Genomic DNA, 115,343 nt, shown 5'->3' with positions numbered 1-115,343 from the left:
GCTGCTGCTATGTCATCGGCTCAATGCGCAATAGCAAGATTATCACCGCCCAGCGAATGCTGCTGGTGCGACTTTACCAATTAGCAGAAAGGCGCGACCGGGTAAAAGAAACGCCCCGCCCCATAGCCATCTTTCTCGACGAACTGAAATACCACCTATCAAAACCAGCGCTGGAGGGGTTAGGCGCAGCACGGGATAAAGGCGTACATATCATCATGGCCCATCAGTCCGTCGCCGATTTAAAAGACTGCCCGGCAGATTTAAAAGGCGATGCTGTTGTCGGTGCAGTCGTTGAAAACGCTAAATTCAAGCTGGTATACCGCGTTATGGACCCGGATACAGCGGAATGGGTAGCGAGAATGTCTGGCACCATCTTAGTGGATGATGAAATCCGCAAAGCCAAAACTGATGCCGTACTGACGGAAACCATCGACGGTGAACGAACTATCAGACAGGCAGAGCGTTTCTTTATCGACAGCAATATGATCCTGAACCTGCCCGACTTTGTCAGCTTTATCTTTACGACGAGAACGCTTCCCTCCGCCTCACTGATTTCCCCCATTAAGGTACAAAAACGCGAACTGGAGATCTATTCCGTGTCTCCGGATATTGCCGCATCGGCAGTACCGGCAAAAATCGCACTGGACTTCGACGAGGAAGGAGCGACATCCGCTTCAACGACCAATGTCACGGCAACCCAGCCTGATCTTTTCTTTAAAGGGGAAAGTAAATCAGCAAAATCGAGATCTGATGATGACGAGACACCATCCTTGCTCAATTTTTAGGAGGCATAATGCTTATCGCAACGCATAGCGAGCGCACCGCCCGCAACAGAGAAAAGATAAAAAGGCTGCTGAATTTCCTGAAAGAAGAAACCTACAGCGACTTTAAAACACTGATGCTGCTGTTTGACTTCAGGGATCATAAATCGCTGTATACGTTGCTGACAAAAACTGAGCGAATGGGGTTAATACAAAAGTATGTATTTGAATCACGGACGATGAAAATGTCATTGTGGGGCATAACCAGCGACGGACTGGCTATCGTTTTAACTCCGGACGATGACATTTTCCCGGCACGATTTGAGCCTTCAAAAATTACCGGTTGGACGCTGGAGCACCACCTTGATAATCAGGTGGCTAGGCTGATTCTGGAGAAAAAAGGCGCATCCGGGTGGATAAACGGCGATCGCTCAACGTTCCTCAGCCAGTATCAGGTCAAACACCGTCCGGATGGACTCATCACACTCCCTGACGGACAGGTCATCGCAGTAGAAACCGAGCGCCGCCTGAAGACCAAAGCCCGCTATCAGTCAATCATCGCCAGCCATTTGCTGGCCCGGACACAAAAACACTGGATTTACGTCTTTTACATCGTACCGGACCTACAGAAAAAACGGGCGCTTGAACTGCTGTTTAGCAGCATCAGGCACGTTATCGTTAACCATCAACCTATCCCTCTGGAAGCACGTCACCGCAATGTTTTTCGTATTTATACTCTCGACGAGCTGCGACAACTGGAGCCGAAGCAATATTCATAAGCAGGATCTGGCGTTGCCAAATCTCATGGTCGGCTAAGAGCGAGGAGCGGAAGTTGACTTAATTAGATTACAAGGGGGCTTCAAATGTTACTGGCGCGATTTTCTGGGATACTTATAGCTTGGGCCGCTTCACTTCGGATACTTCCATGCCGCCAAACTTCTTGCGCCAAGTGTAGAAAGTAGCGTCCGAAATAGTGTGTTTGTGGCAGAGTTCCTGGGCAGAAACCCCGGCTTCGGCCTCGCGAAGGATGCTGATGATCTGTTCGTCGGAAAAATGCTTCTTCATGGGAATGTCCTCACGTTATTGAAGAAGACATTATTAACATCGCGGTGTATTAATGAACGGGGAGCAGGTCAATTCCAGTTATTCAGCATGATACCACTTATACAAACCGCACCGACTCATACCACGTCTTAATTGCTTCGTCGTCCAGCCAGAAAGTCATGGAGCCGCAATTGATAAGAGAATTGTTGTAAGAGTGCCAGTTGGTTACTCTGAATCTCTGCTTAGCCAAGAAAGTGCCTGCGTTGTCAGGGAATGCGTGATCTGATCCTTCAATGCAGAAAAAGTTCGATTTATTAAATAACACTCCCTTGACGGGATTTACGTCGCATCTATAATGCGTGAGAGGGAGTACTGCGCAATTTTAGCAAAAAAATATAAAATAGCACTACTAACTTCCCTTTATTTTTAGTTCGTTAAAGATATCTTCGATTACCAATCCATTTTTAATTAAATGTTGCACAATGTTTTTATGTTCTTTGAAATCATCAATATGCAAGCCATGATCTTTTTCTTTGGCAATTCTCGTGATCACATGTACGCTATCTGTATAATCAATCTTATTTTTAAGATCATTGAGAAAATTGATACTTGGATTTAAAGTTGAGATTAGCTTACCAAACTCGATTTGTAACTCTTTGGATTGATGAGTATTAATATAATCTTCAATAAAAGAATCAAAATCGCCCTGCAACTCGACTTTAAGGCTTGCTATATCCTTCATAACACTTTCTAACTCAGAAGAATATGGCCGGCCATGTTTAAAATCGAATAAGAAAAGATTTGCTTTCTCAATACATTCGCAAATATAAAAAACTGTATAAAGGGAGAATTTTTGCTTAACTTTTAATTTTCCATAGGCGTAGTGAACCAAAAGATGTTTAGCATTAATAATTTTTTTATTTTTTGAAAGTTGATTATTAGTTGCAGGCGGGTAAATCACCACCTCAATATCATCTAAATTTTGAAAAGTTTTTAAAATAAGAGCCTCAACTTTATTCCAATCGAGGCCTCCATTACCACATCCTAAAGGTGGTATTGATATTGATGTGATTTTTTTTTCGACTATGAATTTTGCTAAAGATTCAAGACCTTGCGAGATAAAATCATATGTTGATTTTTTTCTCCAACTATCCTTAGTGGGAAAGTTTACGATTATCTTTCCCTTTTCCTCAACAAGTAAAACCTGTCCAATTTTCATTGTACCAGTGCCACAAGCTCTTTTATAAACTTCAAAATTATTGGGAAAACTTTCTTTGAAAGCCAAAGCAATACCCTTTCCCATGACTCCTTGGCAGTTTACAGCATTCACAAGAGCCTGCGATGTAGAAGTTAGAAGATTTCCGCTTGCATACTTAATCATAGAATTAGAACATATAAGAGTTGACTGTTACAAATATACTTAACCCTTGTTTTTTTATCAAGCCTTCAACATATTTTTTTTCGTCGTCATTTTTGACATAGATGCAGCAAAAATTTTTCGGCTCGACCGTTACACTTGATAAACACTCAGCCATACATACAGATTTGCATTCTGCATTTTTATAATCCCTTGTATTCATAAGCTCCCAGTTAATTTGGGCCATTCCTTGGTCATAATCTAAGAGGCTTACAACAGAACTGGAGGATAATGGATGTTTAGGAATAACTTTCCAACCATTTTCATTGGCAAATGTTCGTCTAACCGAAATAATGCAAAATGATTTTTCTTTATTATCTCTCAGGACTCTTCCATCAAATGGATTTTTAGTAAAGAAATGAAAAGGAACCATTGTTTGCAAATTTAAAGATTCGCGACCTGTTATTATTTCACCGTCGGCCACATCAACAAACTCGCCCTTTAATGACGCACGAGATCTTAATCCTGTGTCTAAAATATTAGGCAGATTATCCATACATGTTAAATGATAGAGAAGAACCTGATCTTCGATTTTTTTCCTTTCGCTCATTTCAACTTATCCTTTTAAATTCGTAAATCCATTTATAAAACCAAACCTCACTGGCAGTCAAGATATTTAAGATCATTCTCATTGCCTGCTGCCTGTCGGTGTAATTTCTATCGTTTTTTTGGTGTGTTATTTGGCATTATTGATATACAAGGTAAAACAACTGCTCAGTGGTTTACTGACGCTGAGTGATTACGATAGCTAGTTTGGGGAGGCAATGGCCATGGTGCATGCGCTGAACAAAATGAAAAAGGCAGGTATGCCTGAAAGAGTATGTATTGCCTGAAAACACAACCAGCTACAGAGATGTTCGCTCAAAATCTGATTTCATCAACAAAGCCTAAGTCCATTGGAAACGAGTATCTGGAGAGCAAGGTTTAGATATGCTCAGTTCATAAGGTCACACTTGCAGAGATTTTGGGGTGATACGCGCTCTTAGCTGCTTTCTTTGAAAAACGCAGGGACATTCTGGTCTTCCCCATGAGTACGGATTTTCATTGCATTGATGGGTATGAGCAACGTCCGCTGCTGGCACGGAGCGGACAGAGAGTAAAATCACCAAGCACCTTGAACAGCGTCGTCTGATGCTGCAATGGTGGGCTAATTTTCTGAATACTAACAGCAACGGTCTGGTTAGGCTGTTTGACAGTATCAGAACGGTGGCAAGGAACGGTATTCCGGTTCCGTTTGACGACAGATGTTTCTGTTCCGCACTATCGACGAACTGGAATAGGCTCCCGTCAGCCACGATTAAAGGCAATGCTTGTTTAACAGAATAGAAAGAAACGTCAGAACCCGTCGATGAGGAAGTCTATTGCAGCCTTTACCTGAGAACGGTACTGCGAAGCATCACAAAACACCGCACCCAGGGCCTAGACAGGGATACTTGCCAGCTCGTGGGTCATTACGGCGTATTCTTTGCCGTCCGTCAGCATGACGACGGGGACAAGGCGATCCGGGCGGCGACCTGCCGGATACTTTTCAATAGGGAGCAATGGGATCACTATCCGACGATTCAATTGTCCAATAATATCGCTCGTGACATCGAGCAGCAGCGGGTAAACGACGCTTTTCCCGGTATTACCGTATACGGTGAATTGCATGGTTAAAACGTCCTGTATTCATCGCTGAAACAGCCGTTTTCATCATGAAAACGATTTAATGCGTCGATAGCCTCCCTGTTTTCTTTCTGCCATTTTTTCGCTTCATGACGGCGAAGCTCCGCATCCAGTGCGGTTGACAGAGTAGCACTCAGGTTAATACCCGCTTCACGCGCTCTTACCAGTAAGGCACGCTCCACCGTCATGGTCACGCTCTGCGTGTTGCGTTGTTTCGCGGTCATGGTTTCTCTCCTGCATGAAACATGTGCGCATTACACGGCACAATACACTTATCATAACACCAAAAAGAGGCCCGGCTACCGTTGCAGTCCTGCAAACTTCACAGTCAGTCGTCATACCTAAGCCGTCGTTTACAGCAATCACCGATGTACAAACGCCGTTTGCGGGATGAGCGGGCTCTTTGCCGCCCGCAGCCTGCGAATTTTGTCATTCTGCCGCTCCGCAATAAGATTAAAGCCGCACTCCTTTGCGGCTTATCATCTCCGACTCAAATTTTATCCATTAGGTAACGATGTGCTTTTGAGGCGGCGCTGGCCGCTTTGAAAACATAGCGCTTATCGTTTTTCAGCGCCTGGAGCCATGAGGCAATATAGCTTTCATGCTGAACCTCTCCGATGATCCCCAGATCCGCCATCAGAAAAGCACTTCCCAGCTCCGCCACTAATTCCTCCTCCGCATAATCTGCACTGCCAAATTTCCCTTTCATTTCACGGTTAAGTCGTTTTTTACCACCACTCCAGTGAACCAACTCATGCAGTCCGGTAGCATAGAAATTAGCTGCATCTGAAAACAGATGGCGCTCTGGCAGCCAGACTTCATCAGTTGAGGGCCTGAAAAAGGCGTTTTGTCCTTTCTCAATGATGTTTGCGCCGCTCTTCTGGAACAGATTTTCAGCCTCCGGCAACGAGTCAAAGGTTGCTTCTGGGCTGACTGTTTCGGTTGTCAGTGGAAGGTCATCAATTTGTTCAACATTGAACACATTGAAGGTTTTCAGCACCGGGATCTGGTCGATTTCACCGTCTTCGTTTTCTTTCTCTAAGGTTGTATAGAAAATTGCCGTCGTGCCGTGCTCGCCTTTGCGAACCTGCCCACCTACTGCCTGCGCCTGTTTGTAGGTCATCCAGCGTGAATCACCGAAGCCCTGTTCTGATGCACTGCACCACAACAGCATGATATTCATTCCGCTATACGCGATACCGGTTGCGAAGTTGGAAGGCAAGCCAGACATGCCCGGCACTCGTTGCCACGGGCAAGACCACGGTTTTACACCAGCTTCCAGTGCGGTAATGATGCTATTGGTGACAGTCTGATAAATATCGGTTTTAGTTTTGGAAAATTTCGTTTTTGAGGAGCCTGACTGCTCCAGCGGGGATACGCTGGTCGCCGTTGCTGTGTTAGGGGCGCTAGTCTGGGTATGCAGGGAAATCGTCATGGTTTTTTCTCCGTCAGTGGTGTGATTTTCGTCTTCGTATCGCCTGACGGTTCGCTTTCCCGGCATCGTTCTGTACTGCAAGGGCGCAGAATGCGTGCCATTTACCCTTGCGGGACGGGTTGTGTTGGGAAACGATTAACCGGAAGCTGATACGGGAACGGAAGGCACACGGGAGAAAAAATTGACCCTGCATAGGCGGGCGTAGCGCCCTTTGGTCTGCGGCGGTGAGAAAGGGGTTGGTAGTTGAATAGCTCAGATCTGAGTTGGCAGTGTATCCGACCTCTTCCCAAAAGCTCATTTACTTAGTTGCGTGTCCTCTATCATTGGGTAAGTTCATAGTGATGAGATACACAAATAAATCAGGTCACTATTCCATTTAGTTGAAATTTCGAGCACTATAATAGATAGGTATGGTTCTTTGGGTGGACTAGTTACATGGCATCATTTCCGGTGTTTAATCCCGATCACTTTGAATCGATTGCCCGAGAGCTTGTTAGTGGTAGTCTGTTAGATCAGTTTTTCATATCTAGAGGGATTGAGGATACATCTGAGCATTCAACCAAATAGCGACGGATCTATATCATTTTGATGGCTCGGCAGCAAACTGATCGGTGTGGTAACAATGTTGCTGCTTTTATTATGCTTATAATGGCACCCGCTCGCCACACTAATAATCAAGCTCGTTTTGAGTCTGCCAGACAGATACTAAATAAAGTGCTCATATTTGATGGTCTACAAATCGGTGATGATGGGAAGTTCAGACTTGTTAATGCGGCAAAGACAATTAATGAGTCCAAATTAAGAGTTGATACTCTTTTCAAGCATCTTCGTGGGCGAGATATTCATCCAAAAGTATTTAAATATTGTCAAGATGATTAAAGGTGAAAACAAACCATACAAACTAGTGTAATTTTAATTGATTTACTAAAACATGGTTGCGTAAGGATGCACTGGTAATGAAAACTCTACAATCTGTCAAACCTACTGATGAACAATTGAAGTTGATGGTAAGGCCCAGACCTGGCACGTTAATCATTCGTGGTGCAGCAGGCAGCGGTAAAACAACCACTTCTATTTTAATGATGAAGCTATCTATAGGATATTTTTTAGAAGAATTCGCTAGACTTGGTATTAATGAAAAAATTAACATTAGAATTTTCACCTTTAATAAAACACTTTCGGCCTATATTAACGACCTAGTAATAAGCGAAACCTTGCTATCAGCGCCCGAAAACCATAGCCGGTTAAACATTGAAGTGTTGACATTATCTAAATATATGTACAACAGAATTGATGGTTATCCAAGAATTTTAAGTTTTCAAGACCAAGCAAATCGGATAAGTCGCATTGGTCATTTAATTCCCTTGAGCAATCAATTTTTGATAGATGAAGTAGAATATCTTTTAGGAAGATTAGATGAGGAAGGTTTAGAAGATTATCTTGAGATAGAGCGTACTGGTCGCGGTACTATGCCTAGAATGGAAAAACCACTACGAAGGAGGATTCTTGATGAAGTCGTTTACCCTTATATTAGATCAAAGGAAGTCGATAAAATTCTGGATTGGAACGACATTGCAACTTTATTTACAAAAAATAAAATAGACAATATTCACATAGCCATTATTGATGAAGCCCAAGATTTTTCAGCTAACCAACTTAAAGCAATAACCAACCAATTATCTGACATCAATTTCACTACAATTATCCTTGACAGTAATCAAAAAATATATAAGCGAGGATTCACTTGGAAAGAAGCTGGTATTAATATTACTAATACTCGATATGCGCGGTTAGAGTTCAATTATAGAAACACAGTCGAAATAGCTACTTTTGCAAGTAGGTTAATCGAAAATGCAGCCATTGCAATAGACGATGATGGAACACTGCCAATACTTGATGCAATTAAGAGACATGGTCCTGTCCCACTTGTCTTAGAGGGAAGGTTTAATCAACAGTTAGATTTTGTGATTAATTACATATTAGAGAATGTAGATTTAGCTCAGGAAACTGTTGGATTTTTACATGCCAAAGGTGGCGGATGGTTTGAACGAGCGGGTGGAATAAAAGATTCACTTAGAAAACAAAATCTGCCATTCGTTGAAATATCAGGAGAAAGTTCTTGGCCGCCGAACGAAACGAACATAGCCTTGTCGACGATTCACTCAGCCAAAGGACTAGAGTTTGATCACGTTTTTATTCTTGGGCTTGAGGAGAATCATTTTTCTTTTAGTTTTGCGGATAGTCAAGACTCTGATTACGCCTCTATAATCAAACTAATTTCAATGGGAATTACGAGAGCTAAGGTAAGTATTATCCTAGGATATCGCTTCAATACGAGGCCATTTTTTATCGATCATTTGGACACTAATACGTTCCAGAAGGTAGTACTATGAACGAATTTGAGACGTCAATAAAGTCGAAAGGAATTAATGAGATACTTCATTTCACGACAAATCAAGGGCTTTTAGGAATCCTGAGGACTGGAGCTGTACTGCCTAATTCCAAATTAAAAGAAGAAGATACTTTAGCTTTTATTTTTCAACAGAATTCCCTGAAAAGAAGAGAGCGAGATTCAAAGTGGTTAAATTATGTCAACCTATCCGTAACAAAATTAAATTTTGAGTTCTTTGAGCACTCGCGAAACGTTCACCAATATTCTGATATCTATTGGGTAATATTATCTTTTTCACCAGAAATTATCATGGATTCAGGTGTTTACTTTACAACCACAAACAACATTTATCCATCCTGCCTTAGAGGGGAAGGTATTGAATGTTTCGAAAGGATGTTTCGCGACCCTATTGTTGGTAAGTACCAGAAAATAATTTCCAGAGGCTCATCACATTTACCTTCGTGGACAACCTGTGAGCAAGCTGAAATTTTGTACCCTGGAAGACTAACTTTAGAGCATCTGGCAAAGGTTTATGTATCAAACTTTGAGGATAAAGCCAGTATCATGGCACAATTGGCTGTGTTAGGTTTAGTCTTGGATGTAGAAGTTTGTCCCAACAAGTTTAGAGATGATATCAATGACAATTAACAAAATCGAAAACACTGTTAACTCAAGTCTTTGGGCTGCTTATGGGGATGCTCTGGGGTTCATATCTGAACTGGCAGACCGCAGTATGCTGGTAAAAAGAACCGGTCAAGACCATTTGTCTGGCTTAGTTGAATGGAGAAGACAAGTTGGCGGAGTGTATGGACCTTTAATATCAATACCTTCTGGCGCTTACTCAGATGATACCCAACTGCGGTTATCGACGTCGCGAGCAATTAATCATAATAATTATTTTGACGTAAATGCATTTTCAAAAGTAGAGCTCCCTATTTGGTCTTCTTATGCTTTAGGGGCTGGTATATCTTCGAAGCTGGCAGCTGAATCTCTTGGAAAAAAAACTGTCACTTGGTATAACAACTTTTATCAATCAAAGAAAACAAATTATGTATACTCTGGAGGTAATGGTGCAGCAATGCGAATCCAGCCCCATGTTTGGGCAAGTCGGACACCAGAAAGAGTAGAATCATTCCTTCTTGATATAATCAAAAACTCGCTTACAACACATGGGCATCCCAGAGCCATTGCTGGAGCTGTTTTTCATGCTTTGTGCTTAAGTCATATTCTGACAAATAAAGATATACCATCAATTTCAGATGCTCGACTTTTACTTAAATGGATTAATGAAATTCCGAAAAAAATATATAGCGACATAAATCTTAATACTGCCTGGGTTCCATTTTTTGAATCCCAAACATCAACAAATCTTGAAGAAGCCTATGATGAAGTATACCAAGAATTAGTACACCTTCTTGATATTGTCGAACAGTGGGAAACGGCAGAAAACAAATCATATAGCTCTTTAGTAAAAGTTCTTAACTTGAAAGATAAAAAAACAAGAGGAAGTGGCACATTAACTGCAATTGCAGCACTGGCTGCATCATATTTGAAGTCGAATAATTTATCTTCATTAATGCTTGATATTGTTAATGAACTTGGTACAGATACCGACTCTATTGCCACTATGGTTGGTGCGTTAAGAGGATACATTGAAGGAACACGACCACCTCAAGAATTACAGGATCAATCATACATAGTTTATGATGCAGAGAGATTATATGCTCTCTCTCAAGGCAATGAGTGTAATAGCTTTGCATTCCCTGACACATCGGAATGGAATGCTCCTACTTCTTCATTAGATTTTGTTGGTATACAGGATGGAAAAATTGTGTTCCCACCTTTTGGCGAAATAAAGCCAATATCAGAAGAATTCAGAAGTAACAGCACGGATACTTACCAATACTTTTATCAATGGATGATATCTGAGTTTAATCAATCATTTTTGCTTAAACGTCGTAATACTTCAACTTTAAAGCAATTAAATTCTAAAGCTCACTCCCCTGAAAATAAAAAATTTGATTCTTCCTTGCCAAAACAACAGCAGATTGAAATACCAGTTGATTATCGAAATCAATCAAAGAACACTGTTGAGCCAACCTTAACCTTAAAAAATGAACCAGACCTTGATAAATTAACAACGGATGCAATTAAACACAACTTTGACGAGAATTTAATCGGAAGTCATTTGTTATATATTTCAGATGTTATGGGTGTTAATGGTGCCATTGCATATTCAGCCATAATTGCAAAAGCAATTATTTCTCGCAAGAGAAAAAACAATTGAGTTTTAAATATGAGACATTTAATAATATTAGATGTCTCATGTCTTACCATGTGTGATTTGGTACTGATTTTTTTAAACTAAATGTGTTAACTGGCTTCAAAAAGTGCGCCCCTTTACGCATGAATGTGTCTTGTAATTAACTCCAACGCAGATGAAGATAGAACACCCTCTAGAAATTCAGGAGTAGCATAAGAAACCTTATAAATAAAAATTTATTTTTCCTTGTAAAGAGAATTTCAAAATTTTTTTTAAACATCTTTTACATTCCTTTGAAAAGAATAAAACGCCCATACCAAAGAGCGTTTCATTTGATAGTAATTATTTTGTAACTGGACTAACTAAATTACCACTATCGGTACCATAGTATTTTTTTGTAGTCATCCCTTGTTTATAATAGTCATTGAGAAGTCTAAGAAAATTCCTCCCTTGCTTTTCATCTTCAATAACTATTCTTCCGTCATTATTGATAGTAAATTCTTCATTTTGAAACATTTTAAGAACACTATTCATTGATGCCACTTCATTCCTATCCAACGAAGTGTGATTACCTTTCTCAGCTATATGTGCAAGAATCTTCCTTAATGATGGCTTATGTAATATGGCTTGTTCAATAATATCCAATCCCTCAACCAGATCAAATTCCTTTATGGTATTTAAAGTTTTTTGTGCTGCCTCTGTAAATTCCGCCTCAAGCCCCACAATAGATTCGAAGCTTTTTTTATGGAACACATAGAATTGCTCTTTAATATAAATGCAGTCGATCTTGTCATCAAAATTAACTGCACTACCATCAAATGATCTCAATTCTTTATCCGACTTATCAAATAAAGCGAATATTCTTTGAACAACATCCTGAGGTTCATTCGTTGTGACTTTACCTTTACTTATTTTTCGGAAAGAATAAGTAAGCTCTGAGTTCTTCTGGACTTTAATGCAATAAGCCCATAAATCCTCTTGTATTTCGGCTAACGAAGTAAGAACTTTAGGTTTATCATTTTTGATATCTTCATTTATAACTTTCGAAAATGAAATGGCGTTATTCATTGCATATGCATAAATTTTATTATCAATATCATCATCTATTACTGTATAATTTTTCATCTCAATATCATCCTTTGATGCATGAGAAATTATTTGATTTGATAATGTGTTTTTAAAAAATTTAGCTATATCTGGAGCTATAGGAGCTTTAATAACTTTAAAATCGTATTTATCCGTAACTTTCGCCGTTTTGCTCATGCCATTCTTGAGGTGTCTCGTAACAAAATACAAAGAAATTTTTGCCTTATCATCTTCTTTAAGTTGCTCTGCGTATTCTAATAACTCATCAAGCTTTAACATTTTTATTCCTTATGAGATTCAGCGTAAAAAAGTTTTGGGCCTACATCTTCAATGTCAAGAAGATCATCTTCTTCTAAATATTTTGATTTAGTTAAGATCATTCCAGTACGTTTCTTATTACTCTCTATATCTAAATAACTTATTTGATATAATGTGTACTTTATGCTTATAGTAGGGTTTATAAGAATCATGCTTGAATTTATGTATATCAGAGCAGTTACCATCAATAAAACCGCAATAGGTATTACATTAGATAATTTTGATAAATCTTGAAAAACGAACGGTATTAGGTATGTAAATAGATAGCTTATTGATTCATTATTTTTATTTTCTATATCTAGAATCTTTACAGTCCTACCGCTTGTTTGGCATCGACGCTTTATATTTTTTAAAAAAATCATCAAGCCCACAAGACCAAATAAAGACAATAAAACCAATATAGTTACAGTCCCAAAATATTCAAGAAAAGTCATCACTGACTCAAGAGTAATGCCTGCCCAGTTTAAATAACTCTTATATGTATAAAGCTGAACAAAGCACATTATAAAAAAAAGTGGAAGATATGACACTATAAACAAGGAGATTCTAGCGCCTAAATGTAATTTATTCCCCCTCATAACCCCTCCCTATTTAATATATTATTTATATAATTTGATAATCAATCCTCTGTAGATTAGAGTAATGCTGACTTTCAGTCATAAACAGGCTTCCACCCTCGTTACATACCATTATGATATGTGACATGAACTATTTCTTCATAGCTCTACCTTTTCCGAAACATCATAGTAATGTTCACAACTTACAGCAAGTACAGTCAAACTCCTTTTGTGCAACCCAATCCAATCGGGGATCATTTTGGTGGTAAGTCTATCTTACACCTATGCAGAACGACGTGACGATATCACTCTACTATAAGTTGTGTCGGATCCGCACCACAACCTCTACACGTCCCTGTGGAGATGACAAGCACCAATGCTCTAGTATTTCTTTCATCTAAGATGGCGAACTAGCTTTTGTTACTTGCCTCCCGGGCTTTTAAGGGCATGGTTGACGACTTTTATCTTGCTTGAAATGTTGTATCAACGCATTTTCACTTACAACAGACCTTTCAAAACAGTTTTATGAAACCTTCAGCAATTGGTGGTCATTATGGTGGTCTTGACAGACTAGCAATTCAGGTTTAGCTTATTAATTAGCCAGTTACTGGCAAAGGCGATCCCAGTCAGAGGAGCCAAATTTAGAGAAAGCAGGCGTTCACTAACGTCTGCTTTTTTGCTTTTTATCAATTGGTTATCCCCTTCTTCAGGTTCGCCCTCGTTCACTAAAAAACACTCGAAGCCATACACTTTTGCTGGTAAAAATACTGGTAAAGCTGGTTCGATTTCGTTTTTACCAACAATCGGAGGGAACCGTCATGTCACTTAGAGCCTATCCCAATAGGATTTTATTCCAGACAATAATGCCGCAGGAAAAATGCAGCATCGCCTCATCGTTTTCGACTTTTTTCTCCCAACGAGTCTGAAGCCGACGGAAGCGATTCATCCAGCTGTGCGTTCTCTCCACAACCCACCGACGGGCTTTGTCATTCATATTCTCTTTGCTGGCATCGGATTCTTCCTTACGCGACTCGATATGCGGTTCATAACGCCGATTTTTCAGTTCGCTTTCCAGCCATTCCGCGTCATACCCCTTATCCAGACAGATATTGAGCCTTCTGCCGAGCCTGCCCGTCTGGAGGGCATCAAGGGTATCTGTGACTAACCTGATATCGTGGGTATTCGCCCCTGCGACAACCAGAGAGAGCGGTAGCCCGTTCCCATCGGTCATCAGACTACACTTTACCCCCTGTTTCCCCAGGTCCGTGGGATTGCGGCCTGTTTTTTTGAGCCTGCCAGCGGGGATTTTGTCATACAGCCGTCCATCGACAACCATGACCAGTCAATGACTTTCAGTTGTTCACTGACCATCAATCCGTTCTGCCAGAAACGCTCAAAAACCCCCGCTGCGCGCCATTCCTGAAAGCGGCGGTGTGCGGAACTCGACGAACAGATCCCCGTTTAATTCAGTGCGTTCCACTGGCATCCGGTGCGTAGCACAAAGAAAATGGCGTCCATAGCAGCCCGGTCATCAACACGCTTTCGGTGCATTCCCAGTGGATGGTTAGTTTTATGTTCAGGAATAAGCGGCGCTATTTTTTCCCAGAGTTCATCACTAATCCGCCACGTGCTGCCAGTCATGCTACGTCCTCAAAAATTCTCAGTTACTTATAATTGGGATAGGCTCTAAGTAACCTTTGCCCCATTTATCATGCCCTTTCCCTCTTTCTCCCTCAGTGAACCGGGAGGCGAAGACCCAAACTCTGCGGATAGGGGTCAAAGTAATTTTGAGTTAGCAGATAGCGGTCGGGGTATTCGGCCAGATAGTGCTTCAGCAGCGTAAGTGGGGCGAGGATGGGCAACAGTCCATCGCGATAGTGCAGGATCACCTCGCGCAGTTCACCACGCTGGCGGAGGGTCAACTGATTACGGAAATAACCCTGAATATGCATTAGTACGTTGGTGTGATTTTTCCGCGAAGCGGGTTTCTTCAGGATTGTCATCAGTTTTTCGCGATAGGCCACAAAGAAATCATCCAGGTTTTCCCATTCATGCAGCGACGCGACAAACGGCCCGATCTCACGGTAGCCCGCCTGGTGGTGTGCCAGCAGTTGAAGTTTATAGCGGCTGTGGAAGTCCAGCAGCGCGCGGCGCGTGAGGCCGTTGGCACGCAGAGCGTTCAGCTCATGTAGGGCGAAAACACGCTCGACAAAGTTCTCCCGCAGCACCGGATCGTGCAGGCGACCATCTTCTTCAACCGGTAACCACGGGTATTTCTCCAGTAATGAAGCGGTAAAAAGACCAACCCCCTCTTTACGCCCGCGATTGCCTTTTTCGTCATACAGCCGCACGCGCTCCATACCGCAGCTCGGCGATTTGGCACAAACGATAAAGCCCGACAGTTGATCCAAACGTGAGAGGTAAGTCTCGGCGAAGTCGGCCATTTTCTCCGTTACATCGTCGTGTGGGGCATGACTGAAGCGCATGCGAATGTCGCCTTCCGCCGTCTGTACCAGACGCAGAGCCGGACGGGGCACGGGCAGGCCGATGGACATCTCCGGGCAGACGGGTTTGAAGGTCACCCACTGCGCCAGTTCATCCATGACAAAGTTCATGCGTTTATGCCCGCCGTCAAACCGTACGGCCGAGCCGGTTAAACATCCGCTGATCCCAATGACGGGTTGAATGGTCATGGCACTCCCCTCTTTACTGCGTATTTCGGGTGAAGAAAAGCGTGACCGTCCCGACGGTGATCCCGAATTTCTTCATCTCTGTTTTATTAAAAAGATGCGTGCCGTCCTGTAGGTACATCCAGTCGTCAAAGTGTAACAGCCAGGTACGGCCGTCAGCTTTAACGTTCATACTGTAACGCCAGTTAAAAGCATTGCCCGCAGCCTGACCTGTCGCCACACCTTCAATATCGCCCGCGGTGCCCTCGTAGCGATCGGCAGCGATGCGCCGGATATGCCACACGCGCTGCTGTTGCTCACCATCGTCATAGACGAAATGCTCGTTAAGCGTCAGCGTGTCGCCGATGACGTTACCGGTGATGTCGACGTGGAAGCGACGCAGCTGTTTACCGCTGCGATCCTGCACCATGCCCCACGCTTCGGTTTTCCCCTGAAAATACTGGAAGATATCTAGCGACGGCTGTTGTTGTCGGTAGTCAGTAACCTCTGTGCTGCAGCCTGTCAGCATTACCAGCATCAGGCACAGTGTCAGAATACGTTTCATTTTTTACCTCCGATCAACTGCTGACGCAGTTCGGGATATTGCGTGCGAGGATCGAGCCAGATGGCCAGAAAACATGTACTAAAGGTTGCAGGCTGGCTCGGACCGAGCGGGGCAAAACTTTTTTGTGACGCCGAGGCGCGGTACCAGAATTGCCCTTGCTTACCGTTAAACACAAAGGCCAGCTGCGCCCCCGGTGTGACGTCGGGCCAGAGGGAATGCAGCATACGCAGCCAGGATTCGCTCTGCAGTTCGCGTGCCAGAACGCCCTGCGCCTGCCACTGATCGCGAGTGGCCTCGACCAGCTCGTCGCGGTCGATATTGCGTTTGTAGGTAATAATTAACGCCTGATCCTGCTCCGGACCGTTATACCGGCCGTCCGGCGTGAGTAGTTGGGAAGTATAGACGGTGAACGGCCCCCAGGTTAGGGTTGCATCACCCACTTTGCGCCAGCTTAACCAGTCGGCGGAATGGGCGACTGGCGTGATGGCCGTCAGCCACAGCAACATCAATAACGCGGTTCTCATTGTCGCTTCCCCATCAACATGTGGAAAAACAGCATCAGAATCAGCCAGCCCGACGCCATCCAACTGGCGACGATCATGTCAGGCTTCAGGAAGGTCATCGCACCCAGACGTTCGCCGATGATGTACGCCACTGGCCCGCCAAAAGTCGCCATCAGCGTCAGTAGCCACACCGGCAGCGTGGTCGTGCGGGTCAGTTCAGTCCAGACGGTAGCGAACATCAACCACAGCGCCACCATCCACAGCGGCAGCAGCACGTCGCCGTCAAAGTCGATCAACCCCGTCCACACCCAGAACGCATCAAGACTGCTCCCCGCCGCGGCGAGCAGGAGGGCGTAAAGACGGTGTGCAGGCGACAACATCAGGCAGGCCAGTATCGCGAGAGCAAGCCACAAAAACAGGCCTCGTTCACGAAACAACACCACCAGCGTCCAGTAAAGATCGAACGCTATTGCCATCAGAAAGACCTGCACATAGCGCTTCATACGCGCTCCGCAGTCAGTTGCACCGCACTGATAGTACGTGCATTAAATCCGGCTTCGCAGTAGCCAAAGTAGTAGAGCCACATACGACGAAACCGGTCATCAAAACCGAGCTTTTCAATATCCTGCCAGGCGTGTACAAACCGCTGCCGCCACTGTGCCAGCGTGCGGGCGTAGTCAGGCCCCATGTCGAACAGATTGCGGACGACAAAATCGGTGTGTCGCGTCATCAACTCACTCATCACCGTAATGCTTGGTAAAAAACCGCCGGGGAAGATGTAGCGCTGGATAAAATCGACGCTTTTGCTGTAGTCGTGGTAGCGCTGATCCTGAATGGTGATGGCCTGAATCACCATTTTTCCTCCCGGGCGCAAACGTGCCTGACAGGTGCGGAAGAAGTCTGGCAGGTAGCGTTGTCCTACCGCTTCTATCATCTCGACCGATACCAGCTTATCGAACTCGCCGGTCAGATCGCGGTAGTCACACAGCAGGACCTGCACCCGATCCTGTAACCCCGCGCGGGCAATCCGCGCTTTCGCCCAGTCATATTGCTCCTGCGACAGCGTGGTAGTGGTGACGCGGCAGCCGTAATGACGAGCGGCGAACTCCGCCATCGCCCCCCAACCGGTGCCGATTTCCAACAGGTGATCGCTGGCCGTCAGCGTCAGTTGTTCACACAGGCGGGTCATCTTTGCCCGCTGAGCCAGGGTAAGATCCTGCTCGTCGGCGGTGAACAGCGCACTGGAGTAGAGCATTTCCTCATCGAGAAAATGTGCGTAGAACTCATTGCCCAGATCGTAATGGGCAGCGATGTTTTCCCGCGCCTGCTGCCGATGGTTGCGCCGCGTCCAGTGGCGAAGTCGCTCAACGGGCCTGCCCAGCAGACGAAAACCGCTTTCCATCTGCTCTAGCACCTTGCTGTTGAGCGCAAGAATCTGCAACAGCGGGGTGAGCTGATTGGTCTCCCACTCGCCGTCTATCCAGGCTTCAGCAGCGCCGAGGCTGCCGCCAGTCAGCAAACGCCAGTACACGCTTGGAGCAAGGATCTGCACGTCGGCGCGCAGTGTGGCGGCAGCATCGCCAAAATGGAAAGCCTGCGCCCCTTCACGTACCGTGATCGCGCCCTCGCGGATACCACTTAGCAAACGAAAGAGCAGCCAGCGCGCGATACGAGCATTGCGCGGGATGTCGGGTTCAAGCGCAAAGACGGGATCGGTCATGAGCGTTCACTCCTGCTGACGGGATGGTTGTACAGCGGCACACGCTTAAGCCATAGCCGCAGCGCCTGCCAATAAATAGCGAACACAGTTTTCAGCGTCATCAACGGTATACGCAGCAGAAGTGACGTCAGGTTTGCGCGCGTCAGTGGTTCACGGCGCAGCACCAACGTGGCATCGAATACTTTGGATTCCTGGTGATTTTCGATATGCATATGCAGCGTTTTACCGGGGCTGTTGAAACGCCAGTGGTAAACCATGTCCATCGGGTTAAAGGGGGAGACGTGGAACGCCTTTTCCAGCGGGCGGGTCGTCTGGCCATCGACCGCGTAGTAGTGACGCTCGTCCCACGGGGTATTGCGCACCTCGGCCAGTATCCAGCGCAGGATGCCCATATGGTCATAGCAGTAGTAAAAATTGACCGGATTAAAGTGGAACCCGAAATAGCGCAACTGGGTCAGAAGCATAACCCGGCCATAAGGTCGCTCGCCGGTCAGGCTTTCAAGCCGGTCAAGGACGTTATCTTTGAGCGGCGTGCCGAGCGGGTAGTCCGCATCGTGGAAAGCGGCAGCAGCAAATCGGTTACGGCGGATGCCTGCCGATGGCAGCACGTCGAGTTCATCAAGATCGAGCCAAGCCATAAACATACTGTAGCGAAAATGGTGCACTTTCGGCTGGAGCCGCCGATGGCGTAAAACTCCCTGATACAGGCAACTGTTCATTTCAGTTCCCCTCTCCTGCGGCGGCGATCCCCTTCACCACATCGAGTGCACTACGTACGCCATCTTCATGAAAACCGTTGTACCAGTAAGCCCCGCAATACCAGCTCCGCTGACAGCCGTTAATCTCACCGCGCCGCGCCTGTGCACGCCAGCTTTTGGGGTTAAACAGCGGGTGTTCATAGACAAAGCGCTTCCAGACATAGCGCTCGTCAATCGGTGTTTCCGGGTTCAGAGTAACGCAGAACAGGGGGCTGCCCTCTGGCAACCCTTGTAAGATATTCATGTTATAGGTGACACAGGCGCTATCCTGTTCACGCTCACTCAGGCGATAGTTCCAACTGGCCCAGGCGCGCTGGCGCACCGGCAGCCAGCGCGGGTCGCTGTGTAACACCACCTCGTTACGCTGCCAGCCGATATCCCCCAGCACCTCACGCTCGGCAGACGTCGGCTCGTCAAGCATCGCCAATGCCTGCGCGGAGTGGCAGGCGAAAATCACCTGATCGAACGTATAGCTCGATTCCTCAAGCTGGATCTGAACGCTTCCGTCGTGGCGCATCACCTTCTGCACCGGCGCGTTGAGATGAAGGGTCAGGCGATCGCCCAGCTGTGCCAGCATAGCGCGAATGTACTCCCGCGAACCACCGGGCACCACGTACCACTGCGGACGATGAGCGATATCCAGCAGACCGTGGTGCTCAAAGAAACGCAAAAATAGCGGCAGCGGGAAGCGGCGCATCTCCTGAAGCGACGACGACCAGATAGCGGCCCCCATCGGCAAAATGTAATGACGGGCGAAAAAACCGCTGAAATGGTGCTGATCGAGGAAAGTCTGTAGCGTTGCGCTCTCGTCCACCTCCCCCGCCAACGCTTCTTTTGCCAATCGATTAAAACGTACGATCGATTTCAGCAGCCCCCAGAATGTCGGATTGACAAGATTACGGCGCTGGGCAAACAGCGAAGCGACAGTATGGCCGTTATACTCCAGACCGTTCTCTGGGTTATGCACGGAGAAGCTCATTTGCGTTTTTTGCCCACGGATGCCCAACTCGCTGAGCAGGCCCATAAAACGCGGATAGGTGCGGTCGTTATAGACGATAAACCCGGTATCGATGGCATACGTCCCCTGCGGAGTGGTGACATCAACCGTAGCGGTATGCCCACCTAACGTGGGTTCAGCCTCGAAAAGCGTAATCTGGTGGTGTCCGGCCAGTCGCCAGGCACAAGTCAACCCGGCGATACCGCTGCCGATAATAGCAATGTTCATGAACGCACCATCCTGCGCAGCAACGCGCGTTGAAGAAAATTCGGCAGCCCTGCCAGCAGGCGCAAAATCAGGCTGAAGCCTGTCGGGAACGCGATGTGATCTTTTCCTTTAGCCAGACCACGACGGATAGCCTCCACGGCGCTGTCCACGCTCACCTGACCGGGCATGGCAAAATCATTTTTGCGGGTCAGTGGCGTGTCAACAAAGCCCGGTGAGACGACCGTGACGGCAATCCCTTTTGGCTCCCAATCCAGACGCAGGCTATTGGCAAACCAAGTCAGCGCCGCTTTCGATGCACCATAAGCCTCTGCCCGTGGGAAGTGCAGCCAGTGCGCCATGGAGCTGACCAGCACCACGCGGTTTCCCGAAACCAGCTGCCCCTGTAGCGCGGCCAGACAGTTTACCGGCCCCAGAACATTGGTGGTCATCACCCGTTCCACCAGCGCGGCATCCACAACGCCATGATCCAGATATTCACAGGTTCCCGCACAGAGAATGACCAAATCGGCAGCGCAGTTGGACAGCGCCTGACGGCAGGCCGCAGGATCGGTCATATCGAACGACCTAACCGTGATGTTTGGGCTGTATTGTTGTAACGCCTCCAGCCGGTCTGGATCTCGCCCGCAAGCGATGACGCGGTAGCCGTCATCGGCCCAGGATTTTGTGAGCCCCTCGCCTATGCCAGAGCTTGCACCCGTGATGAGGACCGTTTTCATGAACGCACCCTCCTTTTCACACCGCGCACCGCCCAGCCCAGTAACGGCAGGTGTTCGTAGATCATCTCTCCGGCGTCGTAATAATCGCGCTGACGAATAATCAGATCGTCCTGAATATCCACGATTGAGCATCCTTCCAGGGTAAGTGCGTCTCCCCCGGCAACTCGCGGGTGGGCCCAGTGCATGATCCAGGTTACGGCAAAACGATGGCCGCTGCTGAGGGAAGGGTCAATGGAAAAGCGGCACTGCTCAACGTTAGCCAGCAGATGGGTGAAGTAACGCTGGATCGCAACCAGCCCCTCATGTTCACCAAACGGGTCGATAAGCGAAGCATCCGGATGATAAATCTCGGCCAGCGCCGATGGCTGCTGGGTATCCAGCTCGGTGTAGTAATCCACAAATCGGTTGATGACGGATGACAATGTGTTCATGAGTCTCACCTGGGCTTGGAACAACGTGGCGTAATCGCATAATTAAAATCTACACAATTATTTTTATTTGTCCAAGTTTTACCGGTGTTATTTTTTATTTAACAATAATTTCAATTGGTTATTTATATCTATTTTACAGGTGAAATTTTCTATTATTAGAAGACGTCACCCGTCCGCCACCTTTTCAGGTGGCAACGACGTGAAGGATTGGGAGATGGAAAAGCGGAATTACAGAGGAATGACGTCTAAGGAAGTGACGTGCTGTTGCCAAAGGTCAATCTGTTTTTTGCGAGCCGCGGTGAGTTTACCGGTGGTGACCAGCAGCCATTTTCGCTCCGGGAAAATCTCCGGCGCCAGAGTGGCTGGCGGTACGGGAAGGACGTCAATGCGAAGCCCCTGACCGGTGCGCATAAGCGCTTCGAGCCAAATTTCGCACGGATCGCTCAGATGCCAGCCGGTAATCAGATAGTTATCACCTGGCGCTCTTTTATCCCCTTCGAGGCAAAACGACGTGTAGGAGATGATGATGCCATCGAGGATTTCGCGCAGGGTCATCATCGCCGGAATATTGGCCGAGACTTTGCTGCGCAGCGGGCGCAATACTTCACGGACCAGTTCCGTACGCGGATACTCGCGGCCTGCGTCGTAAATCATCTGGCGCAGTGATTCGATTTTTCCCTCTTTCAACCGCTGCAACATGCTTTCCTGCAGGGCAAGCCAATTATTTGTTCGACGCGTGCCTGGGCGAGCCAACAGCGGTTTCACTTGGCTGACCGGGACCCCTTTTTTCACCCAGTCGAGAATTTTTAACGCCTGTTGGACGTCGTCATCGCTGTACAACCGATGGCCACCGTCTGTGCGCATCGGTTTGAGCAGGCCGTAACGACGCTGCCAAGCGCGGAGCGTCGTCGCATTTATCCCACAAAGCCGGGAAAATTCACCGATGGAGTAAGACATGTACTCAGCCTGATAGTAAACAATGCTCTCAATATACTATGAATAACGTCAGGTTGAATGACGTCGTTGTCACCGCGACAAACACTAGATCGAATGGATGGCTGATAGTCACCAAATTGCTCAATACCGGTCCTGGCACCACAATTCCACCATCATCGTGACGCAGAACTCATTGCGGATGCGCAGTACGTCCGCAAAGGACTGGCGTACGGTTAACGTCATGCAGTACAGCAGCAATGGTAGTACCTATTGCCCCCGGCCCCAGATGCGGAAAATACAATTCACTCCGCACCCGCTCATCAGCGCTGAAGAACCTGTTGCGAACCGCTTTATTAAGCCCTAACGTGAGTATTGCTCTTCACCCTTTGGATATTCACTATTTCGATTGACGAGGAAAAATGGAACGCTTGTTTGTCTACGGTACGCTGCGCCCGGGTCACGAAAATGCCTATATTTTGGAAAACATCGGTGGAGACTGGCTGCCGGGTTACGTCACAGGCACGTTTTATGAGCGTGGTTGGGGTGCCGCCGCAGATTTTCCTGGGATAGTCCTGGATGATCGCGGGTCGCGCGTTAGCGGTTACCTGTTTTCGTCCGCTAACCTTGAGGCACACTGGCCAATGCTGGATGAATTTGAAGAGGGCTACGATCGCGTTGAGGTTATGGTTACTACAGCCGAAAACCATCAGGTTACGGCATGGGTTTATCAGTTACAGCCACAGACAGTCTAAATACTATTTAGTACGCGATATTGATCGAATACGTTCCCTGCCCTGACTTGCCCCGGTAAGGAACTGGCAATGTGAAAATCCCGCTTCAGAAAATACAGGCGGGATGTTTTTTAGCCGCTTATAACTATGAGTTAAGCTGTGCAGCGGGTATCTCCACACTCACCTTGCATCTTTTTCAATATGCCCTGAATGAGCGTTACTCATTGCCCCATTGATTCAGGAATGTCGCGATCTCATCAATACGATGCGCGTCGATCCCAGCGTCACGGGCCATCTCCTTCTGCGCCTCTTCACTGATTTCTTCGTTATTCATTAAACGAGTGATCAGCAGTTGGAAATAGCGCGCCAGTGCGCCACGTTCTGACTCGCTCACCGGCTTTTCAGATTCCGTCGCATACTCATCCGTGATGTCATAAAATTTAAGCGGTATTTCATTGTTCATAAGCCATCCTCAGGGGTTAAGGTCTACGTCCGTTGATGCATGCATCATCTGACTGGGATAATACCATTCTTAGTTCGTTTTCCTGTCATCCATGTAGGGCAAGGAGCCAAACGCAGACGCCTCAGTCCCTTAGACGTGAAAAACTGGTAAGTTTTCCACTTTAGCCTTACCATGAAGCCATGTAAGCAAACATCACTAACCACATGAATTATAAAAACAAAATTTATTTAACAGAGGGCTTTACAACGGCACCGATGCGGGCCGTCCCCCAAGTCATGAAGATGGTTCATGTCTATTGAAATTAAATCACTTTTACTCACGCAGTGACTCTGGCATAAATTGTGCAATTGCAGTAGTTAGAGACAAGCTGCTAGAGACAATATGAAATCTGCTGAATGATAAGACCTGAAAATCTTCGAAAAGAAAGACATAAAACCAGGTTGATATCAACAATTAGGATGTTAGATCGCGATGAATACGAATTTTACATTTACGATTAAGAACACGCGTTTCGATGAGAACTATAACCCGTCCGAAAATACGCGTATCACGACCAATTTTGCGAATTTGGCGAGAGGCAAGAACCGCCAGGAAAACTTGCGCAATGCCTTAACAATGATTGACAACCGTTTCAATTCTCTGGCGCATTGGGATAACCCTAAAAGCGATCGTTACGCTGTTGAACTCGATATCATTTCCGTTGAAATTGATATTGAAGGCAATGGCAACACCTTCCCTGTCATTGAAATATTGAAAACGAATGTTGTTGATAAAGAAACCAACGCGCGCATTGAAGGCATTGTAGGGAATAATTTCTCTTCCTACGTGCGAGATTATGATTTTAGCGTATTGCTGTCAGATCATAATAAAAGCAACCCTGGATTTAGCACCCCAGATAACTTTGGCGAGTTGCATGGCAATATCTTTAAATGCTTCGTGAACTCGAAGAGCTATAAAGAGAATTTTAGTAAAGCGCCAGTGATATGCCTCAGTGTTTCAAGTAAAAACACCTATCACAGGACTGGAAATCAACATCCCGTATTAGGCATCGAATACCAGCAAGATGAATATTCATTGACCGACCAATACTTCCATAAAATGGGATTACAGGCTCGCTATTTTATGCCGCCAAATAGCGTTGCGCCTTTGGCCTTCTATTTTTCTGGTGACTTACTGAGTGATTATACGAATCTTGAGCTGATCAGTACCATCAGCACGATGGAGACGTTTCAAAAGATTTACCGACCTGAGATTTACAATGCGAACTCTCCGGCAGGTCAATGCTATCAGCCAAGCCTGAATCATCAGGATCATTCCTTCACTCAAATTGTTTATGATCGAGAAGAACGTAGCCTGTTGGCTATCGAGCAGGGAAAGTTTACGGAGAAAAACTTCATCAAACCATACCACGCTATTCTTGAGCAATGGTCTGCTAATTACGTTCTTTGATTAACCAAACATACAAGGTCACTGATTATTATGAAAATATTGCTACCCACCTCAACCGCTGGCAGCTTACCTAAACCCTCTTGGCTGGCGCAGCCTGAAACACTGTGGTCACCCTGGAAATTGCAAGGTGAGGAATTGATTGAGGGTAAACAAGATGCGCTACGTTTAAGCCTGGCAGAGCAACAGCAAGCGGGGATTGACATTGTCAGTGATGGCGAGCAAACGCGTCAACATTTTGTCACGACGTTTATTGAACACCTCAGCGGTGTTGATTTCGAGAAACGTGAGATCGTTAAAATTCGTAATCGCTATGACGCGAGCGTGCCGACAGTCATTGGTGCAGTGGTTCGCCAAAAGCCCGTTTTTGTTGAAGACGCCAAATTTTTACGTCAACAAACTACGCAACCGATTAAATGGGCCCTGCCTGGCCCCATGACAATGATCGATACGCTTTATGATAGCCACTATAAAAGTCGCGAAAAACTCGCCTGGGAATTTGCCACCATTCTGAATCAAGAAGCTAAAGAGTTAGAGGCGGCGGGTGTCGACATTATCCAATTTGATGAGCCTGCATTTAATGTTTTCTTTGATGAGGTGAATGATTGGGGCATTGCCGCGTTAGAAAGAGCCGTTGAAGGGCTTAAATGTGAAACTGCGGTGCACATTTGCTATGGCTATGGCATCAAAGCCAATACCGATTGGAAAAAGACGCTGGGGTCTGAGTGGCGGCAATATGAAGAAATTTTTCCTAAACTGCAAACATCGGCTATCGATATCATTTCACTGGAATGTCAGAACTCTCGGGTTCCAATGGATCTTATTGAACTCATTCGCGGTAAAAAAGTGATGGTAGGTGCCATTGACGTGGCAACCAATACCATTGAGACGCCAGAGGAAGTCGCCGATACGTTACGAAAAGCCCTTCAGTTTGTGGATGCTGACAAGCTCTATCCGTCTACCAACTGTGGCATGACGCCTTTATCTCGTCTCGTCGCAAGAGGCAAACTCAATGCGTTAAGTGCCGGCGCGGCAATCGTCCGAAAAGAACTCTTGGCTAAATAACGTCGCCAGGCAGATCGCTTGAAGCGGGTTCAGTCCGAGTTGAGCGATACATAAGCCTTAATGAAAAGCCCGTAAGGGCTTTTCATCTATATACGCATCGGAAAAACGTTAATTACCACATTAAATCATCAGGCACTTTAAAATCAGCGTACGGATCGTCTTCGTCTTGCTCTTCCTGACTCAGCGCACTATTTAATACAATACTGCTCGCATCTCGCTGTGCAATTTTATCGGCTACGATCGCGGGAATAATCGCGTATTCACTCTCGCCACTGCTATCAATCACCAAACGCGCAATGGCGAGGCGACCGCTAATCAGCTGAGCCTGAGTCAGCTTATCCACAGTTATTTTTTTAATTAAATTATTATCTGTGAAGTTAAAACCAATATCGCCTTTTGAGATATTGATTCTGTTCATTTCAATAAGCTGCTTCACCTGAGCTTTATACTCTTTAGATAAAGTAGCTTGTTTTTGTTGTTCGCTTAGCTGTTTATCACGCTCAAGCTGTGCTTTTTTATTTTCTTCCACAGCCTCTCTTGCTTCACGAGCCTGAACGCGTGATTTTTTCGCCGTTCTTTGGACTTTGGCCATTTTTTTGCTGGTCACTAATCCCGCTTTTAGCATCTGCTCTTGTAAGGTGAGCTTTGTCATCTTCGTTCCTAAACCCGTTGAATAATTTACAGGATTATACCTGTAATTTTTGAAGCAGTGCCAGATTGCAGGACGCGATCGCGGTGTGGAGTGCGTTTGGAGGGAGCGAGCAGAAACAATGCCGAAATTCTGCTTATGAGTGGCGCAGAGATTTCGGCACAGGATCAGTCCGAATGATGTCAGACCTTGAGCAGTTTCGCCGTGGCATCGATGTCTATCTCATCTTCCGAGAAGATTAACGTCGTTCCCTGGAAGGTGGTGATCGCCAGTTTTTTCAGCGAGCGCATTTCACCCGGCTTAGCGGTTGATTTCGGCCTGATACTATTCATCAGTATCCCCACAGACAGCACCACATTTTCTTTATCAATGCCGGTGTCGGCGGGCACTTCTTCGCTGTAAACAAGATAAGACTTAATCGACGTGAGCTTAAGGCGCTCACCCGCTATATAGATGTATTTACTTTCCGGCACCACTTTCACAGCATAAGCTGACAACCCCTTGTTATTCGTGGTGGGTTCGAAAGTGACCTCCGCATCTTTCTTAATCAGATCAGGATTGGCGACCTTAATCACATGAAAATAACGGTTATCGCCGTTTTCATCTTTGATAAATCCAAAACCTTTATCTTTAAACCAGGTTGTGATCGTTCCGTTCATCGCCATTCTCGCCTACTTAATCGTTTATCTGCTCAGTTTTTGCAGCGCGCAGTGTAAAACACAATGCCTGCGCAGACTACGTCTTTGGGTTAAGTCTGGACGATAAATTTTTGGTCTCGGGGGAACGGTGGCCTGATTTCAGGACTAAATACACTATTCAGTTAGTAACATCTTATCTGGGGTCATTTGAGTTCAATTATGGTGCAACCACCCTATGCCTCTTAATGACAGGAAAAAAATGCAACCCTAAACCTTCTGATAACCCCTTTAAAGTCCACGATTTACACGGTCTGTAATTTATTAGTAACCCTGAGTGGTTCACGAACCCCATTCAAAGCATGGGGTTCGTGAGAGGCCTGAATTACTCTGTGACTGCCTCTTTATTTTCAACGATCAGAGTATCTTCTCTAAGGATAGCTCCTTTAAACAGAAGCTGTTCAATAACCTCTGAAATGACCTTGCGTAGGGTTCCACTGGTTGCTTTAAATCCGAGAGATCTAGAGAGAGACATAATTATCTCATCTTCTGTTGCACCAAGGTTATTTTTGACTACCTGAACGATTCCTACGGCTATTTCCTGAGGAGGTAACATTTCAGATTTACGCAATCCCGATGACTGAACATGCTGTCGGTTTCGTAAGATAATCTTTGAGTTCTGATGTACTAAAAATTGTCCATCCTGAAGAATGTTACCTTTGTTGCAGACTAAATTAACAGCCCTGTTCACAACAGCCTCAATCCTAGCTCCTGCGCGTTGCAATCCCCAAGCTGTTCGTAACCTAGTAATAACTTCACTTAGATGAATTGGAGATTCAACTTCAACAATCTGTTCCACCATTTCGCTGAGAATACCTAGAGGTGTTTCATGCAGTTCATAACTCATATTAGCTGCAGGAGTTGCCTCCAGGTAGGCAATTTCAGATTCATTTCGAATATCAGAATCAACAAGGCCAATCTCAACTATAGGCCCTCTATCAACAGTAACAATCTCAACAGGTACTGCACGTGCCCTCTGCCGTAATTGTTCATTTCGGTCTGACAGCTCTTTTTTTGCCGACTCTATAGCTTGAAGTGTACGTTCCAGTTGTTCCTCTGGGCGATGGAACCAATCGGTACTCCATATACGGTGGATAATCCAGCCATGATCTTCAAGTACAGCCTGACGCAAGCGATCACGTTCACGAGCAGAGCGTGATGAGTGATAAGCACGACCATCGCATTCAATACCGATCATGTATCTCCCCGGCATATCTGGATCGGCGATAGCTAAATCTATAAAGAATCCAGCGATACCGACCTGAGGATGGACTTGATAACCAGCTTTCTGCAGCGCATTAGCAACCTGCTCTTCAAATATACTATCCATTTCTTTTTCTGAACGCTGAGCTAAAGATATACGCCCAGTACGTGCATATTGCAGGAAGAGTTTAAAAGCAAATACGCCCTTACCCTTTGCTCGTTCCAAATCAATATCTTCATCTGTGATTGAGGCGAAAACCTCGCATCGCCGTTTGGCTCGACTGATTAACACATTCAACCTTCGTTCCCCTCCCTCAGACCCCAGAGGACCAAAACGCATCGCCATGTATCCTTGTGCATTTCTGGCATAGCCAACGGATATCATAATCACATCACGCTCATCCCCCTGCACGTTCTCAAGGTTTTTAACAAAGAAAGGCTCACTCGGATGGGCATTAAAGAACTCTTCCAGATCGGGGTTCAAGCGACGTAATAACTCAAGTTCATCCTGAATAGCTTTGCGTTGGGAAACAGAAAATGTTGCAACACCGAGCGACTGTTCAGGATATTTGCGAGCATGTTCCATGATTGCTTTAGCGACAGCTTTAGCTTCTACAATATTGGTTCCCTTTCCGCCTGATTCGAATACACCATCTGGAATATGGTGGAATTGCAAACCCATACCCGCTTCCTGAGTATACGGACTCGGTACAATAAATAGCTTATTTTCATAGAACTGACTGTTGGATACAGCAATCAATGATTGATGACGGCTACGATAGTGCCATCTCAACATACGTTGAGGTAACCCTCTGGCAACAAATAAGCCCAGCACACTCTCTATATCAGCGACCTGAGAGACCTCGTCATCATCGTCATTAGCGGCAGATTCTGTCATTTTAGCGAAGAATCGTGTTGGTGGAAGTTGGCGTTCATCCCCAACGACTACGACCTGTTTGCAGCGAGCAATTGCGCCAATTGCATCAACTGGCTGTATCTGACTTGCTTCGTCCATAACCAGAAGATCGAATTTCTGTCTGCCAGGGATAAGGAATTGGGCAACGGATAAAGGACTCATCATCATTACTGGCTTTAAAGCCTGAATCGCCACGCCAGCCTTTAGCATTAACTGACGAATCGGCAAATGACCTCTTTTTTTCACCATTTCTGAACGCAAAACACCAACAGGGCCAACACCACCACTCTTGGATGGTATTTGCCTATGGTGAGCACGCACAACCTCAAGGCTGGCAGCTTTGATTCGTTTAAGGTCAAGCTCTGCGAATCCTGTAACCTGACGAGAGTGAAGCTCACCATCAAAACGAACCAAATCGGGTTCTTCAAGAGCCATAACCTTAAGTAACGACTCAAAATAGGTACGCTCTACGGCGGAAATCGAAGAATTTAGCGAAAGCCCCCCACAGGCGAGTTTTTCTACTACCTCAGATAATCCATATTTTCGAGCCTGAGCGACACGATGCTGATACGCAACCCATTTAGAGAGTTGCTCTGAATTCGCAATCCATATTTGAAGCTTCTCCCACGCAACTGATATTTTCAACTCATCCGATGATGATCCGAAAAGGGTTTTAACCGTTCCTTTTAACTCCTTCGCAATTTGTTCCAGTTCATTAACTATTTTTTGGCTGAACTGGTGAGTTTCTTGTGCAATCTGGGCAGTTTCAGCTCTGTTCGTCAGTTTTGCTGCCACAAAGCGTAGTGCACTATTCTGCTCTAACCAAGAACAAGCCAGACCAAGGTAATCCCAATCAGATGACAACTCTTTCCACTGTTCGTCAAAAGCACTTTCAGCAATCGGAGTTTCCGCACGCAGTTCAATAATAAGTTTCTGCAGATCAATCATCCGAGTGACTAACTGGCAACGCTCATCTATACGAGCAGGTGGTTTCACCATCACACGAGCGCACTGTTCATCCACCTCTGTAAGGTGTTGGATTTTTTGTTCAATGAAAGCTAATGAAACACGGTTTATAGATATCTGGTTGGTAAAGTGTTCCTCAGGTGATAACCCAAATGAACTCCAGAGAACATCCAATTGGGACCGAACCTGCTGGAGTAACTGGTTCAATTGTTGCGTCCGGAGTTTGACATCCTCGCGGTCAACGAGTCGACTAGCTAACAACCGAGCTTCAGGCCCTACGTCACGAAGCGTTCTCATCCATTCAACTAATGCCATTAAAGGAGAACTGTCACTTTTTTCACCACGCCAATCGCTACCGAAAGCTGAATGACCAAAATCATTGCCTTCCTGGATTTTTTTCCTCTCTCCTTGCGCTTTAATGAGTTCATCCAGCAATAACACCTGTTGGTCAATAGGCAAGGAGCGATCACGCAGTAAAGAGCCAACCAGTGCCTTCGCTTTTCTCCAGTTTCCATTGAGATAGCGGAAAATACCAGTATGACTCGCCAGAAGATTTCTAGCCTCCAGAACATCTGTACTCCAAGCAGCTTCATTGATTTTAGGGCTAATAACTTCACTAACGGCTCTGAAGGAAGCTATCGACTCAACCAGTTCATCTGCTTTCTCAACACCGTGATCCCAGACTGACGCAATAAAAGCATCGGGACTGGCATTAGGAGCTGCTGCAATTCTTTCGCCCAGTGCGATGAGACGTTCTATTTCTTGAACTGTGTAATATCCTTCCTGAGTACCTAATTCTTCATGTAGACGGGCTGCATCAAGGCGTAGCTTAGCTAAGGGTTTTACCAGAGAACTAGCGACTGAAAAGCCGTTAACCTGAAAATCCTGGGGAAGCCTTGTCAGTGCATCTTCCAACTCGACAACTGGAGTCTCAATCTCTTCAGCTGTTATATCTTTTTCAAGGTCTAAGCGGATTTGCTGATACTGCTTGCCCAACACAATAAGGCGTTTAATTGCAGGTACGCTATCATGCCAAACTGCTGAAGTAAGCGCTTTCGGTGATAAATCTGGCCCTTTATTGATGCATTCAGCAACTTCAACTAATTTCTCGACTGAGGAGAATGTTTCCGGAACAGGGGTCACTGCAAGTTCAGCAGACAGACTTGCTACATCATTTGCAATGCGTGCAATATCCCCTTCAATTTCTTGCAGACGTGGAAGTAGTTTCTCTACATCCATAGGTAAGATCTGCTCAAGACCAACACCATTCCATGGATGCTGATTAGGCAAACCAATATCTTGGATGCGATCAACAATCTCTTTCACGAGATCAAGACGTTTCTTAAGATCGTCGTCATTCCAATGTTCAAAATTTTCGAGACTAAAATCGGTCGGAGCTTGTCCTAACTGACGTAACCGGACAAGGTGCCCCATTACCTGATAGGGAGACAAAGTGGAAGGATGATATATTTTGTGTAACCTTGCAGGATGCTCGTTCAGTTTATCCCTTGCATCCGTTAAGTTTTCAACCAATGTGTCTGGAAATTCACCTCTTGGTGATCCTAGCTCCCAGACCCTCTTTAATTCTTCCAGGAAGACCCTTTTGTTCGCCTTATTACTATGCAACTCTAAACATGCATCGCCCACTCCCGAATAATCAAGACGGCGTTTCACCACTTCAAGCGCAGCCATTTTTTCTGCTACGAACAATACTGTTTTGCCATCAGCCACTGCAGAAGCAATTACGTTCGCAATCGTCTGAGATTTACCGGTTCCGGGCGGCCCCTGAATGATGAGATTTTTCCCTCTACGAACATCGTGGATAGCAAGAGTTTGAGAAGTGTCACTATCCATGATGTGAAGCATATCTTTCGGAGAAATGAAGGGATCTATCGATGCATCGTCTGAAAGCATTTCATCCTTTTCATTAAAACCATCGACCATGAGTGACTGAATAAGTGGTTGATCTGTTATATTGTCATTCTCAGGCCAGTTTTCTGGATCTAAATCCCGATACATAAGGAACTTAGCAAAGGAAAAGAATCCCAACGTAATATCGTTTTCTTGAACGCCCCAATCAGGTTTTATCTGTACAGCCTGAGCAACCTCATCGATATAACTGGAAAGATGCAATTCTTCATCTGTATTGAATTTGGGTAATAAAATCTCATGCGTACGCTGGAGATATGCCTCTAGCGAAAGATTTTCAATAATCTCCTCCTGTCTTACCTGCAGTTTAAATCTATCGCCAGCAGTTCCACGTTCAAGAGATACAGGTATTAAAATTAAAGGAGCATATCTGATATTTTCTTTGTTATTAGGATCAATCCATTTTAAGGTTCCGAGCGTTAGGTACAATATATTTACGCCCTGCTCTTCTTCTAATGTTTTAGAATCATGATAAAGATCTAATAATCGCTTCTGCAGACCTTTTGGAGTTAATCGTGTTTGCAGTTTTGTATCCTGATGCTCAGCACGGCTGACATTTTTATCAACATCTTCATCAAAAGCAAAAAGCTGCTCACCTACAAGAGCGTCATCCGAATCCGTTTCAATATCTTCATCATCAATTAACTCTCCCTTTCTTCCAGCCCGCCCGGGTAGGAAAGTAAATACTTTTCCTTCTTTAACCAGTAAACGATATATATCAGCAGATCGTTCATCAACTATTTCTAATAGCTTTGCTGTTTTAGAACGAGGGATGTTTAGTAGTTTATTACGCGCAGATAAATCAAGAAGCTCAGTACGAGCACGTTCTAATTTTTGTTGAAGAGAAAGACTATTATTTTTAAATAGTGAGTCATCATTATCATTCATAGCACGAATTCCGTATGTCCCATAAAATCATCACTGCATACCCAGCGTGCTGAGGGATCCCCACAAAATCATCGCTAATAAACCAGCACCATGCTTCGGTAGGTGCTGGTGAGTTGGGCTAAAATACTCTCCAGTTTCACCCGCCCGATTATTCGCGGTGAATGCCGCAGTACATTTTCCGCCAGTGTCAAAAACGATATCACTCTTCGACTTTTAAGGCTGTTCGCTTGATAATGAAGATGAAGTCCTTTATTTTCAAAATGATATCCTAATAACCAGAGTACAATGGATGCCAGTGTCGCCAGCAGACTCAGCACCCAAAGCCGCTCACCTGTTTTGCTTCCACAGGCGCGTAAGCCAAAGCCAAATCTCTCACTCTTTTCATCCCGAAAGTTTTGTTCAATCTGCATGCGTCTGCTGTAGAGCTTCATGATTTCACGGGGCTTAAATTCCTCTGTGCTGGTAAATATCAGCCACGGCTCTTTGGCTGAGGCTCGTTGCTCTTTTTCTGTTGTGGGATGGCTCGGTTTCCCTTTGCGACGTTGGCTTTTTCGGCCTTTCGGCGTTTTTTTATAAAGATAAAAATATCCGTTGCATTGCGCTTTTTTTGAACGCGCCAGCGTACCTATTCCCAGATATTCCGCAGATGCCGTTTCCTTGCAGTCTTTCACGCTCAGCCAGTTTTCTTTGTCATGATGAAGGCAAAATTTTACGTTTCCCCGGATGCGGCCAATAAAGTCCCACCCCAGTGATTTGATACGCCGAAACCATTCACTCTGGAAGCCCGCGTCGGTGATGATGATGACTTTCGTTTGCGGAGCGATGGCACTGGCAAGCGCGTCAAGAAAGGCATTCTGTATCAGAACATTGTTTTGCTTTTTCGACGGAACAATCTGGCTTATCAAGGGGATAGCACGACCATCACAGACAAGGCTGGCACGCAGGACATGAAATTCCTGAGAGGGATAGCCACTCCAGTCAACGGCAATAGCACACCACGGCATGTTTTTGGTCATCATGGACGTAATCTGATTAAATATTTTCGGAATATCGTTATAAAGCGCAGAATTTCCCAAAAGGCGGTCAACCCGTTTTATTTTATCTTTCACACGAGCCGCACCGGGCAAATGGCGCCCGATACTGGTGAGCGAAAGCGTCGCACCGTTTATCAACGCAGTGGTTGAGTCAATGAGCGCGTTTTGTCGGTATTGATGCGTTGAAGCTAAAGCGTTATGGAAAAAAGTCTGGCATACTTTACGGACAGGCATAGGGTGATCTCATTGAATTTTTTGGCGAAAATCAGTAGATCATAAAACTCTATGCCTGTCTTGTTTTCTGGGGATTCGTCAGCCCAGCGTGGGGTATGACGAAGGTATTCAACGGCAGAATGCTGGTATTTTATCCATTTTTTTAGGAAAATTCTAATCGATCTTATTAAAATTTAGCTATGTGTAGTACCTATCCTTCTCACTCTGGCGGCCCTTATGCAAACTGTGCTTGAGGCCAGTTTGGTCGTTTTGATAGGGAAATATAGATGAAGCACACAAAAACATTCCCGATGCCCATACCCTCAGCATCGGGAAATAGCCATTTAGCTGATATCGCTACCGTTAGTCGCAATCACTTTCTGATACCAGTGGAACGATTTTTTCTTATAACGGTTGCCGCTGCCGGCGATCGTGTCATCCAGATCGACATAGATAAAGCCGTAGCGTTTGCTCATCTCACCGGTAGACATGCTGACCAGATCGATACAGCCCCACGGGGTATATCCCATCAGTTCGACGCCGTCGGCAATCGCGTCGGCCATTGCTTCGATGTGCTGGCGTAAATAGTTGATGCGATAGTCATCGGCGATGTAGTGATTGTTATCCGGCTTATCCACCGCACCCAACCCGTTTTCTACGATAAACAGCGGCTTTTCGTAGCGGTCATACAGCTGGTTGAGCGCAATGCGCAACCCCACCGGATCAATTTCCCAGCCCCACTCGCTGGCTTCCAGGAACGGATTGCGCGCCCCGCCCAGCAGGTTGCCGTGCGCCGCCGTCGCCTCAGGGTCAGTTTTATAGATGGTGGAAGACATGTAGTAACTAAAGCCGATGTAATCGACGGTGTGCTGTTTAATCAGTTCCAGATCGCCCGGCTGAATATCCAGCGTGACGCCCAGCGACTGCCACAGGCTTTTCGCATAGTAGGGATATTTCCCGCCAGCCTGCACGTCCGCACAGTAGAAATTAAAGGCCTGAGTCTCTTTGAGTGTCGCCAGTTGATTGACGGGATTACAGTCATAGGCGTAATTCGTGGCAAACAGAATCATGCAGCCGATCTGGATCTGCGGGTTCGTCTCATGGGCAATCTTCACCGCCAGGCTACTGGCAACAAACTGGTTATGCCACGCCTGAAATTTAGCCTGTGGATCCAGCGCGCCGGTTTGCACCGTCAGCCCCTGACTCATGATCGGGAAATGAGCAGCACTGTTGATCTCGTTAAAGGTCATCCAGTATTTCACTTTGTGACCGAAGCGCTCCAGCACCGTGCGGGCAAAGCGCTCGAAGTGGCCGATTAACTCACGGTTTTTCCAGCCGCCAAAAGCGGTGGCCAGATGCAGCGGCATTTCATAGTGAGAGATCGTAATTACGGGTTCAATGCCGTGGGCGATGCAAGTATCAATCACCTGCTCATAGTGGCTCAGCCCCGCTTCGTTGGGCTGTTGCTCAATGCCATTCGGGTAGATGCGCGTCCAGGCAATCGAGAAGCGATAGCATTTGAAGCCCATCTCGGCAAACAGCGCAATGTCCTCACGGAAACGATGATAGTGATCGATACCTTTATGGTTAGGATAGGTGTAGCGCTGTTCATCCAGCGTGAAGTCAAACGCGTCGGAAGCCACGATGCGTAGACGCGCTTTACCGCCGGGAATGGCATCCACAATCGATAGACCTTTGCCGTCGATATTGTAGGCCCCTTCAACCTGATTCGCTGCGGTGGCGCCGCCCCACATAAAGCCGTGCGGAAATCTTTCGCTCATGGCACTTATCCTTTACCAATGCTGATGATTTATCGATGATGAGTCTTTAATGTTGTGGGTCTGCATAATGTTGATTTGATTCAGCGCGGCCCGAATGGCAGAAATTCTAGAGGAAAAAAGAGGGCATGAACAGAAATAAGAAACCGGTTGCATATCCGCTACGCGCGGGTCTGGCGGTATCGTGCTTGTCGTCCTTGCCATCACCCATCTGCCAAACTGGGCTACGCGGGTTCGCTCAGCTAAGTCTCAGGGAAAGTGATGACGGCTAACGACCTATTCTGATGCCTTATGTTGACGCGACGCGACCTTTGCAAGCTCAGACAATACGGCAGTTGCCTCCTCTAAACGCTCAGGGACAAGTTTATAGAACACCCAGTTCTTGATGCGTTTCGATGTGACAATTCCGGCTTTCGATAGATATTGAAGATGGCCGGTGACGGTCGGCTGACTCAAGCCAATTTTCTCAGTGATAAACCCTACGCACACCCCATCCTTAACTAAATCACCATCCTGCTGTTCTGGGAAATGTGCCCGAGGATCGGCCAACCATTCCAGAATAATGAGCCGCTGCTCGTTGCCGAGCGCTCGTAGTAAATCGGCCGCTGTCGCTGCATGCTTGTTCATATAGCCAAATACCTATATAGTCATTCACATATACAGTTGATAGGGAAATACTATGACAAGCGAACACCAAAGGGCAACCGACGCTATAACGCTGAAAGATATTTACGCCGCATCTCAGCAGATTAAAACAACGATACGCAGAACGCCGCTAGACCACGCGCAGGAATTATCCGCTCGTGTCGGTGCAGAAATTCGGCTCAAAATGGAAAACCTCCAACAGACCGGTAGCTTCAAACTGCGGGGAGCGGCAAATGTTCTTGCCAATCTGGATGCAGAACAGCGCCGCGTTGGCGTCATCGCCCCAACGGCAGGAAACCACGGGTTAGGGCTCGCCTATGCAGGACAAGTCGCGGGTATCCCCGTAACCATCTTTTTGCCACGCACGGCAGACCCGATGAAGGTCGCAGCTATGAAAGGCTGTGGTGCGCGTATTATGTTCTTTGATGACATCGAAGAAGCCAGGCAGGCGGCAATAGTAACGGCACAACAGTCTGGTGCCACCTTCGTTTCGGCCTACGATAACCCACATATGATTGCAGGCGGTGGCACAGTCGGTCTTGAAATCATGGAAGACTGGATGGATGCGGAGGTAATCCTGGTGAATATCGGTGGTGGCGGTCTCGCCTCAGGAATTGCAACAGCAGCCAAAGCAATCAATCCCGTTATCGAAGTATGGGGTATACAAAGTGAAGCCAGTCCGACATTTTCCCGCTGGAAAGAGGCACGTGACACGCTTCCCGTCGAACTAGCGCCATCTATCGCCGAGGGCGTTAGCGGCTATATAGAACCCAGTACGATGACCTGGCCGCTGGTTCGTGACCGTGTCGATCGCGTGCTCACGGTATCAGAAGCAGAAATCAAAGCCGCGATGCTGTTAATGCTCGAACTTCACCGACATGTTGTCGAACCTTCTGGGGTGCCTGCCGTCGCGGGAGCCATTCGCTACGCGAAAGAGATTCGCGGGCGCAAAACCGTCTGCGTCGTCACCGGCAGGAACATTTCGGGGTCACGCTACCTCACGTTGCTTAATGAGGCGACAGCCGACGTAAACCGGTAGAACAAGCGCCTCTTTGCTGGGTAACCTGCGGAGGCGTTACAGCATAAATTCGTAATGCGAGCCGTCCGGTAGTTCAACATCCCGGTTCTTGCATTAGATTGGAGAGACCAATGGATTAAGCGTCAAATGCTCGTTCAGGCATCGCGTTGTCTGGCCTGGCGGCGAGAGCGACAAATTTCGGCATGGTTCCGATCGGCCCACTGAATTAACAGCTGCATGGGTTGCAAAAAAGAGTGCCCGAGTGGCGTCAGCGTGTATTCCACGCGCGGGGGAACTTCCGCATAGATCGTCCGATGTATGAACCCATCAGCGTCGAGTCGTTTCAGCGTGCGCGACAGCATTTGGCGCGAAATATCGTCGATATGGCGATGCAATTCATTAAAACGCAGCGTCTTTTGCGCCAGCGCCTCCAGAATTAACAGACTCCACCGATCGCCGATGCGATCCAGCACATCACGGATTGGACAAGGATGGTCAAACGCGGCATCGTCGAGGCTTTCCGCCGACGACCTTTTTGGGTTAGCCGTGTCAGTGAGGGGTGTGTCATAAGTCATTTCAGTGTGACCTGGTTGCATGCCGGTGACTTCTTGTCGGAGAAAAGTCGGCAATGTACCATCCAGATTCTCTATAGTCTATTTTTGTTACTTAGTCCCAAAACAAGAAAATAAGGAGTCTACATGTCACATATCGCACTCATTGGCGCTTCAGGTGATGCCGGTTCACGCATTCTTAAAGAGTTATCGGACCGTGGGCATACGGTCACCGCCATCGCACGCCATCCAGAAAAAATTGCCTCACTGCCGAACGTCACGGCTAAACAAGGAGACGCACTGGACAAGGACGCGTTAGTCGCCTTATTCAAAGGACATGATGCGGTGATCAGCGCGGTTAAATTTGGTTCATCCGATCCAGCCATTCTGATTTCTGCCGTGAAAACCGCAGGCGTAAAACGCTATCTGGTCGTCGGCGGCGCGGGGAGTCTGGAAATTGCTCCGGGTCAGCGTTTAATCGATCAGCCGGGCTTCCCTGATGCTTACCGCCCTGAAGCCTCCCGTGGTGCTGCCTTCCTCTACTTGCTCAAGCAAGAGAAAGATCTTGACTGGTCCTTCCTCTCGCCGTCCGCAGAATTTGTTCCAGGCCAGCGCACAGGCACGTTCCGTCTCGGCAAAGACACGCTGCTCAGTAATGACAAGGGCAGCAGCATTTCCTTTGAGGACTACGCTGTCGCACTGGTTGATGAAATCGAAAATCCGGCACATTCCCGTCAACGCTTTACCGTGGGTTATTAAACCCTGCGACGATCCGCACAGCGAGCATCCCCCTCAGCCATGTGCGGATCTCGTGTTATATCAATAGGTAGTAGACATAGAACATAACGGTATCAGCGAGCGGCATGAGTTTGTTATGGTGTTACCTTAACTCGCTCTCTTTCATGCATAAGGAATTTTTCAATGGCTACGTCCCCAACCTATGTACCGCCCAAAGTCTGGCAGCCCGCCTCTTCCGGTGGCGCCTTCGCCAATATTAACCGTCCGATAGCCGGTCCGACGCACGAAAAAGCGCTGCCCGTTGGCAAACATCCGCTTCAACTTTATTCGCTGGCGACGCCGAACGGTGTGAAAGTCACGATCATGCTGGAAGAACTGCTGGCGCTGGGTCACTCGGGTGCCGAGTACGATGCGTGGCTGATTAAGATAGGCGATGGCGATCAGTTTTCGAGCGGGTTTGTTGACGTCAATCCGAACTCCAAAATACCGGCGTTGCTCGACCAAAGCGGCGACAAGCCGGTTCGCGTGTTTGAGTCCGGTTCCATTTTGGTGTATCTGGCCGAAAAATTTGGCGCCCTGTTGCCGAAGGATCTCGCTACGCGCACGGAAACGCTGAACTGGCTCTTCTGGCAGATGGGATCCGCCCCTTACGTTGGCGGTGGATTCGGCCATTTCTATGCCTACGCGCCGGAAAAATTTGAATACCCGATCAACCGTTTCACGATGGAAACTAAACGCCAGTTGGATGTACTCAACCGCCGACTGGCAGAAAGCCGCTATCTGGCTGGCGACAGCTACACGATTGCCGATATCGCGGTTTGGCCGTGGTACGGCGGACTGGTACAAAACGCACTGTACTCTGCCGCAGAGTTCCTGTCCGCACACGAATACACGCATGTGATCCGTTGGGCTGACGAAATTGCAGCCCGTCCAGCGGTAATTCGCGGTCGTAAGGTCAATCGCACCTGGGGTGACGAATCAGAGCAGGTCGCCGAGCGCCATCAGGCATCCGATCTGGATTAATCGTCTGCCGCCTGCCGATCATGCAGGCGGCATCCCGATTTACCCTCAGCGCCCTTCTCTTTCCAGCACGCGATTATCCACCAGCGCGTCTTCCGCGACATTGATGTCCGCCTGCCGCGCGGCATACCAGCCACTCAGCAGTGCGCCGATGGTACAAGCGGTGAGTAACATCACTGGCGGAAGCAACGTGTCGTCGCACGGAAGCCCACGTGCCGTTAGGGTCGACTACTTACCATTTTAACAGCCTGGACGACATGTTAAACGCCGTGATGCGAAGTGCGATTGCCCTGTTTCGCGATGACATGTTTAGCTGGTTTCATCCGCGCGCTGCTGGAAAAACACGAGTGCACGCTACCGCGCGATCTGATTTATCAGTCGGTTTCAGCGCTGTATAACGCCTTCCGCTAAACCATACGGTTTTCTCGCGGGAAAACCGTTTACTCCCCATTATTGCTGCCCTTCTGACTCTTCTTTTACAAAAAATAGTACATATGTACTACTCATTATCTAGTTATCAAGCACAGCGCATTCTCGTCCGGATGAAGACACATGTGCATTCGTTGGGATATCAACCGTAACCAGGACGAATCCGCTGCTGTCGGTGTGAAAGACGCATGGGATTGATGATGTATAGAAAAGAACTGGGTAGTATAAAAAATCGGCCTCTGTCTTCTCCCGTAAAGGAGGAGACAGAGGCCGAATGCGGTGGCCACCAGAACGATTAACGACGCACTTTATTCAGCACGGTCTGAATCGCCGATGACAGTTCGTTGATCTCGAATTTCGCCACATAGGCATCCGCCCCCACATTGCGCACGTGATCTTCGTTCGCACTGCCGGACAGAGAAGAGTGAATCACCACCGGGATATTCTTCAGGAATTCTTCACGTTTGATATTTCTGGTCAGCGTAAAGCCGTCCATTTCCGGCATTTCCAGGTCGGTCAGGACAAGTGAAATTTTGTCCGAAATAGGTCGGCCTTCCGACTGCGCTTCTTGCGCAATTTGCCGTATCTTGTTCCAGGCTTCCTGTCCGGTGATGTGCATGCTAAACGGAATGCCCATCTGGGTAAGTCCCTGTTCAAGCAGAGAACGAGCGACTTTGGAGTCTTCCGCCACAATCGCAATCGCGCCCGGCGTGTAAGGGTAGGTTTTCTCTTCTGCGTTCTTGAGCTTGGTTTCACGATCACCGGGAATGATATCAAACAGAATCTGTTCAACATCCAGCACCAATGCCAGACGATTACTGTCCTTGTCGGTATCAAGACGCGCAATACTTGTGATGTAGGTGTTACTGATGCCTGCTTCGGCAGCCAAAACCTGGCTCCATTCCAGACGAACGATATCGTCTACCGATTCCACAGCAAACGCCTGCGTGCTACGTGCGTACTCGGTGATAAGAAGAATGTTCAGCCCGGTTTCCGGCTTGCTGCCTACCACGGCAGGAAGATCGATAACAGGAATGATTTGCCCACGAATGTTAACCATACCCAGCATCGGCGATGTCATGCCAGCCGCTTTGGTCAAGGTCGGCATCGGTACGATTTCACGCAGTTTAAATACGTTGATGCCAAACAGCTCAGATTTGTCACCTTCTGGTGATTTGCCCAGTTGGAATAATAAGAGTTCAAATTTATTAGCGGAGGTGAGGTTTGTTCTCTCATCGATTTCTTTTTGAAAATTATCCATGCTTTCCTCAGTTCGAGTCATTATAGGTATACCGTAACAAGGCAACATTCGAGATGTGAGCAAACAGGAACCAACATCCGACCGCTCCACTGTACGTGATAGTCGTGTTCTTCAATCTTATCCAGCGTCAAACGTAAAATATTTTTAAGTGTGTCAACCTCATCATCCAACGATGGCACTCATCGGAGCAGTAGGCAGATATCCGCCCTCTTCAGTATAACAGTCGGCTAGTATCCTTAAGGTGCAGATAACCTTCCCTGAACCATTAATATCGGCAGAATTTGCCAACACCTTATCCCAAATCGTGACAGAAATGTTGCCTGAGAAGAAAACCTCGCGCCGCTCTTGACACCACAAGCAGAAAAACCAAAACGATACGGTACAGTTCAGCATTAAAAGTACGCATGGTGACTGCCATTCAATGCTGCGTCGCTTAGGCTGCGTGTTATCACGCTATATCGTGCCATCCATTCGCGGTGATGGGCGCGGCGTCCAGCTTCAGGTTCGGCGAAAAGTTTATCGACATTCTCTTTCGGGCCTGATTCACAGAGCAGCGAACCAATATCAGAAGCCAGCACCATGCGATAAATCGCTATCGCCGCCTCTTTACATCGGGCAACATCGCAGTAAGCAAAAGCGCAGGGAAAGGCAACATAAGCACGACGAGGAACAGCAAGAGACAACGAAGGTTGATAAGCGAAAACGGATTATTTACTAACCAGCTCCGCATGACGGGAGAGCTGTTTTTAGGGCGTGTGGTTTGATGCCACACACCCTAAATTCAGTAGACAGAACAGGAGCAAAATTATGGGTAATTCCCTGGGTTGGCAAATCAATTTGTAACAATTTTTTTTAAAATTTACTTTCTTAAATTTTTTTATAAATTGCCCTGTTCATTAAAAAATTATAAGTGATATCATGGAGTAACAGTAGTTAGACTTAGGTATAGGTCAGCACTATACTTTTATGACACCACCTATATCATGGGTACTTTCTCGCTTTTTATTGAGGCCGTTACATGTCTGTATTTTGCTCTGATAATGAAATCATCAATAACACGATAAAAAGCTATCTCGGCCGAAAGTTAAAGCAATATGGCGACCTGAAATACGCTTACATGATCATGAACAAGAAGAACCCCTCTCAGGTTGTGATCATCTCAAATTACCCGCAGGAATGGGTGAGTACCTATAAAGAGAATAACTACCAGCATATCGACCCAGTTATTTTGACGGCGATAAATAAAGTCTCGCCTTTCTCCTGGGAAGACAACATCGTTATTAACTCTAAGCTGAAGTTCTCCAAGATTTTTAATCTGTCAAAAGAATACGATATTGTTAATGGCTATACCTTTGTCTTGCATGACAACAATAATAATCTGGCAGCGCTATCGATTATGTTTGAAGAGTACTCGCCAACGGATATAGAAAGTATTGTTGAGGAAAACAAAGACAAACTGCAAATGCTGCTCATTACCATTCATGAGAAAATCACCACGCTTTACAAAGAGATGACGCAAAGTCATCAGAGCAGAAAACAAAGCGACAAAGAGATTTTCTCCCAGCGCGAAAACGAAATTCTGTACTGGGCCAGCATGGGCAAAACCTACCCGGAAATTGCGCTGATTCTGGATATCAAAATCAGCACCGTAAAATTCCATATTGGCAATGTGGTAAAAAAACTTGGCGTGTTGAATGCCAAACACGCAATAAGACTCGGCGTAGAATTACAGCTCATCAAACCTGAACCGTTATAATCATCCAGTCTATTTCAATTTAGTGAGATAGACTGCTGCGCGTTCCACAGCGCGCGATAACGGCCTTCAGCATGCAATAATTCGCTGTGCGTTCCCTGCAGGGAAATCCCCCCATTCTCGACAACCAGAATTCGATGTGCGCCCACAATTGTCGATAGCCGATGGGCAATGACAATAACCGTCTTGTCCTGAACCAGCCGGTCAATCGCCCGCTGTACAGCGAGCTCGCTTTCGGTATCCAACGCCGCCGTCGGTTCGTCCAGAATCACAATCGGCGCGTCCTTCAATAAGGCTCGCGCAATCGAAATACGCTGCCGTTCGCCGCCGGATAATCTGCCGCCAATATCGCCCAGCCGTGTTTGCCATCCCTGCGGCAGCCGCTGAATAAAATCCAGACACTGGGCAGCCTCGGCAGCCCGCTCGACCTCTGCGTCGCTGGCATCCGGACGCGCCATCCGAATGTTTGCCAGCACTGAATCATCAAACAGGTAGACATCCTGAAACACCACGGAAATCAGCCGATTTACTTCACGCGTTGGAATGTGGCGAATATCCACGCCCCCGATACACACGCGTCCGTGTTGCGGATCCGCATGGCGCATGAGCAGTCGCGTTATCGTCGTTTTCCCCGAGCCCGACGGCCCAACCAACGCCGTCATCCCCTTCTCCGGCAGTATGATGTTCACCCCATCAAGCACCGCCTCAGCCTCATTGGCATAGCGAAAACTCACCTGCTCGAACGTAACCGCATACGTCAGCGGCACGTCGACAGGTCGATGCACAGGCAGCGGTTCAATCGCCAGCAGATCGTCAATGCGGCGCAGCGCCGTATTAATCAATTCCAGCACGGCCGTATAGCTGACAAACGTCGCCAGCGGTTCAGAGAAGCGAACCACAATCACCATCATCGCGGCGACGATGGCTATATCCCACGCGCCCACCACAACGCCGCTGATACCCAGAATCAGTACGCCCTGAAGACCTAACTCCACGACGCTGGCAACCACCGCACCGGGTTTGGCACCGCTGCGGTGAGCTGACGTTTGTATCTGCTGCAGATGCTGAAAACACTGGCGCAGCGCCGATGTACGTTCAGCCTGCTGACAGCTGGTTCTCAGGACGGCGAGCCCCTGCACATATTCCACAATATCGGCGCTGGTTTGCTGATTCGCCTCCGCCAGCGCCTGCATCGTGCGCGCAAATGCCGGTCGCCGCCAGCGATACAGCAGCGCGATGGCGGGAAAGATCAGCAACAGACTCACGCCCAATCGCCACTCCACCGTCAGCATGACGAGCGCTATCACAACGGGCGTCACGATAGCCAACAGCAGTTGGTTTATTATCGCCAACATATAGTTCAGGTTCTCATCCACGCTGCCCAGCAGCAGCGCGTTGATATCCCCCGCTCGCGCGGACTGAAGCGTGGTTAGCGGCATACTCCGCAGCTGTTCTCCCAGACGCATACGCAGTTCATGGGTTGCCGCCGCAAGCTGCCCGCGATATTCAAACCCTTGGCCATACCAGCGCAGCGCCAGCGTCAACAGGCTAAGAAATGTCATCAGTACCAGCCACATCGCTATCTCGCGGGAAGCCGCCGCGTGGGTGAACGCCGACAGCAGCGGAAACAGGCACGCCAGCGCTAACCCCTGCGCAACAGCCGCTGCCAGCAGGCTTAAGCAACACCGACGGAACAGCCGAGATTGTGAACCCGTCACCCGCTCCAATTGACGATACGTGTGCCACCATGCGGATAACTGCGTCGTTATGACGGTATGGTTTTTGTTCATCACGCGCGATCTCCTGACTGCCCGTTGCTCGACGATGTGCTGCACGGTGCGTTGCCTAGCGCCCAGTTCTGCGCCTGCTCATAGTGTCGCCACAGTTCGCTATAGTGACCTTGCGCCGCTAGCAGCACGTCATGACGACCCGATTCGCTCAGCCGTCCACGGTCGAAGACCACGATCTGGTCAGCATCGCGGATCGTCGACAGACGGTGCGCCACCATGATGACCGTTTTACCCCGCATCAGGATGCCAAGCGCCGCCAACAGCGCTGCCTCGTTTTCCGGGTCGGCAAACGCCGTCGGTTCGTCCAGCACCAGAATCGGCCGGTTGTGCAACAGCGCCCGCGCGATGGCGATACGCTGGCGCTGTCCGCCGGACAGGAACTGGCCGCGCTCACCCGCCAGCGTGTCGTAACCCTGCGGCAACGCCATGATAAAATCGTGCGCCTGTGCCGCCGTCGCGGCGGCAATCACCTCTTCCATGCTTTTTTCCGGCAAGCCGAGCCGGATGTTATTAGCGATGGTGTCCGCAAACAGGAAGGATTCCTGAAAAACAAACGACACCTGCTGCATGAGCGTGTCGGTTTTCATCTGCCGGATATCAACGCCGCCAATCAAAATGCGTCCGGCCGTCACATCCCAAAAGCGGGGAATGAGCCGTGCCACGGAGGTTTTCCCTGCGCCAGATGCCCCTACCAGCGCCGTAACCGATCCGGCTGGCACCTGAAAACTAACGTCCTCCAGTACCCAGTCACTCGCGTGCTGGTCGTAGCGGAAACTCACCTGTTCAAAGCTCACGCTGGTATCGGCAGGCAAAGCATCGCTTTCCGTTTCCGGCAGCGGCGATAGCGCCAGCACGTCCTGAATCCGGCTGATACTCAATCGGGTTTTCGCTACCATATGGTTCAGCGCCATCATCGGCATAACGGCTTCTGCCATGCCATTACCGAGCAGCAGCACCGCGACCCACAGGCTGAAGTCCAGCTCGCCGGCGCAATAGAAACCGTACGCCACCCAGCACAGCACCAGCAGCGTGGGAAGCGGGTTAAGCACCGCGAAGGAGAAACGTGCCGAGAACCCCGCCTGCTGATACCAGCGCGTAAGCACGTCCAGATAATTTTCCAGCGCCTGCTGGTAGCGCCCAAACGTTGACGCGCCGGTATCGAAGGTGCGCACCACCGGCATCGCCTGCACAAATTCGATCACGGCGGTACTGACTTCTTCCCGCGCGTGGTTATAGCGCTGGTTCATCTCACCGGCATTGCGCATCGCCAGCCTCAGCACCACGGCACCGATGACCAGCACGAGCAAGGCGGCCAGTGCCAAACGCCAGTCCAGCCAGAACAGTAACGCTCCCGTGCACAGCGGTGCCACAAAGGCGCGGGCATAGAGAGGCGTGCTGTCCGCTACAAACAAGTGAAGCGCTTTGACATCATCCTGAACGATCTTCGCCAGCGAACCGGTGCCCAGACGCTGCACCTCGCCCAGCGGGATCCGCGCCAGCTGTTCCGCCAGCGCGCTGCGAATCTGATTTTCCAGCCGAAACGCGGCGTAGTGAGACTGATTAAACGCCAGCAGACGCAGCAGATAGCCGGCGCACAGGCACAGCAACGCTCCGACCATCGTCAACAGCGGCCATGACGCGGGTTGCACGAGCAACTGTTGGATACTCCACGCCAGAAAAAGCAGAAATGCGATGCCAGCCAGAACCGACAGCCCCGACAGGCACATCGCCAGACGAATTTGCCCTCTTACGGGGTGCATAATGTGCCAGGCTCGGTTATGTGGCGTAGAAGGCGGCGTGGAAGCGGATGAACCGCCCTCAACAGCGGAATGTGGCATAGTTGTTCTCTTTTCTCCTTCCCGCACAGTCGCTTACCCGTAACGCAAGCAAATCAACTCGACGGCGGCAATAAAGTCAGGAATAATAACTATTCTCAATTGTGTATCTACCCGATTCGAGCCGATTTCTACCCGAATCGGTACGGGTTACCGTCATCAACTTCGGTGCGATGATCGTCCAATTACCGGATCGTTCGATGTTCGCAACCCGTCTCTTCAGGAGTCTGTCCATTGAATGCCTCCCCACTGAAAGCCACCAGCGAGCCTGAAGTCACCATTTCGAATTTGATCGCTGAACTGCACGTCATGCGGCCGGATACCGGTGCGGACTGTAGCCTGCTGCGCGCTACGCTTCAGGAAGGGCTGGATATTCTGGTGTGGCGCGGACAGTTCCGACAGCCCACTACCATGCATTTGCATGACGACTGGGGACGCATCAATTTTTCCTGTTCGTTGCAAGGAGATTCGCAATTTGCACTGAAAGGCGATCGTGGACGGGAACACGTGCTGAAGCAAGGATCGGGTTGTATTAGCTATACCCCAGACTGTCAGGGTACGTCATCCTACTCCGGGCAGTTTGAAAGCGTCACGGTGTCGCTGAGCCCTGAGCTACTGGCTAACTGGGTGCCGGATCTCACCGGTAACCTGCAACAGCAGTTGGATTCCGGCCGGCTCTGTACCCGCTGCGACTGCAATGCCGAAATGCGGGCAACCGCGCAGGTGTTAAGCCACGCGCTGTCCAGCCTGACGCACCCGCAGCAGGCCGGTGAAAACCGCCATGCGCCGCTGTGGTTGCTGGGACAAAGCATGATTCTGGTGAGTCTCGCCGTCGCCGGACATGCCGACGCGGTTCCCCCGCAGGACACGCTCAGCCTGGCCGATCGCCAAAAGCTGCTGCGTGCCAAAGATCTGCTGCTGGCGGATCTGTCACAGGCTCCTACTATCGCCATGCTCTCCAGAGAAACCGGATTAAGCGTACTAAAGCTGAAACGCGGATTTCGCCAGCTCTTCAATAACAGCATCTATGGGTTATTTCAGGCCGAACGTATGCACGAAGCGCGGCGTCGGCTGTTTGTCACGGGCGCGCCCGTCATGGTGGTCGCCACCGATCTGGGCTATGCCAACGCCAGCCACTTTAGTGCCGCCTTCCAAAAGCAGTTCGGCGTCACGCCTTCTGCTTTCAAGCGCCTGAACATTTAGCTGAAAACCAACGTCCCGTTCATCCCGATACGGGTACAAATAGACTGGATTCGGGTAGCGCCGTAACAGCGAATGATTATCATTTTCTCCATAATAAGCCGGAGAAACCGCTATGCCCGATTCCATTGCAACGCCACATCCTTTCCTTGATACAGACGCCTGGCCGGTGGTCTTCTTACACATGCCGGAACAGGTGCCCGACGAGGAATCCGCGGGTTATATGGCGCAGATCGCTCAACTGTATGCCGCGCAAGAACGCTTTGTTCTCTGTATGACAGGTGCCGACCTGCCCCATCGCTCCCCTGTTTTTATGAATGCTTATCTTCAGTGGACGCGCGATAACGTCAGCCTGCAACAGCAATACTGTGCGGGTGCGATTCGCATCGAAAACGACGAAGCCAAAAGGCAAAAGTACGTGAAATGGGCAGAGAACTGGACGCAGTCTGGGCAGGCGCCGTATGCCTATTTTGTCGTCGCCACCTCGCTTGAAGCACAGGCGCTGGCGATAATGCTGCTGGATCGCGACAAACCATGACGCACAACCCGATGACACGCTATCTGCCCTATTGGTGCTTCTACCTCCATCAAGGCATGATCACCGCAGTCATTATGCAAGGCGTGGCGGGCTATTTTCGCCACGCAGGGTTGGATCTTGCGCAGCTAAGCTGGCTGTCACTGACCTTTCTGCCGTGGATTGCTAAATGCCTGTGGGCACCGTGGGGTGAGCGTCACGCGCTTCCTCTGCGCGGCAATCCCTATTTAGGCAGTCTGGTGCTGCTCCAGATCGCGATGGCGGCAACGCTGGTCATGATTGGCGTCATCTCCCCTGAGCACTCTGTCCTGACTATCATCATGGCGCTGATGCTGCTGGCATTGCTCTCCGCCAGCCACGATATCTATGCCGACGGAATCACAATTTGCACCACCAACGCCGCCAGTCGCGCGCTGGCGAATACCGCACAGGTCGGCGGTAGCTATCTGGGTATTCTGTTCGGCTCTTATGCATTCCTGAGTATTGCGGAACAGGCAGGATGGCGAGGTGGCTTCTTCGCGCTGGCGGGGCTATCGCTGTTGATGCTCATTCTGCCGCTGCGCTATATCCAGCAGTCCCCTATCCAGCACAGCCAGACGTTGGATCATCAGAGTCCGGCTCGTCAGAGTCAGCAAGCCGCACGCCCGACGCTAAATCGTCTGACGCTTAAGGCGCTCTGGCCGGTAGTAGCCTTCACGGCCATTTTCTATCTGGCGATGCGCGGCATGATGGCGCTACAGACCGTCATGCTGATCGATAGGCAGCTTAGCCTAAGCCAATTGGGCATCGTCATGACGGTGTACAGCACCGTCGTGAGCGGCGTAGGGATTGTGATCGCCAATGTCCTGATTCGACGTATGGGCGCACTGCGCTGTCTGCTGCCCGTCATGGTCGTGCACGCTCTGCTCGCCATTATGCTGGCCGTCGGCTATCCGCTGTTTACGCTGAACGGCTGGATCGTGCTCTTTGGCGTGGTCAATCTGGCCGCCGCCGTCGGGTTTGTCACGCTATACAACGTCCTGATGGGATTAGTCAGACCGCATCAGCCCGCTTCCGATTATGCGCTGTTCCAATCGACCGATGCGGCTGTCGCCATGACCGTGTCGATTGCTGCGCTTCAGTTAGCCCATCACACAAATTACCAGACCACGCTGGGCGTGCTGGCCTGCTTCGCCGTCGCCAGCCTGTGGCCCGCCAAACGGCTATCTGTGCGGCTTTCTCGCGCGTTTTCAGAGGGAATTACTCCCGCTACAGCAAGCCAGCTGGGGCAGGATTAAGGCAGGAAAATGCGCAAGAAGTTTGCTGTATTCGGGTTGAAATAGACCCGATACGGGTAGCTCAAAAAATGCAAACGATTATCATTTAGCTTTCATCATTCTCTGTCTTACGCGCTTTTCATCTCTTGATGAAAACCGTTGTCTTTGACATCGATTTTAGTCTTTTCAGGGATTTAATAATGAAAATAATGCGTCTTTATCCGCTTGCCTTAACCGGCATATTTCTCTCTTCCTGCGCCTTTGCCGCTCAGGACGATACACTCGTTGTCTCCGCCAGCAAACAATCCCCCTATTCCGCCTCGGCCAACAACGTCTCTTCCACCATCGTGACGGCACCGGAACTGAAAGATGCTGGCGTCACCAGTACCGACAAGTTAACCCGCGTGATGCCCGGTCTGAACCTCGGCAATAACGGCAGCCTACTGTTCCCCTCGATCTCACTGCGCGGCGTGTCTTCCGCACAGGATTTCTACAGCCCGGCAGTGACAGTCTACGTGGACGGCATCCCCCAGCTCGCCACCAATACCGTGCAGGCCCTCTCCGATGTAGAAAGCATCGAAATGCTGCGCGGTCCGCAAGGGACGTTGTACGGTAAAAGCGCGCAGGGCGGCATTATCAATATCGTCACTCAGCAGCCCGACAGCACACCGCGTGGCTATGTCGAAGGCGGCGTCGCCAGCCGCGACGGCTATCACGGCAAAATCAACCTCAGCGGCCCCATTCAGGATGGCCTGCTGTATGGCAGCGTCACGCTGCTGCGCCAGGTCGACTCAGGCGCGATGACCAACCCCGCGACGGGCAGCGACAACCTCGGCGGGACAAAGTCCAGCGTCGGAAATCTTCGACTGCGACTGGCTCCCGAGGGTCAACCGTGGGAAACCAGTCTGGCACTAACGGAAGACTGCACGCGCGCCACACAGGATACCTATCTGCCGTTTGGCGATGCTAAAAACCGGACGCTGGAGATCGCCGCTGGCTCCCCCGATCCTAAACTGCGCCGCTGCACCCATAGCAAGTCGCTGAGCGGAAAATACACCACCGATAACTGGATTTTTAGCCTGATCGGCGCATGGCAGCAGCAGAATTACGACCGCACCTTCCCGAACGGTACGCTGATTGCCGACATGCCGGAACGCTGGAATCAGGACGTGCAGGAACTGCGTGCCGCGACACACGGTGCAGGCCGCACGGTGGACATGGTGTTCGGCCTTTACCGACAGAACACGCGTGAAAAACTCGATCTGACCTACAGCATGGCAGGATCTCCGTTTATGCAGAGCAATGCCAACACGTCAACGGAGACGTTAGCCGCTTACAGCGATCTGACCTGGCATCTGACCGACCGTATCGATTTGGGCGGCGGGCTGCGCGTGTCGCACGATAAAGCCGAAACCCGTTATCACCAGCAGTTCTCCGGCATGAACGTGGGCGACCGCAATAGCGTTGATGACGATCAGGTACTGGGACAACTCTCCGCCAGCTATCTGCTGAATAATGATTGGCGTGTCTATACCCGCGTTGCGCAGGGCTACAAGCCAACGGGCTTTAACTACTCACCTGCAGCCGGCACACAGGCCATTCCGTACAACGCAGAGAAATCGATTAACTATGAAATCGGCTCGCGCTATCAGAGCGGCGATGTGCAGCTTCAGGGCGCCGTGTTCCATACTCACACGCGTGATATGCAGCTGTATTCCGGCCCGGTCGGTATGCAAACGCTCAGCAACGCAGGCAGCGCCGATGCCAGTGGCGTAGAAATGATGCTGAAGTGGCAGGTCGTTCCCAACTGGTCATGGGATATCAACGGCACCTATGTCCGCTCTGAATTTACCGGCGACAGTGAGAGCTATCAGGATAAACGCGTGCCCTTCGTCCCGCGCTACGGTGCTGGCACCAGCCTGAACGGACTGATTGATACCTCGTTCGGCGCGTTAATGCCACGTCTGGCCTTCAATGTGGTAGGGCCGCACTACTTCGACGGAGACAACGCGTTGCGTCAGGGCACCTATACCACGACCGACCTGCGCCTCAGTTGGCAGGCCACCGACCGGGTGAATATCGCTGGCTATGTGGATAACGTCTTCGACCGCCGCTACCGCACCTTTGGCTTTATGAGCGGCACATCGGGCTACGCGCAGGTCAATGAAGGCCGAACCGTTGGCGTGGACGTGCGGGTCGACTTGTTCTGATTCCTGTCGTTTTACCGCGGCCTTTTAATCACATTGCTGTGTTGGTTAAAAGGCCGCGTCATATGCCATTCCACCACCGTTCTCTCTTACAATCCGTTACCGATTAGCCTTTCTCCTTTCACCAAAGTCATATTAATGACATCGCCGCTGCCCCATAGTGGCTTATCACTGATTTATCATGCCCTGTTTTTCCCCGCTACTTAGTGCTTTCTGCGCCTGCCGGAGACCCGTCATGAAACGCAACACGATCTTGATCTTCACTGTTTCTGCCATCATTTTGCTCACGGCGGCCACGGCAATAGGGTGGAAGGTTAGTCGAGGAAACAGCAATGCACTGTGGGAGATCGTCAGCAAACAGTGCGTACCCAATCAGCAGCGCAGCGGCAATCCCGCGCCCTGTCTGGAAGTCAATCTGGCGGACGGCTACGTGCTTTTTGATGACAGAAACGGCCTCTATCACGACCTGTTGCTCCCAACGGATAAAATCAGCGGTATCGAAAGCGCTGATCTCTTGCAACAAAACATACCCAATTTCTTTATGCAGGCCTGGGACAGGCGTGGCCATCTTTCCCGCGAAGTGGGCAAGCCGATCAGAGATGACTATCTCTCACTGGCAATTAACTCACGCTACGGCCGCACGCAAAATCAGCTGCATATTCACATCGCCTGCCTGCGCCCGGAGGTTTATCAGACGTTGAACCAGCAGTTTCCAACGCTCTCTGCCGACTGGAAACCGCTGACGGTGAAAATTAACGGGCACGTCTATCTGGCAAAAACGCTCACGGCGAACGAATGGGCGCAAAGCGATCCGTTTAAAACGTTAGGTCGTTACGCCCAGCAGCGGAATGAGTCGATCGGTAAATACGGTCTTGCGATGGTCTCTACTCCGGCAGGTGAAAAGGTGCTGCTCGCCAGCGGCCTTGACGTGTTCAATATGAGCCTCGGTTCTGTGGAAGAAATTCAGGATTTTTCCTGTGCGCTGGCGAAATAGCCGCTGACTGCGTCAAACGGCAGGTTCAGAGGACTAAAAGTCTATAGCAATCAATTCGCTATAACTTATGACTTTTTGTTCATTGCGTTGACTGTCGACCTCCGCCTAAAAAGTGGGAAAAGATCGATATGATAGGTAGCTGCAATATGCATCTGGATTTACGGCAATTACGCAATTTTCTTGCACTGGCCGAACACGGGAGTTTTGTACAGGCCGCAGAAGCCGTCTGTCTGTCTCAGTCTGCATTCAGCCGCAGCATTCAGGCGCTGGAACAAACGATGGGGCATCCGCTTATCGATCGTCAGAGTCGCCGCTTCGCGCTAACGTGGCAAGGCAATACGCTGCTGCCGTTTGCGCGCCGCATGCAAGAGTTGTCCTGGGAGTTGATGACCGACATGCGGCAGATCAGCGAGGCGCAGGAAGGTGAACTGACGTTTGGCTGCGGCCCTGCGCCGTCCACCTCGCTAATCCCCAAAGCGGTGGCGCATTTCCATGCGCTACGCCCGCGAGCCAGAGTCACCTACAGCGTGGATAACTGGCAATCCCTGCGCGATCGGCTGCTGGCCGACGAATGGCCTTTCATCGTCGCCGATACCTGGCAGGCCGAGATGGAAACCCATCTCCACGTGCAGCCATTAAGCCAGCAGCGCTGTTTCTTTATCTGCCATTCTTCACATCCGCTGGCACAGCAGGCAAACGTGACACCGGACGATCTACTGCGTTTTCCACTCGCCTCGCCTTTTATGCCCGTCGGCATGCGCAAAGTGCTGGCCGCCTTGACGCGCCAGCCCGATTACCGGCCGCAGATTCAGTGTGACCATATCTATTCCGTCTTCAGCATCCTGCGGCATACGCAGGCCATCAGCTTTGCCAGCGAGGATGGCTTCGCGCTGGGACGATTAAGCCATCAGTTGGTGGAAATTCCCCTGACGGGTACGCCACCGGAATGGGAAAATATGCAAACCCGCTTCGGCATTGTCACCTGTTTGAAGAGAACACTGCCACCGCTGGCCGAGCTGATGATCGAAACCATACTGGCGCAGGACAAGTTGCGCTCACCCGCTCTGGCACTGCCGACGTTGTGAGCGCACTCATGATTATTTCTCGGGATGCCCCGTTGGTGTCATACACCGCCCAGTTCGATTCCAGCCCTTTGGCTTTCAGCGCCCGGTCAACAAACTGACTGGCAAACCAGTCGCTGGCCGAGAATGTGTTGCGAATCAGTCCCGCCGCTTTCGCCCGCTCAATGCTGTCCTGCAAGCTGCTGAGCAGGAACGGATCGAGACGCGGCGAGCTTTGGAAGGGAAGGTCTTCCGCTTTCAGCTCTTCCTGAAAAATCGCCTGCGGGATCTGACTCTGTTCGGCCATCAGCGCCGTATAGTCCGGCAGATGCTGCGCCTCGCCGATCCACTGCGCATTGTCCACCAGCACATTCACCAGCTGCTGCGTCGTGCCCGGGTAGTGGTCGATAAAATCCTGCGTCGCCAGCACGGCGGCCTGCGTGGTATTCGCCCAGCCCAGCGCTCGGCTGGTGGTCACAATATGGATGCCCTGCTTACGTAACGCCAGCAGAGAGACCCCACCCCACACGGCATCCACGCGTCTGGCTGCCAGCGCGGCCTTGCCCGCCGTCCAGTCCAGATTGATCACCCGCACATCGCGTTCATTCAGCCCAACACTTTTAATCGCACGTTCAAACGACAGCTGATCGGCCGTTCCCTTATAGACCGCAATTCGCTTGCCGCGTAAATCCTCAATACGCTGAATACCCGATTCCGGTGTCGCCGCCAGATAAGAATTAGAGCCGCGCGATCCCACCAGCACCCGCGTCGGCAATCCCCCCGCCCGACCAATAATGGCCGCCAGATCGCCCAAATACACCACATCCAACTGCTTGTTCGCCAGCGCCTCATTTACCGCCGGGCCCGCGCCTTTAAAGAACGACCACTGAATCTTGATGCCCTGCGGTTCAAATTCTTTCTCCAGTTGCTTTTGAATATGCGCCAGCCCCAACGGCCCGCGAATAAAGGGTTTGCTGCCTGCGCTCTGGTCCGGCAAGCCAATGCGAATCTCCGTCGGCTTCTGTGCATCCTGCGGGGCAGCGTCGTTCGCCTGAACGGTCGATGCCATTAGCGCAGTGATCAGCAGCGGCGCAACGCTCATGATCTCACGCAGCCCCCGTTGCCAGCGAGCAAAAGGGGTTGCAGACAAAATAGTTATCAATGGGATTGAGGGTTGTTGCATACGGTTTTCCTTAAAAATTCGTTTCATCTGCCATGAAAACTAACGAACCGTCTGCATCAGGCTTAAATAACATTTACAGGTTTGCTCAGCGGAAAAAAGCATAAATCAGGACTGGCGGGCGCAGGCTACGCATATGCATTTATTGCACGGCGACCATCGCTTTATTGCATTGGCCTTCAACGTCGAAACCTGTTTTTTATTCCCTATTCATCCAGCTGCGATGGTTTTCGGGAATAAAATGAATAAGTCGATACTGCTGAAAAAAACCGCGATCGTCTGGCCAGCACCGCCGATAGCGCGGGTCTATTCTCTTGTCGTGTCAATAGTGGTGCCGCTTGTAGTACCACTAATTGTGCCGCTGGCGCTGCTGGCGTTGTGGTATATCAGCACCCATTACGGCTGGATGCCCGCCCAGATTCTCCCGGCTCCCTACATCGTCGCTAAAACCGCTGCCGAACTCTGGCACAACGATCTCCTGCCGCAGCTCTTTATCAGCCTGCAACGGTTGGCTAGCGGCCTGCTGGCAGGCTTACTGGCGGGAACGCTGCTTGGTGCGCTGATGGGAGCCTCACGCCGCGCCGAACACCTGCTGCACCCGACGGTCTACGCGCTGGCACAAATTCCAACGCTGGGCTGGATCCCGCTGTTTATGGTGCTGTTCGGCATTGATGATGGCCTGAAGCTTGCTGTCATCATCAAGGCGGTGATTATCCCGGTGACGCTGCATACGCAAACAGGCGTGCGCAACGTACCGCCTGCGCTACAGGAAGTCGCTCGTACCCTGCGCCTGCCGTGGCATCAGCGCCTCATCAAATTAACGCTGCCCGCTGCGCTACCCACCTGGCTAACCGGCTTACGGCTGGCGATCTCACAGGCATGGGTATCGCTAATCGTGGTCGAACTACTGGCATCATCGCAGGGCATTGGCTATTTACTGGTGTGGGGACGCCAGCTGTTTCAGTTGGATATTGTGTTTGTCTGTATCGCCGTCATCGGACTGGCGGGACTGGCGATGGAGTGGGCAATCAACCAGTTAGAACGTCGTCTGGTTTTCTGGCCGCACCCGCCGCTTGGCCGCTTAACCTCGACGCCGTCTCGCCGCTTATCGGCACTGGTTCTCCCCTTTCTGCTCCTTCTGTTATGGCAACAAGCCAGCCATCTTGGTTGGATCGACCCGTCACTGCTTCCCCCACCCGCCGACGTGTGGCACACGCTGCTGCAAGGCGTGCGTGACGGTTCGCTCACCGACGCGATGCAGGCCAGTGTGACCCGTGCGCTAGCAGGTGCAGTATGCGGCATTGCCGCAGGTCTGGTGTGCGGTGTGCTGCTGGGGCTGAATGCGACCAGTGACGCCCTCTTTACGCCCACGGTCGCGACGCTGCGCCAGATCGCGCTGTTTGCCTGGCTGCCGCTGCTGACTGCCTGGGTCGGTAACGACGAAGCTGGAAAAATCACGTTTGTCGCGCTGGCTTCTTTCTTTCCGATGCTGGTAGCCAGCCATCGCGGCATCCGCCAGCGTTCAACAGCCTTACAGGAAGTCGCGCAGGTGTTACAGATCCGCCTCTCGACCCGCTTGCGGGTACTGATTTTGCCTGGAGCCGCCCCCGCGATCTTCGCCGGTTTGCGCCTGTCGCTGATTTACGCCTGGCTTGGGACTATCGGCGCAGAATATTTCATGTCATCCGGTACCGGGATCGGCAGCCTGATGATCAACGCCCAACAGCTACTTGATATGCCCCTGATTATCAGCGGCATGCTGCTGATTGGATTAACGGGCGCGGTGCTCGACCGCGTCGGATTAGGTCTGGAACAGCGGATGACGCGCTGGCGTTCCGCAGGAGAAATCGCATGACGTCCACTCCCCTTGATGTGCCGCCGCCAGTGGTGCAGTTCGATCGCCTTCGTAAACAGTTTCGCGTTCAGGGTGAGACGCTGACGGTGATTGAGGACTTTTCCCTGTCGATTCACAGCGGCGAACTGGTCGCCATTGTTGGCAGCAGCGGCTGCGGCAAATCCACTCTGCTGCGCATGCTGGTCGGGCTGGACAACGACTATCAGGGACGCGTGCTGGTCGAAGGAAAAACCGTGCGCGGCATCGGACGCGAGCGTGGCATGGTGTTTCAGGAACCGCGCCTGTTTCCGTGGCTGACGGTACGGCAAAACATCGCGCTCGGGCTGGCGAATGAGTCAATCAACGACAAAGAACGGAAGCGCCTGATCGACCACTTTATCCAGCTCGTACATTTGCAGGATTTTGCCGATGCCCTACCCGCCCAGCTTTCTGGCGGCATGGCGCAGCGTGTGGCTATCGCACGCGGACTCGTTGCCAATCCGCGCATCCTAATGCTGGATGAACCGTTTGGTGCGCTGGATGCCTTAACCCGCCAGCAGATGCAACAGGAGCTGCGCCGCATTCATCAGGCGGAGGGCACCACCACACTGCTGGTCACCCACGACGTCGAAGAAGCCGTCTATCTCGCCGATCGCGTTGTCGTGCTGGCACCACGACCGGGGCGCATCCGCCAGATTGCGACGATTTCGCTGCCACATCCGCGCCAGCGTGACAGCCAGCTCTTCCACCAGCAGTGCAGCGACCTGCTCGCACTGCTGACGCAGCCTGCCGATACGGCGGTCACTTCCTCTTCTCTGAACACGTAACTACTGGAGCACCATTATGGGACACCCTTCCGTCTACCCGACCGGCACAACGATTTACAACCCGGAAAAAGCCTGGGGCGGCTACACCGTCTTTCAGGCGCTGGAACGCGGTGCCGTGCTGGTGGATATGAACGGCACCGAACTGCGCCTGTGGGAAGGCCTGCACGGCTTCCCCAACAAAATCCTGCCTGGCGGTTACATCCTCGGGCACAGCGGTGAACGCGATTCACGCTACGGCATGCAGGACATGGTCGATCTGATTCAGGTGGACTGGGACGGCAACGTCGTCTGGAAATTTAACGGCTATGAACACATTACCGACCCCGACCTTCCACCCGAATGGATGGCGCGCGTCCATCATGACTACCAGCGCAGCGGTAATCCGGTCGGCTATTACGCACCGGGTCAGGAACCGCAGTCGATTGGCGGCAACACGCTACTGCTGGCGCACACCAACCTGCACAATGAACGCATCAGCGACAAACTGCTGCTCGACGACACCATCATCGAAGTGGACTGGGAAGGTAATATCTTGTGGGAATGGCGTTGCAGCGACCATTTCGATGAACTGGGCTTTGACGACGACGCGAAAACCGCGCTGTACAACAATCCTAACCTGCGCAAAAGCGGCGGCGGCATGGGCGACTGGATGCATATCAACTCCATGTCAGCGCTCGGCCCCAATCCGTGGTTCGATCAAGGCGATCCCCGCTTCCACCCGGATAACATTATCTGGGACGCACGCGAGTCCAACATCATCGCCATCATCGACAAGCAGAGCGGCCATATCGTCTGGCAGCTTGGTCCGAATTACAACACGCCGGAACGCAAACACATTGGCTGGATAATCGGCCAGCATCACGCACATATGATCCCCGCAGGCTTGCCGGGCGCGGGCAATATTCTGGTGTTTGATAACGGCGGCTGGGCTGGCTACGGCGCGCCCAATCCGGCGTCGGCCGACGGCGTGAAAAACGCCTGGCGTGATTATTCTCGTGTGCTGGAAATCAACCCGGTGACGCTGGATATTGTCTGGCGCTATTCGCCCTACGAAGCGGGTATTCCACATCCGACCGATGCCTTCCGTTTTTACAGCCCGTACATCAGCAACATCCAACGCCTGCCGAACGGCAATACGCTAATTAATGAAGGCGCTAACGGTCGACTATTTGAAGTCACCGTCGATCACGAGATTGTCTGGGAGTTTATTTCCCCCTACTGGGGCAAGACGGTGAACACCAACATGCTGTATCGCGCCTACCGCGTACCCTACGAGTGGGTGCCACAACTGTCACGTCCACAGGAAACCCCGGTGATCGCACCCGATAACACCCAGCTACGTCAGCCCGGAGCCAGCGCACCCGGCTTCGCCAGCGTGGTTCGCATTGACGGCACGCGCCCCTACAAAAAGAGCGGCGATGCCCTGTGCGTCGCGACCGACAGCGAAGACCTCAAGCGCAGCCCAAAGCTCTTTGCCGTCAACCGTGAGCGCTTCGCGCCGCTTACTGCCGAAGACTGGCCTGCACTGGCAACCCAACAGGGTCCACAATTGCTGCTGGTCGGCGCAGAGCGCTGCGTCCACTGCAAAAGCCTCTACCGCCAGTTAGAAACGATTCTGGCTAACGAGGAATACCACCAATTGCCGAGCCATTATCTGGACGCCGATCATCACATTACCCTGACGGAAAAATTGGCGATCAGAACGTTGCCGACCTTACTCTGGATCGAAAACGGTGAAGAGCTTGCTCGCTTAAGCGGCGCACAGCAACCCGAACGCCTGCGCCAGTGGCTTGTCGCTCAACAGAGATAAATCTCACGTCTTAACGCGATCTCGCTCCCAGTGAGATCGCGTCTATCTATCTGTACACTGGCTCTTACACAAATGCCTCAACTTGCGGCGGTTGATATCCGGCTTAAAAAATTATGCAGCGGTGGGCGTGGCCACCGAGTGAGCGGCATGGACGCCGCGAAAGCCTGTGCCGCGTTTGGAACGCGTCACTGGCGGCTCGACTAGCGGTCATGGGCACCGATGGCACCGCGTAGCGGCATAATTTAGCCGGAAGCCAGGGTTCTCAGGGCGACGGTAACTGAGCGCCCTGAGTCGGGCGCGTGTTCGGTATCACAAATGAATAGCGACAGTACAGCGCACGAAACGACCTCTGAATCTTCATAGGAATGTGGCTAAGATGTATAGTCATACGACTTGATATGCTGGAACTGGCACAACTTGTTGACTCATCGAATGAGTAGGCTCTAAAGATAGTCTGCACCTTCCGACAATTTATTATCCCCCTCTTTTTCATCATCGACGCAGTCAGCTAAGGCTGCGTCGCGGCGCCAATTTATACGCTCTGGATCACATTTCCTTTGCATCACTTCATTGCAATTTGTTATGTTATTACATATCGATTTACACTGACCTTATACGTTAGCCATGATTAACTGGAACAGACACACAGACGCTATTCTTCAGGTAGAAAACCTTAACCTGTCTATTGGCGGTGAAACCAAAGTCAGCGATATCAGCTTTACGCTGTCCGCGGGCGAGCGTGTCTGTTTGCTCGGCGCATCCGGTTCCGGTAAATCCCTCACCGCCAAAGCGATCATCGGCACACCGCCAGCAGGCTGTCAGAGTAGTGGCAGTATTCGAATCAATGGCGAAGACGTCAGCCAGTTGAAAGCGCTGGCGCGCCCGCAGGCCGGACGCGTCTCTGCCGTGTTCCAGGACTCGGCAACGGCGCTTAATCCTCTCATGCCGTTAGGAAAACAGCTGTCACTGGCGTTGAAAACCACTTCTTCCGCTGAGCTTTCTGCGCTGCTTAGCGCCATGCAGTTGGATGACATCCCCAATCTGTTGCAGCGCTATCCTGCCGAATTGTCCGGCGGCCAGCGTCAGCGCATTTGTATTACCCTTGCACTGCTCGGCAAGACGCGTTTGCTGGTGGCGGACGAACCCACTACCGCGCTGGATGTCATGACTCAGCAGCAGGTATTGCAGGTCTTACAGGAACGTAGTTCGCAGCCGGATGCTCCCGCCCTATTGTTTATTACGCATGATATCGCCGTTGCCGCCCAGCTCTGCCAACGCGGTCTGGTGATGGAAAACGGTCGGATCGTTGAATCCGGCAGTATGCTGCAATTGCTGAATGCGCCACAGCAGCCGTATACCCGCAGTCTGGTCGCTGCCGCCCGTCGCGCTGATACGCTTTTATCTGACAATGTGTTACTGACGAATGTACGGCCTTCAGTCGCTGTCGGAGCGCTTGCCGGATGAATCACCACCTGCATGCGGTTCCCACGCCGTTTTTAAGCCTCGAACACGTCAGCCGCTATCGCCAGACGTCACGTTTACCGTGGCAAAAGGCCGATCCTGCTAGCGCCATTTTCCACGACCTGTCGCTAAACCTGCAACAGCACGAACGCGTGGGGCTGGTCGGTGCCTCCGGCTGTGGTAAATCCACGCTGCTAAAAACCCTGCTCGCGCTTGAAGCGCCAGAAAGTGGTGCGGTGTACTGCGATGGCAACCTGATTAACCCCGGCTCGGTGCGTTCGCTGCTCTGGTATCGCCGCCGCGTTCAGTACATTCCGCAGGATCCGGCAGGCTCGCTCGCGCCGCGTCAGCGCGTCGCCGATCTCCTCATCGAACCACTGAAGCGACTCCGCCCCGATGAACGTTGGCGAGTCAGTGAAAATCATTCGGCCCGCCTGCGTGACGTCATGGATCAAGTGGGGCTAAGCGCCACACTTCTGGACAAGGTCGCCGGGCAGCTTTCCGGCGGGCAGGCACAGCGTGTCGCGCTGGCACGAGCATTGATTGTTCGGCCCGAATTTTTACTGGCGGACGAACCCGTCAGCGGTCTGGATTTACCGCTGCGCGAACAGATTAAAGCCCTGCTTCAGCAGGTCACCGAACAAAACAAAATGGGCTTGCTGATGGTCTCGCACGATATTTCCATGCTCGCCGGCCTGTGCGACAGAATGCTGGTCATGGACGGCGGATGCATCATTGAAGATCGCCCCACTGCCGAGGTGCTGGCGTCGCCGCAGCAGGCACACACAGCCCGTCTGTTGCAGGCCGTGCCCACGCTGTCGACGTCTGGCTATTAGCTCGCTGAAAACCTCTTTTTTACAATAAAATATCGCGTTAATAACACATTTCCCCATAACGGGCTTTTTATAACAACTTTTCTTATAACGGACCATGACATGTCAGACCTGACCGCCAGCCGCCCGCCGCGGCCTTACCCGCCACTGCTTCTGGGCAGCCAGCTTGTTTTCAACATTGGTTTTTATGCCGTCGTGCCGTTTCTGGCAATTTTCTTGCGCGACGACATGCTGCTGTCCGGCTGGGCCATCGGACTGGTGATTGGCTTACGCACCTTTTCGCAACAAGGCATGTTTCTGGTCGGCGGGGCACTGGCTGACCGCTTCGGCGCTCGCGTGATCATCCTGTGCGGTTGCGTTGTGCGTATTAGCGGCTATTTACTGCTGGCGTTAGGCGATTCGCTATGGCCGATTATTCTCGGTGCCTGTCTGACTGGAGTCGGCGGTGCACTGTTCTCCCCCGCGATTGAAGCATTAATGGCACAGGCCGGTACGCAAAGTGAAAAAGAGGGAAAACGCAGCCGCTCCGAGTGGTTCGCTCTGTTTGCCATTTGCGGCGAGTTAGGGGCGGTGTTAGGGCCATTGCTCGGTTCGGTACTGGCCGGGTACGGATTCCAGCGCGTGGCACTCGCAGGCGCGGGCGTCTTTGTTATCGCGCTCATCGTCCTGTTTTTCAGCCTGCCGCCGACGCAGCGCAATCAGGGTGAATTACATATCGACCCGTGGTGGGAAACCTTCCGTCAGCGGCGCTTTGTGGCGTTCATCATTGCCTACAGCGCTTACCTGTTCAGCTACAACCAGCTCTATCTGGCGCTGCCGGTTGAACTACACCGCTCCGGCAGCAGCGAGAAAGACCTCGGCCCGCTGTTTGTGCTGGCGTCGCTGCTGGTGATCGGATTACAGCTTCCGCTGGCGCGCTTTGCCCGCCGGGTTGGTGCGGCGCGTATGCTGCCACTGGGTTTCGCACTGCTGTCTGCCTCGTTCCTTAGTGTCGCCCTGTTTGCTTCCAGCACACCGCCAGAAGGATGGCAGCGCCTGCTTCCGGCTATCTCCTTGATTACCCTGCTAACGCTGGGGCAGATGTTAATCGTCCCCGTAGGCATGGATCTCATCCCGCGTTTTGCCAACAACCAGAATCTGGGGGCGCACTATGGCGCGCTGGCGTCGATGGGCGGCATCGCTGTTCTGCTTGGTAACTTTATCCTCGGCAGCCAGCTCGATCGCGCGCTGACGCCATCGCCACAGGCCGCTATTCCGTGGGTGCTGCTCGCGGCGGTGCCGCTGTGCAGTTCGCTGGCGATGATGGTTATCTGCCGCCCGTTTAAATCCGCTTCAACCGTGAATGAATAAGGACAGACTGATGAATATGCGTAATCTCCTGTGGCCTGTTTCGGGCCTGCTATCAGCCACGCTGCTGCTTTCAGGCTGCTTCAACGAGCCGGAGGAAAAGCACACCTCGCATCATGACGGTCGCATCAAACTGGCAATGCTTCAACCGCCGCGCTCTGGCCTGACGCCGCTGAGCGACGATGCCTTTAAGCTGTCGCGCTGGAGCACGGCAGAAACGCTGGTGGTACTCGATAAACTCGGCGAAGCCCAGCCCGCACTGGCGACAACCTGGCAGCAGATCGATGATAAATCCTGGCGTTTTGAACTGCGCCCCAATGTCCATTTCCACGATAACACCACGTTAAACGCCGCCACAGTGGTTAACGCGCTCACCGTAGCATCCACCGCGGCTCCCAAGCCGCGTATTCTGGACGGCGTGCAGTTAACGGTGAAAGCCGATGGCGATAACGCCGTGATTGTTTCTACCGCTAAAGCGGATCCGTTGCTGCCTCAGCGCTTATCCAGCCCGCAGTTAGCGATTCTCTCCACCGCGGCATACGGTAAAAATGGCGTCGTCAATCCGATCAATACCGGAAGCGGCCCATTCGTTCTGCGTAGCGTCAGCGGCACCAGCAGCGCGGTACTGGACAGATTCGACGGTTACTGGGGTGAGAAAGCACAGGCCAGCGGCATCGATGTCAGCTTTGTCTCTGACGGCACAGCGCGCGCGGCTGCATTGCGTACCGGCACAGCAGACATTGTCGAAGCCATTCCGGTTTCTCAGGCACCGCTGCTGGATCAATCGCTGGTGCATGAAGTCCCGATGCCGCGCACCAATACGCTATATCTGAATACGCGCCACGGCGTGATGCAAGATCCTGCAATGCGTGCCGCCGTGCGTGATGCGATCAACCGCCAACAGTTGGTGGATAACGTCTATGAGAAGCGTGCCGATATCGCGCAGGGTCTGTTGGGTCCTGCGCTGCCGTGGGCAGCGGAACTGCGCCAGCCGGTGGCGAATCCGATCAAAGCCGGTACGCCTGCAGGGGCGACGATCACACTGGCAACCTTCAGCGACCGCGCCGAGCTGCCTGAGGTGGCGGTCTATCTGGCGCAGCAGCTTACCGCCGCGGGATTTACGGTGAAACAGGTCGTGCGTGAGTATGCACAGATTGAGTCCGACGCGCTGGCAGGCAAGTTTGAGGCCTTTATTTTATCCCGCGCCACCGTGCTGGATTCCGGCGATCCGGTGGCTTACCTGTACAGCGATTTTGCCTGCGAAGGGTCATTCAACATCGCGCAGCTGTGCCGCCCAGACATCGATCAAGCACTGCAAAAAGCGGCGGCCATTCCTGCGGGTGAAGCTCGTCGTCAGGCCATCATGCAGGCAGAAAATCTGATCCTTGCCAGCGATGCCGCGATCCCGATGCTGCATGAGCGCGTTATTCAAGGTGAGAGCGCACAGGTCAAAGACGCCCTGCGTGACCCGCGTGAACGTACGCTGATTAACGCCGCTACGCACATTGTCGCCGACGCAAAATAACGGGTAACACGCCCCAGTAACCAGAAAGATGACGAGTTTATGAGTGAATCGCTCTATTGCCGCACCTGTGCGACCCTCCGCCAGACGCAGCGCCCGCGATACGGCCTGCTGATTCCGCTGTTTTCGCGGCTGCTGACGCTGGCGGGCATTGTGGTGCTGATTGGTATGCTGCCGTGGTTGTCCGGTCAGGATCCGGCGCTGGCGCTGCTACGTGCCCGTTCCGGCGAGCAGGAAGCGACGGCGGAAACGCTCAACGCGATTCGTCATTCTCTCGGGCTGGATCAGGGACCGCTGCGTCTACTGCTGAACTGGCTAACGGGGTTGCTGCACGGTGATGCAGGCAACTCCTGGGTTTCAGGCCGCCCTGTGCTCCCAGGGATGCTACAGGCGGCGGGTGTCTCGCTCACGCTGATGGCTACCTCGGCGCTGGTTGCCTTCACGCTGGCGGCCATGCTGTGCGCGCCGACCTTTCGGCACGGGTTACGTGGTCAGATTCATCGTTCAGACGGCCTGTTTGCCGCCTTATTTACCGCGCTGCCCGAATTTCTGCTGGCATCCTTTTTGCTGATCGTCGGTGCCGTCTGGTTACAGTGGTTCCCGCCTTATGGCTGGCAGGGCTTGCACTACGTCGTGCTCCCGTCTCTGGCGCTCGGTATTCCGGCAGGCGGCTACCTTGGCCGGATCATTTCTGATGCGATCTCCGCCACTTTTAGCGAAAACTGGCTTACCACCTGGAGCGTGGCAGGCGTCAGCCGTCGTCATATCGCACTGGCGGTGCTGAAGCGCACGTTGCCGAGCGTCATGCCGCTGGTCGGGCTGGTGCTGGTCTCATTAACCGGCGGAGCCATCGCCGTCGAAAAAGTCTTTGCGATTCCCGGTCTCGGACGCGCGACACTGGGTGCCGCGGCAGCACAGGATCTACCCGCCTTGCAGGTCGGCGTGCTGATTCTGTTACTCATCGCCTCGCTGGCTGGCATAGCCGCCAGCGGCGTACGGCTGCTGATTCTCGGGCGCGCGCTGCGGAGTGGAGCGATGCCCGTACCGGAAGATCGCGGCAGCCCCGTGTCTCGTCATGCTGTCTGGCTGCCGATTCTCTGTGTGCTACTGCTGGCGCTGCTGTTACTGGCTGGCTTGCCGCGCGATCCCTACACTTCTGCTTTTCTGCGCCTGCAACCACCATCGTTGCTGCTGCCTTTTGGCGCGGACGCGATGGGGCGTGATTTACTGGCGCGCGTCGCACACGGTACGCTCAATACCTGTCTGCTGGCGCTGGTGGTATCGCTGGCCTGTCTGGCAATCGGGCTGTTGGTTGGGCTGTTTCCGCGTCTGCTCACCGGCCCCATTGAAGTCACTAACGCCCTGCCGCCAGTGATTGCCGGGCTGCTGGTTGCTGCGGTAAACGGCCCGACGGCAACGGGTGCGGCGATTGCCGTCATTGCCGTCAGTTGGGCACCGCTTGCAGCCCACACGGCGGCACTGGTGGCTGAAATCAATGCGCGCCCTTATATTCGCATGCTGCCGATTCTCGGCGTCGGCCCGATACGGCGCAGCCTGTTCTATATTCTGCCCGCGCTGATTGGCCCGCTTTTCCGTCACGCGATGCTAAAACTACCAGGCATCGCGCTGGCGCTGGCATCGCTCGGCTTTTTAGGTCTGGGCGCCTCCCCGCCGACACCGGAATGGGGACGCGTGCTGGCAGAAGGGATGCCGTATATCGAACGTGCCTTCTGGGGCGTGCTGGCACCGGCAGCCGCACTCGGCGTGCTGTCGATACTGGCCGTGAGCGCGGCGAACCTCTCCGGTCGCCACAAGCACTAATCTATCGAGGGAGACCGCCTAAGCGCTGGCTTATCTTCACGCTTACCGCTCCGCCAGATTTCACGATGGCGGGACTGTGCATGTTCAGTTACGCTGTGAGCTAACTTCTGCCTAAGTACAGAATTTAAAGGAGAGAATATGCATAACAGCGGATCCCACGTCAGTCTTACCGTCACGCAGACTCTGGATAAACTGGAAGCACTGTATGATGACGCCGTCTCAGCGCTGCGCGACGCCATCGGGGACTTCATCAATGATGGCACCCTGCCCGATGCCAACGCGCGCGCGGCGGGATTATTTTCCTACCCGGCCTTGCGCGTCAGTTGGAGCGGCAATTCGACCGGCCATCCCCGCCATCGCGCCTATGGGCGTTTTACCCATCCCGGCAGCTACTCCACCACCGTGACCCGTCCGGCATTCCTGCGTGCTTATTTGGCAGAACAGTTGGCGCTGCTGGAGGGGGATTATGATGTCACCATTGAGGTCAGCCCGTCTCAGCAGGAAATCCCGTTCCCCTACGTACTCGACGGTTCCGACCTGATTCTTGACCGTTCCATGAGCGCCGGCATCGCCAAGCATTTCCCCACCACGGAACTGTCACAGATTGGGGACGAGACGGCAGATGGTCTGTTCCACGCGACTACCACGTCGCCGCTGTCGCACTTCGACGCGCTGCGCACCGATTTCTCACTGGCACGCCTTCGCCACTATACCGGCACGCCGGTGGAACATATTCAGCCATTCATCCTTTTCACCAACTACACGCGCTATGTCGATGAGTTTGTGCGCTGGGCGTGTGCGCAGATTGCCGATCCCAATAGCCCGTATGAGGCGCTATCCTGCGCAGGCGGCATCTACATCACGGCCGACACGCCTAACCCCGAGCAAACGGTGTCCGATCTGGCATGGAAGAACCACCAGATGCCCGCCTATCATCTGATTCCTCGTCAGGGGAAAGGGATTACGATGGTCAATATTGGTGTCGGGCCATCCAATGCCAAAACCATCTGCGATCACCTCGCCGTCATGCGTCCACATGCCTGGCTGATGATCGGCCACTGCGGTGGCCTGCGCGAAAGCCAGTCCATCGGCGATTATGTGCTGGCGCACGCTTACCTGCGTGACGATCACGTACTGGACGCGGTGTTACCGCCTGACATCCCGATTCCCAGCATCGCTGAAGTGCAGCGCGCGCTGTACGACGCCACCAAGATGGTCAGCGGCATGCCGGGAGAAGAGGTTAAACAGCGCCTGCGTACCGGCACGGTGGTGACCACCGATGACCGCAACTGGGAATTACGCTACGCAGCCTCCGCCCTGCGCTTTAACCTCAGCCGAGCCGTCGCAGTAGATATGGAAAGTGCAACAATTGCCGCCCAGGGTTATCGCTTCCGTGTCCCTTACGGCACGCTGCTATGCGTGTCGGATAAGCCGCTGCACGGTGAAATCAAACTGCCGGGACAGGCAAACCGTTTCTATGAAGGGGCGATTTCGGAGCATTTGCAGATTGGCATCTGCGCCATCGATCTGCTGCGGGCGGAAAGCGACAAGCTGCACTCACGCAAACTACGCACCTTTAACGAACCGCCGTTCCGCTAACTATCTTATTCCAGCGGCTACATTCCGTAGCCGCTGGCACCATCCACAGCATTATTGTGTTAATTAATTTCAGGATGCTGTTCAGTCAGCCGTTTCCTTTTCTTCTCCAGCTCAGCAATTTGTTCATCAATCTCTTCTATTTTCTGTTCAATATTGTCGTACTGTTCCTGCAGCAGCTCTTTGGCTTCCGTCCGATCCGACGCCGCTGGCGTTGCGCCTTTCAGCGGCTGGTTAGCCGTTTCACGCATCGACATCCCGGTAATTAAGCCGATCAGACCAATCACCATCAGGTAATACGCCGGCATATATAAGTTACCGGTAGACTCCACCAGCCACGCCGCCGCCGTTGGCGTAAAGCCCGCAACCAGTACGGAAACGTTAAATGACGTCGCCAGCGCGCTATAACGAATGTGCGTGGGGAACAGTGCGGGGAGCGTTGACGCCATCACCCCCGTGAAGGAATTCAGCAGTACGGCCAGCATCAGCAATCCGCAGAAGATCAGCCCAATCACATCGCTGTTAATCAAGATAAAGCTGGGCACCGATAGCAACAGCAGCCCAATACTGCCGCAAATAATAAACGGTTTACGTCCGTAACGGTCGCTCATTAGCCCCATCACTGGCTGCACAAACAGCATCCCGATCATGACGGCGATAATAATCATCACCCCATGATCTTCCGAGTAATTCAGGCTGTGTGAAAGGTAACTCGGCATATAGGTCAGCAGCATGTAATAGGTGACATTGGTGGTAATCACCATCCCGATACAGATCAACAAACCTTTCCATTGTTTGGTCACAATTTCACGCAGGGAGATCTTCGGCGGGGATTGGATGCTGTCTTTTGATTCTTTATCAATCTTGTCAACGTGCTGTTGGAACGTCGGCGTTTCTTCCAGCGCATGGCGCAAGTAAATTCCAATTAATCCAAGCGGCGCGGCAATAAAGAACGGAATACGCCATCCCCAGTCCAGAAAGCTTTCTTCTCCCACGATGGAAGAAATGAGCACCACGACACCTGCCCCCATTACGAACCCGGCAATAGAGCCGAAATCCAGCCAGCTCCCTAAAAACCCGCGACGTCTGTCCGGGGAATATTCGGCAACAAAAATCGCCGCGCCGGTATATTCTCCGCCGACGGAGAATCCCTGCGCCAGTTTCGCCAACAGCAGTAATATCGGTGCCCAGATACCGATCGATTCATAAGAAGGAATCAAACCGATACAGAATGTGCTCACCGACATGATAATAATAGTGATCGACAAGACTTTCTGGCGGCCAAATTTATCCCCCATCGCCCCAAAGAATAGCCCGCCGAGTGGCCGCACCAAAAAGGGAACCGAGAACGTTGCCAACGCGGCAATCATTTGTACGCCGGGGTCAGCGCCGGGGAAAAAGACCTGTCCAAGTGCATACGCCACAAAACCATATACGCCAAAATCAAACCATTCCATCGCATTACCCAATGCGGCAGCGGTAATGGCTTTTTTAAGTCGGGCATTATCAATAATGGTAATGTCCTGAATTTTCATCGGTTCGACTTTTTTCTTTTTTAATCTCATCCTTTTTTCCTTTGCTTAAAAAGCGACCCTTTATTAAAAATAAAATGCTCTCTTTTATGCACAGGGAACCACCCGACTGCGCGCTGAAAAATGAACAGTTTATTGGCCGCAATATTCATTACACGTTGATACTGCTGGATGAAGTATAGAAGAATTTGGACAAAAGCTCGGATTCAGGCACCGCATGCGGAAATAACGCACAGGAATATAATCAAAGGAAAATAACGGTAAATAGTTATGACAACATCATCACATTAATGTCAGTGGGGTATTTTTACTTACGTGAAGCCATCATTTTCGGGTTGCGGTTAAAATAGCGCGTAAATGCCAGACTGAAATTAGCCGGGTGTCGATAGCCAACTTGCCAGGCCGTCTGTGCCACCTGAAATCCCTGTTCCAGAAGCTGATGCGCCCGCTCCATCCTCATCCGCAATAGCATCTGCCCCGGCGTGGTTGCAAAGCTGCGATGGAACCCACGTTTGAGTCTGGATTCACTCATCCCCGCCTGAGTCGCAATGCAGGCCAGTGTCAGCGGTTCAGCCAGATGCTCACGCATCCAACAGCATACCTGCTCCAATTGCTGCCGTTCCTGTGGATGAATGGCACAGTGCCGCGCCTCCGGTTGCAGAAGGTGCCGATACTGCGACAACAGGCTTAAGGCGTGGATATGGCGATTCAGCGGATCGGCGTCGCCACACAGCGCATTGACATGAACCTGACTGGCCGAAGAAATAGAGGTAAATGCGCGCTGCTGCACCCCATCACTACAGAACCACTGTTCCGCACAGTCCGCGCCAAAATAACGATCCGCCGCCGTTTTCCCCACCAGCAGTCGTAGCTGATCAACCGATTGCTGCGCCTGATAATGACGCTCGCCCACACTGGCGGCACCAAACGTCGTGATGGTGACATGCTGCTGACGAAACCAGACCTGCAAACCACTGCTATCGCAATAGGCAGATTCCCCTGCCAGCGCAAACGTCATGACGAGCATCGGTTGCGAATGCGGGTTCTGCCTTTCTTCCACCAAATCGCGGCACGGGCGATATTGCGAACGAGCCAGCAACAGATCCGTGTCGATACCGCTGAAATCCGACCAGCATTCGCCGATAACGCCCGGCAATGTTCGACGCGAATCAGAACGATTCACCTCACCCACACAACATCGATCGCCTGATGATAGTCCCTCTCGCCCCTGCTGCTGCCTTTGCGCCATCTTCCCCCCGCCGTTTCGCATATGAAAAACGCCGCCTCGCATAACAATGAACATAATAACTATTCTCATTTATAGATAGCATATTCCCTATCGACTGACCATCAATGAGACAGACCACTTATGAATCCATTAGAGACATTATGGCGGCTTGCCGCAAGCAGCGTGCAAGCCGATGCTTTACATTTGGCGCTGGAGCAGCAGATTTTTGACCGACTGGAGGCGATCACCACGCCGGAACAGTTGGCGGCAGAATTGGGCTGGCAGCCAGAGAAAGCCGGTTTTCTGCTTGAGATTCTGTGGAGTATGCAATTTTTGACGCGCCATCACGACGGCTATCGCACCGCCCCAGCCTGCGCCGCCGTACTCTGCCGCAGCCGTTCGCGGTTTCTGGGCGATGCCTGGCGCTTTCGCCTCACTAGCCTCCGCCAGTTTGGTCAGGGGCTTGGTGACGGCATGCGTCAGCCGCTGCCAGCACAGTTAAGCGAGTTACCACGTGACGCAGCATGGGCTAATGCGGCAGAGCAACAGATCGCTCAGGAGCAACGTTCGATAACGGCAGACCTTGCCGATAATCTGCTCTCCAGCCTGCCAGATTTCCCACACATCAGACACGTTCTCGATCTGGGCGGTGGCCCCGGTTGGGTGGCGATTACGCTGGCGCTGCGCCACGCGCAGATCTCCGGCACGGTCTATGACCTGCCGCAAACCGCCGCCGTGGCGCAGCGCAATATCGATGCCGCCGGATTGTCAACAAGGCTGTCGGCACACAGCGGCGCGTTTCCTGCCGAAAAATACGATCTGATTTGGAGTTCTTCTTTCCTGCATTTTGTCGAGGATATTCCCACCATGCTGGTTACGCTCCACAACGCACTAACGTCAGAAGGCACACTGGTGCTGGCACAAGCAGAAATCGCGGAAGAAGCCGATGCCGCCGCACCGGTTCTGCCGTTCTATCTGCCGATGCAAATGAGCGGACGCCACGTCACGCGAGAAGGTCAACTGACGCAGTGGCTACTGTCTGCTGGTTTTACCTCTGTCGAAACCCGACGCCATCAGGCATTTCCCATGGCGCCGTTAAATGTGTTGATCGCCCGTAAAAGTCACTAAGTCGTCTCGAAAAAAGTCGTGTCGGAAACCGGATAGAAAAAGCCAGTCAGTGAGGGCTGACTGGCTTTCGGGATGAACCTAATAGGAGGGTGCTGCGTGTTTCCGTCTCGTTTTTCACTCTACCGCATATTCCTTCATTTTATTTTCATCAGGCATCGTACCACTGAGCTTTTTGAGCACGTCCTTCGCTTCCTTCAATACACGGGCACATTGCTCGCGCGTGATGGTAAGCGGTGGCTCTATCCTGACCGATTTGGCATTGTTTAACGTCCCCGCGACCAGAACATTACGCTGGAACAGTTCCTTCGCGAAAGCATACCCGATCTCGTTTTTCCTGAACTCGATAGCCTGCAACAGCCCCATTCCTCGCGCCTCGATAATCAATTGAGGATACTCGGCCGCCAACTGCTGTAAGCCCCGTAACAAAAACTCCCCTTGTATCGCCGCCTGTTCCGGCAGATTTTTCGTCAGCAACTCATTGACGGTCGCCAGCGCCGCCGCGCAGGCTAGCGGGTTACCGCCGAACGTGGTGGTATGCAGGAACGGGTTTTCAAACAGCACGGAGAATACCTCCTCCGTCGCCACCGTGGCGCCAATCGGCATCACGCCACCGCCCAGCGCTTTCGCCAGACACAAAATGTCGGGCTGCACGCCGTAGTGTTCACAGGCGAACATCTTGCCCGTACGTCCCATGCCAGTTTGTACCTCATCCAGAATCAGCAATGCCCCAACCTCATCGCACAATGCTCTGACCGCAGGAAAGTAATTTTCCGGTGGCACAATCACGCCGCCTTCTCCCTGAATGGGTTCAAGAATGATGGCAGCAACGTCATCGCCGGTCTTCTGGCATTGCTGAACCTTCTTACGCATGGCGCTGATATCGCCAAAAGGAACATGATGAAAACCGGGTAACAGCGGCATGAAAGGACGACGAAACGCAGGCTTGGCGGTGGCGGAAAGTGCCCCTAGCGACTTCCCGTGAAACGCGCCAGTCGCGGCGATAAAGGTATATTTGCCGCGCGGCGACTGATACGCTTTCGCCAGCTTCAACGCCGCTTCAACCGATTCCGTTCCGCTATTGCAGAAGAAGCTGTATTTCAGGTTACCCGGCGTCAGCGCCGCCAGGGTTTTTGCCAACAGCCCCCGCAGCGGATCGAGCAACTCCTGGCTGTGCAACGGTTGTCTGGCGAGCTGGCGTTCAACGGCGGCAATAACGTTAGGGTTGCGATGCCCGACGTTAAAAATGCCGTAACCGCCGAGGCAGTCCAGATATTCATTCCCTTGGGTATCAATCAGCGTATTTGGGCCACTGGCGCGCCATTCGACTGCGCCGTAATCGCCGCCGGTAGTGACAGATTTTCTGTACTCCAGAAAACCTGGGTTGACGTATTCACGGAAACAACTCAAAACTTCTCGATTCAGTGCCGCCATATCATCGTGGGATAGCGTGTCACTATGAATCCAATGCAGTGCCTGCTGAGTACACTCTAGCGGGGTAAGGTGGGCGTTTGAGCTGGACAAAATGCGCTCCTTGAAAACGGACATCACGTGATGCCAATTTAATTAATGCACATAACACGCCAGTCGCCCGCTCCAAATCATAATAAAATACAAAAACGCGATCTAAACCAAAAAATCAGCATATAGTTTGAACTAATTTCTAATATTCAAAATTAATAACCAGTCAGAAGAGTGAATATCAGAGTGAAAGTGAGTGAAAAATCTCATGATGCCCCGCGCGTGCCCAGCGTGCCCTCTTTTGGGGCACGCCGAGGCTGGACAAACTCGCTATTTCAGCACCTGACGTCTTTTTCAAGACAAGCGGCTCCTGAGATGGAGTGCGTCATCTCAGTGACGGATCATGATATGGCGCACGATGGTGTAATCCTCCAGACCGTACATCGACATATCCTTGCCATAGCCCGACAACTTTTGCCCGCCGTGTGGCATTTCACTGACCAGCATGAAGTGGGTATTCACCCAGGTGCAGCCGTACTGTAGACAGGCGGCCAGACGGTGCGCCCGGCCAATATCACGCGTCCAGACTGACGAGGCCAACCCGTAGTGCGAGGCGTTCGCCCAACCAATGACCTGCGCTTCATCGTCGAACGGCGTAATCGAGATCACCGGGCCAAACACCTCTTTCTGTACGATTTCATCGTCCTGTTTCGCCCCCGCCAGTACCGTAGGTTGGAAGTAGAATCCCTGCCCTTTCACACGTTCGCCACCGGTCACTACCGTGATGTGTGGCAGCGCTTTGGCACGTTCAACAAAGCCGATAACGCGCTCAAGCTGCGGCTCGGTGATCAACGGCCCCAGCTCAGTGCTTTCATCATGCGGATCGCCCATTTTCAGCGTCGCTACCGCTTTACCTAATGCCTCCACAACCTCATCGTAGACTGCGCGCTGTACATACAACCGGCAGGCCGCGGTACAGTCTTGCCCCGCATTGTAGAAACCGAAGCTGCGGATTCCGTCAACGACCTGATCGATATTCGCATCGTCAAAGACAATCACTGGCGCTTTGCCGCCCAGCTCCATATGCGTTCGTTTTACGCTCGCGGCGGTATGCGACAGAATATGCGCACCGGTCGCAATTGAACCGGTCAGCGACACCATATTCACTTTCTCATGTCCTGTCAGCGCATCGCCGATATCCGCCCCGCGCCCAAACACGATATTCACCACGCCCGCAGGCAGGATCTCCGCCAGCAGATGGGCCAGATAGAAGGTAGTCAGTGGAGTTTGCTCCGCCGGTTTCAACACCACGCAGTTTCCTGCCGCCAGCGCGGGAGCCAGCTTCCACGACGCCATCATCAGCGGGTAGTTCCACGGGGCGATGGAGGCGACAACACCAACCGGATCGCGCCGGATCATGGAAGTATGTCCTTCGAGATACTCTCCCGCCGCCGAACCGCTCAGGCAGCGCGCCGCACCGGCAAAAAAACGAAACACATCGGCGACCGCGGGCACTTCATCATTCAGCGCCGCATGATAGGGTTTACCGCAGTTTAGCGATTCAAGTTTGGCAAATTCCTCAGCGTGTTCTTCAATGGCATCGGCAATCTGTAGCAGCAGCGTCGCACGCGTTTTCGGCGTAGTCTGTCCCCAGTGTGCAAAGGCGGACTCTGCGGCCAGAACCGCTGCATCAACCTGGTGCAGATCGGCCTGCGCAATGGCGGCAATTTGCTCTCCCGTCGCGGGATTGAATACTGGCAACGCTTCACCTTTCCCTGCTACCAGCTTGCCTTCTATCAGTAATTTGTTGTACATACATTTTCCTTACAGAGAGAAAATCGTCGTGTTTTTCACCACTATCTGCAAAATGTCTGTGCAAAAAACCTGCCACCTTATGTTTGATAGCCCATCGCTTCCCTGACAGGCGATATCCTGCTAAGGCCTATTGTCAGACGCTTTCTTCGTCTGCGTAGCAGCCTGTCGGGCCTCCTCCGCCAGCGCCTCAATTTCCTCTTCCGTCAGTTGATCTGACGCCTCATGCACTTTTGCCAGCCCTTCGCTGACCGTCACGTCTTTAGGATCGTCCTTCGTCGCCATCGTCATTCCTCTTAATCGAATAATACGTCAACAAAGATAAGTGTAGTCGACGGCGAAAATCCGCCAATCTGAAGAAGATTTAACTCTGCTTTCCGGTTCTCCATATGTGATAATAATTATCAATTACATTAAATTTATTATTCAGGGCCTTACCCCGTCGACGGACAGTGCTGTGCATTGCTATGGATAGCGCCGTGGCAAGGGAAAAGGGGTTCTGTTGCAGCAAAGGCGGCGGGAAGGTCACCTGACGGGGCGTTGGCATGTCAGAGTCTGAACTCAGAATGCTGTTCAACCACTATGCAGAACGGTTAGAACGCTATCTCAATCATAAACTGCGTGACCCTCAGGCAGCGGCAGATCTGGTGCAAGAGAGTTTTTTACGGTTGGCGCAAAGGCTGGAACAGCAGGATAATGTAGACGATAAAAAAGCGTATCTCTATAAGACAGCAAATAACTTGCTGCTCGACCATGTCCGTCACCAGCAACGCTGGCAGATGGCGACGTCTGTTGACGACGTGGAAGCGACGCTGGAATACCTGCCGGATGTTGCACCCCAGCTCGATCAAACGGCCATCGCTCAACAGGAGCTGGAACGTCTGGCGAACGTACTGGCAACGCTGCCAGAGCGCACGCAGCTGATATTTCATCTGCACCGGTTTGAACACATGACGCAGGCGCAAATTGCTGAGCAGTTGGAGGTTTCTCTCAGCACGGTTGAGAAACACCTTGCCATGACGCTGCATGCGATGATGACGAGCCGCTCCTCGTGAAAGCGATCATTATCATGAAAAGCATCGACCACCATGAAATAATCACAAATTATTTACGGGTTTATTGCCGTCAGACGTCTACCTATTTAGAGACCCTACACACTCCAGGCCTACAACATGAACGATTATCCCCCTGAAATCCATCAGCAGGCAGCACGCTGGGCCATACGTTTGGCCGAAGCGCCGCTGGACGATGAACAGGAACTGACCTTCCAGCACTGGCTGGCACAGGATCTGCGCCATCGCCACGCGTTGGAACAGGCTGGGAGGCTTTGGCATGGGCTCGGGTCGCTCAGCGCCGAGCAGCAGCAAGTGCTGCAACGACAACCACCGGCAACATTGCCCAGCCGACGCGTCAATCGCGCGACACAGTGGAAAATAGCCGCGTTATTGCTGCTGGGTTTCAGTATCGGCACAACATGGCTTTCCGACGGCATCCTCATGCTGCGCTCGGATTATCGTGCCGACCATCAGGTTAAACAGGTTACGCTACCGGATGGTAGTCAGGTCGATATGGATGCGGGTAGCGCCATTGCGCTCGCTTATACACCACAAGAGCGGCGCGTTACGCTGCTGCAAGGCTCCGCCTGGTTCACCGTCGCCCCAACAAACACACAGGAACAGCGGCCTTTTCTGGTTGATGCTGCCTCAGGCACCACACAGGCGCTGGGCACGCAGTTCATCGTGCAACATTCATCACAGACAACAACCGTTGGCGTGGTGGAACACAGCGTGCAGGTCACGGCAAGCGGAGAAACACTGCAGCTTGATGAGCAGCAGGCGGCACGCTATACCGAACAGGGGATGATGCGACTCCCCGGCTGGAATAGCCGCGAGCGCGGCGACTGGCGACGTGGCCTGCTGATCTTTGATCAACAGCCGTTAGCCATCGTGATCGCCCGTATCAATCAGTATCGAACGGGTACGATCGTCATTCCCAATTCAACACTGCGCCAGCGTCAGGTCAGCGGCATTTTTTCACTGAACGAGCTGGATGGCGCGTTGCAAACCATCACCAGCGAACTGGGCGCCAAAACCGTTTCACTCCCCGGCGTTACCGTGCTGTACTGATTAAAGAATTCAATGAATGAAAGAAACTCGAGAAGCCATCAACAGCGATAGCACTAAATATGGGATTACTATTGATTATCGTAAATTCGATGATGTCCCCTGATAGCAGGGTATCAGTTGATAGCTGCCGGGCTTCATATTTGCCAAGGATCTGCGGACGAACATGCAATCTTGGTGTATTAATCAATGGAACAGGTCAACAATGAATGTTGATACTGACGCCCACTCCAAAAATCTTTATTCTTGCGTTGTTTATTAATGTGAAGGAATAAATAGAATTACCTGCTACTGAATACTGATAAGCAACTCATCCGCTGATTTATCAATGAGCCGCTTTGCATACTCTTCTTGGATCAGCAAATTTTCTGCTATCTGATAATATTTTTCTTTATTAGATTGTATATGTCGCAAAGAACAAATTAGCGTTTTTAACACAGTAGAGCCATAGTGTTCTTCAGCCTTACTAAGTGCGCGTTCAGGTATACTACCCCATTCGTCATACATCGCAATAATATCAAAGACATCCTTGCATTGACCCACTAAGCACCTATCCGCATTTGCGAGCAATTTTGTATAAAAACAAGTTTCTCTATCTATACAAGGAATGGGAAAAATATTACGGTCATCTGCAACTAACTCATAGTTGTCAAAGCTAACAATCTCAAGTTTAACTTTTGTATCTTGTTCATCGATAAACGTTCTAACCGCGTATCGGTCAAAAGTTATCTCTCTTGCATAACTGAATTCTTTTTTTACAAGCAACCCAAGAGACCCCGATGTAACTTGCTCCCTTACAGCTCGATATGAGTCCTTATTTGGGCATAAAAAATCAACATCAATGGATTCTCTGTACTCATTAATCTCAAGAGCAATCCGAGTGCCGCCACCAAAGAAAATCGAATTTGCAATAAAAAAATCGGTGTTGAAATTATCCAACACCGATCTGATTATCTTATGATGAGATATCTTATATTCAGTCACGCGATATTCACCCTCATGCAGCCATGAAAAGACCGTTACCATATAGTTCAGTAAGCTTTTCAATAAGAAGACGTTCGTTCTGGCCTATACGATTCTTATCGACAAATCTCCAACGCTCTTCATACATACGAAAAGCCAAATCAGCCGGAATTCTCTGAGTGTGGTAATCCCAAAGCACCCTATCCAATTCCGGATACTCGCTTCGAATAATTTCACCCATACAACCACCTGACTCAAAGTCGCATATAACACAATATACATGCAATTAGTATAGCGATTAATCATTTTTGGGCAAGTTCTACTTACATCGGTAGTCCCACCCTTGCCACGCCGCTCAGGCGTGGCGCTCTCTCATAAACGCCCTTTACGTTCACAAGGCCGCAACGCGCCGTAGAAAAAAATTTAAATATTTTTTTACGGGTTCTGTCTTCTCAGCCGTCTTCATATTTAGGTAATGATTTTTATTATCATTTTCATTAAGAAAAGAAAGGTTAATTATCCCTTTGTTTATTAATGCTTATTGGTAATTTAACGAATGGCAGACCAGGCGAAAAATGTTTAAAAAAGCACAACAGCAAGACAGCCGCTTGTTACAACTTAACCCACTTTCTCTTACCGTCGGCATCGCGCTTTCGCTGCCTGGTACATTCCATTCTGTGCAAGCAGAGACCCACACTGCCAACGTTCAGGAAGCAACCCGCCAAAGTGCCACCTTTTCCATCAGCACACAACCGTTGAGCAGCGCGTTGCTCCGCTTTGCGGAACAGGCTGGGCTACAGGTCTTTTTTGCCGACGTCAAACTGGAAAATATGCAGGCCACTGCGCTTCAAGGGCGTTTCGCACCCGAGCAAGGGCTGCGCCAGTTGATCGGTGCTAACCCGATCGATTTCCAAATCGGCAGCAATGGCGTCATTACTCTGCGCCCTCGTTCAGTCAACGTCGATACGGTAAAAATAGATGACGTGATGACGGTACGGGCGTTTACCGTCGCTAATCCGGGTGACTGGATCTACGAACAACCGCGCGCCATCAGCGTCATCTCACGCGAGCAGATGGACAACCGCCCAGCCCGCCACGCTGCCGATATGCTGGAGCAGTCCGCTGGCGTTTACTCCAGCGTGAGCCAGCAGGATCCTTCGCTGTCGGTCAATATCCGAGGAATACAGGACTTTGGTCGCGTGAATATGAACATCGACGGCGTGCGGCAGAATTTTCAAAAAACTGGCTACGGCCAGCGTAATGGACAGATGTATATCGACTCGGAGCTGCTCTCCGGTGCCACCATTGAGAAAGGGGCGACCAACGTAATGGGCAGCGCGGGTACGCTGGGCGGCGTCGCCACGTTTAACACCGTCAATGCCCACGATTTCCTGGCACCGGGTAAAGAACTGGGTGGAAAACTGCACGCCAGCACTGGCGATAATGGCACGCATTTTATCGGCAGTGGGGTTCTCGCGTTGGGTAACGAAAGCGGCGACATCCTGGTCGGTGCCAGCGAGCGTCATCTGGGCGACTACTGGCCGGGCAATGACGGTAACCTCGGGAATATTCGTATTCCCGGTAATTCAACTCATTATGAAGAATGGGCCAATAATTTAAAGCATCAGAAAGTCACCAATGCGGCCTACACCATGCGCTCACGGCTGGCGAAAATCGGCTGGAATCTGCCCGCTAACCAGCGCTTCCAGCTCAGCTATATGCAAACGCAAACCTCTTCTGAAAATGCCGGGACGCTATCCAATCTCTCGAATACCGAACTGGGCTGGCGAGCCAGCGGACATAGCGAGATTATGGCGCGCAGTACCGCGCTGGATTACAGTCTGAAGCCAGACAACCAGCGCTGGCTGGATTTTAAGGCCAAGATTTATTACGCCGATACCAATAACGACACCAATAACTATGCCCTCTCTAATACCAGCGCGTATCACGAAAGCACGCGGTTACGGACTTACGGCGCGCAGGCGCAAAACACCTCAACGCTGTGGCAGTTGGGCGCGCACGATCTGAAAGCCGACTACGGGCTGGATTTCTATTACGACAAGATCACCACGGACAGCACCAATAGCACAGCCAGTAACGCCACTCCGGAAGGAAACCGTGCAATGGCCAGTCTGTTCGCGAATCTGAATTACGCGTACGACGAATGGATAACGCTGCAAGGCGGCCTGCGTTACGATCGCTACCGGTTACGCGGCACCACCAGCATCAGCTATCGGGAAATCCCCTATACCGTCACCAATCCCTGTACGGCACGATCGATCGCACTCTGCCCGGCGTTCGTCACTACCACACAGGATTGGAATATCGATGACGAGCACGGCAAGCTTTCCCCAACGCTGTTTGCTGGCGTTCGTCCCGGCGTTGAATGGCTACAGCTGTTCACCAGCTACGGGCTGTCCTGGCGTCCGCCGTCAGTCAGCGAAACCTTTGCCAACGGCACCTACAGCGCAGGTAACTATTACCTGTACCCGAACCCCAATCTCAAACCGGAACGCTCCCGCGCCTGGGAGGTCGGGTTCAATATTCAGCAACCTGACTTGCTGCTGGATGGCGACAGGCTGGTGACTAAAGTGTCCTATTTCGACACCCGGATAAACAACTACATCAGCCTGAACGGTGCCCGCACAAAACCAGGCTACAACGGCTACTCCCTTAGCAACTCCGTATTCCAGAACAATCTGGCAAAGAGCCGTTTCCGCGGCATGGAGTACCAGTTGAATTACGACGCGGGCTTCTTGTATGTCGATGCCACTTATACCCACATGATCGGCAATAACGATTTCTGTGCGCCGATGGCCTGGATGGGTGGCGTCACAACCGTCGGCGGTTCCAGAGGCAACTACTACTCCACGCCAGTCGATACCACAGCCAGTGATTTCACTTGTCAGAAAACGCTGTTATTCAGCAACGCCGCCTATCTGCCGGGCGACCGCGGTTCCGTTACGCTGGGCACCCGCGTCTTCGATCGCAAACTGGATATGGGTGTGACGATGCGTTTTGCGCCCGGCTATCAGGACGCTGCCGCCCCGGCCAACTCCGCCTATTTAGCCGACTGGCCCAAATATGAAGTGTACGACCTGTACGCCAGCTATCGTCTGACCAACAGCCTGACGCTGCGCGGTTCTGTCGAGAATATCGCTAACCGTACTTACATCGTGAGCTATGGCGAATCACTGGGTTACACGCCAAGCCGAGGGAGAACGGTGCAGGCTGGCGTGGAATACCGATTCTGATTTCTTTGTTTCCCTATGCGGGAGGCAGGAAAACAAAGGGGATGGGATGGCTCATCCTCTTTCATGACAGACACGGATGACCGTGCCTGTAGATCGTTAGTTAATGAGGAATCTATTATGAGTTTTGCAATTACCTACGATGCCTACTATGCCAATTACAGTATTGCCAGCTATCTGACTGAATGGTCGGCAGCGTTTGGTGACGTTAATCATACCGCGGGTAACACTCAAGTCGGTGGCAATAATACCGGGGGCTTTTACGGCGGCGATACCTTTATAGACGGTACTCAATATGCGATCACGAGTACGCAGAACGATTTCTCCGCGCTCATTGTCGGCGGCGATCTGACCTATAGCCTCTTCTCCCCTCCCGCTCACACCCTGTACGGCGATCTGGATACCCTGTCATTCGGTAACGTCCTGCAAGGCGGCACCACGGCGGGCACCGCATATTCACTTGCTGAGCCGGAAGTGACCTTCAGCGGACTGGCTCTCTCTACCGATATCGCCAACCTGACGGTTAGCGATCGCGGTGTGGTGCATGACGTGATTTACGGCCTGATGAGCGGTCAGGTTCAGCCACTACTGGACGCGCTGACCAATGCGGGTATCGACATCAATGCGAGCCTGGATAGCCTGAGCTTCGCGACAGCAACGTCCGATGCCGCACTTTCTGCGGATACCGTGGTTGACGTCGTTGGCGTCGCCGAAACGACCGATCTGCTGGCGGCATAAGAAAACGGCTAAAAGATGACGCTTTTAGCCGTTTGAGTGAACACCGTCGCGGTACGGAGAGAGTAGAGATGCCCTGAATATTTCGCGTTACACGGATGCAGCGTGAAGTATAACGGGCACGGCACCGCGGCGGTCTATTGAGTGTAATAACCATTAGCAAACCGCGTCAATAGCGGTACGGCTAACCGTTTTCCCCCTCTTCCACCTTGTGGGTACACCACGGTGAGAACGATGGCTCTTTATTGAAGAAGGAACCTCCCATGCCCGCATCCCATCCGGCTTCATCAGGCAGGGAAATTATCGACGCGCTGGCCGCCTACCGTCAGGGATTTTGGGGAATTGGCCTGTTCAGCGCCGTTATCAATCTGCTGATGCTGGCACCAGCGATTTATATGCTTCAGGTTTATGATCGCGTATTACCTTCCAGCAGCACCATGACGTTGGCCATGCTGACGATCATTATGCTGGGCCTGTTCCTACTGATGGGATTACTGGAATGGATACGCAGCGCCGTGGTGATCCGCCTCGGTACGCAGATGGACATGCGGCTGAATCAGCGCATCTACAATGCAGCGTTTGAAAGCAATCTCAGGAACGGCACGGCGGGTGCCGGACAAGCCTTAAACAATCTCACCGCCCTGCGCCAGTTCGCCACCGGAAATGCGCTGTTCGCTTTCTTTGATGCGCCGTGGTTTCCCGTTTATCTGCTGGTGATCTTCTTACTTCACCCCTGGCTGGGCGTGATGGCGCTGGCGGGGGCGATCATACTGATTGTGCTGGCCTGGCTGAATCAAAAGCTCACTCGCGAACCACTCGCCTTAGCCGCACAAAACACCGTTCAGGCGACGCAACAGGCTAACGCTAACCTACGCAACGCCGATGCTATCGAAGCCATGGGCATGCTCCCCGCCATGCGAGAACGCTGGCTGACGCAGCATAAAGCGTTCCTCTATTATCAGAACGTAGCCAGCGAAAAAAGCGCCAATATTACCTCGCTGACGAAAAGTACCCGACTGGCGCTTCAATCGCTGATGCTGGGACTGGGCGCGCTGCTGGCCGTCAACGGGGATATCACGCCAGGCATGATGATCGCCGGATCCATTCTGGTGAGCCGCGTGCTCAGTCCGATCGATCAGATCATTGGCGTCTGGAAACAGTGGATGCAGGCGCGTCTTGCCTGGCAACGGGTCAATCTCCTGCTCGATACGCACCCGGCGCGTGCCGCTGGCATGGCGCTGCCAGCACCAGAAGGTAAACTTCAGGTGGAACAGCTCAGCGCGAACGCGCCCAACACGCGTACCCCCATACTCGCCAATATCACGTTTGAACTGGCTCCCGGCGATGTGCTCGGCGTGCTGGGTCCTTCTGGTTCAGGTAAATCCACCCTCGCCCGTCTGCTGGTTGCCGCCATGCCCGCTCTCGGCGGCAAAGTCAGGCTGGACGGCGCAGATATGCACCAGTGGGACAAAGGTGATTTAGGTCGCTTCATCGGCTATCTGCCGCAGGATGTGCAGCTCTTCAGCGGGACGATTGCCGAAAACATCGCGCGTTTCACTCAGCCGGATGCAGAGAAGATCGTTGCCGCTGCCATCACAGCAGGCGTGCACGAGATGATTCTGCGACTGCCGCAAGGCTACGATACACCACTGGGCGAAGGCGGTGCCGGGCTGTCCGGTGGACAGAAGCAGCGGGTTGCCCTCGCCAGAGCCATTTACAACCAGCCACGCCTGATTGTGATGGACGAACCCAATGCCAGCCTGGACGACGACGGCGAGAAAGCCTTATTGGCCGCAATTGCCGCCCAACAGGAGGCCAAAAGCACGCAGGTGCTGATCACACATAAGCCCGCCCTACTATCCTGCGCCACTAAGCTGTTAGTCCTGCGCGCCGGGCAGATTCAGTATTTCGGCGCAACGGAACAGGTACTGAAAGAGCTACAGCGCGCCAAGCCCGCCAATGCTTCTCTGACCAAACCGATGACGAAACCCACCAGCCCTAAACCTACATCGGTTAATACCGCTGACGCCGCAAATGCCTTTGCTCCAAAAGAGCCCGGTTCCGCCGGATTGAGCATGGTGTACAGCGCGCCGACGCCGCGTCGTGCCGCACCGGATAAATGAGGCTTAGCGCATTGATAACAAACGCCTGCCGTCAGAAAAGCATCATGGAAAGAAGAGGATAATCATGTCCGCGTTACGCGAAGTCACATCACAGCCGACAACTCCCGTCTATCCGGTGGCGGATAACGTTGCGGCGATGCCATTACATACCGATGCCGGGCGCTATTTGAAGCACGGCCTCTGGCTGGTGCTTATCGGCTTTGGTGGCCTGCTGCTGTGGGCAGGCATGGCGCCGTTGGATAAAGGCGTCGCCGTATCTGGTCGGGTCATTGTCGCAGACAACCGCAAAGCAGTGCAGCCCGTCAGTAGCGGACGCATCGCCTCGCTCAGTGTGCGAGATGGTGACCACGTGCAGGCCGGACAAATTCTTGCCACGCTGGATCAGACACCCGCTCAGGCGCAGCGCGACAATCTCGTCACCCAACTTCAGGAAGCGCACGCGGGCGAAGCACGCCTGCTGGCGGAACGTGACGATCTGAGTGCGATTCCCTTCCCAGCCGCCACAGAACCACACAGTACCGTCACGCAGCAGATCCAGATCGCCCAGCAGCAGCTTTTCATCAGCCGCCGCGCCGCACTGCAACAGGAACACGCGGCGATGCAGGCAGCCCTCATCGGGGCAAAGGCGCAGTCGCAGGGTTCACAGGCACTGCTGACTAGCAGCCAAACGCAATTTCAGATTATCAGCGAGCAGCTACGCGGGCTGCGTCCGCTGGCGCAGGAAGGCTATATCGCCCGTAACCGCCTGCTGGACGTCGAGCGGCAGGCTGCCCAGTTGGCAGGCGCAATTGCGCAGGAACGGAATAATCAGGTACAGCTTCAGCAGCAGGTCGTCGAACTGGAGCAAAAGATCCAACAGCGCCAGAACGAATATCAGAAAGAGGTACGCGCCCAGCTCGCCGATACCCAGCGTTCCATTCAGGATCTCACCCAGCGACTGAAAACAGCGGAGTATGAACTTCAGCACACGCATATTCGCGCGCCCGCCAGCGGTACAGTCGTCGGGCTGGCGCTGCATACCGAAGGCGGCGTGGTCAATAGTGGGCAGATGTTGATGGAGATTGTTCCTGATGGGCAACCGCTATTGATTGACGCGCAGTTGCCTATCGAGCTGGTAGACAGAGTCAATAACGGGTTGCCGGTCGAGTTGCTGTTTTCTGCGTTCAACCAAAGCACCACACCGCGTATTTCTGGTGTTGTCGCACTCATCGGTGCCGACCAACTCGTCGAGCAACAAACAGGAAAACCCTATTACGCCCTGCGTATTCACGTCGATGAACAGGGTAAGCAACAGCTCGCCGGGCTGGACGTGCGTCCCGGTATGCCGGTGCAAGCCTTTATTCGTACCGGTGAACGCTCCCTACTCAACTACCTGTTCAAACCGCTTTCCGATCGCCTGCATCTGGCACTGACCGAGGAGTAATCATGCTGCGCCTTTCATCCGTTTATCGCGCGGCGATCCGCTCCAGCTATGCCGTTTCCCTTGTTCTCACGCTGCTCTACAGCACACCGAGCCAGGCATTAGGATTAATGGAAGCCTGGCAACATGCATTAACGCACGACCCCGCCTTTCAGGCCGCTGTGCATGCGCGTAATGCCGATAGCGAAGAGAAAAACATCGGGCGCGCCGGGCTGTTGCCGAAAGTCACCTATGATTACAGCCAGTCCCGTAACGATTCCACAGTGACGACAGGTGGTCAGCAGTCAGAACGGGATTACACCAGTCGGGCTTCCAGCTTTTCTCTGCAACAACCGCTGATCGACTACGCAGCGTGGTCACGCTATCAGCAGGGTGAAGCCAGCGCCGTGCTGGCAGACGAACAGCTGCGCGATGCCAGCCAGCAGTTATTGGTACGTCTGTTCCAGGCTTACACCAACGTGCTATTTAGCCGCGAGCAGATTGCGCTGGTTCAGGCACAGCAGCGCGCTTATCGTGAGCAATATCAACTGAATCAACACCTCTTCCAACAGGGGGAAGGTACGCGCACCGATATGCTGGAAACCGAAGCGCGCGTCAATCTGACCGAAGCGCAGCTCATCGAAGCGCAGGACAATCTGGATATCAGCCTGCGTGAACTGGAAACGCTGCTGGGGATGCCCGTTGGTGTGGATCAGCTTGCGGCGCTAACGCCACGCTTTACGCCGCAGCCGCTTCAGCCCGCGGGCTATCAGCACTGGCAAACGCTGGCGCTGCGTCACAACGCGCAGCTACTGGCGCTTACTCAGTCGCTGGCCGTGGCGAAGTACGGCATTGAGCGTAACCGGGCGGGTCATCTGCCTCAGGTCACGCTGGTTGCCAGCACGCGTAACACGCAGTCAGACACCGAAAACAGCTACAACCAAAAATACGACACGCGATCGATTGGCATCCGCGTCAGCGTACCGGTTTTTGCTGGCGGCGGCGTCTCTGCCGCGACGCGTCAGGCACAGGAGCGCTATCAGCAGACGGCGCGGGAGAAAGACGAACAGACGGCGACAATCCAGACGGAACTGCGCCGCCAGTTTAATTTGGTCACGAGCAGTCAGGCGAAAATCCGCGCCTATGAACTGGCGGAAAAGTCGGCGCTGGCGCTGGTTACCGCCACCCAAAAAAGCGTTCAGGGCGGAGAGCGCGTGAACCTTGACGTGCTGAACGCCGAGCAGCAGCTCTATGGTGCACGGCGCGATCTGACTGAAGCGCGTTATACCTGGCTGACGGCCTGGCTACAGTTGCGTTACTACGCCGGAACGCTGGACGAACAGACCTTGCGTCAATTAGCGACCTATTTCGTACACCGCTAACAACGCGAATTCAGAACACTATATAAGAGATAACACTGCTGTGCGGCTACATCCGGTTAGAAAGGAAAATAAGCCGCATCCAGATATTCTAAAATATTTATAAAGATTTTATATTAATAACTAATCACACTATAAAAGGTGTCTTGCTTCGCATACGATGTGAAAATAGCTGTAAATCTGTCAGCTATATTTCTGGCGTAAATAGCGGTAGCACGGCAGTCATTTTTATTTACTGGCCATTTCTCGGTGACCTAGCGTTGACTTCATTGTCACAAAGGGATTCATGTTGTCATTTTTAAACTAATCATTTAAAAACAATACAATAGGAGAAAATACCTCATTAGAGGTAGATAAGGTGACCTTAAAGTCTGTTTTTTTACAGTTATCGTTAACGAAAATAAGAAATAAAAGAAAACAAGATACAACAAAATAAGAACAATAATTTAATGGATTTTAAAAACACGCCATCATCCATTAACAACCCAGTCAAAGAATGCTTAAATCAATCATTAATAAATTAAAATTACACTTAAATAACTAAATAAATCAGAAAAACATAATTATTGCGAGCGAGATCTTTTATTTTCAGTAAAGCAGGCAAAGATAAAATTTAATAGATTTAGATCAAGAAAATAAATAACAACCCGTCCATATAGTACCCACAGTAACAACTCACTTATTTTAATTCTAACTAATTAGTTCATTATATTTTTGCAATGGGGCTACTATGGACTTCATCATTCAATTAGTCATTGTCCTGATCTGCCTTTTTTACGGGGCAAGAAAAGGCGGGATCGCGCTGGGTTTATTAGGCGGGATTGGGCTTGTTATTCTGGTCTTTATTTTTAAACTGCAACCGGGTAAACCTCCCGTTGACGTCATGCTGGTCATCATTGCCGTGGTGGCCGCGTCGGCAACGCTTCAGGCATCGGGTGGGCTGGATGTCATGCTACAAATCGCGGAGCGTATGCTGCGGCGTAACCCGAAATACGTTTCGATTATCGCACCGTTCGTCACCTGTATTCTGACGATCCTGTGTGGTACCGGCCACGTGGTGTATACCATCCTGCCAATTATTTATGATGTCGCCATCAAGAATAATATCCGCCCAGAAAGGCCGATGGCTGCCAGTTCCATCGGTGCCCAGATGGGGATTATCGCCAGCCCAGTCTCTGTTGCGGTGGTGTCGCTGGTTGCCATGCTGGCGAATTTCACTTTCCAGGGCAAACATCTGGGATTCCTCGACCTGCTGTCTATTACCATCCCTTCTACCCTGCTGGGTATTCTGGCGATCGGGATTTTCAGCTGGTTCCGCGGTAAAGAGCTGGACAAGGATGAAGATTTCCAGAAATTCATCGCCGATCCTGAAAACAAGCAATATGTGTATGGTGATACCGCCACCCTGCTGGACAGAAAACTGCCACGCAGTAACTGGATCGCCATGTGGATCTTTCTGGCAACCATCGCGGCAGTAGCAATTTTGGGTGCCGTTGAAGGGCTACGTCCAGCCTTTGGCGGGAAGCCGCTGTCGATGGTGCTGGTGATTCAGATGTTTATGCTGCTGTCTGGCGCCATCATCATTATTGCGACCAAAACCAATCCGTCATCGATTTCGAAGAATGAAGTGTTCCGTTCAGGGATGATCGCTATCGTCGCGGTATACGGTATCGCCTGGATGGCGGAAACCATGTTTGGCGCACATCTGGAAGAGATAAAGGGTACGCTGGGTTCATTGGTGAAAGTGTATCCCTGGGCTTACGCGATTATCCTGCTGATTGTCTCGAAGTTCGTAAACTCGCAGGCGGCAGCGCTGGCAGCGATTGTTCCGGTAGCGCTGGCTATCGGGGTGGATCCCGCATACATCGTGGCATCCGCACCCGCCTGTTATGGTTACTACATTCTGCCAACCTACCCAAGCGATCTGGCTGCTATCCAGTTTGACCGCTCCGGCACCACCAAGATTGGCCGTTTCGTTATCAACCACAGCTTCATCCTGCCGGGACTCATTGGCGTAACCACCTCCTGTATCTTTGGCTGGGTGTTCGCCGCCATGTACGGCTTCCTGTAATCAGCCGAAAAGCCGCTCAGCAATGAGTAATGCCGATCGTTTAAGAATCGAGATACCGGGGGCTACCACGGTGCGAGGTATCCCTGCGGGAACCTCATCACCGTGTTTCCCCCTAAATCCACGCTTAAGTGAACAGTATTACTCAGCAATGAGCGGCTTTCATGCGATAGTCGCGCCACCCTGCTAGCAGCCGCTGGCAGGGTGTTTTCATTTCTGTTGCCAGATGCGCACGCAGGCCTGTGCCAGCGCGCGTGTTGGATCGATACTGATGTCACGCCAGCGTGACGATACCGCCTCCAGCGCCGGAGGCACTTCCGTACAGGCCAGCACCAGACGCTCTGCTCCTCGTTCCACCAACTGTTCAGCAAGCTGATCCAGTAAGCGTCCACCCTGTCGTAGCTCGCCACGTTTTACCGCATAGCACCCTGGAACAAACAGCGTCGTCATCTCCTGCTCATTCGGCACCACGGTTTCAGCCTCTAACTGCGCGGCAAAACGCTGCTGATACCACCCGGCGTTGAGCGTCCCGTGTGTCGCTATCAGACCAATCTTGTGCGGTGCATCCTTCACTGCCGCAGACTGTGCAATGGCGTGCAGCGTGGTGTCGGCAATATGCACCAGCGGCGCATGACTTGCCTCAGCCAGCGCGTCAAACCAGTGATGCGCCGTATTACACGGCACCACGATATGGCTGACTGATAGACAATTAAGCTGCCGGATAGCATGCAACAGCGTCGGCAACGGCGATTCACCCGTTCCTGCCAGCGCCTGTTGACGATCGGGAATCTGCGGCACATTCCAGACCACCACTGGCACATGATCCTGATCGCGGCTGGCGGGCGTTTCTTCAATGATTTTATGCAGCAGATCGACCGTTGCCAGCGGCCCCATGCCACCCAGAACGCCAATCAGCGGTGTACTCATTGTGCCGCCGTCTGTTCGAACAGTTGACGGTAACCAAACAGCCCCGCCGAACCACCGGTATGAATGAAGACGATATTTTCATCAGCGCGAAAATGTCCCTGACGAATCAGGTCAATCAGCCCCGCCATACCTTTGCCGGAATAGACCGGATCGAGCAAAATCCCTTCCAGTTGCGCCAGTAGTCTGAGCGCTTCCAGCGTGCCTTCGGTTGGAATACCGTAGCCTTTGCCGACATAATCGCTGTTCACCTGCACCGCACTGCGCGCCAGCTCACCCGGAATCCCCAACAGCTGCGAGGTGCGTTGTGCCAGCGCGTAAACATTCTCTTCCTGCTTCTCTTTTGGCGCTCTGACGCTGATGCCTAATAGGGGAATCTGGCTGTGCGTCGCCGCCAGTCCGGTAACCAACCCCGCCTGTGTTCCCGTGCTGCCTGTCGCATGAATGATATGATCGATGCGCAGGCGCTGCTGGCTGGACTGAAACAGCAATTCTTCTGCGCAGGCGACATAGCCCAGTGCACCTACCGGACTGGAGCCACCACCGGGGATAACATAAGGTTTAAACCCTTCTTTACGCAGCGACGCCGCCAGCGTTTCCATCGCCTGTTGCATGTCTGTACCGGCAGGCAGGTGATCGACTATTTCACCACCAAGCAGGTTATCCAGCAGCACGTTACCGGAGCGCTGATAATCTTCGCCGTAATCTTCCACACGCTTTTCCAGCAGTACTTTGGTTTTTAGCCCCAGCTTTGTCGCCGCCGCGATGGTTTGCCGAACATGGTTAGACTGTGTCGCCCCCTGCGTGATGATGACATCCGCCCCTTGCTGCTGCGCATCGGCAAGCAGGAATTCCAGCTTGCGGGTTTTATTCCCGCCCGTCGCCAGCCCTGTAGCATCATCGCGCTTGATATAGATTGTCGGCCCCCCCAGATAGGCAGACAGGTTCGGCAACGCCTCCAACGGCGTCGGAAAATGCCCCAGTGACAAACGGGGGAATCGGGCAAGGTGCATAATAATCTCCTGGAATACGAATGACAGGTTGAGATGACGACGTGCGGCTTTCATCAATGCGATATAAACACGTAATTTCAACGTATTTAGCCGAGTGCGCCAAATACATGTCCCTCATTGGGATAAATAAAATCAGTTAAATAAATTAAAAAATAATTAATTCAGCGAATCAGGCGACGTTATTCTGTAAATAAGAAAGTTGCCCCCAGCTGACATCATCGACAAAAATGCCGTTCTCCAGCCGCTGACGATAGGTTTGTTTTTCTTTATCGCCCGGCAGTAATAACGTATCGCCATCACGGGATTGGCGCACCCATTCTAATAACGCAGGGATTTCCTGCTGATAGGTTGCTGCTCCGCCTAATTTCTGCGGATCGATTAGAATAGACAGCATACTGTTAATAATCTGCTTACCTTCGCCTTTCGCCGTGCGTTCGGTTTTACCACCAGTTAGCGCCGCGCCCAGCAGAGAACAGACGAGCGAGAGCCCTGACCCTTTATGTTCACCAAATGGCAGCAGAGCCCCCAGAGGTTGTTCCATCAACCAACGTGGATCCACCGTCGGGTTACCTTCGTTATCAACGATACAGCCGGGCGCTACCGATTTGCCCTCGTTCCACGCGATACGGGCCTTGTTACCCGCAATGACGCTGGTGGCAAAATCCAGAATCACCGGGTCGTCATGCTCAACCGGAATGCCGGCACAGAACGGATTTGTCCCAAAACGCGCCTGCTGTCCCTGCCACGGCAGCACCACCGGTTTGGTATACACGTTGGCAAAATGCAGTGACACCAGCCCGACCTCCGCGGCCTGTTCCGCCCATGCACCGATGCGCCCCAGATGGTGAGCATTCGCTAAACTAACCACTGCCAAACCATGTGTTTTTGCGCGCGCAATGCCTTCTGCCACAGCCTGTTTTGCTACCACCTGCCCGAAACCCTGCTGGCCGTCAAACGAGATCGGTGGGCCGAAATCCAGCGTTTTCTCCGCCTGCGCATGAGGCGACAATCCGCCCTCTCGAATCGCCTCGAGATAGCGCGGCAGCATGCTTACGCCGTGGGAGTCATGTCCTTTCAGGCTGGATTCGACGAGGTTGTCCGCCACAATTGCTGCAACTGACGCGTCCACGTCATTGTCCGTCAACCGGTTGCGTAAATAATCGCGTAAATAATGATGCGTAAAAACAGGCATAAGTTTTCTCTATATTAGATCACCATTTTTATTGACTTTCACTATAACTTGGTGGTTTTTATTCATAACTGAAAAATAAGACTATCTATAGTCGATATTTAGCTAAAGCCGTTATTTACTTGATTTCTCGCATTCACCGCCATTTAAATCACATTCATTCTAAGTTATTCCAAAAAACACTTTATCCATGACGTTACAAGAAAATAGGATTCCTCCGTCACCCAATTATTCGTGACGCGTTATTTACTGAAATAATAATTTTCCATTTCTCTTGTTTTATCGCCAGCCCCTATTATTCATTCATAATGAGACAACGATAATGAATCACATAATACCCGCAAAAAAATCGACGCGTTTCGCGCGTCTTGCCGTCATGATTGGCCTGACCTTAACGGCATTTGGTGCCAGTGCGGAAGGCAGCATCAGCATTGCGCAGCAGTTTGGCATTGGTTACCTGATTCTGGATGTCGTGCGCGACCAAAATCTGATAGAGAAGCACGGTAAGCAGCAGGGTCTGGATATCAAGGTAGACTGGCGCACGCTTTCGGGGGCGACGGCTATGAACGAAGCGCTGCTGTCTGGCGCATTGGATGTCGCTTCCGCTGGCGTTCCGCCGATGTTGACCGTATGGGATCGCACTCAGGGGCGTCAGAATGTGAAAGCCATCGCCTCACTCGGTTCCATGCCCAACTATTTACTTAGCAATAACCCGGCGGTGAAAACCATTCGCGACCTGAGCGATAAAGACCGTATCGCCGTGCCTGCCGCAGGCGTCGGCTTCCAGTCGCGCACGCTGCAAATCGAAACCGCGAAGCTCTACGGCGCGGGGGACTTCAAGCGCTTCGACAAGATTTCCGTCAGCCTGCCCCATCCCGATGCCAGCGCGGCACTGATCGCCGGCGGTTCTGAAATCAACGCACACTTCTCCAGCCCGCCTTTCCAATATCAGGCGTTAGAACATGCCAATGTGCACAAAATTTTGAGTTCTTATGACGTGCTGGGCGGTCAGGCAACGTTCAACGTGCTTTATACCACGCAGAAATTCCATGATGAGAATCCGAAAACCTACCGCGCCTTCTATGAAGCCCTGAAAGAAGCCTCGCAGATCATCAAAGCAGATAAAGCCGCAGCGGCTGAAACCTATATTCGAGTCGAGAAATCGAAACTGGATCCTGAACTGGTGAAACGCATCGTCGCCGATCCCGAGATCGATTTCACGATCACTCCAGAGCGCACTTATATTTATGCCGAGAAACTGCAACAGCTTGGCGTGCTGAAAAACAAAGCCACCTCCTGGAAAGACTATTTCTTTGCTGAAATCTACGAACAGCCGGGCAGCTAAGCTAAGCGGCCAGAATCAGGCTTATTCGACGATACCCCTCGTCGCTATGCAGGAGAACAAGCATGACACACCACTCCCCGGATACGGTCACCCAGCCACTGTTACAGGTTGATAGCGTCGGGCTGGAATACCGAACGCGGCGCAGTCTGGTACGCGCCACCCATGATGTAAGTTTTGACGTCTTTCCCGCCGAACGCTTTGTGCTATTAGGGCCTTCCGGCTGCGGGAAATCCAGCCTGCTCAAATCGATTGGTGGCTTTCTTTCACCGGTAGACGGCGAAATCCGCCTTGACGGTCACCCCGTCACGCGTCCAGGCCCGGATCGCATCATGGTGTTTCAGGAATTTGACCAGCTACCACCGTGGAAAACCGTGCTGGAAAATACGCTGTTCCCGCTGGTGGCCAGCCGCCAGGCAACACGTGCCGAGGCAGAAGAACGCGCCCGCTATTTTCTCAATAAGGTTGGACTGGCGAAATTTGCCGATGCGTATCCGCATACCTTATCCGGCGGGATGAAGCAGCGTGTCGCCATCGCGCGGGCGCTCACCATGCAGCCGAAAGTGTTGCTGATGGATGAGCCGTTCGCCGCGCTGGATGCGCTAACCCGCCGCAAAATGCAGGAAGAACTGCTGGCGCTGTGGGAAGAGGTACGCTTCACACTGTTGTTCGTTACCCACTCAATTGAGGAAGCGCTCATCGTCGGCAGCCGGGTTTTGCTGCTCTCGCCGCATCCCGGCCGCGTACGTGCGGAAATCAACTGTCACCAGTTTGCACTGAGCGATCAGGGCAGTGAAGCCTTTCAAACCACCGCACAGCGTATCCACCATCTTCTTTTTCCAACCGATGTCGATGCACCTTCATCCGTCACCTCCACACAAGGTAAACTTTATGAGCATCCTGCCCCCCGTGCGGCCCGAGTATCAGCGTGAACTGGCGCCGCTGAAAGATTTCACCCTCACTCAACCTCTGCCGCTGACCACACGTCTGTGGAATCAGACCTGGCTGCGCAAGTTGGTGCTACTGGCTGGCCTGCTTATCCTGTGGGAGTTCGCCGCGCGCTGGCAAAACAACGACCTGATGCTGCCCGGTTTTCTGCAAACCTTTCAGGCTTTTCGCGACGATCTCGCCAGCGGCGAACTGCCGCATAAGATGGTGATTTCACTCGGTACGCTGTTGAAAGGCTATGTCATCGGTAGCCTGCTGGCCTTGGCGCTCAGCGCATTGGCGGTTTCCACGCGTTTTGGGCGCGACCTCTTAGGCACATTAACGTCCATGTTCAACCCGCTGCCCGCGATTGCGTTATTGCCGCTGGCGCTGCTGTGGTTTGGTCTGGGAGAGAAGAGTCTGGTATTTGTTCTCATTCACTCCGTGATGTGGCCGATGGCGCTGAACACCTACTCCGGCTTTCTCGGCGTCTCGGAAACACTGCGTATGGCAGGCCGCAACTACGGCCTGACCGGCTTTCGCTACATCAACGCCATTCTGATTCCTGCCGCGCTGCCGTCGATTATCTCCGGCCTGAAAATCGGCTGGGCCTTTGCCTGGCGAACCCTGATTGCCGCCGAACTGGTATTCGGCGCATCCAGCGGTAATGGTGGTTTGGGGTGGTACATTTTCCAGAACCGTAACGAACTTTATACCGATCGCGTTTTCGCCGGGTTAGCTTCCGTCATCATCATCGGGCTGCTGGTCGAAGGACTGGTATTTTCCACTATCGAACGCGTCACGGTGAAACGCTGGGGAATGCAGCGCTAGACCTCATTCTGGTTATGCAGAATTTGCCCATTCATAGCCAGAATTGTTCTTTTGCGGCGTTCTCTATCGCTGCTACAACTGATTTATCTTTTCCCACAGAGATGAGAGATCGCGAACATGATTGCAATACAAGCGCCACAAACCTATCTGAATCGTGATGGCATCATTCGTTCTGTCGGCGAATATGCTGCCCCCTACGCGCACACAATACTGATTATTACCAGCCCACAAGCGTGGAAAACGACGTCAGATGCCGTTGAACGCAGCCTCAGCGAACACCGCTTACAGTATCAGGTCGAGTTTTTGCCGGGTGATTGCACCAAACCGGCTATAGAAGCGCTAACGGCACAAGCGCGAGCATTAGGTGCAGAACTGATTTTAGGCGTTGGCGGCGGGCGAGTACTGGATGTCGCCAAAGCCGTCGGCGACATTCTGGGGCAGATTCCCGTCATCACCGTCCCAACCATTGCGGCCACCTGCGCGGCGTGGTCACCGATCAGCGTGATATACAGCGACAGCGGTGCGCACAACGGCCCCTTTCCGCTAACGCGCTTACCGGTGTGGGTGCTGGTAGACAGCGAAATCATCGCCCATAGTCCCGTGCGTTACCTCAAGGCAGGCATCGTGGATGCGCTGGCAAAGTGGTACGAATTTCAACCGTACTTGCGCCACGGCGATGACGGGCTGGCGCTGGTGCTCAAAGCACAGGCCGCGCGACTGGCCGTGGAGACGTTTAATACGTATGGCGAACAGGCTCTCGCAGACAATCAACAGGGTCTGGTCACCCCAGCTCTGCGGCGCGTGATCGACGCCGTTATCGCGCTGGCAGGGGTCGCGAACAGCATGAAAGATGAGGTGCCGCGTATCGGCGTCGCACATGCGATTCACAATAGCATGACGCGCCAGCCAGAGCTGCATGACTGGCTGCACGGAGAGAAAGTGGGTTTTGGCCTAGCCGCACAAGCATTTCTGGAACACGATAACGACGCCGACCGCGAAGAGCTGTTCGCTCAGTTGCGCCGCTACGGAAGCCCGATCACGCTAAGTGCCCTCGGCCTGAACGAACGCCCCCAACAGGTTGAAAGCATCGCGCAGAACGTCAAAATCGCACCGAAAATTGCCGCCCGCCTGCCTTTTGCAACGGATGCCGAACGTATTGAACAGGCGCTGTGGCGCACACAAACTTTAGAAACCAACGAGATAAATAGCCACGCAGCATGACGGTGGATCCATAAAAGAAACAGGCGCCTCGATGACTCGACGCGCCTGTTGTTCATGCAATCAATACCGCAGGATTATCCCTGCTGGGCGGGCTGTGTACTTATCCCTTTCAACTCACGCTCATAGGCCCGCGCCTTCTGCTCATCGAACTGGTGCTCCCACTTGGCGATAACCAGCACCGCCAGTGCATTTCCCACTACGTTCAGCGCGGTACGCGCCATATCGAGGATACGGTCAACGCCCGCAATGAACGCCAGCCCTTCCAGTGGAATACCGACGCTGCCCAACGTAGCCAGCAGCACGACAAATGACACGCCCGGTACGCCGGCAATGCCTTTTGACGTCAGCATCAGCGTCAGCACCAGCACAATTTCCTGCCCAATCGATAGCTCAATGCCGTACAGCTGCGCAATGAAGATCGCTGCAATACTCTGGTACAGCGTAGAACCATCAAGGTTAAAGGAGTAACCGGTCGGCACCACGAAGCTGGTAATCGACTTCGGCGCGCCATAGGCTTCCATCTTTTCAATGATGCGCGGCAGCACGGTTTCAGAACTGGCAGTCGAGTACGCGAGGATCAGTTCATCTTTGAGGATACGAATCAAGATGGTGATACGCAGCTTACACAGCCGCGCGACAATGCCGAGCACCACCAGCCCGAAGAAGAAAATCGCGGCATAAACCAGCATAACCAGCTTGGCTAACGGCCACAGCGACGAAAAACCGAAGTTGGCAACCGTGACAGAAATCAGCGCAAATACCCCAACTGGCGCATAGCGCATGATCATGTGCGTCACCTTGAACATGGTTTCTGACACGCCGCGGAAGACGTTCAGCAGCGGTTCGCGGTGATCTTTCGGCAACGACGATAGCCCCAGACCAAACAGCACCGAGAAGAAGATGATAGGCAGCATTTCGCCATGTGCCATTGCCGCAAAAATATTCGGCGGAATCAGCGACAGCACCGTCCCCACCAGACTGTGGGAACCGCTCTGCACCTGCTCGGTGGTCTTTTGATACTGCGAGATATCCACGGCGGTCAGCGTCGACATATCGATGCCGTGACCCGGCTGGAAGACATTCGCCAGCGTGATGCCAAGAATAATCGCAACTGTCGTGATGATTTCAAAATAGAGGATGGTTTTGAAGCCGATGCGTCCGAGCTTTTTGGCATCCCCGACACCGGCAATCCCGACAATCAACGTGGCGATCACAATCGGGACAACGATCATTTTAATCAGGCGGATAAAGATGTCGCCAGCAGGACTAAGAATATTGCTAATGAGCCACTGGCGGCTTTCTTGCTGTTCATGCAGCACGGCACCGAGTGCAATACCCAGTACCAATGCGATAAGGATTTGCCAGGCAAGGCTGATTTTTTGTGTTTTCATCGTCATTTTCCGTTTTAAACTCCCCGCCATGACGAACATGGCGCTAGCGCGACTCCGGCGCAATGCGAACCGAAAAAATCAACGTGGAGGTGACTGACTATTGAGAAGGATGTCTGATGAATTACCCCGTCATACGTCAAGCTGCATGCACGCTGTTCAAAACGCACACGTTTTGTCCTGCCACTCGAATGATTTGGGGTAAACTTTCTATTACGATACAAAAACCGTTAACATAATTATTCAATAAAAACGCACAAGTATTTGTATCACTTAACAAAAATTCAGACATAAGTTATTGTTATGGCAGGAATGCTACTATTGCAGCACGATCAGATCAAGCAGATTGTCGGCACGATAAACCATATTTATGCTGAATCGAGTACAGAAAATGGCGGGCGCTGCGGTACAAGAAATCGCCACAAAATCGACAGGAAAAACCCTGCCCAGTCAGAAAAATGCTGTCTGGGCATCGGGTTAGGAAACCGTGCTATCACTCAGATTTGGTAATCAATCACCGCTTCATCGTTATCCGAGAACACCTTATCTTTAATGTCATCCAGCGACAGTTCCGTGTTACACAGCTGAATAAATTTCCAGGCATAATTACGCTGTAACTGACCCTTTTTTAACCCCAGCCAGACCGTATTCGCTTCAAACAAATGCTCGGCATTTAACCGCACCAACCCGGTATCGCGCGCAGGATCGTATGACATATCGGCCACAATCCCGACGCCAAGCCCCAGCTCAACATAGGTTTTAATCACATCCGAATCCTGCGCGCTCAACGTAATATCCGGCGACATCCCCACCGCCTGAAACGCACGATCCAAACGCGAGCGACCGGTAATTCCCTGACGATAGGTAATCAACGGCTCCGCATTGAGCATCTCTAGCGTAATAACCCGTTCCTGCGTCAGCGGGTGATCCTCCGGCACAATGACCGAATGGTGCCAACGATAATAGGAGAACGCTGCCAGCGAGGGATCGTTAATCAATTGCTCACTGGCAATACCGATATCCGCTTCACCGGAATGGAGCATCGCCACGATCTCATCCGGCGTGCCCTGATTCAGCACCAGACGCACCTGCGGATACAGCGAACGGAAGGCTTTAATCACCGGCGGCAGGCTGTAGCGCGCCTGCGTATGCGTGGTCGCGATGACCAATTGGCCGGTATCGTTATTGGTGAAAACATTCGCCAATCGCCGGATATTGCTGGCGTCGTTCAGAATACGCTCCGCCACGACCAGCAGCTCTTTTCCCGGTTCGGTCATACCTAACAGACGTTTGCCACGCCGGATGAAGATTTCAATCCCCAGCTCTTCTTCCAGCTCGCGGATATGTCGGCTCACGCCGGATTGAGAGGTAAACAGCGTATTCGCCACCTCGGTCAGGTTGTAATTGCACCGTGCTGATTCACGAATAATCTTCAGTTGCTGAAAGTTCACCTTTCACTCCCTTGTCCTTTATTACAGATAGCAATATTGATGCAAGTAATGAGAGCCAGAACAAATAAGCAAATGGAGTTGATTATATTTTTTTATACTAACGGTATGTCTACCGCACTATCTTACCTAACAAGGAATAGACATAAATTTTAAAATCAAACAGTTAGATGAAGTCGTTTTTGTCACTCGCGTGCCATCAATCAACCATTTCGCTATGATTTATGCCTTTCTGATCTATTTATCCCCGCGTTTTTATTCCCTGTTTTCACACTTTCCGTACCCGCTAAATAAGACGCACCACTTCAAGCTGACGTGCTATCGCTGCTATGATGGAAATCATAATGAGAGACAAGGTGACAGCATGCAGGGCGTACCGGAACACTTTACCGATGAAAGAGACTATGCCCAGTTCCGGCATTTGCCGACGCTGCCCGGCATTGAGCTTTACCACGCGCATATCTGCCGTTATGCCTTTGAGCCGCATACGCATGAGGCGTTTGGCATCGGCACCATCGACGCCGGCGCGGAGCGATTCCGCTATCGTGGCGCCAAGCATATTGCGCCTGTCGATTCGTTAGTGTTGATGAACCCGGATGAGCTGCATACGGGGGAATCGGCGGCGGAAGACGGCTGGCGCTATCGCATGATCTACATCCCACCCGATGTGCTGGAGAACGTCTCCGGCGAGAAAGGCTGGTGGTTTACCGACGTGGTGCGCCACGATCCGGCCACCGCTCGCCAGTTGGCAGTAACGTTGGCTGCGATGTGGCAGACGACCGATCCCTTAGCGAGCGAAAGCCTGCTGCTGTCGCTGATTGAACTTTTCCGCCCGCATGCGCACATCGCACAGCGCCAGAGGATTGAACCGATCCATCGCTTTGATGTGGTGAAAGCCTATCTGCGGGAAAACTTCGCCCATACGATTACCCTAAAAGAACTGGCAGCGCTGGTTTCCCTCAGCCCCTATCACTTTCTGCGCCAGTTCAAAGCCCAGTTTCACGTCACACCGCACCAGATGCTGATGGCAATTCGGCTGTATGAAGCTAAACAGATGCTGACGCGCGGAATGGCGGCTGCCCATGTCGCTGTCGCCGTCGGGTTGACCGATCAGGCGCATCTGACCCGCACCTTCGCTCAACGCTATGGTGTCACGCCCATTCGCTACCAAAAGCAGGTGTATCCGGTTCAGCGCTAACGCTTTCAGCACGCCGACGGTCATCGCTCCCCCTTCGATGACAAACAGCAATATCCTACAATAATTCATCGCAGACTCTCCCTAGACTGGCGCGATGCACTATTGTGAACAAATGGGTCTATCATGCTGATTGGTATTTTATTTGCACTTGCCGCCGGACTGATGTGGGGGCTGATTTTCGTTGGGCCGCTGCTGGTACCGGACTATTCTGCTGCCTTGCAATCTACCGGGCGCTATCTGGCTTTTGGGTTAATTGCCTTGCCGTTAGCCTGGCTCGATCGCCGCCGCCTACGCCAGTTAACCCGCAGCGACTGGCTAGAAGCCATCAAGCTCACCGTTATCGGTAATTTTCTTTACTACTTCCTGCTTGCCAGCGCCATCCAACGCACAGGCGCGCCAATCTCGACGATGATTATCGGCACCCTGCCTGTCGTGATTTCTGTTACCGCCAACGTGCTGTACAGCAAGCATGATGGCCGCGTGGCCTGGCGTCGACTGCTGCCCTCGCTGCTGCTGATTGCGGCGGGGTTGGTCTGCATCAATATTGCAGAGCTAAAGGGAAGCACGGCCACATTCGATTTATGGCGTTACGCCAGCGGCATTGCGATGGCTTTCCTCGCCGTGGTTTGCTGGACCTGGTATCCACTACGCAACGCCCGCTGGCTGCGCGACCACAAAGGCAACACACCAACAACCTGGGCTACAGCGCAGGGGCTGGTCACGCTACCGCTGGCGCTGTTGGGTTATCTGCTGGTGTGCGGCCATCTGGCGCTAACGGACAGCACCTTTACGCAGCCGTTCGGCCCACGGCCTGAGGTCTTCATCCCGCTGATGCTGGCGATTGGGCTGTTTTGTTCGTGGATCGGTACGCTGTTCTGGAACGAAGCCAGCCAACGTCTGCCGACGGTGCTGGTAGGGCCGCTGATTGTGTTTGAAACGCTGGCGGGGCTGACCTATGCCTTCATCATCCGGCAATCCTGGCCGCCGCTGCTGACGCTCTGCGGCATCACCTGCCTGATTGTCGGGGTGATCTACGCCATGCGGGTGAAACCGGAACCTGTGATTGTGGAAGTTCAGGTGCCGATTTCACGGACTGAGTGAAAGCGAGTGAGGAAATAAGACAAGCCGGTCTTTATGTCCGGCTTGCCAGCTTCTGAAACAGCGCAGTGAGTTGCGCTTCATCCCTCGCGCCCTGATGCTGATCGGTCACCTTGCCGTTGGCATCAATAATAAATGAGGTTGGCGTGCCGCTGACCTGATAGCGCTCTTTGGTGATGCCCAACTGATCGCGTACGACCGGATAAGTCACCTTGTGGTGCGCCAGCATCGAGGTGATATCTACGCCGTCAGGATCGGTATTAACCGCAACCACAACAACTTTATCGCCATACTCCTGACTCAGCTTTTCCAGCGCGCCCATTTCCACCATGCAACCGCCGCAGCCCGATGACCAGAAATTCAGGTACACGTTTTTCCCCTGCCAGCGCGATAGATCCACCTGCTGCCCAGCCAGATCGTAAGCCGCCAGTGCCGGTGCCTGCGCCCCAACGCTAACCTGTTCTTCCTTACAACCGCTCAGCACCAGTGCGCCCAGCAGGCAAAACGCGGTAATACCGTTACGCCATTTCATGATGATTCACCTCTTCACCAAAATACTTACCGTGTTGCAAACGGATAATGCGGTCAGCAAACCGGCCCAGTTCAGGATTGTGCGTCACCATCACGATAGTGCGCCCCTGCCGATGCAGATCTTGCAGCAGATCCAACACCCGCCGTTCGTTCTCTTCATCCAGGTTTCCCGTCGGTTCGTCAGCGAAAATCACAGGAGGTTCGTTCACCAACGCACGGGCGATACACACGCGCTGCTGTTCACCGCCGGAAAGCTGGCTCGGTAAGTGATTCACGCGATGCGCCAGACCAACCTGATCCAGTACGCGCTGCGCCGCCGCTTCATCCACCACGCTGTGGTAATGCTGTGCCAGCATCACGTTCTCCAACGCGGTCAAAAACGGAATCAGGTGGAACTGCTGAAACACTAACCCAATCTTATCGGCACGGAACCGACGCCGCCCTTCCTCATCCAGCGCGGCAGCATCAACGCCATCCAGCAATACCTGCCCTTCGCTCACCGTATCCAGACAAGTGAGAATATTCATCAGCGTGGTTTTACCGGAACCCGACGCGCCCATGATGGCGACAAACTCACCGCGGGCAATACGGATATTGATGTTTTCCAGCGCGGTAACCTGACCAAAGCGTTTATAGAGCTGGCGAGTTTCAATCACCGCCTCCGCTGCCTGCGCTTTTTCCTGCGCGTTCACCTCTACAGACATCGACCTACTCTCCTTTCAAGACTTTGGCCGGTTCAACATAAATCGCCCGCCGGGTAGGAACCACCGCCGCCACGGCAGCAACCAACAACGATAGCACCAGCGTGAGCGGGAACACGGGCAAACGCAGGGAAATCGTCGCGTTGAATACCGCAAGCCCCAGCACCTGCGCCAGCAGATACCCCAGAATCGAGCCGCACACGACAGCCGCCAGCGCGATAATGCCGGTTTCAGCCAGCATCTGCCGGATGATGTCTCGTCCGCTCGCGCCCAGCGCTTTCTGTAGCGCAAACTCGCGCGCGCGTTCCCCGACAATCGCCATCAGCGTGGTATTCACACACAGGGAAGACAGCACCAGAATCACCGCCGATACCAGCCCCATCAGCCCTTTGATTTTATTCAACACCTGACCTTCCGACGCCGACACTTTCAGGATCGGGCGGATCTCCAGTTGTGGATACTGCTGTTGGAGTTGAGCGGCGAAGCGATCCACCTGCCCCAGATCGTTACTGACACTCAACAGGGCATTACTGATCGCACCTTCTTTATCCAGCCACTTTTGCGCCAGTTCCAGATTCACGATCAGCATGTTGTCCGTCGCATCGCCGGATTCCACGATGCCTTTGATCTGCAAACGCTGTTTACCGCCGTCGCCCACCAGCGTGATGCTGTCGCCGACCTTGACGTTCAGTCGCTCCGCCAGCTTCACCCCGATCATCGAGTTACGGTCATCGAAGCTCACGCCAATCCAGTTACCCGTGACCTGCCAGTACGGTGCCAGTTGGCGCAGCGATTCGAACCACACGCCCATCAACACCACTTTTTCCAGCTCCGTACGTGCCATACCGTACAGATAAGGGCTGGATGCATTGATTAACCCAGCCGGTGCGTTATCAATAATCGGCTGAAACGTACTCTGTGGGATCGAATTGCCCCGCGCCGGACCGATGTAAAAATTCGCGCCGAAGGTACGCAGTTCCTGACTCATCTTGGCGTTGATATCAAAATAGACGGCGGACATCGCCGTCACAATCGCTGCCCCAACCATCAGCGCCGCGAACACCACACTGACGCGCTGCATACGCAACCGCAGCGCGCGGAATACCAGTCGCCAGAACATGCTGTTCATCCAGCCGTTAGCGCCCATACAGCACCTCCACCGGATACAACCCGGCAATCCGGCGCGCCGGGAACCACGTTCCGATAATGGCAATCAACACCGAGATCACCAGTACGCAGGGAATCACGATCCACGCGAAGCTCAAGGGGACGCTGAACAGCATCAGGCCAATCGCTTTCGCCAGTCCCCAGCCGGCGACGCAGCCCGCGATCCCGCCAAGCAACCCGCTCAACGCCGCTTCGAGATAAAACAACAGCATGATCTGCCACTGGCGGGCACCCAGCGCTTTCATCAGCCCGATCTCTTTGGCGCGTTCCATAATCGTGCTGGTCATCAGCGAGGCGATTCCCATCGCAGAAGCGACCAGCGCAGCAAACGTCACCACCGCCAGAAGCAGTTGGATCTTGTCGATCACCACGCCTTCCGAGGCGGCGACCTGCCAGATAGGACGCACTACCGAGCCGGAAATCGCTTCTTCCAACTGGTGCGCGATTGAAGAGACATACGCGGTGCAGTACCAGAGGTCATATTCTTCGGCATTCAGCGCTTCCAGGTTTTCCCGCGCTCGACGCGACAGTTCGTTTTCCGGCACGGTGAGCGCCGATACGCGAATAGCCTGAATTTTCCCCGTCAGCCCCAGCAGCGATTGCACCGTTGCCAGCGGCATGACCAAACGGCTTTCTTCATCACCACCGCTGCTCAGAACGCCGCTCACTTCTACCGTTGCATCCCCTTTTGCGCCGTGCAGCGCGAGTTTATCCCCGATTTTCCAGCCCGTTTGCGCCGCCAGCTGTTTTCCCACCAGCGCCTGTGCCACATGTTCCGCCGTCACCGGTTCCTGCGGCCATTGCCCCGCCACCTGCCAGTAAGGGCTAACGGTCATTTGCCCTGTGCGATAGTCTTCCTCATCTGGCACCGCGACAGGCTGAGAAAAGAAGGTGCCCAGCACGGCAACTGGCTGACCATTGATTTCAACATCACCGCTCAACAGCGGCGCAAAACCGACAATGTTATTACGCCAGAAGATATCTTTAATGTTCGGCAACTCGGCCTCATCAAGGAAATCCTGCCCTTCCAGCGGATTACTGCGTTCGCCAAACAGCGCAGGCAGCGCTGCCTGACCTGCTGGCTCAATCAAAATATTCGCGCCGTAGGACTTCAGCTCACGCGCCATTTTGTCGCCGATGTCGATGGAGACCGCCAGCAGCGCGGAGATCAAACCCGCGGCCAAAAACACGGTCAGCACCGCCAGCGATTTACGCCGGATATTTCTGCGCCAGGACTGACGTAACAGTCGCCACAGCATGATTATTCCCCCTCAGCCTGCTCGCCAGCCGCCGCTTTGGCGGTGGCGAATTTTGCGGGACTTTCGCGGAAGCGGTTATAGTTGGCCTCCGACGAGAAGAAGTACGTTTTACCGCCGTAGCGATATTTATGTTCCGCGTTCACGTTGGTCAGTTTGGAACCATCAACCGGATCGATGACGTCCATCGACACCACTGTCGAGAAGTAATTCGTGCCTGCCGCCAGTGACGCTCGTCCAATCACCAGTTCATTATCGTCGTTGCTCCACCCTTCAATCGGTACCGGATTACAGCCCCCCGCCTTCCCGATAGAAGGAATGAAAATATGCACGCCGCAGGCGACACAAATCACCTGATTGCCTTCCATCACGTAGCCCTGATCGCCGCACAGCAGACAGGCATCAAACACCACGCCCAGACGCAGACGATCGGGGTAGCGGTTAATAATGAAAAAGCGCACGGCCTTGCCGTCATCGGCAATCCACACAAAACGGTGCAACTTGCCATCACGCACCTGTTCAATCGGAATATGTACTTTGCCATCCGCTGCCAGCGTCACTGGCTGAGCTTCCGACAGGCGAGGCGGTTGTGATGCAACCTTGTCCCAATAGAGCTGGGCTAACACCACCACCAGCAGCGCTGCGACGGTTGACAGCAGCGTACGACGCACGGTGCGATAGCCCGCGGTTGCTTTACGCTTTTCAATCGCGTCATGCTCAGCCAGCATCTGACGACGCGCATGCCGCAGCGGCCAAACCAGCCCGGCAGCCAACATCGCCATAAACAACGCGCTGAGGTAATTGAGTAAATACGCGCTGTTAGTCACGTGCGCCACATAGCTCAGGCGTGGCTTGGTCAGCCCCAGTACCTGTAATTTCATCAACAGCAACAGCAGGTTGCCGCTTATCGGCAGCAGCAGAAGTGCGACCAGCAGCGCAAGAAGCGGCCAGCGCAGTAAGCGAATGCGGCGCACGATCATGCCGCACAGCGCAGCACAGAACACCAGCCAGCCAAACGCCAGCACCACGGCGCTAAAATTCAGCAGCAGATCGGTATTCACCACATGGGTGGTTGTCAGCGCGGTCAAATTGGGATCGCTGCCCCACTGCACCGCCGCTCCCGCTACCAGCAGCGCCTGCCACAGGTAGCCAAGACGTGGGTGGGAAAAACACTGACAGACCAGAAACAGGATCAAGGCAAGCGCCTGAAGCGCCGTAAAGCCCAGCAGAAATGCCTGTCCGTTAGGAAAATGCACGCCAATAAACGTACCGGCGAACAACGCCAGCAGCGTGATCCAGCCCAGCGGCCTAATTGTCGGCGTAGAACGATGGCTCCAGTTCAACCCCAGCAAGAGCGCTATCGGCAGGAAGGACTGGAGGGTCGTGATAAAGAAATAACTCATATATACCCGGCACCGTTCAAGTTGCAGGTGTGTTGGTTGAGCATAATGTTTGCTGGCATCAGTACCCTGACCGAAAAATCACCGCCTCTGCGGGAAGCGATAGCATACCCGCAGAGGCGTGAACACGGCCGCGACAGAACATCGCGGACAGAAGACCTTATTCTAAGCCGACGTATTTGAAGTCAAAGCTGACATCAAACGGTTTCCACCAACGGCCTACGCCCGTTTCGCCATCGGTGTGACGGTGCATACCGGCTTTTGATGGCGGTTCGATGTGGTAGGTCACTTTGTAGTTGCCCACGCCCATCATTTTGATGTTCGCACCGTAATGCGGGCCATCGCTGGCAACCATTGGCATGAAGGTGCCTTCCTGCTTCGCACCGGTATCGGTGTTAGTCAGGGTGTATGCAATGGTCAGGAACGGCATCCACTCACCCGCGCCGAAACCATTCTTGTTGCCTTCCGCCGCGTGAATATCGGCTTCCAGATGGATATCCGCTTTCGCGGCAGGCAGACCCATTCCACGTGGTTCCATGTCGATAGGTTGCAGATAAACGGCGGCAATTTCCATTTCGTTCATGGAAACCGGCTCACCCGCTGGATATTCTTTAAACGCCAGCGCGGCAGGCGCGGTGAAAATACCGGCAATAACGGCACCCGCAATCAGACTTTTTTGCATATTCATCAAACCCATCCTCATCTCAGTCGACCCTCTTCGCTTAATTCACTAAGCGATTGAGGTTGTTATGGTTATTTTCTGCTCTTATTGCTTCCAGTATGAACTTAGCGCTGCATGCATGCTTTATCAGACGGCAGACGCCCTGCGCCGCATCACCCACAGGGCAATTAACGCCGCGACAACCAGCACGCCTTGTGGAATCAGCGTTTCCACATAAGGATAAATACCCAACCCGCTGATTTCCGGCACGCCGGTCAGCAGCGTCGGCTCAAACAGTTTGCCTTCGATCAGTTCCAACACACCCTTACCCGCAAACACAAATGCCATCAGGTACATAAAGCAGCCGGTAAACATGAAGAACGGCTTAAGCGGCAGTTTGACAATGGTGTAGCGCATCACGAGATAAGCGATCAGCAGAATCACACAGCCGATGGCAAATCCAGCCAAAATAGAGAGGTGCCCCGCCATGTTGCTGGCATCGCCGACCAGCGCGTAATAGAACAGCACCGTTTCCGCGCCTTCGCGGTATACAGCCAGAAAGCTGGTCAGCCACAGGCCAATCATGGAACCGCTGCTCAACGAGTGGGACAGCTTGCCTTCCAGATAAGCCTTCCAGTGCCGCGCCTCAACTTTGGACAACAGCCAGTAGCTCATGAAGAACAGCATCACCACGGCGATCAGCATCGTAACGCCTTCCAGCAGCTCACGGCTGGCGCCGGAATTGGTGAAGAGAAGTTGGAAGAGGACGGCGGTAATCACGCTACACAGCAGCGCGACATAAACCGACTGACGAATCAGCGACAGCTTGTCCTGCTGGTTATTTTTCACCAGATAAGCCACGATTGCCGCCACAATCAGCAAGGCTTCCAGACCTTCGCGCACAATAATCAGCAGGCTGTAGATCAACAAACTCCAGTGCGTTTCACCGCCGTCGCCCAGCATGGTGACCGCCTTCGCCAGTTCCTGTTGCAATGCCTCGGCCTGCCCTTGAAGTTGCTCCGCGGGTTGTTTGGCATTCATCAGACTCACCAAACGGGTAAAATAGCCTTCCAGCGTAGATTTGAACGCCGCATCGCGAGAACCAATTTTGTTCTCCATGCCCGTGGCTTCAAACAGATCGAAATAGGTGTCCTGCACCGCCATGATGGCAGGCTTAGTCTGACCTTGACGATACTGCGCAATCGCAGCAGCAATGGCCTGATTAATATCGTCGGCAACTTTCGCCCAGTTGGCATCCGGTATCGCACCCGTATCCGCGTTGGCAGTGGGCGCCGCCGTTGCCTGCTGGCTGTCGCGCGTTGTCGGCAATCCCGGTAAGACATCTTCGATGTCCTGCAACAGCGTGGTTACCCGATAGGCGACGTCTGTCAGTTGGTCGGGCTGGCCAGCTAGCGTAATCAGTGCGGAGAATTGTTGATTAATGGAAGCGGCCTGCTGCGCCGAGCGGTTTTGCCTGACCGACATCTCCATTTCAGAGTTTTTAAACCCCTGATAGTGAGCCTGTTGTACGCTCTGACTGGCCTTTTTGTAATCACCGGACTGATATTCCGCCACGGCCTGCGCGAGCTGGTCATCGATGATTTTGAAACTCTGCTGCCAGTACGGTGCAATATCCGTGTTGTCATAGGCACCGTGCTGCTCCTGTGCAACCAGCTTGTGGCCTTCTGACAGCACGGGCAGAACGGCATCCAGCTCGCCCTTCAACCATGAAATTTTTGCCTGTACCTGGGTTTGTGGCTTTCCTTCGCCAATCATGCGGCGAATTTCACCGAATGTGGCCTCTAGCTGATAGCTTTTTTGCGCGGAAAGGTTGATACGGATAGGGCCTTCAAGGTTTTCAAACACCTCGAAATAGGCCATCTGAACTTCGGTGCGGGCATCATCCGGCTTTTGCTGCTCATAGAGCTGAGCCGTTTTATCCAGCCGGGTTTCGATATCCTGAATGAATGAAGCGTAATCGGTCGCGGCAACTGCCACTGAACAACTCAACAGCCAACACAACAATAGAAGCGTTTTTTGCCAGATAGACATAAGCGTGTGATGAAGCACAAATGATAGTTATTCTTATTATCACTTTGAAGCCGCCATCTGTCTTGATTTAGGTCACGAAAACATTCGCAATAAATTCTTTTATTTGTAATTAAAAATTTCAATCGATAATTAAAGCCTAACGTTCCTATTTTATTTTTATCATTCTGGAAAAACGCCGTTTTTTGATCGCAAAAACGACGAAAGTTATTCGAAAAATGAAAAGCAAAAATAATGCCAATGTTAATAAAAAACCATCGACGGCCTAGAGACCCTCGTCTTAAAATGGCATTTCTTTACAGTAACACGGTCAGATTTACAGAGAAAAATGCTATTTTCCCCGGTAGTCCAAGGGATTAGCCGTGCCTTTCGCCACTATTTTTGAGCCATCACCCATCACTTCAATCACGGTGGCATTCAACTGATAACCAGAGACCAACAGACCCCGGCGGACGCCCTCCTTCCCGCCAAGTTTGTCGCTAGCCTCATGGCTTATCTCGTTTTCGCGTCAGCCCACATGTGCACGTTCTGTCACACGTTTCCCATGTCGAATCAGAATTTTTCCCATCCCCCGCTATTGCGGCTATGTGCTGACAACAGCGGTGTAACATTCTGCTGAATAGGACGATGAACAGGGGCTGCAACCACCGGACGAGAAAACGTCACATCGGTATCCTGGTCTGAATCCAGATCAAACACATCGACTACAGCGGAAAGTTCGCTCGTTTGTTCATCCAGGCGGGCGGCCGCCGCTGCCGATTGCGTTACCAACGACGCATTCTGCTGTGTGACGCTATCCATTTCGTGCACCGCCTGACTAATCTGCGTAATACCCCGTGTTTGCTCATCCGTTGCTGCCGAAATTTCGCCAATCAGATCATTGACATGCGCAATAGAAGCAATAATTGCCGTCATGGCCTCACCTGATTGTTTCACCAATCCCGCACCGTTTTCCACCCGCGATACGGATTCTGCAATCAGCGATTCAATCTCTTTTGCCGCCTGCGCACTGCGCTGTGCCAGCGTGCGAACTTCCCCCGCCACCACGGCAAACCCCCGCCCTTGCTCTCCTGCACGCGCCGCTTCAACCGCCGCATTCAGCGCCAGAATATTGGTCTGAAACGCGATGCTGTTAATGACCGAGGTGATATCGGAAATTTGTCGGGAACTGGCGCTAATCCCATCCATCGTCGTCATTACATTAGTGCTGATATTCCCGCCTTTTTCCGCCATGTTGGCCGCGTCCTGCGCCAGCTTACGCGCCTGATGAACGTGTTCGGTGGTTTGCCGCACCGTCGAGCTGATCTCTTCCATACTGGCAGCCGTCTGCTGCAATGCCGCCGCCTGCTGTTCCGTACGGCTGGAGAGGTCATCGTTACCATTCTTGATACTCGATGTCCCGTTATTGATCTCCGTCGTGCTCTGCCGGATGACCGTTACCGTATCACGCAAACTTTTCTGCAACTTCTTGATATCGGGAATCAGCCGGCCAGCACAGTTCATGCCAAATTCCGCCAGTTCACAGCCTAAACGGCCTGCCGTGAGCTGTGCCAAATGAGATTTCAGCACAGAAATCGGAGCAACCAGATAGTTTTTCAAATAGAATTCCGTAAACATCAACACGATGAGACCAATCACCATCACGGCAATGATTGCATTGCGATTCTCGACATTGTGTTCATTGACACTTGGAATCAATGAGGAGGCCGTGATGCTGTCCGAATAGCGTTTAATGTCTTCACCAAACGTCAGACTAATGGGGGGATACACGGAGCGAAATATTTGCCGAAATCCTTCGTAATCATTACGCTGTAGCGCCGCATTCATCGGGTCGAGCGCAGTAGCAATCAGAGTGCTCCACGTTTTGTTTACCGCGTCAACCGTCGCAGGCTCGACGCCAACGTGCTCTGCCATCTGGAATTTCTCCAGCGAATCTTTGGTATTCTTTAGCGCTATCTGTGCCATATCCAACGTCTGTTTGGCGTTTTCTGGCTCATTACGCTGCAAATAATCCATCGTTCTTTCCATACGAGTTACAGCGCGAAAATATTGATCGGCGCCATAGACCAGATGGGAATACGTTTTTCGCTGAGTCTCACTTTTATCAAGCAAGTTTGTGACCTGATGAAGCGAGTAAAGGCTGAATCCTGATGCCACTCCCCATGCCACTAACAGAGAAGCCACAATGATCAGCACCATTATTCTTATGCTGATATTTCTTAGAAATTCCATAATGCACTCCGCGACGTTAACAAATATTTCCCGACCGCATACTCTGTCGGAAAAGTATTCACTTTTTACCCATGACGGTACCGTCCGTTATACCGCGCCCTTATCCCACGCGCTCTAACAGACGTTCTGGAATTCCCTGATTCATCCCCCATCAGATGGGAAGTCACGCTAAATACGAACAAATAGAATGCGTTATCTTCCTTGAGATGCCTGTCTCCATGGTTTTAAACGGCCGATAGGCGTCACTACCACAGCCAAATCGGTGGCATGTAGAATTAATATCATCAAAAACAGTATAGGCATTAACAGATAAAGAGGAGGAATATGCTGTCACCTTATTTTCCTGACGGATGCCCTATGGACAAAAGGTCACAGCGCTCAACGCGTTAGGCCGATTTTTCATCGCACTGAGCATGACCACGATCAGTAAATTAATTTTCTTTATCGGTGATTATCGAATGTTAGATGACTGCATCAACAGCCAGCCATAAGCATGCAGTTCCTACGATCCAAGACTCGGCTTTGGAGAATAATCATGCAGAAAGTGCTTACCGTCTGTCCGTATTGCGGGTCAGGCTGCAAAATTAACCTGCTGGTAGAGAACGGCAAAGTGGTTGGTGCGGAAGGGGCAAACGGTGTCACCAATGAAGGTGAACTGTGCCTGAAAGGCTATTACGGCTGGGATTTTCTTAATGACACGAAAATTCTGACGCCGCGTTTAAAACAGCCGCTGATCCGACGTCAGAAAGGCGCTCCCTTTGAAGCGGTGAGCTGGGATGAAGCTATCGACTTCGCCAGCTCGCGATTAAAAACCATTAAAGAGAAGTACGGCGCCGAGTCGATTATGCACACGGGATCGTCCCGCGGCCCCGGTAATGAAACTAATTACGTGATGCAGAAATTCGCCCGCGCAGTCACCGGGAATAATAACGTCGACTGCTGCGCCCGACTCTGCCACGGCCCTTCGGTTGCCGGATTACAGGTTACGCTGGGCAACGGCGCAATGAGTAATTCCATCTGTGAAATTGAAAAGACCGACTGCATACTGATTTTCGGCTACAACGCCGCAGACTCACACCCCATCGTGGCGCGCCGGATCCTGAAAGCCAAAGCGCGTGGGGCAAAAATCATCGTGTGCGATCCCCGCCATATTGAAACCGCCCGCATCGCCGATCTGTGGCTGCCATTGAAAAATGGCTCCAATATGGCGCTGGTCAACGCCTTCGCCAACGTCCTGATTAACGAAGGACACTATGATAAGGCTTACGTTGCCCGCCATACCGAAGGCTTCGAAGAATTAAGCCAAACCGTCGCGAAATATACGCCGGAATATGTTGCTGACATCACCGGCCTGTCGCCGAAAGTGATTCGGGACGCGATGCGCATGTATGCCGCCGCGCCGTCCGCCACCATTCTCTGGGGAATGGGCGTGACGCAATGGGGGCAAGGCGTGGATGTAGTCAAAGGGCTGTCCGGTCTGGCGCTGCTGACCGGGAATCTGGGGCGTCCGAACGTCGGCGTTGGGCCAGTACGTGGGCAAAACAATGTGCAGGGCGCCTGCGATATGGGCGCGCTGCCCAATATGTTCCCCGGTTATCAAAAAGTCACAGATAAAGCGGTGCTGGCGAAATTTGCCGATGCCTGGGGCGTGGCTGAACTCTCTGACAAAGTGGGCTACTCGCTGACCGATCTCCCGCACAAAATACAGAAAGGGAAAATCAAGGCCAACTATGTAATGGGTGAAGATCCGCTGCAAACCGAGCCGGATCTGTCGATGCTGCGTGATGCTTTCAACGAGTTGGAATTGTTGATCGTGCAGGACATCTTCATGACCAAGACCGCCGTGATTGCCGATGTGATTTTACCTGCGACCTCCTGGGGCGAGCACGAAGGGGTTTATACCGCGGCCGACCGGGGATTCCAGCGTTTTTATAAAGCGGTGGAGCCACAGGGCGATGTAAAACCCGACTGGGAAATTATCAGCCTGATGGCAACAGCGCTCGGGTATCCCATGCACTATAACAACACGCAGGAGATCTGGGACGAACTGCGAGCACTCTGCCCGCTGTATTATGGCGCGACCTACGAGAAAATGGCGGGGCTGGGCTACGTGCCCTGGCCGTGCCCGACCGAAGACAGCCCTGGAACGCCGTGGCTCTATGCGGGTAATCACTTCGATCGCCCCGGTGGGAAAGCGCTGCTCTTGACGGCAGAATGGCGACCGCCGATGGAGCGGGTGGATGAGGATTATCCGCTGGTCTTGTGCACCGTGCGCGAAGTCGGCCACTATTCCTGCCGTTCCATGACAGGCAACTGTACGGCATTACAAACGCTGGCGGATGAACCCGGCTACGTGCAGGTTAGCCCATACGACGCCAAACGTTTAGGCATCCGCGATCAGCAGTTGGCCTGGATCTCGTCGCGACGCGGTAAGGTTATCTCTCGCGTTGCCGTCAGCGAACGCATCAATAAAGGTGCTGTCTACATGACTTACCAGTGGTGGATCGGCGCCTGCAATGAGCTGACGTTGGATCATCTCGATCCCGTTTCTAAGACGCCAGAATACAAACACTGCGCCGTTAAGGTGGAGGCGATTGACGATCAGCA

At 51.8% G+C, this 115,343-nt stretch carries 95 protein-coding genes and 7 pseudogenes (2 of these 102 cut by a window edge); 47 read left to right on the top strand and 55 right to left on the bottom strand.

The genetic code is table 11. From position 1 onward, the window contains the following. Both LCF41_RS07980 and mobC read left to right on the top strand, forming a co-directional pair. Nucleotides 1-785: the 3' portion of a type IV secretory system conjugative DNA transfer family protein gene (locus tag LCF41_RS07980; protein WP_225087588.1), read on the top strand. Its footprint begins 1,078 nt before the window's first position; the window shows 785 of its 1,863 coding nt (coding positions 1,079-1,863); its start codon lies off the left edge, out of view; the stop codon is at nt 783-785. A gap of 8 nt (nt 786-793) precedes the next feature. Then, a complete protein-coding gene (gene mobC, locus LCF41_RS07975; RefSeq protein ID WP_225087587.1) occupies nt 794-1,540 on the top strand; it encodes a MobC family replication-relaxation protein in 747 nt (248 codons plus the stop codon). A 118-nt stretch (nt 1,541-1,658) separates the two neighbouring features. On the opposite strand, the pseudogene LCF41_RS07970 reads toward mobC, so the two are convergent. The 4 genes and pseudogenes from LCF41_RS07970 to LCF41_RS07955 form a co-directional block, all read right to left on the bottom strand. Then, nucleotides 1,659-1,826 (bottom strand): annotated as a pseudogene (locus tag LCF41_RS07970) (transposase); the annotation flags it as partial. A gap of 112 nt (nt 1,827-1,938) precedes the next feature. Beyond that, nucleotides 1,939-2,099 (bottom strand): annotated as a pseudogene (locus LCF41_RS07965) (IS5/IS1182 family transposase); the annotation flags it as partial. 115 nt (nt 2,100-2,214) lie between these two features. After that, a complete protein-coding gene (locus tag LCF41_RS07960) occupies nt 2,215-3,186 on the bottom strand; it encodes a macro domain-containing protein (protein WP_225087586.1) in 972 nt (323 codons plus the stop codon). A 4-nt stretch (nt 3,187-3,190) separates the two neighbouring features. Continuing rightward, nucleotides 3,191-3,772 carry a DarT ssDNA thymidine ADP-ribosyltransferase family protein gene (locus tag LCF41_RS07955; protein ID WP_225087585.1) on the bottom strand — a complete coding sequence of 194 codons (582 nt, stop codon included), beginning with the start codon at nt 3,770-3,772 and terminating at the stop codon, nt 3,191-3,193. Between the two features lie 142 nt (nt 3,773-3,914). On the opposite strand from LCF41_RS07955, the pseudogene LCF41_RS07950 reads away from it, so the two are divergent. Both LCF41_RS07950 and LCF41_RS22415 read left to right on the top strand, forming a co-directional pair. Next, nucleotides 3,915-4,055 (top strand): annotated as a pseudogene (locus tag LCF41_RS07950) (IS5/IS1182 family transposase); the annotation flags it as partial. A gap of 274 nt (nt 4,056-4,329) precedes the next feature. Then, nucleotides 4,330-4,416: pseudogene (locus tag LCF41_RS22415) on the top strand (mobilization protein mobC); the annotation flags it as partial. 141 nt (nt 4,417-4,557) lie between these two features. On the opposite strand, the pseudogene LCF41_RS07945 reads toward LCF41_RS22415, so the two are convergent. The 3 genes and pseudogenes from LCF41_RS07945 to LCF41_RS07935 all read right to left on the bottom strand — a co-directional run bounded on the left by LCF41_RS07945 (nt 4,558) and on the right by LCF41_RS07935 (nt 6,322). Further along, nucleotides 4,558-4,872, bottom strand: a pseudogene (locus tag LCF41_RS07945) (CcdB family protein). 2 nt (nt 4,873-4,874) lie between these two features. Continuing rightward, nucleotides 4,875-5,111 (bottom strand): type II toxin-antitoxin system CcdA family antitoxin, encoded by a 237-nt coding sequence (locus LCF41_RS07940; RefSeq protein WP_119880387.1) that lies wholly within the window; start codon nt 5,109-5,111, stop codon nt 4,875-4,877. Between the two features lie 266 nt (nt 5,112-5,377). Beyond that, on the bottom strand, nt 5,378-6,322 hold the full coding sequence (locus LCF41_RS07935; RefSeq protein ID WP_225087584.1) for an ArdC family protein: 945 nt from the start codon (nt 6,320-6,322) through the stop codon (nt 5,378-5,380). Between the two features lie 588 nt (nt 6,323-6,910). On the opposite strand from LCF41_RS07935, the gene LCF41_RS07930 reads away from it, so the two are divergent. The 4 genes from LCF41_RS07930 (at nt 6,911) to LCF41_RS07915 (ending at nt 11,001) form a co-directional block, all read left to right on the top strand. Further along, the gene (locus LCF41_RS07930; protein ID WP_224072154.1) at nt 6,911-7,201 is read left to right on the top strand and encodes a hypothetical protein; all 291 of its coding nucleotides are present in this window, start codon (nt 6,911-6,913) and stop codon (nt 7,199-7,201) included. Between the two features lie 77 nt (nt 7,202-7,278). After that, complete coding sequence (locus LCF41_RS07925; RefSeq protein WP_224072155.1) at nt 7,279-8,715, top strand: 3'-5' exonuclease; 1,437 nt, start codon at nt 7,279-7,281, stop codon at nt 8,713-8,715. After that, nucleotides 8,712-9,362, top strand: coding sequence for a DarT ssDNA thymidine ADP-ribosyltransferase family protein (locus tag LCF41_RS07920; protein WP_225087583.1), 651 nt, complete (start codon nt 8,712-8,714; stop codon nt 9,360-9,362). The genes LCF41_RS07925 and LCF41_RS07920 overlap by 4 nt, the downstream gene beginning before the upstream one ends. After that, the gene (locus tag LCF41_RS07915; RefSeq protein WP_225087582.1) at nt 9,352-11,001 is read left to right on the top strand and encodes an ADP-ribosylglycohydrolase family protein; all 1,650 of its coding nucleotides are present in this window, start codon (nt 9,352-9,354) and stop codon (nt 10,999-11,001) included. Before LCF41_RS07920 ends, LCF41_RS07915 begins: the two co-directional genes overlap by 11 nt. 318 nt (nt 11,002-11,319) lie before the next feature. On the opposite strand, the gene LCF41_RS07910 is transcribed toward LCF41_RS07915, so the two are convergent. The 14 genes and pseudogenes from LCF41_RS07910 to LCF41_RS07845 form a co-directional block, all read right to left on the bottom strand. Next, on the bottom strand, nt 11,320-12,342 hold the full coding sequence (locus LCF41_RS07910; protein WP_224072158.1) for a Kiwa anti-phage protein KwaB-like domain-containing protein: 1,023 nt from the start codon (nt 12,340-12,342) through the stop codon (nt 11,320-11,322). A gap of 2 nt (nt 12,343-12,344) precedes the next feature. After that, nucleotides 12,345-12,959 carry a hypothetical protein gene (locus LCF41_RS07905; RefSeq protein WP_224072159.1) on the bottom strand — a complete coding sequence of 205 codons (615 nt, stop codon included), beginning with the start codon at nt 12,957-12,959 and terminating at the stop codon, nt 12,345-12,347. 811 nt (nt 12,960-13,770) lie between these two features. Further along, a pseudogene (locus tag LCF41_RS07900) lies at nt 13,771-14,579 on the bottom strand (IS5 family transposase). Between the two features lie 92 nt (nt 14,580-14,671). Next, nucleotides 14,672-15,631, bottom strand: a complete 960-nt coding sequence (locus tag LCF41_RS07895; RefSeq protein WP_225087581.1) for a YbgA family protein — start codon at nt 15,629-15,631, stop codon at nt 14,672-14,674. Nucleotides 15,632-15,644: 13 nt separating this feature from the next. Next, nucleotides 15,645-16,172 carry a DUF3833 domain-containing protein gene (locus LCF41_RS07890; protein WP_225087580.1) on the bottom strand — a complete coding sequence of 176 codons (528 nt, stop codon included), beginning with the start codon at nt 16,170-16,172 and terminating at the stop codon, nt 15,645-15,647. Further along, nucleotides 16,169-16,696: a hypothetical protein gene (locus tag LCF41_RS07885; RefSeq protein ID WP_225087579.1), complete on the bottom strand. Its 528-nt coding sequence runs from the start codon at nt 16,694-16,696 to the stop codon at nt 16,169-16,171. The genes LCF41_RS07890 and LCF41_RS07885 overlap by 4 nt, the downstream gene beginning before the upstream one ends. Beyond that, nucleotides 16,693-17,178 carry a DUF2878 domain-containing protein gene (locus LCF41_RS07880; protein ID WP_225087578.1) on the bottom strand — a complete coding sequence of 162 codons (486 nt, stop codon included), beginning with the start codon at nt 17,176-17,178 and terminating at the stop codon, nt 16,693-16,695. Before LCF41_RS07880 ends, LCF41_RS07885 begins: the two co-directional genes overlap by 4 nt. Further along, the gene (locus tag LCF41_RS07875) at nt 17,175-18,395 is read right to left on the bottom strand and encodes an SAM-dependent methyltransferase (RefSeq protein WP_225087577.1); all 1,221 of its coding nucleotides are present in this window, start codon (nt 18,393-18,395) and stop codon (nt 17,175-17,177) included. The genes LCF41_RS07880 and LCF41_RS07875 overlap by 4 nt, the downstream gene beginning before the upstream one ends. Continuing rightward, nucleotides 18,392-19,114: a DUF1365 domain-containing protein gene (locus LCF41_RS07870; RefSeq protein ID WP_225087576.1), complete on the bottom strand. Its 723-nt coding sequence runs from the start codon at nt 19,112-19,114 to the stop codon at nt 18,392-18,394. Before LCF41_RS07870 ends, LCF41_RS07875 begins: the two co-directional genes overlap by 4 nt. Before the next feature lies 1 nt (nt 19,115). Then, nucleotides 19,116-20,378 (bottom strand): NAD(P)/FAD-dependent oxidoreductase, encoded by a 1,263-nt coding sequence (locus tag LCF41_RS07865; protein ID WP_225087575.1) that lies wholly within the window; start codon nt 20,376-20,378, stop codon nt 19,116-19,118. Then, nucleotides 20,375-21,094, bottom strand: coding sequence for an SDR family NAD(P)-dependent oxidoreductase (locus LCF41_RS07860; protein ID WP_014914872.1), 720 nt, complete (start codon nt 21,092-21,094; stop codon nt 20,375-20,377). The genes LCF41_RS07865 and LCF41_RS07860 overlap by 4 nt, the downstream gene beginning before the upstream one ends. Further along, on the bottom strand, nt 21,091-21,525 hold the full coding sequence (locus LCF41_RS07855) for a nuclear transport factor 2 family protein (RefSeq protein ID WP_225087574.1): 435 nt from the start codon (nt 21,523-21,525) through the stop codon (nt 21,091-21,093). The genes LCF41_RS07860 and LCF41_RS07855 overlap by 4 nt, the downstream gene beginning before the upstream one ends. Before the next feature lie 228 nt (nt 21,526-21,753). Continuing rightward, the gene (locus LCF41_RS07850; protein ID WP_225087573.1) at nt 21,754-22,482 is read right to left on the bottom strand and encodes a MerR family transcriptional regulator; all 729 of its coding nucleotides are present in this window, start codon (nt 22,480-22,482) and stop codon (nt 21,754-21,756) included. Nucleotides 22,483-22,543: 61 nt separating this feature from the next. Then, nucleotides 22,544-22,774, bottom strand: a pseudogene (locus LCF41_RS07845) (2-dehydropantoate 2-reductase N-terminal domain-containing protein); the annotation flags it as partial. A gap of 106 nt (nt 22,775-22,880) precedes the next feature. Between LCF41_RS07845 and LCF41_RS07840 the strand changes: the two are divergent. Continuing rightward, a complete protein-coding gene (locus LCF41_RS07840; protein WP_225087572.1) occupies nt 22,881-23,213 on the top strand; it encodes a gamma-glutamylcyclotransferase family protein in 333 nt (110 codons plus the stop codon). Nucleotides 23,214-23,409: 196 nt separating this feature from the next. On the opposite strand, the gene LCF41_RS07835 is transcribed toward LCF41_RS07840, so the two are convergent. After that, nucleotides 23,410-23,655, bottom strand: a complete 246-nt coding sequence (locus LCF41_RS07835) for a YmjA family protein (RefSeq protein ID WP_225087571.1) — start codon at nt 23,653-23,655, stop codon at nt 23,410-23,412. 471 nt (nt 23,656-24,126) lie between these two features. Between LCF41_RS07835 and LCF41_RS07830 the strand changes: the two genes are divergently transcribed. Together LCF41_RS07830 and LCF41_RS07825 are read left to right on the top strand one after the other, a co-directional pair. Next, a complete protein-coding gene (locus LCF41_RS07830) occupies nt 24,127-25,104 on the top strand; it encodes a DUF1852 domain-containing protein (protein WP_225087570.1) in 978 nt (325 codons plus the stop codon). Between the two features lie 30 nt (nt 25,105-25,134). Then, entirely contained in the window at nt 25,135-26,166 is a 1,032-nt protein-coding gene (locus tag LCF41_RS07825; RefSeq protein ID WP_225087569.1) for a methionine synthase, read from the top strand. Between the two features lie 112 nt (nt 26,167-26,278). On the opposite strand, the gene LCF41_RS07820 is transcribed toward LCF41_RS07825, so the two are convergent. The 6 genes from LCF41_RS07820 to LCF41_RS07795 form a co-directional block, all read right to left on the bottom strand. After that, complete coding sequence (locus LCF41_RS07820; RefSeq protein ID WP_225087568.1) at nt 26,279-26,818, bottom strand: DUF2058 domain-containing protein; 540 nt, start codon at nt 26,816-26,818, stop codon at nt 26,279-26,281. Nucleotides 26,819-26,997: 179 nt separating this feature from the next. Beyond that, complete coding sequence (locus tag LCF41_RS07815) at nt 26,998-27,480, bottom strand: cold-shock protein (protein ID WP_010284438.1); 483 nt, start codon at nt 27,478-27,480, stop codon at nt 26,998-27,000. A 355-nt stretch (nt 27,481-27,835) separates the two neighbouring features. Continuing rightward, nucleotides 27,836-33,412 carry a DUF3320 domain-containing protein gene (locus LCF41_RS07810; protein WP_225087567.1) on the bottom strand — a complete coding sequence of 1,859 codons (5,577 nt, stop codon included), beginning with the start codon at nt 33,410-33,412 and terminating at the stop codon, nt 27,836-27,838. Nucleotides 33,413-33,486: 74 nt separating this feature from the next. Continuing rightward, nucleotides 33,487-34,680 carry an IS4 family transposase gene (locus LCF41_RS07805; RefSeq protein WP_225085167.1) on the bottom strand — a complete coding sequence of 398 codons (1,194 nt, stop codon included), beginning with the start codon at nt 34,678-34,680 and terminating at the stop codon, nt 33,487-33,489. 323 nt (nt 34,681-35,003) lie between these two features. Further along, nucleotides 35,004-36,440 (bottom strand): glycoside hydrolase family 1 protein, encoded by a 1,437-nt coding sequence (locus tag LCF41_RS07800; protein ID WP_225087566.1) that lies wholly within the window; start codon nt 36,438-36,440, stop codon nt 35,004-35,006. A gap of 273 nt (nt 36,441-36,713) precedes the next feature. Further along, nucleotides 36,714-37,064, bottom strand: coding sequence for an ArsR/SmtB family transcription factor (locus LCF41_RS07795; protein ID WP_225087565.1), 351 nt, complete (start codon nt 37,062-37,064; stop codon nt 36,714-36,716). Between the two features lie 52 nt (nt 37,065-37,116). Between LCF41_RS07795 and LCF41_RS07790 the strand changes: the two genes are divergently transcribed. Next, nucleotides 37,117-38,121, top strand: coding sequence for a threonine ammonia-lyase (locus tag LCF41_RS07790; RefSeq protein WP_225087564.1), 1,005 nt, complete (start codon nt 37,117-37,119; stop codon nt 38,119-38,121). A 134-nt stretch (nt 38,122-38,255) separates the two neighbouring features. Here the strand turns inward: LCF41_RS07790 and LCF41_RS07785 are convergent, their stop codons facing one another. Next, nucleotides 38,256-38,696 carry a winged helix-turn-helix transcriptional regulator gene (locus LCF41_RS07785; protein ID WP_225087563.1) on the bottom strand — a complete coding sequence of 147 codons (441 nt, stop codon included), beginning with the start codon at nt 38,694-38,696 and terminating at the stop codon, nt 38,256-38,258. Nucleotides 38,697-38,798: 102 nt separating this feature from the next. Between LCF41_RS07785 and LCF41_RS07780 the strand changes: the two genes are divergently transcribed. Beyond that, nucleotides 38,799-39,410: an NAD(P)-dependent oxidoreductase gene (locus LCF41_RS07780; protein ID WP_225087562.1), complete on the top strand. Its 612-nt coding sequence runs from the start codon at nt 38,799-38,801 to the stop codon at nt 39,408-39,410. Nucleotides 39,411-39,572: 162 nt separating this feature from the next. Continuing rightward, nucleotides 39,573-40,412 (top strand): glutathione-dependent disulfide-bond oxidoreductase, encoded by an 840-nt coding sequence (yghU, locus tag LCF41_RS07775; protein ID WP_225087561.1) that lies wholly within the window; start codon nt 39,573-39,575, stop codon nt 40,410-40,412. A gap of 45 nt (nt 40,413-40,457) precedes the next feature. On the opposite strand, the gene LCF41_RS22240 is transcribed toward yghU, so the two are convergent. The 3 genes from LCF41_RS22240 to LCF41_RS07765 all read right to left on the bottom strand — a co-directional run bounded on the left by LCF41_RS22240 (nt 40,458) and on the right by LCF41_RS07765 (nt 42,782). Continuing rightward, nucleotides 40,458-40,586, bottom strand: coding sequence for a hypothetical protein (locus LCF41_RS22240; protein ID WP_263059283.1), 129 nt, complete (start codon nt 40,584-40,586; stop codon nt 40,458-40,460). 547 nt (nt 40,587-41,133) lie between these two features. Then, nucleotides 41,134-42,099, bottom strand: coding sequence for a chemotaxis protein (locus tag LCF41_RS07770; protein WP_225087560.1), 966 nt, complete (start codon nt 42,097-42,099; stop codon nt 41,134-41,136). A gap of 392 nt (nt 42,100-42,491) precedes the next feature. Further along, nucleotides 42,492-42,782, bottom strand: coding sequence for a hypothetical protein (locus LCF41_RS07765; RefSeq protein ID WP_225087559.1), 291 nt, complete (start codon nt 42,780-42,782; stop codon nt 42,492-42,494). 335 nt (nt 42,783-43,117) lie between these two features. On the opposite strand from LCF41_RS07765, the gene LCF41_RS07760 reads away from it, so the two are divergent. Next, complete coding sequence (locus LCF41_RS07760; protein ID WP_225087558.1) at nt 43,118-43,855, top strand: LuxR family transcriptional regulator; 738 nt, start codon at nt 43,118-43,120, stop codon at nt 43,853-43,855. A 14-nt stretch (nt 43,856-43,869) separates the two neighbouring features. Here LCF41_RS07760 and LCF41_RS07755 read toward each other — a convergent pair whose 3' ends face one another. Together LCF41_RS07755 and LCF41_RS07750 are read right to left on the bottom strand one after the other, a co-directional pair. Further along, nucleotides 43,870-45,642: an ABC transporter ATP-binding protein gene (locus LCF41_RS07755; RefSeq protein ID WP_225088123.1), complete on the bottom strand. Its 1,773-nt coding sequence runs from the start codon at nt 45,640-45,642 to the stop codon at nt 43,870-43,872. Continuing rightward, entirely contained in the window at nt 45,642-47,480 is a 1,839-nt protein-coding gene (locus tag LCF41_RS07750) for an ABC transporter ATP-binding protein (protein ID WP_284144950.1), read from the bottom strand. The genes LCF41_RS07755 and LCF41_RS07750 overlap by 1 nt, the downstream gene beginning before the upstream one ends. A gap of 231 nt (nt 47,481-47,711) precedes the next feature. On the opposite strand from LCF41_RS07750, the gene LCF41_RS07745 reads away from it, so the two are divergent. The 6 genes from LCF41_RS07745 (at nt 47,712) to LCF41_RS07720 (ending at nt 54,754) form a co-directional block, all read left to right on the top strand. Continuing rightward, nucleotides 47,712-48,680: a helix-turn-helix transcriptional regulator gene (locus LCF41_RS07745; RefSeq protein ID WP_225087557.1), complete on the top strand. Its 969-nt coding sequence runs from the start codon at nt 47,712-47,714 to the stop codon at nt 48,678-48,680. Between the two features lie 112 nt (nt 48,681-48,792). After that, entirely contained in the window at nt 48,793-49,215 is a 423-nt protein-coding gene (locus tag LCF41_RS07740) for a hypothetical protein (RefSeq protein ID WP_225087556.1), read from the top strand. Next, on the top strand, nt 49,212-50,489 hold the full coding sequence (locus LCF41_RS07735) for an MFS transporter (RefSeq protein ID WP_225087555.1): 1,278 nt from the start codon (nt 49,212-49,214) through the stop codon (nt 50,487-50,489). Before LCF41_RS07740 ends, LCF41_RS07735 begins: the two co-directional genes overlap by 4 nt. A 179-nt stretch (nt 50,490-50,668) precedes the next feature. Next, complete coding sequence (locus LCF41_RS07730; RefSeq protein WP_225087554.1) at nt 50,669-52,678, top strand: TonB-dependent siderophore receptor; 2,010 nt, start codon at nt 50,669-50,671, stop codon at nt 52,676-52,678. Between the two features lie 232 nt (nt 52,679-52,910). Further along, a complete protein-coding gene (locus LCF41_RS07725; protein WP_225087553.1) occupies nt 52,911-53,669 on the top strand; it encodes a CDP-diacylglycerol diphosphatase in 759 nt (252 codons plus the stop codon). A gap of 146 nt (nt 53,670-53,815) precedes the next feature. Continuing rightward, nucleotides 53,816-54,754, top strand: a complete 939-nt coding sequence (locus LCF41_RS07720) for a LysR family transcriptional regulator (RefSeq protein WP_225088121.1) — start codon at nt 53,816-53,818, stop codon at nt 54,752-54,754. Here the strand turns inward: LCF41_RS07720 and LCF41_RS07715 are convergent. Then, on the bottom strand, nt 54,648-55,913 hold the full coding sequence (locus LCF41_RS07715) for an ABC transporter substrate-binding protein (protein ID WP_225087552.1): 1,266 nt from the start codon (nt 55,911-55,913) through the stop codon (nt 54,648-54,650). The genes LCF41_RS07720 and LCF41_RS07715 overlap by 107 nt on opposite strands. Before the next feature lie 238 nt (nt 55,914-56,151). Between LCF41_RS07715 and LCF41_RS07710 the strand changes: the two genes are divergently transcribed. From LCF41_RS07710 to LCF41_RS07670, 9 genes are all read left to right on the top strand, one after another. Beyond that, nucleotides 56,152-57,765, top strand: coding sequence for an ABC transporter permease (locus tag LCF41_RS07710; RefSeq protein WP_225087551.1), 1,614 nt, complete (start codon nt 56,152-56,154; stop codon nt 57,763-57,765). Continuing rightward, a complete protein-coding gene (locus LCF41_RS07705) occupies nt 57,762-58,571 on the top strand; it encodes an ABC transporter ATP-binding protein (RefSeq protein WP_225087550.1) in 810 nt (269 codons plus the stop codon). Before LCF41_RS07710 ends, LCF41_RS07705 begins: the two co-directional genes overlap by 4 nt. A 16-nt stretch (nt 58,572-58,587) precedes the next feature. Continuing rightward, nucleotides 58,588-60,381 (top strand): aryl-sulfate sulfotransferase, encoded by a 1,794-nt coding sequence (locus LCF41_RS07700; RefSeq protein ID WP_225087549.1) that lies wholly within the window; start codon nt 58,588-58,590, stop codon nt 60,379-60,381. Between the two features lie 624 nt (nt 60,382-61,005). Continuing rightward, nucleotides 61,006-61,845, top strand: a complete 840-nt coding sequence (locus LCF41_RS07695) for an ATP-binding cassette domain-containing protein (protein WP_225087548.1) — start codon at nt 61,006-61,008, stop codon at nt 61,843-61,845. Continuing rightward, nucleotides 61,842-62,678 (top strand): ABC transporter ATP-binding protein, encoded by an 837-nt coding sequence (locus LCF41_RS07690; RefSeq protein ID WP_225087547.1) that lies wholly within the window; start codon nt 61,842-61,844, stop codon nt 62,676-62,678. Before LCF41_RS07695 ends, LCF41_RS07690 begins: the two co-directional genes overlap by 4 nt. Before the next feature lie 99 nt (nt 62,679-62,777). Next, nucleotides 62,778-64,025 (top strand): MDR family MFS transporter, encoded by a 1,248-nt coding sequence (locus LCF41_RS07685; RefSeq protein WP_225087546.1) that lies wholly within the window; start codon nt 62,778-62,780, stop codon nt 64,023-64,025. Between the two features lie 10 nt (nt 64,026-64,035). Beyond that, nucleotides 64,036-65,547, top strand: a complete 1,512-nt coding sequence (locus LCF41_RS07680; RefSeq protein WP_225087545.1) for an ABC transporter substrate-binding protein — start codon at nt 64,036-64,038, stop codon at nt 65,545-65,547. A gap of 39 nt (nt 65,548-65,586) precedes the next feature. Beyond that, nucleotides 65,587-67,365: an ABC transporter permease subunit gene (locus LCF41_RS07675; protein ID WP_225087544.1), complete on the top strand. Its 1,779-nt coding sequence runs from the start codon at nt 65,587-65,589 to the stop codon at nt 67,363-67,365. 138 nt (nt 67,366-67,503) lie between these two features. Beyond that, on the top strand, nt 67,504-68,964 hold the full coding sequence (locus LCF41_RS07670) for an AMP nucleosidase (RefSeq protein WP_225087543.1): 1,461 nt from the start codon (nt 67,504-67,506) through the stop codon (nt 68,962-68,964). 59 nt (nt 68,965-69,023) lie between these two features. On the opposite strand, the gene proP is transcribed toward LCF41_RS07670, so the two are convergent. Continuing rightward, entirely contained in the window at nt 69,024-70,526 is a 1,503-nt protein-coding gene (proP, locus tag LCF41_RS07665) for a glycine betaine/L-proline transporter ProP (RefSeq protein WP_225087542.1), read from the bottom strand. A gap of 274 nt (nt 70,527-70,800) precedes the next feature. Then, a complete protein-coding gene (locus LCF41_RS07660) occupies nt 70,801-71,796 on the bottom strand; it encodes an AraC family transcriptional regulator (RefSeq protein WP_347880988.1) in 996 nt (331 codons plus the stop codon). Between the two features lie 66 nt (nt 71,797-71,862). Between LCF41_RS07660 and LCF41_RS07655 the strand changes: the two genes are divergently transcribed. Then, on the top strand, nt 71,863-72,849 hold the full coding sequence (locus LCF41_RS07655) for a class I SAM-dependent methyltransferase (protein ID WP_225087540.1): 987 nt from the start codon (nt 71,863-71,865) through the stop codon (nt 72,847-72,849). 114 nt (nt 72,850-72,963) lie between these two features. Here LCF41_RS07655 and ygjG read toward each other — a convergent pair whose 3' ends face one another. From ygjG to LCF41_RS07640, 3 genes are all read right to left on the bottom strand, one after another. Then, the gene (ygjG, locus tag LCF41_RS07650) at nt 72,964-74,394 is read right to left on the bottom strand and encodes a putrescine aminotransferase (RefSeq protein WP_225087539.1); all 1,431 of its coding nucleotides are present in this window, start codon (nt 74,392-74,394) and stop codon (nt 72,964-72,966) included. Nucleotides 74,395-74,697: 303 nt separating this feature from the next. Then, the gene (gene patD, locus LCF41_RS07645; RefSeq protein ID WP_225087538.1) at nt 74,698-76,122 is read right to left on the bottom strand and encodes an aminobutyraldehyde dehydrogenase; all 1,425 of its coding nucleotides are present in this window, start codon (nt 76,120-76,122) and stop codon (nt 74,698-74,700) included. A gap of 120 nt (nt 76,123-76,242) precedes the next feature. Continuing rightward, nucleotides 76,243-76,404: a hypothetical protein gene (locus LCF41_RS07640; RefSeq protein WP_225087537.1), complete on the bottom strand. Its 162-nt coding sequence runs from the start codon at nt 76,402-76,404 to the stop codon at nt 76,243-76,245. Nucleotides 76,405-76,664: 260 nt separating this feature from the next. Between LCF41_RS07640 and LCF41_RS07635 the strand changes: the two genes are divergently transcribed. Next, entirely contained in the window at nt 76,665-77,174 is a 510-nt protein-coding gene (locus LCF41_RS07635; protein ID WP_225087536.1) for an RNA polymerase sigma factor, read from the top strand. A 117-nt stretch (nt 77,175-77,291) separates the two neighbouring features. Then, nucleotides 77,292-78,245: a FecR family protein gene (locus tag LCF41_RS07630; RefSeq protein ID WP_225087535.1), complete on the top strand. Its 954-nt coding sequence runs from the start codon at nt 77,292-77,294 to the stop codon at nt 78,243-78,245. 285 nt (nt 78,246-78,530) lie between these two features. On the opposite strand, the gene LCF41_RS07625 is transcribed toward LCF41_RS07630, so the two are convergent. Further along, the gene (locus LCF41_RS07625; protein WP_225087534.1) at nt 78,531-79,226 is read right to left on the bottom strand and encodes a nucleotidyl transferase AbiEii/AbiGii toxin family protein; all 696 of its coding nucleotides are present in this window, start codon (nt 79,224-79,226) and stop codon (nt 78,531-78,533) included. Nucleotides 79,227-79,239: 13 nt separating this feature from the next. Next, the gene (locus tag LCF41_RS07620) at nt 79,240-79,446 is read right to left on the bottom strand and encodes a hypothetical protein (RefSeq protein WP_225087533.1); all 207 of its coding nucleotides are present in this window, start codon (nt 79,444-79,446) and stop codon (nt 79,240-79,242) included. A gap of 334 nt (nt 79,447-79,780) precedes the next feature. Here LCF41_RS07620 and LCF41_RS07615 point away from each other — a divergent pair, with 334 nt between their 5' ends. The 6 genes from LCF41_RS07615 to LCF41_RS07590 all read left to right on the top strand — a co-directional run bounded on the left by LCF41_RS07615 (nt 79,781) and on the right by LCF41_RS07590 (nt 90,163). Then, a complete protein-coding gene (locus LCF41_RS07615) occupies nt 79,781-82,459 on the top strand; it encodes a TonB-dependent receptor (protein WP_225087532.1) in 2,679 nt (892 codons plus the stop codon). A gap of 117 nt (nt 82,460-82,576) precedes the next feature. Beyond that, on the top strand, nt 82,577-83,194 hold the full coding sequence (locus LCF41_RS07610) for a heme acquisition protein HasA (RefSeq protein ID WP_225087531.1): 618 nt from the start codon (nt 82,577-82,579) through the stop codon (nt 83,192-83,194). A gap of 260 nt (nt 83,195-83,454) precedes the next feature. Next, nucleotides 83,455-85,314 carry a type I secretion system permease/ATPase gene (locus LCF41_RS07605; RefSeq protein ID WP_225087530.1) on the top strand — a complete coding sequence of 620 codons (1,860 nt, stop codon included), beginning with the start codon at nt 83,455-83,457 and terminating at the stop codon, nt 85,312-85,314. Nucleotides 85,315-85,378: 64 nt separating this feature from the next. Beyond that, nucleotides 85,379-86,737, top strand: a complete 1,359-nt coding sequence (locus LCF41_RS07600; protein ID WP_225087529.1) for an HlyD family type I secretion periplasmic adaptor subunit — start codon at nt 85,379-85,381, stop codon at nt 86,735-86,737. A gap of 2 nt (nt 86,738-86,739) precedes the next feature. Then, nucleotides 86,740-88,095 carry a TolC family outer membrane protein gene (locus LCF41_RS07595; RefSeq protein WP_225087528.1) on the top strand — a complete coding sequence of 452 codons (1,356 nt, stop codon included), beginning with the start codon at nt 86,740-86,742 and terminating at the stop codon, nt 88,093-88,095. Between the two features lie 727 nt (nt 88,096-88,822). Further along, nucleotides 88,823-90,163 (top strand): anaerobic C4-dicarboxylate transporter, encoded by a 1,341-nt coding sequence (locus LCF41_RS07590; protein WP_225087527.1) that lies wholly within the window; start codon nt 88,823-88,825, stop codon nt 90,161-90,163. Nucleotides 90,164-90,370: 207 nt separating this feature from the next. On the opposite strand, the gene cuyB is transcribed toward LCF41_RS07590, so the two are convergent. The 3 genes from cuyB to LCF41_RS07575 form a co-directional block, all read right to left on the bottom strand. Further along, nucleotides 90,371-91,087, bottom strand: coding sequence for a cysteate racemase (gene cuyB / locus LCF41_RS07585; RefSeq protein ID WP_225087526.1), 717 nt, complete (start codon nt 91,085-91,087; stop codon nt 90,371-90,373). Continuing rightward, on the bottom strand, nt 91,084-92,097 hold the full coding sequence (gene cuyA, locus LCF41_RS07580) for a D-cysteate sulfo-lyase (RefSeq protein ID WP_225087525.1): 1,014 nt from the start codon (nt 92,095-92,097) through the stop codon (nt 91,084-91,086). Before cuyA ends, cuyB begins: the two co-directional genes overlap by 4 nt. A 169-nt stretch (nt 92,098-92,266) precedes the next feature. Beyond that, nucleotides 92,267-93,289: a malate/lactate/ureidoglycolate dehydrogenase gene (locus LCF41_RS07575; protein ID WP_225087524.1), complete on the bottom strand. Its 1,023-nt coding sequence runs from the start codon at nt 93,287-93,289 to the stop codon at nt 92,267-92,269. A 319-nt stretch (nt 93,290-93,608) separates the two neighbouring features. Between LCF41_RS07575 and LCF41_RS07570 the strand changes: the two genes are divergently transcribed. The 4 genes from LCF41_RS07570 (at nt 93,609) to LCF41_RS07555 (ending at nt 97,607) form a co-directional block, all read left to right on the top strand. After that, on the top strand, nt 93,609-94,631 hold the full coding sequence (locus LCF41_RS07570; protein ID WP_431191556.1) for an ABC transporter substrate-binding protein: 1,023 nt from the start codon (nt 93,609-93,611) through the stop codon (nt 94,629-94,631). A gap of 62 nt (nt 94,632-94,693) precedes the next feature. Then, nucleotides 94,694-95,560 (top strand): ABC transporter ATP-binding protein, encoded by an 867-nt coding sequence (locus LCF41_RS07565; protein ID WP_225087523.1) that lies wholly within the window; start codon nt 94,694-94,696, stop codon nt 95,558-95,560. Next, a complete protein-coding gene (locus tag LCF41_RS07560; protein WP_225087522.1) occupies nt 95,520-96,386 on the top strand; it encodes an ABC transporter permease in 867 nt (288 codons plus the stop codon). The genes LCF41_RS07565 and LCF41_RS07560 overlap by 41 nt, the downstream gene beginning before the upstream one ends. Nucleotides 96,387-96,503: 117 nt before the next feature. Then, nucleotides 96,504-97,607: an iron-containing alcohol dehydrogenase family protein gene (locus LCF41_RS07555; protein ID WP_225087521.1), complete on the top strand. Its 1,104-nt coding sequence runs from the start codon at nt 96,504-96,506 to the stop codon at nt 97,605-97,607. 74 nt (nt 97,608-97,681) lie between these two features. Here the strand turns inward: LCF41_RS07555 and gltP are convergent, their stop codons facing one another. Further along, on the bottom strand, nt 97,682-98,998 hold the full coding sequence (gene gltP, locus LCF41_RS07550; protein WP_225087520.1) for a glutamate/aspartate:proton symporter GltP: 1,317 nt from the start codon (nt 98,996-98,998) through the stop codon (nt 97,682-97,684). 300 nt (nt 98,999-99,298) lie between these two features. Here gltP and LCF41_RS07545 point away from each other — a divergent pair, with 300 nt between their 5' ends. Beyond that, nucleotides 99,299-99,505: a hypothetical protein gene (locus LCF41_RS07545; protein ID WP_225087519.1), complete on the top strand. Its 207-nt coding sequence runs from the start codon at nt 99,299-99,301 to the stop codon at nt 99,503-99,505. Here LCF41_RS07545 and cbl read toward each other — a convergent pair. Further along, complete coding sequence (cbl, locus tag LCF41_RS07540) at nt 99,493-100,446, bottom strand: HTH-type transcriptional regulator Cbl (protein ID WP_225087518.1); 954 nt, start codon at nt 100,444-100,446, stop codon at nt 99,493-99,495. The genes LCF41_RS07545 and cbl overlap by 13 nt on opposite strands. A gap of 361 nt (nt 100,447-100,807) precedes the next feature. Between cbl and LCF41_RS07535 the strand changes: the two genes are divergently transcribed. Together LCF41_RS07535 and LCF41_RS07530 are read left to right on the top strand one after the other, a co-directional pair. Then, complete coding sequence (locus LCF41_RS07535; protein WP_225087517.1) at nt 100,808-101,641, top strand: AraC family transcriptional regulator; 834 nt, start codon at nt 100,808-100,810, stop codon at nt 101,639-101,641. Nucleotides 101,642-101,764: 123 nt separating this feature from the next. After that, the gene (locus tag LCF41_RS07530) at nt 101,765-102,742 is read left to right on the top strand and encodes a DMT family transporter (protein WP_225087516.1); all 978 of its coding nucleotides are present in this window, start codon (nt 101,765-101,767) and stop codon (nt 102,740-102,742) included. A 31-nt stretch (nt 102,743-102,773) separates the two neighbouring features. Here LCF41_RS07530 and LCF41_RS07525 read toward each other — a convergent pair whose 3' ends face one another. The 8 genes from LCF41_RS07525 to LCF41_RS07490 all read right to left on the bottom strand — a co-directional run bounded on the left by LCF41_RS07525 (nt 102,774) and on the right by LCF41_RS07490 (nt 112,736). Continuing rightward, nucleotides 102,774-103,271, bottom strand: a complete 498-nt coding sequence (locus tag LCF41_RS07525; RefSeq protein WP_225087515.1) for a TlpA family protein disulfide reductase — start codon at nt 103,269-103,271, stop codon at nt 102,774-102,776. Continuing rightward, nucleotides 103,258-103,974 carry an ABC transporter ATP-binding protein gene (locus LCF41_RS07520; RefSeq protein WP_225087514.1) on the bottom strand — a complete coding sequence of 239 codons (717 nt, stop codon included), beginning with the start codon at nt 103,972-103,974 and terminating at the stop codon, nt 103,258-103,260. The genes LCF41_RS07525 and LCF41_RS07520 overlap by 14 nt, the downstream gene beginning before the upstream one ends. A 4-nt stretch (nt 103,975-103,978) precedes the next feature. Beyond that, a complete protein-coding gene (locus tag LCF41_RS07515) occupies nt 103,979-105,118 on the bottom strand; it encodes an ABC transporter permease (RefSeq protein ID WP_347880985.1) in 1,140 nt (379 codons plus the stop codon). Then, nucleotides 105,108-106,397 carry an ABC transporter permease gene (locus LCF41_RS07510; RefSeq protein WP_225087513.1) on the bottom strand — a complete coding sequence of 430 codons (1,290 nt, stop codon included), beginning with the start codon at nt 106,395-106,397 and terminating at the stop codon, nt 105,108-105,110. Before LCF41_RS07510 ends, LCF41_RS07515 begins: the two co-directional genes overlap by 11 nt. 2 nt (nt 106,398-106,399) lie before the next feature. Then, a complete protein-coding gene (locus tag LCF41_RS07505; protein WP_225087512.1) occupies nt 106,400-107,797 on the bottom strand; it encodes a Fe-S-containing protein in 1,398 nt (465 codons plus the stop codon). A gap of 157 nt (nt 107,798-107,954) precedes the next feature. Then, complete coding sequence (locus LCF41_RS07500; protein ID WP_180743736.1) at nt 107,955-108,482, bottom strand: iron transporter; 528 nt, start codon at nt 108,480-108,482, stop codon at nt 107,955-107,957. Nucleotides 108,483-108,602: 120 nt separating this feature from the next. After that, complete coding sequence (locus LCF41_RS07495) at nt 108,603-110,507, bottom strand: FTR1 family iron permease (protein ID WP_225087511.1); 1,905 nt, start codon at nt 110,505-110,507, stop codon at nt 108,603-108,605. A gap of 549 nt (nt 110,508-111,056) precedes the next feature. Beyond that, entirely contained in the window at nt 111,057-112,736 is a 1,680-nt protein-coding gene (locus LCF41_RS07490) for a methyl-accepting chemotaxis protein (RefSeq protein ID WP_225087510.1), read from the bottom strand. Nucleotides 112,737-113,271: 535 nt separating this feature from the next. Between LCF41_RS07490 and fdhF the strand changes: the two genes are divergently transcribed. Beyond that, nucleotides 113,272-115,343 carry the 5' portion of a formate dehydrogenase subunit alpha gene (fdhF, locus tag LCF41_RS07485; protein ID WP_225087509.1) on the top strand. The gene runs 79 nt beyond the window's last position, so only the first 2,072 of its 2,151 coding nucleotides appear in the window; it begins with the start codon at nt 113,272-113,274; its stop codon lies beyond the right edge, outside the window.

The organism is Pectobacterium colocasium, assembly GCF_020181655.1.
Taxonomy (GTDB): Bacteria; Pseudomonadota; Gammaproteobacteria; order Enterobacterales; family Enterobacteriaceae; genus Pectobacterium; species Pectobacterium colocasium.
This window is presented reverse-complemented; position numbering and strand designations above follow the sequence as displayed.

Bases quoted from the DNA above. Each gene is read 5' to 3' on its own strand.
- mobC (WP_225087587.1), top strand. From the start codon at position 794: ATGCTTATCGCAACGCATAGCGAGCGCACCGCCCGCAACAGAGAAAAG.
- LCF41_RS07960 (WP_225087586.1), bottom strand. From the start codon at position 3,186: ATGATTAAGTATGCAAGCGGAAATCTTCTAACTTCTACATCGCAGGCT.
- LCF41_RS07955 (WP_225087585.1), bottom strand. From the start codon at position 3,772: ATGAGCGAAAGGAAAAAAATCGAAGATCAGGTTCTTCTCTATCATTTA.
- LCF41_RS07940 (WP_119880387.1), bottom strand. From the start codon at position 5,111: ATGACCGCGAAACAACGCAACACGCAGAGCGTGACCATGACGGTGGAG.
- LCF41_RS07935 (WP_225087584.1), bottom strand. From the start codon at position 6,322: ATGACGATTTCCCTGCATACCCAGACTAGCGCCCCTAACACAGCAACG.
- LCF41_RS07930 (WP_224072154.1), top strand. From the start codon at position 6,911: ATGGCTCGGCAGCAAACTGATCGGTGTGGTAACAATGTTGCTGCTTTT.
- LCF41_RS07925 (WP_224072155.1), top strand. From the start codon at position 7,279: ATGAAAACTCTACAATCTGTCAAACCTACTGATGAACAATTGAAGTTG.
- LCF41_RS07920 (WP_225087583.1), top strand. From the start codon at position 8,712: ATGAACGAATTTGAGACGTCAATAAAGTCGAAAGGAATTAATGAGATA.
- LCF41_RS07915 (WP_225087582.1), top strand. From the start codon at position 9,352: ATGACAATTAACAAAATCGAAAACACTGTTAACTCAAGTCTTTGGGCT.
- LCF41_RS07910 (WP_224072158.1), bottom strand. From the start codon at position 12,342: ATGTTAAAGCTTGATGAGTTATTAGAATACGCAGAGCAACTTAAAGAA.
- LCF41_RS07905 (WP_224072159.1), bottom strand. From the start codon at position 12,959: ATGAGGGGGAATAAATTACATTTAGGCGCTAGAATCTCCTTGTTTATA.
- LCF41_RS07895 (WP_225087581.1), bottom strand. From the start codon at position 15,631: ATGACCATTCAACCCGTCATTGGGATCAGCGGATGTTTAACCGGCTCG.
- LCF41_RS07890 (WP_225087580.1), bottom strand. From the start codon at position 16,172: ATGAAACGTATTCTGACACTGTGCCTGATGCTGGTAATGCTGACAGGC.
- LCF41_RS07885 (WP_225087579.1), bottom strand. From the start codon at position 16,696: ATGAGAACCGCGTTATTGATGTTGCTGTGGCTGACGGCCATCACGCCA.
- LCF41_RS07880 (WP_225087578.1), bottom strand. From the start codon at position 17,178: ATGAAGCGCTATGTGCAGGTCTTTCTGATGGCAATAGCGTTCGATCTT.
- LCF41_RS07875 (WP_225087577.1), bottom strand. From the start codon at position 18,395: ATGACCGATCCCGTCTTTGCGCTTGAACCCGACATCCCGCGCAATGCT.
- LCF41_RS07870 (WP_225087576.1), bottom strand. From the start codon at position 19,114: ATGAACAGTTGCCTGTATCAGGGAGTTTTACGCCATCGGCGGCTCCAG.
- LCF41_RS07865 (WP_225087575.1), bottom strand. From the start codon at position 20,378: ATGAACATTGCTATTATCGGCAGCGGTATCGCCGGGTTGACTTGTGCC.
- LCF41_RS07860 (WP_014914872.1), bottom strand. From the start codon at position 21,094: ATGAAAACGGTCCTCATCACGGGTGCAAGCTCTGGCATAGGCGAGGGG.
- LCF41_RS07855 (WP_225087574.1), bottom strand. From the start codon at position 21,525: ATGAACACATTGTCATCCGTCATCAACCGATTTGTGGATTACTACACC.
- LCF41_RS07850 (WP_225087573.1), bottom strand. From the start codon at position 22,482: ATGTCTTACTCCATCGGTGAATTTTCCCGGCTTTGTGGGATAAATGCG.
- LCF41_RS07840 (WP_225087572.1), top strand. From the start codon at position 22,881: ATGGAACGCTTGTTTGTCTACGGTACGCTGCGCCCGGGTCACGAAAAT.
- LCF41_RS07835 (WP_225087571.1), bottom strand. From the start codon at position 23,655: ATGAACAATGAAATACCGCTTAAATTTTATGACATCACGGATGAGTAT.
- LCF41_RS07830 (WP_225087570.1), top strand. From the start codon at position 24,127: ATGAATACGAATTTTACATTTACGATTAAGAACACGCGTTTCGATGAG.
- LCF41_RS07825 (WP_225087569.1), top strand. From the start codon at position 25,135: ATGAAAATATTGCTACCCACCTCAACCGCTGGCAGCTTACCTAAACCC.
- LCF41_RS07820 (WP_225087568.1), bottom strand. From the start codon at position 26,818: ATGACAAAGCTCACCTTACAAGAGCAGATGCTAAAAGCGGGATTAGTG.
- LCF41_RS07815 (WP_010284438.1), bottom strand. From the start codon at position 27,480: ATGGCGATGAACGGAACGATCACAACCTGGTTTAAAGATAAAGGTTTT.
- LCF41_RS07810 (WP_225087567.1), bottom strand. From the start codon at position 33,412: ATGAATGATAATGATGACTCACTATTTAAAAATAATAGTCTTTCTCTT.
- LCF41_RS07805 (WP_225085167.1), bottom strand. From the start codon at position 34,680: ATGCCTGTCCGTAAAGTATGCCAGACTTTTTTCCATAACGCTTTAGCT.
- LCF41_RS07800 (WP_225087566.1), bottom strand. From the start codon at position 36,440: ATGAGCGAAAGATTTCCGCACGGCTTTATGTGGGGCGGCGCCACCGCA.
- LCF41_RS07795 (WP_225087565.1), bottom strand. From the start codon at position 37,064: ATGAACAAGCATGCAGCGACAGCGGCCGATTTACTACGAGCGCTCGGC.
- LCF41_RS07790 (WP_225087564.1), top strand. From the start codon at position 37,117: ATGACAAGCGAACACCAAAGGGCAACCGACGCTATAACGCTGAAAGAT.
- LCF41_RS07785 (WP_225087563.1), bottom strand. From the start codon at position 38,696: ATGCAACCAGGTCACACTGAAATGACTTATGACACACCCCTCACTGAC.
- LCF41_RS07780 (WP_225087562.1), top strand. From the start codon at position 38,799: ATGTCACATATCGCACTCATTGGCGCTTCAGGTGATGCCGGTTCACGC.
- yghU (WP_225087561.1), top strand. From the start codon at position 39,573: ATGGCTACGTCCCCAACCTATGTACCGCCCAAAGTCTGGCAGCCCGCC.
- LCF41_RS07770 (WP_225087560.1), bottom strand. From the start codon at position 42,099: ATGGATAATTTTCAAAAAGAAATCGATGAGAGAACAAACCTCACCTCC.
- LCF41_RS07760 (WP_225087558.1), top strand. From the start codon at position 43,118: ATGTCTGTATTTTGCTCTGATAATGAAATCATCAATAACACGATAAAA.
- LCF41_RS07755 (WP_225088123.1), bottom strand. From the start codon at position 45,642: ATGAACAAAAACCATACCGTCATAACGACGCAGTTATCCGCATGGTGG.
- LCF41_RS07750 (WP_284144950.1), bottom strand. From the start codon at position 47,480: ATGCCACATTCCGCTGTTGAGGGCGGTTCATCCGCTTCCACGCCGCCT.
- LCF41_RS07740 (WP_225087556.1), top strand. From the start codon at position 48,793: ATGCCCGATTCCATTGCAACGCCACATCCTTTCCTTGATACAGACGCC.
- LCF41_RS07735 (WP_225087555.1), top strand. From the start codon at position 49,212: ATGACGCACAACCCGATGACACGCTATCTGCCCTATTGGTGCTTCTAC.
- LCF41_RS07730 (WP_225087554.1), top strand. From the start codon at position 50,669: ATGAAAATAATGCGTCTTTATCCGCTTGCCTTAACCGGCATATTTCTC.
- LCF41_RS07725 (WP_225087553.1), top strand. From the start codon at position 52,911: ATGAAACGCAACACGATCTTGATCTTCACTGTTTCTGCCATCATTTTG.
- LCF41_RS07720 (WP_225088121.1), top strand. From the start codon at position 53,816: ATGCATCTGGATTTACGGCAATTACGCAATTTTCTTGCACTGGCCGAA.
- LCF41_RS07715 (WP_225087552.1), bottom strand. From the start codon at position 55,913: ATGCAACAACCCTCAATCCCATTGATAACTATTTTGTCTGCAACCCCT.
- LCF41_RS07710 (WP_225087551.1), top strand. From the start codon at position 56,152: ATGAATAAGTCGATACTGCTGAAAAAAACCGCGATCGTCTGGCCAGCA.
- LCF41_RS07705 (WP_225087550.1), top strand. From the start codon at position 57,762: ATGACGTCCACTCCCCTTGATGTGCCGCCGCCAGTGGTGCAGTTCGAT.
- LCF41_RS07700 (WP_225087549.1), top strand. From the start codon at position 58,588: ATGGGACACCCTTCCGTCTACCCGACCGGCACAACGATTTACAACCCG.
- LCF41_RS07695 (WP_225087548.1), top strand. From the start codon at position 61,006: ATGATTAACTGGAACAGACACACAGACGCTATTCTTCAGGTAGAAAAC.
- LCF41_RS07690 (WP_225087547.1), top strand. From the start codon at position 61,842: ATGAATCACCACCTGCATGCGGTTCCCACGCCGTTTTTAAGCCTCGAA.
- LCF41_RS07685 (WP_225087546.1), top strand. From the start codon at position 62,778: ATGTCAGACCTGACCGCCAGCCGCCCGCCGCGGCCTTACCCGCCACTG.
- LCF41_RS07680 (WP_225087545.1), top strand. From the start codon at position 64,036: ATGAATATGCGTAATCTCCTGTGGCCTGTTTCGGGCCTGCTATCAGCC.
- LCF41_RS07675 (WP_225087544.1), top strand. From the start codon at position 65,587: ATGAGTGAATCGCTCTATTGCCGCACCTGTGCGACCCTCCGCCAGACG.
- LCF41_RS07670 (WP_225087543.1), top strand. From the start codon at position 67,504: ATGCATAACAGCGGATCCCACGTCAGTCTTACCGTCACGCAGACTCTG.
- proP (WP_225087542.1), bottom strand. From the start codon at position 70,526: ATGAGATTAAAAAAGAAAAAAGTCGAACCGATGAAAATTCAGGACATT.
- LCF41_RS07660 (WP_347880988.1), bottom strand. From the start codon at position 71,796: ATGTTCATTGTTATGCGAGGCGGCGTTTTTCATATGCGAAACGGCGGG.
- LCF41_RS07655 (WP_225087540.1), top strand. From the start codon at position 71,863: ATGAATCCATTAGAGACATTATGGCGGCTTGCCGCAAGCAGCGTGCAA.
- ygjG (WP_225087539.1), bottom strand. From the start codon at position 74,394: ATGTCCGTTTTCAAGGAGCGCATTTTGTCCAGCTCAAACGCCCACCTT.
- patD (WP_225087538.1), bottom strand. From the start codon at position 76,122: ATGTACAACAAATTACTGATAGAAGGCAAGCTGGTAGCAGGGAAAGGT.
- LCF41_RS07640 (WP_225087537.1), bottom strand. From the start codon at position 76,404: ATGGCGACGAAGGACGATCCTAAAGACGTGACGGTCAGCGAAGGGCTG.
- LCF41_RS07635 (WP_225087536.1), top strand. From the start codon at position 76,665: ATGTCAGAGTCTGAACTCAGAATGCTGTTCAACCACTATGCAGAACGG.
- LCF41_RS07630 (WP_225087535.1), top strand. From the start codon at position 77,292: ATGAACGATTATCCCCCTGAAATCCATCAGCAGGCAGCACGCTGGGCC.
- LCF41_RS07620 (WP_225087533.1), bottom strand. From the start codon at position 79,446: ATGGGTGAAATTATTCGAAGCGAGTATCCGGAATTGGATAGGGTGCTT.
- LCF41_RS07615 (WP_225087532.1), top strand. From the start codon at position 79,781: ATGTTTAAAAAAGCACAACAGCAAGACAGCCGCTTGTTACAACTTAAC.
- LCF41_RS07610 (WP_225087531.1), top strand. From the start codon at position 82,577: ATGAGTTTTGCAATTACCTACGATGCCTACTATGCCAATTACAGTATT.
- LCF41_RS07605 (WP_225087530.1), top strand. From the start codon at position 83,455: ATGCCCGCATCCCATCCGGCTTCATCAGGCAGGGAAATTATCGACGCG.
- LCF41_RS07600 (WP_225087529.1), top strand. From the start codon at position 85,379: ATGTCCGCGTTACGCGAAGTCACATCACAGCCGACAACTCCCGTCTAT.
- LCF41_RS07595 (WP_225087528.1), top strand. From the start codon at position 86,740: ATGCTGCGCCTTTCATCCGTTTATCGCGCGGCGATCCGCTCCAGCTAT.
- LCF41_RS07590 (WP_225087527.1), top strand. From the start codon at position 88,823: ATGGACTTCATCATTCAATTAGTCATTGTCCTGATCTGCCTTTTTTAC.
- cuyB (WP_225087526.1), bottom strand. From the start codon at position 91,087: ATGAGTACACCGCTGATTGGCGTTCTGGGTGGCATGGGGCCGCTGGCA.
- cuyA (WP_225087525.1), bottom strand. From the start codon at position 92,097: ATGCACCTTGCCCGATTCCCCCGTTTGTCACTGGGGCATTTTCCGACG.
- LCF41_RS07575 (WP_225087524.1), bottom strand. From the start codon at position 93,289: ATGCCTGTTTTTACGCATCATTATTTACGCGATTATTTACGCAACCGG.
- LCF41_RS07570 (WP_431191556.1), top strand. From the start codon at position 93,609: ATGAATCACATAATACCCGCAAAAAAATCGACGCGTTTCGCGCGTCTT.
- LCF41_RS07565 (WP_225087523.1), top strand. From the start codon at position 94,694: ATGACACACCACTCCCCGGATACGGTCACCCAGCCACTGTTACAGGTT.
- LCF41_RS07560 (WP_225087522.1), top strand. From the start codon at position 95,520: ATGAGCATCCTGCCCCCCGTGCGGCCCGAGTATCAGCGTGAACTGGCG.
- LCF41_RS07555 (WP_225087521.1), top strand. From the start codon at position 96,504: ATGATTGCAATACAAGCGCCACAAACCTATCTGAATCGTGATGGCATC.
- gltP (WP_225087520.1), bottom strand. From the start codon at position 98,998: ATGAAAACACAAAAAATCAGCCTTGCCTGGCAAATCCTTATCGCATTG.
- LCF41_RS07545 (WP_225087519.1), top strand. From the start codon at position 99,299: ATGGCAGGAATGCTACTATTGCAGCACGATCAGATCAAGCAGATTGTC.
- LCF41_RS07535 (WP_225087517.1), top strand. From the start codon at position 100,808: ATGCAGGGCGTACCGGAACACTTTACCGATGAAAGAGACTATGCCCAG.
- LCF41_RS07530 (WP_225087516.1), top strand. From the start codon at position 101,765: ATGCTGATTGGTATTTTATTTGCACTTGCCGCCGGACTGATGTGGGGG.
- LCF41_RS07525 (WP_225087515.1), bottom strand. From the start codon at position 103,271: ATGAAATGGCGTAACGGTATTACCGCGTTTTGCCTGCTGGGCGCACTG.
- LCF41_RS07520 (WP_225087514.1), bottom strand. From the start codon at position 103,974: ATGTCTGTAGAGGTGAACGCGCAGGAAAAAGCGCAGGCAGCGGAGGCG.
- LCF41_RS07515 (WP_347880985.1), bottom strand. From the start codon at position 105,118: ATGGGCGCTAACGGCTGGATGAACAGCATGTTCTGGCGACTGGTATTC.
- LCF41_RS07510 (WP_225087513.1), bottom strand. From the start codon at position 106,397: ATGCTGTGGCGACTGTTACGTCAGTCCTGGCGCAGAAATATCCGGCGT.
- LCF41_RS07505 (WP_225087512.1), bottom strand. From the start codon at position 107,797: ATGAGTTATTTCTTTATCACGACCCTCCAGTCCTTCCTGCCGATAGCG.
- LCF41_RS07500 (WP_180743736.1), bottom strand. From the start codon at position 108,482: ATGAATATGCAAAAAAGTCTGATTGCGGGTGCCGTTATTGCCGGTATT.
- LCF41_RS07495 (WP_225087511.1), bottom strand. From the start codon at position 110,507: ATGTCTATCTGGCAAAAAACGCTTCTATTGTTGTGTTGGCTGTTGAGT.
- LCF41_RS07490 (WP_225087510.1), bottom strand. From the start codon at position 112,736: ATGGAATTTCTAAGAAATATCAGCATAAGAATAATGGTGCTGATCATT.